The organism is Aestuariibius violaceus (assembly GCF_040779325.2).
Taxonomy (GTDB): domain Bacteria; phylum Pseudomonadota; class Alphaproteobacteria; order Rhodobacterales; family Rhodobacteraceae; genus Aestuariibius; species Aestuariibius violaceus.
Window position 1 is genome coordinate 1 of sequence record NZ_JBFONT020000010.1, and the last position, 109,395, is coordinate 109,395.

A 109,395-nucleotide genomic window follows, 5' to 3' on the forward strand; every position below is an offset into this window, starting at 1 on the left:
GATAGCAAGACCAACGATGTGATGGTGTACCCGTCAGCCGCAAGGATCAGGACACTCCGCCGAATGCCCCGGCCGCTGTTGCCCGCAAAGCAGTTAGGAACCTGATCTGCGGATCCCATCAGGGCCAACGGTCAAGACCGCGCGAACAAGCCGGACACAAGACCGCGTCTGAAAAGATACACGCAATCCCATTTCACTCTTGCTACGCCGGCGACATCAACAAAAGACATCCGCTTGTGGATATCAAAAAGAAGTAAATCTCGTCACCTGGTCATTGCTTAGATCAAAGTGCTGCATGAGGTAAAGGCAGGTTAAACCGCCTGGGGTGAAACGCATGGATGCCGATTTCGTACAAAGCATGCTGCCGGTAGCAGATCTGAAAACAAAGCTATCTTGACCTGGTTGGCGAAGCCGAGGCCAGACGACGGTTCATCCGGACCGACGTGTCGCCGATTCCCTTGTTGACTGAACCTCTTATCAGAGTTGATGCAGCGTCACTGCCAAGGATTGTTTTGGTCAGACAGGGATGCAGCGGTCGTGATCTGTGGATGTTGGCCTTGGGCTGAGCGAGAGCTTGCTGAATTTCTGAGCGCTTTGCGAACCGCCGCGAATCCGCTACATTCTTCCATATAACGGAAGTTAATTCCGCATAGTGAAAATGGGAGGAAAAGAGATGGGATGGTTCAAGCCAGTTTGTACGGCTGCAGTGTTGGCAGGGTTCGGGGTCGCCGTCTCTGCGGAGACAGTGCTTATCCATGGTGAAGCCGGGCCCAACCGGGGCGCCAGGGCGGCCGCGTTGCAATGGTTCGCCGATCAGGTGGGCGAACGCTCGGGCGGGGATATGAGCATCGAAATCCAATGGGGGGGCGCGCTGTTCAAAGCCAATGCGGCGATGCAATCAGTGCGCGATGGAGTGGCCGATCTGGGCACGGTGATTGCCGTCTACTACCCGCAGGAACTGGTCAGCTACGGCATCTCGGACCTGCCGCTTGAAAATCCGGATGCTTGGATCGGCATGCGCGCGACCGACGAGCTGATGCGCACTTCCGACGTGGTTCAGAGCGATCTGGCCGATAAGGGGCTGGTCTATATCGGCACCTTCACCACCTCGGCCGTCAATATCGGCTGCAAGGGGGCCGCGATCCGCACCGCCGACGATGTCGATGGCCTGAAGGTGCGCGGCGTGGGGGCCTATGGCAAGGTCTTTGGCGAGCTTGGCGCGACCATGGTCAACATGTCGATTTATGACGCCTATCAGGGCCTCGACACCGGGTTGATCGATTGCTCGCAAGGCTACAGCTACGCCGTCTCGGCGTTGAAACAGGCCGAGGTGATGGACAGCTACACCCTACTTGACTGGGGCCAGGTCGGCGGTGTTGGCATCTTCATGAATGCCATCAGTTATGACAGCCTAAGCGCGGATCAGCAGATGCTGATCCAAGAGGTCGGGTCGGATATGGCCGATGAGTTCGGGCGGCTGATCATCGCGGCCAACGAACAGGCGATCGAGGACATGAAGGCGCAAGGCGTCGAGGTGATCGAACTGGACGCGGCAGAGCGCGCGAAGCTGGTTGAACGGGGTCAGCCCTTTGTCGGTGCCTGGGTCGAGACCGCCGACAGCGTCGGCCTGCCGGGTGAGGCGCTTCTGGGTGAGTACCGTGCGTTGATCGCGAAATACACCGAGATGCGTGATACCGAGGGCTATCCTTGGGCTGAGTGAGCCGGATGCTGGGCAAGCTTGAAAACATACTGCTCAGCCTTGGCGCCGTCGCGGTGATGGCGCTGGGGCTGATGATCGCGGTCAATGTCGCTGCACGGGCGGTCTTGGATGTATCGCTGCCCGACACGGTGATCCTGGTGCGCGAGCTGATGGTGGCAGCGATCCTCTTTCCGCTGGCGGCGGCTACAGCAGCCCGGGCGCATGTGGCGGTGGAGTTCATTACCAACCGTTTCAATGCCCGCCTCAGGTCGTGGCTGATCGTCCTCGGCTCCTTGATGGGCCTCTTCGCGCTTTCTCCACTGCTTTATGCGGGCACTCGGGAACTGATCAGCAACTGGTCGTCCGGCGGATTCTTCTACGGCGATCTGAACCTGCCAAGATGGCCGGGCCGTCTGTTCTTTGTGATAGGCATCTTCGCCTGTTGCCTGCGCTTGGCCGAATTGGCCGTTCGCGATACCCGAACCATCCTGCGTGGCGGCATCGTCGACGACACCCACCAGATGACCGAGGCCGAGTGATGGACCCCGCAATCGTCGGCATGGTCGCGTTCTCGGCGGTTCTGGTGCTGCTGGCCCTGCGCGTCCCGATCGCCTTCGCGCTGGCGGGCGTGGCGGTGGTGTCGGCCTTCATCATATTCGCCTTTCGCACCGGCACCTTCATGCCCGAGCGTGCATTTCGCGCGACGACTTCGATGGTCTTCTCGAACTCGTTCGATCTGATCCATTCCTACGATCTCAGCATGATCCCGCTTTTTGTGGCTCTGGGCCATATCGCCTATCGGGCACAGATCACCACGAAAATCTACGACGCCGCCAAGGTCTGGCTGACGCGGCTGCCGGGCGGGGTCGCCATGGCCTCGGTCATGGGATGCGGCGGGTTTTCGGCGATCACCGGATCGTCCATCGCCTGCGCCTCAACCATGGGGCGGATCTGCGTGCCCGAGATGCTGCGCATGGGCTACGACCCGCGCCTGGCCACATCAAGCGTGGCGGCAGGTGGCACGCTGGGCTCGCTCATCCCGCCCTCGGTTTTGTTCATCATCTACGGCATCTTCACCGAAACCTCGATCAGTCGTCTCTTTCTGGCCGGCGTTCTGCCGGGGCTTCTGACGCTGGCGGGGTTCCTGCTGGTCATCGCGGTCTGGGTCTGGCGCAGCCCGGGCATTGCGCCCTTGGGCGATGAGGCGCCGACAGGGCGCGAGCGGATGAAAGCCGCCATCGCGGCCTGGCCCGCGCTGATGCTGTTCGTCGTGATCGTCGGAGGCATCTATGGCGGCATCTTCACCGCGACCGAGGCGGCGGCGGTCTGCGTGGTCGTCACCGCGATGATCGGCTTCGCGCAACGCACGCTTGATTGGGCGGGCCTCTGGGCCAGCCTGCGCGAGACCTGCGTGCAGACGGCGGCGATCTTCTTCATCGCCGCTGGCGCCAAGATCTTTGTGGCCTTCATCGCGCTGACCGGCGTGGCGCCCGCCATCGTCAACACGGTCACGGCCTACGAGCCGTCGGTCTTCCAACTGATGCTGGCGATTGCGGTGATCTACCTGCTTTTGGGCATGTTCCTCGACCCCATCGGCATCATGGTGCTGACACTGCCGCTGATGATCCCGCTGGTCGAAAGCTACGGGCTGAACCTGATCTGGTTTGGTGTCGTGGTGATCAAGCTGCTTGAGATCGGGCTGATCACGCCGCCTGTGGGCCTGAACGTCTTCGTCATCTCGAACGTGGTGGGCAACAAGGCCCCGATCGACAAGATCTTCGCAGGCATCGCGCGGTTCCTCAGCGTCGACGTGATCGTGCTGATCCTGATCATCGCCTTCCCCGCGATCTCGCTTTTGCTGCCGATGGGGATGCGATGAACGCGGCCCCGCAAGACAGACGGTTCGCCAATACGCTGGCCCGCGGCCTCAGCATTTTGCGGGCCTTCCGCGCCAGTGACGATGGGCTGACCCACAGCGAACTGGCCGCGCGGACCGGTTTGCCCAACAGCACCGTCTCGCGCCTGACCTACACGCTCAGCACGCTGGGGTTTCTCAGCCATGCCGGCCGCAAGGACCGGTATCGGCTGGGGCCTGCGGCCTTTGGTCTGGGCAATGTCGCGGCCGCCTCGGTGTCATTCGTTGAGGTGGGGCGCGGCATCTTGCAACAGCTGGCCGATGACACGGGCACGCTGGTTTCGCTGGCCGTGCGCGATGGCGATCGGGTGATGCTGGCCAAGACCTGGCGGCCGGTCGGCACGGCCTCGATCTGGCTGGAACCCGGGCATCGCATCCCCGTCTTCGGGTCGTCATCGGGCCGCGCGATCATCGCGGCGCTGGACGAGGCGGTTTTCCGCGCCAGCAACCCCGAGGATAGACTGGTCGCCTTTCGCGCCGGTGGCTACGATGATCTGATCGCGCAAGGCTTCACCATCGCGCCGGCCGAGACGCGGTTTTCGACCAGCGTCAACGCGGTGGCCGTGCCGTTTCACGCCGATGAATTCGGCGAACCGGTAGCGTTTTCCTGCGGGGCTTTGCCCCAGATGCTGAGCGAGGAGCGGATGCGCGAAACGGTGGGGCCGGCCTTGCAGAAGACGGTGCGCGCATTGGAACAGATGACAGGGCGCAGCCCGGCGCTGGCGCGGCGCGGATAGGAGGGACGCATGGATGCGGTGAAGTACGACCTGGATGGCGACGTGGCCGTGGTGACAATTCAGAACCCGCCGGTGAACGCCGCCTCGCATGCGGTGCGGGCGGGTCTGGTCGAGGCCGTTCAGCGCGCCGAGGTCGAGGCGAAGGCCGCCCTGATCATCGGCGACGGGCGCACCTTCATCGCAGGCGCCGATATCCGCGAGTTTGGCAAGCCGCCGAAAGATCCCTGGCTGCCCGAGGTCTGTAACCGGATCGAGGCCTGCAAGATCCCCGTGGTCGCTGCGCTGCACGGCACGGCGCTGGGCGGCGGGCTTGAAGTGGCACTGGCCGCGCATTACCGCGTGGCTGTTCCCGATGCCAAGCTGGGCCTGCCAGAGGTGACGCTGGGCATTCTGCCGGGCGCGGGCGGGACCCAGCGCCTGCCGCGTCTGACAGGCGCCGAGGCCGCATTAGAGATGATCACGACCGGCCGCCCCGTCAGCGCCGCCGAGGCGTTGGAGATTGGCATTCTGGACGCCGTGCAAGACGGGACACCGCGCCAGATCGGGCTGGATATGGCGCGCGAGGCCATCGCGAAGGGCCCACGCCCCACGGGCGATCTGCCCGCGCCTGAGGCCGTCGATTTCGATGCCTGGCACGCCAAGGCCCTGGCCCGCGGCAAGGGTCAGATCGCGCCCGCAACAGCTGTGCGCGCCGTGCAGGCCGCCAGCGAGCTGCCGTTCACCGACGGGCTGGCGCGCGAGCGGGAATTGTTTGGCGACCTGATGGCCTCGCCCCAGCGCGAGGGCCTGATCCATGCCTTCTTCGCCGAGCGGGCGGTGGCGAAGCTGCCCGAGCTTGAGGGCGTCGCGCCACGCGATCTGGCCGAGATCGGGGTGGTCGGCGGCGGCACGATGGGCGCGGGCATCGCGGCCGCCTGCCTTCTGGCGGGCCTGAAGGTGGTGCTGGTCGACCGCGATGCCGATGCGGCGGACAAGGCCAAAGCCCGCGTCGCGAGCATGCTGGACAGCGCCGCCAAGCGCGGCAAGCTTTTGCCCGAGCGCCGGTCCGAGATCGACAGCGGCGGGTTCCGCGCGGCGGACACCTATGATGCGCTTGATGCGTCCGATCTGGTGATCGAGGCGGTGTTCGAAGACATGGACGTCAAGCGCGAGGTCTTTGCGACGCTCGACAAGGTCTGCAAAGAGGGCGCGGTGCTGGCCACCAACACCTCCTACCTCGACATCAACGCCATCGCCGGGGCCACCGGCCGCCCCTCGGATGTGATCGGCCTGCATTTCTTCTCGCCCGCCCATATCATGAAGCTGCTCGAGGTGGTCGTGGCCGATGCCACCGCGCCCGATGTGGTGGTGACGGGCTTTGCGCTGGCCAAGAGGTTGCGCAAGATCGCGGTGCGCGCGGGCGTTTGCGATGGGTTTATCGGCAACCGCATTCTGGCGCATTACCGCATGGCGATCGACAACATGGTGCTGGACGGCGCCGACCCCTATCAGGTGGATGCTGCCCTTGAGGCCTTCGGCATGGCGATGGGCCCCTATGCGGTGTCGGACCTGGCGGGCCTCGACATCGGCTGGGCCACGCGCAAGCGCAAGGCCGCGACCCGCGATCCCCGCGAGCGTGTGCCCGGTTTCGCCGATACGCTCTGCGAGATGGGCCGGTTCGGGCAGAAGACGGGCCGGGGCTATTACCTCTACCCCGACGGCGCGCGAAGGGGGGAACCTGACCCGGAGGTGCAGCAGATCCTCGCGGACGAGCGTGCCCAACAGGGCCTCACCCCCCGCAGCTTCACCGACGATGAAATCCAGCGCCGCTTCATGGCCGCCATGGTGAACGAGGCCGCCCGCGTGGTGGGCGACGGCATCGCGCGGCGGCCCTTGGATGTGGATGTCACGATGCTGTCGGGTTACGGCTTTCCCCGCTGGCGGGGCGGGCCGATGAAATGGGCCGACATGACCGGGCTGGACCTTGTCCTGGCCGATCTGAAACGTTTTGCCAAGGACGACCCCTGGTTCTGGCAACCCGCGCCACTGCTGCAAAAACTGGTCGATGAAGGCCGCACATTCGAAGATCTGAACAAGGAGGCACAGCCATGAGGCAAGCCGTCATCGTCTCGGCCGCCCGCACGGGCCTGGCCAAATCGCATCGCGGGTCGCTGAACCGCACCCATGGCGCCACGATGGGCGGCCATGTCATTGCTGCGGCGGTGGAGCGCGCGGGCATCGACCCCGGCCTGATCGATGATTGCTATTTCGGCTGCGGCTATCCCGAAGGCGCCACGGGCCGCAATATCGCCCGCCAAAGCGCGGTGCGCGCCGGGCTGCCGGTGACAATCGGGGGCGCGACCGTCAACCGCTTCTGCGCCTCGGGGCTGCAGGCCGTTGCCATGGCAGGCCATGCGATTGTCATGGACGGGGCCGACGCGATGATCGCGGGCGGTGTGGAAAGCATCTCGCTGACCCAGCCGCCGCCGCGCGAGGTGCCCGAGCCCTGGATCATGGAGCATAAGCCCGACCTCTACCTGCCGATGATCGACACCGCCGATATCGTGGCCGAGCGCTATGGCATCACCCGCGAGGCGCAGGACGCCTACGGGCTGCGCAGCCAGGAGCGGATCGCCGCGGCGCAGGAGGCAGGCCTTTTCGCCGATGAGATCGTGGCGATGGACGTGACCATGGCCCGGAAGGACCGCGAGACGGGCGAGGTCAGCGAAGTTGCCGCCACGCTGGACCGCGACGAATGCAACCGCCCCGGCACGACGCTGGACGGCCTGGCCAAGCTTGAGCCCGTCAAAGGGCCGGACAAGTTCATCACCGCCGGCAATGCCAGCCAATTGGCCGACGGCGCCGCCGCCCTGGTGATGATGGAAGCGTCAGCCGCCGAAAAGGCGGGCCTGACACCCATGGGCGCCTTCCGGGGCTTTGCGGTGGCGGGGTGCGAGCCTGACGAGATGGGCATCGGCCCGGTCTTCGCGGTGCCGCGCCTGCTGGAACGCCAGGGCCTGACGGTCAGCGATATCGACCTTTGGGAGCTGAACGAGGCCTTTGCCAGCCAGGCGCTCTATTGCCGCGACCGTCTCGGCATCCCTGATGAGATCTGCAACGTCAATGGCGGCTCGATCGCCATCGGCCACCCGTTCGGCATGACCGGCGCGCGGATGGTCGGCCACCTTCTGCGCGAGGGCAAACGGCGCGGCGCCAAGCTGGGTGTCGTCACGATGTGTGTCGGCGGTGGCATGGGGGCGGCTGGCCTTTTCGAGATTTTCTGAAGGGAGCGCGACGATGGACCTCAGCTATACGCCGGAAGAAGAGGCGTTTCGCGCCGATGTGCGGGATTTCCTGTCAGAAAAGCTGCCCAAGGCGCTGTCCGACAAGGTGCGCGATGGCCGGGCGCTGACCAAGGACGAACACGAAGAGTGGCACGCGATCCTGAACGCGCGGGGCTGGCTGGCCGGGAACTGGCCCGAGGAATACGGCGGCACCGGTTGGGACGCGGTTCAGCGCCATATCTTTGAGGAGGAATGCGCTCTGGCCCATGCCTCGCGCATCGTGCCGTTCGGGCTGACCATGCTGGGCCCCGTCTTGCAGAAATTCGGCAATGACGCGCAAAAGGCCCATTGGCTGCCGCGCATCCTGAATGGCGACGATTGGTGGTGCCAGGGCTATTCGGAACCCGGCGCGGGGTCGGATCTGGCCTCGGTCAAGACCCGCGCTGTGCGTGATGGCGACCATTACATCGTCAACGGCCAGAAAACCTGGACCACCCTTGGCCAGCACGCCAACATGATCTTCTGCCTGGTGCGCACCGATCCGGATGCCAAGGCGCAGGAGGGGATCAGCTTTCTTCTGGTCGATATGGAAAGCCCCGGGGTTGAGGTGCGCCCCATTGTGCTGCTGGACGGCTCGGCCGAGGTGAACGAGGTCTGGTTCACGGATGTTCGCGTACCGGCTGAAAACCTGGTCGGCGAAGAGAACAAGGGCTGGACCTACGCCAAGTACCTTCTGACGCATGAGCGCACGAACATCGCGGGCGTGGGCTTTTCCACCGCCGCCCTGGCCGCCGTCAAACGCATCGCGCGGGCCGAGATGGCGGGCGGCCGACCCCTGATCGAAAATGCGTTTTTCGCCGCCCGGTTGGCGCGGGTCGAGATTGATCTGATGGCCATGGCCACGACCAACCTGCGCGTGATCTCGCAAGCGGCCAAGGGGCAGGCGCCGGGCGTGGAAAGCTCGATGCTGAAGGTCAAGGGCACGATCATCCGGCAGGAGATCAACGATCTTGCCCGCCGCGCGGCTGGCCCCTACGCGCTGCCCTTCGCCAGCGAAGCGTTGGACGGCGGTAATGACCCGATCGGCCCGGACTACGCCCGCCCGGTCGCGGCGCAATACTTCAACAACCGCAAGCTCTCGATCTATGGCGGCTCGAACGAGGTTCAGCGCCAGATCATCGCCAAGACCGCTCTGGGGGCGCTGAAATGAATTTTGAGCTGACCGAAGAACGCCAGATGCTGCAGGACATGCTGCGCCGCTATCTGCGCGAGAATTACGGGGCGGAGGCGCGCAACAAGATCATCGAGAGCGAGGCGGGCTTCAGCGCCGAGGTCTGGGCCGGTCTGGCCGAGCTTGGGGTGCTGGGTGCGCTTTTCACCGAGGATCAGGGCGGGTTCGGCGGCGCGGGCTTCGACATCGCGATTGTCTTCGAGGAGCTTGGCCGCGCGGGCGTGATGGAACCCGTGGCCGAGACCTGCGTGCTTGGCGGGCGGATCTTGGCCGCCGCAGGCCGGGCCGATCTGGTCGAACAGGTGATCGCGGGCGGGCTGCATCTGGCGCTGGCCCATGGGGAGCCCGCCAGCCGCTATGACCTGACGCAGGTCGCCACGACTGCCACGGCCAAGGGCGATGGCGTTATCCTGAATGGCCGCAAGGCGGTTGTGAGCAACGCTGAAGCGGCCGATCATCTGATCGTTTCGGCGCGTGAGGCAGATGGCCTCTCGCTGTTTCTGGTGCCGAAGGATGCGGGCGGGGTGAGCTTGCAAGGCTATCCCCAGATCGGCGGCGGGCGGGCGGCTGAGGTTACGCTGAACGATGTGAATGTGCCGGATGACGCGCGCCTGGGCGCGCCCGGCGAGGCGCTGGCATTGCTGGAACCCGCCGTTGCGGCAGGCACGGTTGCCATCTGTGCCGAGGCCTTAGGCGGCATGGAAACCGCCCTGCGGCTGACCACCGACTATCTCGGCATGCGCAAGCAATTCGGCAGGCCGATCGGCACGTTCCAGGCCTTGCAGCACCGTCTGGCCGATATGTTGATCGAGCTGGAGCAGGCGCGCTCAATCGTTATTCTGGCGGCAGGCCATCTTGAGGCGGCACCCGATAGGCGCGACCGCCATGTCAGCGCCGCCAAGCATCTGATCGGGCGGGTGGGGCGCATGATTGCCGAAGAAAGCATCCAGATGCATGGCGGCATCGCCATGACCCAGGAATATGAGCTGGCCCATATCGCAAAGCGGATCGTCATGGCCGATCACCGGCTGGGCGATACCGATCACCATCTGGAGCGGTTCATTGCCCTCGGCGCCTGAAAGCGGACTGATCCGGGACGAGACCGGCACCCAGCGCCTGCTGGGCTACGTGCTGGATGTGGGGCAGGGCGATGGCGCGGCGCGCTGCTGGCTCGACATCGCGCCCGCGCATCTGAACCGCCATGGCGTGTTGCATGGCGGGGTCGCGGCAGCGCTGCTGGATAATGCCAGCGGCGCGACGGCCAGCCTGAGCGTGGATGAGACGGGCCGCGCGCCGTTTCTGACCGTCTCGCTGTCGATCGCGTTCGTGGCCCCGGCCGAGGGCGGCCGGGTCATGGCCACCGGCCGGAAGACCGGCGGCGGGCGCGGGTTGGTCTTCGTCGAGGCGCGGCTTGAGCACGAGGATGGTCGCCTCATCGCCACCGCCAGCGGCGTTTTCAAGCGGGTCCGGCAATGACGTTCGACACAGCCCTGACCCGTCGGTTCGGCCTGCGCCTGCCGGTTGTCGCGGGCGGGCTGATGTGGCTGGGCGACGCCGATTATGCCGCCGCCGCGGCGCGGTCGGGCATCCTGGGTTTCATTACGGCGGCCAGCTTTCCCGATCCGGCGGATCTGAAAGCCGAGATCGCGAAAGCCCGGCGGCTCTGCGGGCAGGCACCCTTCGGCGTCAATGTCTCGATGCTGCCCAAGCTGGTACCGGGCGAAAAGACCGAGGAGGTGTTTCGCATCATCGCCGGCGAGGGGGTCGAGGTGATCGAAACCTCTGGCCGCAACCCCGAGGCCTATATGCCGCTTCTGCGTGACCTTGGCCTGACGGTGATCCACAAGGTGCCCTCGGTCCGCTTCGCGGTCACGGCCGAGCGCATCGGAGTGGATATGGTGGCCATCGTGGGCGCCGAATGCGGTGGCCATCCCGGCATGGACATGGTGGGCAGCTTGGTGAATGGGGCTCTGGCCGAGACGCGGCTGACGATCCCCTATCTGATCGGCGGCGGTGTCGGCCACGGCGCGCAACTGGTGGCTGCCTTGGCCATGGGCGCGGCGGGCGTGGTGATGGGCACGCGCCTTCTGGTGGCTGAGGAGTTGAACGCGCATCGCGGTTACAAAGACGCGCTGGTCGCGGCGACTGAGCGGGACACCACGCTGAGCATGCAGAGCGTGCGCAACACCATCCGCACGCTGGCCAATGAGACGACGCGGGTGGTGCAGCAGATGGAAGCTGAAGACCCGAATATCGGGATCGAAGCGCTGATGCCCCATGTCTCGGGCAAGATCGGGCGTCAGGCTTACCGAACCGGTGATGTCTCAAAAGGCCTTCTGTCGGCGGGGCAATCGCTGGGGCTGACCGACCGGGTTCAGCCGATGGTCGAGATCATCGCCCGGATCGAGGCTGAAGCCATGACAGCGCGGGACCGTATCGCGGCGGTGATGCCGCTGGAGGAGGTCTGAGAATGGAAACGATCTGCGGCTATCTGGACGATAGCATCGCCCGCTGGCCGGATGCGCCCGCCATCCGCGGTGCCGATGGTCGCAGATGGACCTATCGCGATCTTGGAGATGCTGCCCGGGCGGCAGAGGACATGTTGAAGGCGGAAGGTACCCAGCCGGGCGACCGCGTGATGATCGTTGCCGAAAACTGCGCAGAAGCGGTCGCCTTCCTGTTCGGGGCGACGCGTCTGGGAGCCTGGGCGGTGCCCGTCAATGCTCGCCAGACTCAAGGCGAGATCGACCGCATCATCGCCCATGCCGAACCCCGTGCCGTCATTCTGACCACTGGGGCGTCAAACGACGCCGCGACCCATGCCGATCGCCTGAACGCAAGGCGTGTCGAAGATACCTTTGGCCAAGTCGCCATCGCTGCAACTTTTGCCAGCGCACCCGAACCCGACCGCGCGGTTGCGGTCCTGCTTTATACCACCGGCACGACAGGCGATCCGAAGGGCGTCATGCTGACCCATGCCAACTTGCGGTTTGCCGGCCATGCCTCGGCCACGCTGCGGGGCATGTCTCATGACGACACGGTCTATGGCGTTCTGCCGATGACCCATGTATTTGGCCTGGCCTCGATGATCATCGCGGCGACCTATGCCGGCGCCACGATCCGGCTCGAGCCGCGCTTTTCGGCTGAGAAGCTTTATCGGGCCCTGATGGACGACGTCACGATTCTACCCGCTGTGCCGCAGATGCACGCGCTTTTGATGCAATACACCAGCGATCAGGAGCTTGAGCGGCTGACAGGCTCGGGCCTGCGTTACGTATCGTCCGGAGCCGCGCCGCTGGATCCGATCTGGAAGAAAAAGGCGGAAAGCTTTTACGGTATCGCCCTGCAAAACGGCTACGGGATGACCGAAAGCACTGCTGGCATCTGTGCGACACGCCATCAGAAAGGCGATCCGGATATCTCCGTCGGCCGCCCACTCGACGGGGTCGAGGTGTGCATCGACGAGGCAGCGCAAGGCGGCGGCGATGGCATAGGCGAGGTCCAGACCCGCGGACCCCATGTGATGTGCGGTTACTACAAGGCCCCGGGCGAGACGGAAAAGATCCTCGGCGAGGGCGGCTGGTTGCACACCGGCGATCTTGGCCGGATCGACGGTGAGGGGCGGTTGCATATCCTCGGCCGCTCGAAAGAGCTGATTATTCATGGCGGTTTCAATGTCTATCCGCCTGAGGTCGAGGCCGCGTTGAACGATCATCCCGCCGTCGTGCAATCAGCCGTGATCGGACAGGTCGCAGACGGGGACGAGCAGGTTCTGGCATTCGTTCAGGTCGGTGAAAGGGCCGGCGTTCATGAGGCCGAATTGAAAGCCTATGTCGCCGAAAGGCTGGCAGGCTACAAGAGACCGTCCAGAATAATCATTGCAAGATCGCTGCCCGCCGCACCAACCGGCAAGATCCTGAAGCATCGCTTGCTTGAATGCTTCAAGGCTGAGCTGGGAGTCTAAAACCCCCGCCAGGAACCGGATCGCAAAGTTCGTCGATCTTGTCGCGCCCTTCCCGTAGCACATGTCTCCGGATCCCGAGGCACGTAAGGAAGAGGTCGATCTGCTGCCCCATGCGTCCCGCACTTGGACATTCCGTCGGTGCCGGGGCTGATCGGTACTCTCCGGAGGGGTGCTCCAATGCATAGGATCCGTGTGGCGCCTCACACACACCAGGCAATTTGCGCAGGCGCCTCAAGGCCGAGATCGTTGGTTTTCTTCCGAGGCTGACTATCTAGACTATGATTTAGAGACAGAGATACTCTTGTGGATTATGAGCGCAGCGGACAGTAACTCCAGTGGATCAGGCAAGGTTTTCCCGCGACGGACATTCGTTGCGGGTGGTCTTTCGGCGCTTGTCGCTGGCGGTGCAGTGACGCTGGGCACCCTTGGATACGCGACCCGGCCGCAGACGGAGAGTTTTCGCTTTGCACGCTCAACCACCCTTGCTGCCGGAGAAGACGCGCGGCTTCGGGGGTTCTTGGCGCAGGCCCTGCCTGATGACCGTATGCAGGTTGTGATCATCGGCCATACGGGGGATGCAGGCAATGCGGACGCCAACCTGGCCCTGAGTGCGGAGCGGGCCGACGTCGCCGCGGCGATGGCCCGAGCGCTGGGTATCTTACCGAACAGGATCACTGTTACTGGTGTCGGCGGCGCCTCGCCCCTGCCCAAACTGGAGGGAGAGCGCGCCCGCGCGCACCAATCGCGGCTGGCGCGGGTCGAGGTTTCTCTCCAGATGCGGCGATGAGCCCACGGGCAACCCCGTGGATCGCCGCCGGCATTGCCGCACTGGCAAGTGCGGGCTTTGCGTGGTTCGTACGTTTGCCCCTGCCGTTTCCGGGGTTCTCAGCTCTTGCCGCCGCCTTTCTGGCGCTCGTAGGGACCCTTGCCTTGATGGCGTGCATGCCGCGCCAGTGGGTCTGGACGGAGGCAGAGCGTTTGCGGATGGCGTTCCAAGCGCGTCATGGGGTGTCGGATTCCGCGGCAGGTATGGCGCTGGGCGCAATCACGACAACCCATGCCCGGGCCGAAAGCCTCCGCCGTTCTGCAGCCGTCATGCAGGACGATATCGCCGAAGAGGTCGAACGCCTCGCCGATCGGCTCGACACCGCGGCGCGGGAGATTTTCTATGCCCCCGACCGCCAGCGGGGGCTACGCAACGTCCTTGTCCGTTCCGAACTGATCGAGGAAGCCGCCGCAGCTCATGCTGCACTGCGCCGCCGCAAGCATGCGCCGACGGAGGATCTGTCGCGCGACAAGCTCTCAGCTGCGCTGGTAGCCCTCGATGCCGCCTTCGATCAAACCGATCTCCTAGCGGCCCGCGGGCTACTGCAAGAGGTCGAGGTCGCCTCCGACGTGGCCGAGCGCCTGCTCACGCCACGGCGCCAACGCGACGCCACCCTGATTTCCAAACCCTCAACGTAGATGGGAGTTTTCCGTTCATGAGGTCCTTTACGTACGCATTGACACTTGCCCTGGCCGTGACTGGCCCCGCTGCCTTTGCCGATCCCGGCGACAGGCTGGCAGAGGTCGTCACCGATCCGGTGCGCGACTGCCAGGCCGGATGGAACGAAAACATGCCGCTGATCGCGTGGGGTGCCGACGGGGTGGTGGCCTATGCCAACGGCGCGTCTCTTGAAAACGATGGCGGGCGGCTTGGTGATGCGGGCCTGCCCCTGTCGCTGACTGTCGAGGACAGTTTCGAGGCGCAGCTTCAGTCGTACCTCGCCTGCGAGACGCCCTATCTGCGCGGCACGCTGGGAATGCTCGCCGCCGCTGCACCTGTGACGGAGTTCGATCCGCGGACCGAGCAGATCGTGTTCTTCAAGCACTCCTTCTCCGCCGGGGACGGAATCGTCGCGGGAGAAGGGATTTCCCGCATCAGTGACCTTGCCGGGCAGCGGATCGCTATTCAGGCCAATGGTCCGCACGTGGACTTCGTCGGCCGCATTCTTGCCGATGGGGGCTTGTCGTTTGAAGATGTAGAGATCGTCTGGGTCGCCGACCTGACGGGAGACGGCGACACTCCATCCGCGGCTCTGGCGGACGGCCGCGCCGATGCGGCCGCCGTCATCCTGCCCGACGCACGCTTCCTCACCTCGGGCGGCAATGTGGGCACCGGCGCCGAAGGCTCTGTCCGTGGGGCAACGATTCTGATCTCCACGCAGGAGGCCGCCTCGGTCATCGGCGACTACATCGCCGTCAGGGCCGACTACTTCGACGCCCATCGCGATGACATCGCGCGCATGGTCAACATCTTCTTCCAGGCCGAAGAGGAGATGCGCAGCTTCATGGCACAGGAAGGCGACTCCCGCCGCGCCGCGATGGCGACGCTGATGGCCGACGAATTCCTCGGCGGTCTGCCCCAGGAAGAGGGGGTGTTTCTTTGGCAGGATGCCATCACCGACGGCTGGGCGGGCAACGCACGCCATTTTGGTGACCCGAGTGAGCCGCGCCGCTTCGACGCGCTGCTGGAAGAGGTCAATGTGGCCCTGCGCGGCGCCGACCGGCTGGATGCGCCCGCCAATCTCAACACTGCGGAGTGGGATTATTCGGCGCTGACCGACGGACTCAGCAACCTCGACGAACGTCAGATCGCTGCGTTCGACCCCGAGGTCGCAGCGGCCGCCGTGCAGAGGCTGCGCCGCACCGGCCAGCTCGACGCCAACACCAAGATCGATTTCGAGGTTTACTTCGAGCCAGACAGCACGTCCTTCCCGCTGGCGCTCTATGCCGAGGATTTCGAAGAGATTCTGCGACTTGCCTCGACCTATTCCGGTGCGATCATTACAGTTGAGGGGCATTCCGATCCGCTTCACTTCCTGCGCCGCGAACAGGCGGGCGCCGAAAATGCGGAGCTGCGCGCGATCCGCACCTCGACCCAGAACCTATCGCTCGACCGGGCGATAGCCGTGGTCGACGCGCTGACGGACTATGCGGGGGATCTGGACGTTCGGATGAACCGCGACCAGTTCACGGTCGATGGCGTGGGCATATCCAGCCCGCTCCACAACCCGCCCCAGACCGAGGCTGAGTGGCGCGAGAACATGCGCGTCGTCTTCCGTGTGCTGACGGTCCAGGCCGAAGCCACCACCTTCTCGCCGCTGCAATAGAGGGGAGAGGGCACATGAAGGCTAAGGATTTTCTCATCCCCATCGTCCTCGCCGGCGCTGCCGGCTGGTTCATTCTGCAGCAGACGGACACCAGCATTGTCGCGCCCCAGCACGAACCGGTCGCGCCCAACTGGGTCGCCATCGCGGCCTGGCCCGAGGCCGAGATCGCCGCGGTCGAGGCGCAGCCCGATCCCAACCGGCGGGTGACGGCCATCGTCCTCGACGACAGCGGCTCCATGGGTGGTGATATGGAGGCGGCCAAACAGGCGGTCGTCGACGCGCTTGCCGCGATGCAGGACAGCGACCGCGTGTCGGTTGTCGCTCTGAATTCCGGCATCGTGATGCCCTTCACGTCGGTTGCCGATGCGCGCGGCACGCTGCCGAACTCCTTGCGCCCGATCATCAGCGACGGTGGCACACCTCTGACCCAGGCGCTCGGCAGCGCTCAGACCCTGCTGGAGGAAGAGGCCGGCAGCGTGCGCGGCTTTGGCACCTTCCGCATGATCGTCACGACCGACGGTGTGGCCGATGACAGCGAGGCGCTCAATCGGGCAGTCGAACAGTTGGCCGCAACGACACCGATCCAGCTGACGACCATCGGCATCGGAATCTCGGGTAACCACGTCCTGCGCCGGTCCGACCTTGGCAGTTTCGTGGATGTCGACAACGTCGATGCACTCGAGGCGGCGCTTCAGGCTGCTGTGGCCGAGAACACCGATTTCACCGCCATCACCGACTTTTCCGAAAGCGAGGGCTGAGCCATGGGACGCCGCATCGATCTGAACTGGGACGAATGGAGTCCCGGGCTCGACACCGACGACATGACCATCGCCGAGGTTCTGGCGACGATGCCCGCCGCGGCGGCCGAGGACGTGCCCGAAATCATTCGCCGCTACGAGAACCCGGAAAGCCCCGACGCGCTTCCCGGGGCGATCACATTGGCGCGCCATGATTGCATCCACGTCCTGCTTGGCCGGGGTCTGCATGTCCAGGATGAAGCCTTCGTGATCGGCGCCACGATGGGCGCGGCCTCAGACATCACGAGTGACGTGGTCGATTTCTTCGTCAAGGTGTCCACGACGGAGTACCCCGAACACTGGCGCTTCAAGGAGGAGCATATTGCCTCCTACCTCCTCGGCGTCGGCTTTGCTGTCGACAATCTGCCCAACAAGGATCTGCACCTCATCCCTCTGGAAGAAGAGCCTTGGCAGTCCAAGTCCGTACGCGAGGCGCGGCGCGCCCTCGGCATCACGAAAGAAGAGCTGCGCGCCTATTTCAGGAAAGCCGAACTGCTGGTGCCCGGCACGCCCGCATCGCGCCGCTTGGACACATCGGCGCAGCGGCCTGATACTCATCTGCGGCAGCCGGAGTAGCGGCGGCACGGCAAGCAAATACCGTAACTGACGGGGGCCTTTTCTCAATGCCGTTCAAGGCGTGCTCAGTTCCGCACTTTGATCTCAAGCCAGTTGGCCGCTTTCAGAGCGACCCGTCAGTACCATTGACCGGATCCCTTTTACTTGCCTGCCCCGGTGCCGTGTTACGCTGAAGGCAAGGCGCACTTGTCGCTTTAGCTTTACCCTCGAATACAGCTCTGAGAGTGAACGGGCTTGCGACTGCATCGCTCGGGTCGACCGGGACGAACCACTCGCGGGCGGGAGTGAAGCCGCTGATGGAGCGAGGCCACCTGAGGCCCGCCGCTGCAACATGACAGGAATCGCATAGCGCTTGCCAGGAATCGCGCCTGTTTGGGGGCCTGTCGCCCCGTATCTCTCTGTCATCGAAACCGCGGCCCCGCCGCCAGAGACACGGAGATGAGAGATGAAGACCTTCGCCCTGATCGCCACCCTGACGCTGCCGGTTGCCGCGCTCACCCTCGCCGCGCCCCAGGAGAACACGAAGTTCCCGCCAGAGCGGCACGCCGAAATCACCGCGCTGCTCGCGGCCGATTGATCCCCGACAAACAGGAGACCGACCATGACAACCCTGACTCTCGCCACCGCCACTGCCGCCCTGATGGGCACCACCGCTCTGGCCGACGTGACCACCCAGACGCTCAGTTTCGAAAGCACCGGGGAGACCCTGACCGGCACGCTCTACCTGCCCTCGGGCTTCGACGGCACGCCGACCGACGCGGTGATTGTCACCGGCGCCTGGACCTCGGTCGAGGAACAGATGCCCGCTACCTACGCCCGCGAGATGGCCGAACGCGGCCTGATCGCCGTGACCTTCGACTTCCGCGGTTGGGGCAAGTCCGGCGACCTGCCGAACGGGCAGCGCTTCATCGAGGATCCCGCCGCCAAGACCGCCGATATCCGCGCCGCGATCGACTACGTGGCGGCGCTGCCGCAGGTCGCGGGCCTCCACGGCCTCGGCATCTGCGCCTCCGCCGGCTATATGGTCGACGCCACGCGCGGGGACGACCGCATCGCGTCTGTCGGGCTCGTCGCGCCCTGGCTGCAAGACCGCGAGATCGTCGAGGCCGTCTATGGCGGCCCGGACGGTGTCGCCGGCTTGATGCAGGTCGCCGCCGATGCGGAAGCCGCCGGTGGCCAGATCATCCCCGCTGCAGGCCCCGAAGGCGCAGAGGGCGTGCTGATGCCCATGGGCGGCTACTATTATGAACCATCTCGCGGGGCGATCCCCGAATATGACGACGCCTGGAACAACGCTGGCTGGGACGATTGGCTCAGCTACCATCCGGTGAACGAGGCCGAGAGCTTCGACCGCCCGCTGGCCATCGTTCATTCCGACGCCGCGGCTATCCCGCAAGGCGTGCGCAGCTTCGTCGACCGCATGACGGGCGAGGCAACGCAGGCCTGGCTGCAAGACGTGACGCAGTTCGACTTCTACGACGACCCGGCCGCTGTCCAAGAGGCGTCCGACACCGTCGCCGCCCACTTCCGCGCCTACGGCGCCTGATCCCGCAGCCCGGGGCAGACCGCCCCGGGCCCCTCATCGAAAGGAGACGACCCATGACCCGCATTCTTTCCGCCACCACCTTCGCCCTTCTGCTGGCCGGTTCGGCCTCTGCCCAGATCGGCGGCGATCCCGTCACCCAAGAGACGCTGGTCGACCGGGCCGAGATGATGCGCATCGCCGATGCCATCGACGCCGCCGTCGACGCCAAGGATTGGGACGCCGCGCGCAGCTTCTTCACCGACACGATCGACGTCGACTTCACCTCGCTCGTCGGTGGGGAACCCGCCACGATCCCGGCAGACGCGCTGATCGACGGCTGGTCGGCCAACCTCGCCGGTGAGAAGGACAGCTTCCACCTGCGCGGAAATCACCGGATCACCTTCGACGGGCCGGATGCTGCCACCATGACGTCCCACGGGTATGCCTGGAACCGTATGCCCTCGGGCGACCTGCCGGAAAACGGGGGCGAAGATCTTTGGGAGGTCTGGGGCACCTACGAACACGGCTTCACCCGGACCGAAGACGGCTGGCGCGTCGATGCCATGACCTTCACCGCGACGGCCCAGCGGGGCAGTGAGTATGTGCGCGACACGCCCGGATCGTGACATCACCGGCGTTCAGGCCTGGGGTCGCCCCTTTGACCGGACGCCCTATATTTCCGGCGATGCCTGGATTGATCGCCCAGACGACCGCACTCCCCGCCGGTGGCGGGGGGTTTGCGCTTCCGGCTCTGACGATCGGCGTCTTCGGTGCCGACCAGCCCGGCCATCGCCTAGCCGTCGGTGGCGATCGCGCTCAGGACGCGCCGCTGACCCGCCATCAGGGCTGGATCCTGCCCGCGGGGGCTGAGGGGACCTGCCTGTACGACGCACCGATGGACGTCACGATGGTTTCACTTGAAACGTCGGTGCTGGAAGAGGCGGGGCTGCAGCCGGGGGCGGCGCTTGCTCCCGTGGTCGGCGACCTCGACCCGGTGCTGTTGCACCTCGCCCTCCGGGCCGAGACGTTCGGGGCGGGCGGTACGCTCTACCGCGAAACCATGCACCGCGCCGTGGCCGCGCAGATCGTGCAGGTGATGCAGCCGGTCGAAGCCCCCTTCGCGGCGATCGACGACATCCGCCTGCGCCGCGTCGCCGAATGGATCGAGGATAACCTGGCCGAAGACATATCCATTAAGGGCATGGCCGACCTCGCCGCGATGTCCTCCACCCATTTCGCCAAGGCGTTCAAGACAGCGACCGGTGCGTCGCCCTTGCAATATGTCATCGCCCGCCGGTGCGAGCGGGCCCTCGTCCTCCTACGCAGCACATCCCTGCCCGTGGCCGAGATCGCCTATCGCGTCGGCTATAACGACGTCCCGCGCTTCGGGCAGCATTTCAAGCGGCGCTTCGGGCACACCCCCGGACAGGCCCGGGCGGGTTAGGTCACTGCGCCAGCGTTGTCTCCAGCGCGCGGCCCAGCTTGGCGACCAGTTCGTCGATCTGCGCGTCCTCGATGATAAAGGGCGGGGCGATCAGGATGTGGTCGCCGTCGCGCCCGTTCACCGTGCCGCCCGCGGGGTAGACGATCAGGCCTTCCTTCATCGCCGCCGACTTGACCTTCGCGTGCAGCTTGCGGGCGGGATCGAAGGGGCGCTTGGTCTCGCGGTCCTCGACCAGCTCGACCCCGCGGAACAGGCCACGGCCCCGGATATCACCCACATTGGCATGCTGCCCGAACGCATCGCACAGGGTGCCATTCAGCGTCTCGCCCTGCCGCTGGACCCTGTCCACAAGGCTGCGTCCGAGGATCGCCTGCACGACCGCATGACCCGCCGCCGCCGATAGGGGATGCGCGTGGTAGGTGTGCCCGTGCTGGAAACTGCCAGAGCCCTGTGCGATGGCGTCATGGATCGCTCCGGAACACAGCATCGCCCCGATCGGCATGTAGCCGGCCCCCAGCCCCTTTGCGACGGTCACGATGTCGGGCGCGATCCCGTCCTGTTCGCAGGCAAAGAACGACCCCGTCCGCCCGATGCCGCACATCACCTCGTCGAGGATCAGCAGGACGCCGTACCGATCACAGATCTCCCGGATCCGCTTGAAATAACCGGGCACCGCCGGAACGGCCCCTGCGGTGGCACCCACGACCGGCTCGGCGATGAAGGCCATGACCGTCTCCGGCCCCAGCCGCTCGATCTCGGCCTCCAGCTCGTTCGCGGCGCGCTGGCCGTAGGCCTCGGGGCTCTCGTTGTCCCGCCGCTCGCGATATTCGAAGCACGGCGCGATATGGGAGGTCTCGACCAGCAGCGGCGCGTATTTCTCGCGCCGCCAGGCATTCCCGCCAGCCGCCAGCGCCCCCAACGTGTTGCCGTGATAGCTTTGCCGCCGGGCGATCAGCCGATGTCGCCCTGGCTCCCCGATCTCGAGGAAATACTGCCGCGCCAGCTTGATCGCAGCCTCCACCGCCTCGGACCCGCCGGACAGCAGGTAGACCTTGTCGATCCCCTCCGGCGCCTGGTTCACCAGCAGATCCGCCAGCGCCTCCGCCGGTTCGGAGGTGAAGAAGCCGGTATGGGCAAACGCCACCTTGTCCAGCTGCGCGTGGATCGCCGCGCGGACCTCTGGATCGGAATGGCCCAAGCACGACACCGCCGCGCCGCCCGACCCGTCCAGATAGGCGCGCCCGTCCGCATCGTAGAGGTAACAGCCGTCCCCCCGTACCGCGGTGGGCAGCGCCCCCGTCCCGCGCCCGAAGACATGGCTCACCCCGCTACTCCGCCCGGACCACAAAGACCGACTGCTTGGCATGCCGCACCACCCGCGCCGCATTGGGGCCGAGCAAATAATCGGTCAGCTCCGGCCGGTGCGAGCCCATGACGATCGCATCGACCGACAGTTTGTCGGCGGCGGTGATGATCTGGTCGTAAACTCGGCCGTGCATCACATGGGGATGCACCTCCGTTCCGTCGGGCACATTCTCGTCGACCCACCGGGTCAGGGCCTCGCCGACCTTGTGCATCGCCTTTTCCTCGAAGCCCGCCTCGAAATAGGTGCCGACAACCGACATGCCGAAATCGGGAACGACCACGAGAACGTGGAGAATGCCGCCGTCCTCGGCCTGACACAGCCCCAGCGCCGCGGGCAGCGCCCTTTCCCAGCTGCTGGGCGCCGACAGGTCGATGGGCAGAAGAACCGTTTTGAACATCTCTCTTCCCTCCTCAGAAGGCCGGTTTGGTCTGGCGCCGGCGCTGCAACAAGATGATCAGCCCCAGAAGCAGAAGCGCCGGGATGAAGAAAACCTGTTCGGGCAGCCGGTCCCGCGCGACCTGCACGGCGGCCAGTTGCACCGGCTCGTCGGCGTAGAAGTCGAAATCGATCAGCGCCTCCGCCGTCTCGGTGCCGAACATCGGCTCATCAAGGCGCATCGCCTCGCCTTCGGGCATCAAGAGAAGGCCGGTATTGGCCAGCCGCTCCTCGGCCGTGGCGCCGCTGGCGTTGACGACCAGCGTCGTCTCGGCCGTCTCGCCGGTGTTGAAGTCAGGCCCCCGGATCAGCAACCGCAACTGCTCGTCCTCCGCGGCTTCGCCCAAAGCCGTCTCGAACTGCGCCGGTTCAACCTGGCGGAATGGGTTCTGCACCATGTCGAGCCAGACATTTGGCACGAAAAGCGTGAAGGCCACCAGAAGTAGCGCCGCGCTTTCGTAGATCCGCGACCGCGCCAGGAAATAGCCCTGCGTGGCCGCCGCGAAGAGCAGCATCGCGAAGGTCGCCACCACGAAGACGAAGACCGCCTGCAGCACCCCCTGCCACGTCCCCAGATCCACGCCATAGAGGATCAGCGTCGGGTTGAAGATGAAGAGGAACGGCAGCGCGACCGTCCTCAGCGAATAGAAGAAGGCGGTGAACCCCGTCTTGATCGGATCGCCACCCGACACAGCGGCGGCCGCGAAACTCGCGAGCCCCACGGGCGGCGTCACATCCGCCATGATCCCGAAGTAGAACACGAAGAGGTGCGCCGCGATCAGCGGCACGATCAGCCCCTCCTGCGCGCCCAGCGTCACGACGACCGACGCCATCAGCGACGACACGACGATATAGTTGGCTGTCGTCGGCAGCCCCATCCCCAGGATCAACGAGAAAAGCCCGATCAGAACCAGCATCACGAACAGGATCCCGCCCGACAGCTGTTCGACCAGCCCGGCCAGCTCCGTCCCGATGGGGGTGCGGGTGACGGTCGCCACGATGATGCCCGCCGCCGCCGTCGCGACACCGATGCCGATCATGTTGCGCGCCCCTGCGATCAGCCCGTCACGCAGGTCGAGCAATCCGGCGCTGAACTCCGCCGCCATTTGCCCGCCTTCGCCGCGGAACACCGCCTTCAAGGGTCGCTGGGTCGCGATGATCCCGATCATCAGGGCGGTGGCGAAAAAGGCCGACCGCGCCGGGCTCTGCCGTTCGACCATCAGGAACCAGACAAGGACGATGATGGGCAGGATGTAATGCAGGCCGGTGGCGTAGATGTCCTTGACCTGCGGCAGCTTGATCTCTTCCGCGTTCGGATCGTCGACCTCGAGGTCGGGCTTGCGGGCCGCGATGGACACCAGCCAGATATAGATCGCCGCCAACGCCAGCATCATGATCGGGCCGGTCAGGTCGGGCAGCACCGATCGCAGGGCACCGACCCCGTAGATCAACGCGGTAAAGCCCGCGCCCGCCACCGCGAACCCCACGAAGAATTTCACGATCATCCCGAGGAAGCTCTTGCTTTCCCCCAGCGCCGGCATGTCCTTCTTCAGCGCCTCCAGGTGCACGATGTAGACCAGCGCGATGTAGCTGATCACGGCCGGGATGAAGGCGTGCTTGATGACCTCGACGTAGGAGATCCCGATGAATTCGACCATCAGGAAGGCCGCTGCCCCCATGACGGGCGGCATGATCTGCCCGTTGACCGACGAGGCGACCTCGACCGAGCCGGCCTGTTCGTTGGTAAAGCCCACCCGCTTCATCAGCGGGATCGTGAAGGTGCCGGTGGTCACCACATTGGCGATGGACGACCCCGAGATCAGGCCCGTCATGGCCGACCCCACGACGGCGGCCTTTGCCGGCCCGCCGCGTAGGTGACCCAGCCCGGCAAAGGCCAGCTTTATGAAGTAATTCCCCGCTCCCGCCTTATCCAGCAGCGACCCGAACAGCACGAACAGGAACACAAACGCCGTCGACACGCCCAGCGGGATGCCAAAGACGCCGCCGGTATCCAGCCATTGCGCGTTGATCAGCGCCGTGAAGCTCAAGCCCTCGTGTTCGATCAGATCGGGGATCAGCCAGCCGGTGCCCATATAGGCGTAAAGAAGGAAGATCGATCCGACGACGGTCAGGGCCGGGCCCAGTGCCCGACGGCTCGCCTCCAGCAGAATGACGATGCCGACAGCGCCGATGATGACCTGCGTCTCGGTCGGCAGGCCCGACCGGGCGGTCAGCGCCAGCTCGTCGGCGAACCAGAAGATGTAGAAGGTACAGAAGCCGCCGATGGCCATCAGCACCCAATCGATGATCGGCACGCGGTCGCGCGGCGAGCCCTTGAAGGCCGGATAGGCCAGAAACGCCAGAACGATGGCAAAGAACAGGTGCAGCGGCCGGGTCTGGGACGAGTTCATGACCGGCAGGTATTCCCCGAACCAAAGCATAGGCTGGGCGATCCAAAGCTGGAACAGCGACCAGACGAAGGCCAGCCCCGCGATCAGCAGCACGACCGTCCGGTTCGTGGGTGCACGTCCGCCGCTATCGGTGCTCGCGACGAGGTCCTGAAGCTCCTCGTCCGAGAATTGCCGCCCTTCGCGCCCCTCGCGCCCGTCCTGATCGGTCATCGGCCCGTCCCCCTGAAACTCGTTCTTATTCCCGCGATGGGTGGCCCGGGCGACGTGGCAGGCGCCGCCCGGGATGGGTCTTTCACATCGTCAAGGACGGCCGATCACTCGATCAGGCCGGCCTCGCGGAAATAGCGCTCCGCCCCGGGATGCAGGGGGGCCGACAGGCCGTCATTGGCCATCTCCGCCGCGTCGAGATTGGCGAAGGCCGGGTGCAGGCTGCGGAACTGGTCGATATTCTCGAACACAGCCGAAACCACCACATAGACGACCTCTTCCGGCACATCCGCGCTTGTCACGAAGGTCGCGCCGACACCGAAGGTCTGCACATCCTCGTCGTTGCCGCGATACATCCCGGCTGGGATCGTCGCCGTCCGGTAGAAGCTGTTTTCCTCCACCAGCTGGGCCACGGCATCGTTGTCGACCGTTACCAGCACCGAGTCGCAGGCGGTCGTCGCCTCCTGGATCGATCCCGACGGGTGGCCCACCGTGTAGATCATCGCGTCGATATTGTTGTCGCACAGCGCCTGGGACTGCTCGGCCGCCTGAAGCTCGGACGCGACGGTGAAATCGTCCATCGTCCAGCCCATCGCCTCCATCAGCACTTCCATCGTACCGCGCTGGCCAGATCCCGGGTTGCCGACATTCACCCGCTTGCCCTGCAGATCCTCGAATGTCGAAATCCCCGCATCGGCGCGTGCCACGACGGTGAACGGCTCCGGATGGACCGAGAAGACGGCCCGCAGCTCTTCGAACGGACCCTGCTCCTCAAAGCGTGAGGTGCCGTTGAACGCGTGAAACTGCCAGTCCGACTGTGCCACGCCGAATTCCAACTCGCCGCCACGGATGGCGTTGATGTTGAAGACGGACCCACCCGTCGATTCTACGCCACAGCGAACGCCATGGTCAGACCGATCCCTGTTCACCAGACGGCAGATTGCGCCGCCCGTCGGATAATAGACGCCGGTCACTCCGCCGGTGCCGATAGCGATGAAAGTATCCTGCGCCGAAGCCGCGCCAGCGCCAACGACGGTCGTAGCCGCGACAACCGCGCCGACCAAATGCTTGTTCATGATGTTCTCCCTGTTAATCCGAGCGAACGGATTTTCCCACGATGAGACAAAGAGTTGAAACTCGTCAAGGAGTCGGGTCATGTCTTTCGCCGCACCGATACGACCCCTGTCGGTCTTCTTCCCCCGGGCTGAGCGGACCGGTCTGCGCGGCGCGGCCTGACTTGAAGACGCCGCCGAGGCCGCGTCGGGCTCAGCGGGGCAGGGGCCTCCACGGAAGATCACGCTCCACGCGGCTCTTAACTCTGCGGCGCTTTCGGACCCGTTCAGAGGGCGCCATGGCTGGCGCGACACTTTCTGGACAGTGGCCTCCACGAAGGAAGAGGCGCCAGCCGACGGCATCCGATCGAGGTGGGAAAGAGAATCATTTCCGCCCGAAAAGGCGGCTTTGTCGGGCGACCGGCGGCAAGCCGTCGGCTTCTCCCGAGCAATGGCTTGAAACCGGTGGCCGCTTTGTGCTCCAGTTTACGCGCTGCCCCACGCTCACCACAGGGTTAGAGCCGCAGACCGGGATCGGCAGCACCTCATTCCTCCATGATTGCCAAAGGCGCCCATCGTGGCCCGCCCTTTTCCGTTGCGACCCGAAAGGACCAATTCATGTCACCAACCGCACGAGCCGCCGACACCATTCACCCCGCCGCCAGGGCCTACGCACGGGAACACGGGGACGGCACGATGGACCGGCGCGAATTCCTCGTCCGCGCCACATCGCTTGGCGTGACCACGGCGGCGGCCTATGGTCTGATCGGGCTCAAGGCCCCGGTACGGGCAGAGGCGCACATGCAGCAGGGCGGGACGCTGCGCATCGAAAGCACCGTCAAAGCGCTGCGCGACCCGCGGACCTATGACTGGCCGCAGATGTCGAACTTCACCCGCGGCTGGTTGGAGTACCTCGTCGAATACCAGCGCGATGGCAGCATCACCGGCATGTTGCTGGAAAGCTGGGAGATCAATGAGGATGCCACCGAATACATTCTCAACATCCGCCCGGGCGTGACCTGGAACGACGGCACCCCCTTCACGGCGGCCGATGTCGCCTTTAACATCGGCCGCTGGTGTGAGCGCGAGGTCGAAGGCAACTCGATGGCCAGCCGCATGGCCTCCCTCATCGACGACGCCACCGGACGGGCGCGCGACAGCGCGATCACCGTGGTCAGCGATGCTCAACTGCGTCTGTCGCTGGAGACGCCTGATATCACCCTGATCGCGGGTTTTTCCGATTATCCCGCCGCGATCGTGCCTCAGGATTTCGGCGGCGATCCCCTGACGGCGCCCAAAGGAACCGGGCCCTACCTGCCTGAACAGTTCGAGGTCGGCATCAGGGCGGTCCTCGTCAAGAACCCGGATCACGCCTGGTGGGGCCAGGGCGTTGTCGGTGAAGCCGCGCTCGACCGGATCGAATACATCGATTTTGGAACCGACAAGGCCTCCATCACGGCCGCCGCCGATGCCGACGAGGTCGACATGCTCTACGAAAGCCTGGGCGAATTCGTCGAGATCCTGGACGCCATCGGCTGGGAAAAGTCCGAGGCGATCACCGCCAACACCCTCGTCACCCGCCCCAATCAACAGGCCGAAGTCGATGGCATGACCCCGTACGCCGACGTCCGCGTACGGCGGGCGCTCGCGATGGCCGTCGACAATTCGGTCTGCTTGTCGCTCGGCTACGCCGATCAGGGCACCGTCGCCGCAAACGACCATGTCTGCCCGATCCACCCCGAATACGCCGAGCTCGACCCGCCGGTCTTCGATCCCGAAGGCGCCCTGGCGCTGATGCAGGAAGCGGGGATGGCGGACTACGAGTTCGAAATCGTCTCGATCGAGGATGATTGGCGGCGCAACACCTCTGACATCATCGCGGCACAGCTACGCGATGCGGGGTTCACCGTCACCCGCACCATCCTGCCGGGCGGAACCTTCTGGAACGATTGGGCAAAATACCCGCTCTCGACGACGGATTGGGGCCACCGCCCGCTCGGCGTGCAGGTCCTCGCTCTGGCCTATCGGTCGGGCGAAGCCTGGAACGAATCCGGCTTCGCCAATGCGGAATTCGATGCCGCTCTGGCCGAGGCGCTGTCGATCGCCGACGCCGATCAGCGGCGCGAGGTCTCGCGGCGCCTGCAAACGATCATGCGGGACGAGGGCGTTGTGATCCAACCTTACTGGCGGTCGACCTACCGCCACTACAAGCCAGGCATCGTCGGGGCTGAGATGCACCCGACCTTCGAGATCCATGTCTACAAGCTAGGCTGGGCCGCGTAGACGGAACGTCTCTGTCTGGAAATGAACCTGAAGGCTCGTTCAGGGTCTTCAGGCCCTCATCTTAACGCCGATCCCGTTAAAGAGCATGTCGAGATGCGCGGTCAGGTAGCTTTCCACCTCGAGCTCTTCCAGATCGCCAAACACCATCTTGTGGATCAGGAAGAACAACGCAGGGGCGATCAGAAGCTGTGGCACCGTGGTCGCCGCGGATTTCCGTACCTCGCCCCGTTCGATCCCCCGCGCGACAATCTTTTCCAGGGCCACATGCCCTTTACGGATGACCAGGGCATGATAGCGCCGAACAAGCTCGGGGCGGCTTGGCCCCTCGGCGATCAGGATCCGCATCATGGCACTGTTCTTGGTCGTCAGTATCATGTCGTAAAAGCGCTCTAGCAGTTGCCGGACAAGCTCTTCAGTGGTGCCGGTGAAGCTGATGGTGCTTTCCGCGATCTCATCGACAAAGGTGCCCATGGCCTTCTCTGCGACGGCTTCGAACAGGGCATCCTTGTTGTCGAAATAAAGGTAGAGTGTGCTGCGCGATACCCCTGCGCGCTTGGCGATGCGATCAGGTTTCGCGCCCGCATATCCATGGGCATGAAACTCTTCCAAAGCGGCCTGAAGGATCTCGACAGGGCGGTCCGCCTTTCGCCGCTGGTAGGCCGGTATGTGCTCTTTCGTCTCGGTCATTTGCTTCGCGCTGTGCCCATCGTCGCACCCTAACGCCCAGAATCTGAACGGGAAAGGTGCCGTCAGGCCACGATCTGGCGCAAGAAAACGTGATCGGCCCGCAAATCAGGACCTCAAAGCTTGATTTTGTCAGCGGATCCCTAATTGCTGACACACTTGTCAGTAAAAGGCGTTGCCTGGATATGAAGAAAGTTACCCTCTTCGTCGGCCGACTGCTCCGCGAAACCTTTTGGATCGCTGTCGCAGTCGGCCTTGTTGCTGGCGGTGTGATCGGGTTCCGATATCTGGGCGAGAACCGCCAGATCGTCGAAGCTCAGCCAGCCGCGCGGCCCGTCGCGCTTGTCGAGACTGTGCAGCTTGAACCGCTGGACGGTCCACTGCCGATCCGCGGCGAAGGCTTTGTCGCCCCTCTCCGGCAGCTCTCGGTCTCCTCCCAGGTGAGCGGGCGGGTGATCGAGATCCATCCCGCAATTGCCGAGCGCGGTCGCTTCACGAAGGGCGACGTGCTGATCCGGCTCGACGACCGGGCGCAGGTTGCAGCGCTCACCCAGGCCGAGGCGAATATCGCCGCAACCGAAACCAGACTTGCCCAGAACGTCCAGGACCTCGATCGGACGCGCGCCCTTCTGGAGCGGGGGGTGGCGACGCAGACCCAGCTGGACGATCTCGTCAGCGCCCGCGATGAACTGGAAGCCAATCTCGACGGGTTCGAGGCGGCAAAGCTTTCCGCCGAGATCAGCCTGTCGGATCAGGTGATCGAAGCGCCTTTCGACGGCGCCGTTCTGTCCAAATCGGTCGAGGTCGGCGATGTCGTCAGCCCCGGTCAGGCGCTTGCCGAGGTCTTCACCGAAGGCGAGCTCGAAATCGATGTACCCGTTCGGCAGGTCGACGCCGCTCTGATCCCCGGGCTGTTCTCATCGAGCCAGGCGGCGGCGACGGTCGACATCCCCTTTGCCGACTATGTCTTCCGCTGGAATGCCAGCGTATCGCGCGTAGAGCCGCAGGTCGATCAGATCACCCGGACGCTGACGGTCACACTTCGCCTGAACGAGCTGGAAAATGTCGAAGGCCGCACGGTCGGCGGTCATACCCTCGCCTCCGGCGCGCCGCCCGCCCTGATCAACGCCTATGCCACAGTCGTAATCGACGGGATCGAACCGGAAGACACCTATCGCGTTCCATCGACGGCCCTGCGCGGCGGGGCGAACTTGTGGATCTACGACAATGGCGTGCTTGCCGTCGCAGAGGTCGACCCGATCCACGTCGATGGTGAAGATACTTATGTTCAGGTCACCGACCTGCCTGAAGACACACAGGTCATCTTCACCGCGCTCGCCGCGCCGGTTCCCGGAATGCAGTTGCGTGACGTAAATGAAAAAGTTCAGGCCGCGCTGACGGGATCGGCCCAGTGAACGGCGCGATCAAATGGATGGCCGAACACCCGGTCGCCGCCATGCTGACTATGGTGCTCGTCGTGGCTCTCGGCGCCCTGTCGATCATGGCAATCCCGCAAAAGACCTTTCCCGAGATCACGCTCGACAGCATTAGCATTTCGGTCAACTACACCGGCGCCGCACCGGAAGAGATCGAGGACAGCATCGTCCGGCCGATCGAGGATGCGCTATCAGGCGTCGACGGGATTGACGAGATCACCGCCTCGATCTCCGAAGGCCGGGGCAGCGTGACCGTGACCTTCCTGCTGGGCGAGGAGGTCCAGGAAAAGCTCAACGAGATCCAGACCGAGGTCGACGGCATCGACGTCTTCCCCGAAGACGCCGACGATCCGGTCATCGTTGAAGGCTCGAGCAACACCCGCGTCCTCGAGATCGCCATCCACGGCGCGGCCAGTGAACGTGTCCTGACCGAAGAGGCAGAGCGACTGCGCGACGAACTGATCCTCTTGCCGTCGATCTCCTTCGTCGAGGTTTCGAATAGGCGGGCCTACGAGGTGACGGTCGAGGTCGACCGCGACACCCTGCGCGCCTACGACATGACGATCGGCGAGATCGCACAGGCGATCCGCCAGAACTCCCTCGAACTGCCCGGCGGTGCGATCGATACCGAAACGGTCAGCATCCCGATCCGCACGACAGGGCGGAATTACACGCAATCGGATTTCGAGAACATCATCGTGCGGACCGGGGCCGATGGGGGCCGCGTCTACTTGCGCGACATCGCAACGGTGATCGACGGATTCGAGGATACGGATCTGTCCGCCACCTTCAACGGCGAACGCTCGGTCGCCGTCAATGTCTTCCGGGTGGGTGACGAACAGGTGCTCGGCATCGTCGACGAGGCGCAGGCCTATCTGACCGACACCTTCCGGCCGAGCCTCCAGGAGGGCATCTCAGCCACCGTCTGGCAAAACGACGCGCGAGAGCTGCAAAGCCGTCTCGACCTTCTGACGTCCAACGCGATCATCGGCTTGACGCTGGTGGTGATCTGCCTTGCCCTGTTCCTCGACTTCCGTCTCGCCGCCTGGTCCGCAATCGGGATCGGCGTCTCCTTCGCCGCAGCGCTCGCCGTCATGAGCTTCGTGGGCATGTCGATCAACATGATCTCGCTCTTTGGCTTCATCCTGGCCATCGGCATCATCGTCGACAACGCAATTGTCGTATCTGAAAACATCTATACCAACGGCGAACGTGGCCTGACCCCGATCGAGGCCGCGGTAAAAGGCACCCAGCGGATCGCCGTGCCCGTCGTTTTCTCGACCATCACGACGCTCGTCGCCTTCTGGCCGCTGCTGCAACTGCCCGGCACGCTGGGCAAGTTCCTCTCGGACATCCCGCTGGTCGTGATGATCGTCCTGTCCCTGTCACTCTTGCAGGCGCTCTTCATCCTGCCGCGGAACCTCTCCCGGCTCGACGTGTCGGAAAACTATCGGCCCAACATCGTGTTGCGGGCCCTTCGCGCGGTCCGGGGCGCGATCAACAGCGGTCTGCAATGGTTCATCGCAGGTCCTCTCGACGCCACGCTGCGCTTCACGACAAGGCGGGTCCTGATCCCCATTGGCGGCATGATCGGGCTGATGATCGTGACCATCGGGCTGCTCGCCCACGGCTACGTGAAATTCAACTTCTTCCCCTCGATCGACGGCACCTTCGTGACCGCGAATATCGAGATGAGCGATGGCACCACCTTCACCATGACCGAACGGGTCGCCGAAGACGTGCGCTTCGCCGCCATCGAGGCTGCCGAAGGTATCCAGGATCGTCTACCAAACTCCGCCCCGCCGGTGCTTGCCGGCATGAACGTCGTTGTGGGGCAGGGGGCTGCCGAAGGCGGCCCCGGCGGCGGGTCGGCCGCGTCCGGGGCGACGGTGGCCAACGTGATCGCCGAGATCACGGACCCCGAACTGCGCGACTGGCCAACTCGCGAATTCGAAGCCGCCTGGATCGAGGCCATCGGCGATATCCCTGGCGTGAATAGCCTGACGGTCTCGGCCCAACTGGTCGGCGCAGGCGATCCCATCGCGGTCGAGCTGTCCCTTCCCGACGGGCAGGACATCACCCCCGTCGTCGATGAATTGCGCGAGGGTCTGCGCGGCATCCCCGGCGTCTTCTCGATCCGCGACGACAATTCCGCGGGCCGTGCCGAATACCGCCTTGCCCTCAGGGACGAGGCCCGCGTCTACGGCGTAACACTAGAGGATCTGGCGACCCAAACCCGGTCCGGCTTCTTCGGGCTTGAAGCCACGACGGTGCAGCGCGGCGCCGACAACATTGCCGTCATGGTCCGTTTCCCGGCGGAGGAACGCGACAGCCTCTCGGACCTGCTCGATACGTGGATCGCGACGCCTGCGGGCGAAACCATTCCGCTTTCCACAGTCGCCCGGATCGAGGAAGGGCTGGCGCCGACAGAGATCCAGCGGCGGAACGGCCGCACGATCACGACGGTCACGGCGGATGTCGACAGCACGGTGATCACCTCGCAAGAGGCCAATACGATCATCGAAGACGTGCTGCTGCCGCCCCTGCGGGCCCAGTATGATGGCCTGATCGTCGATTTCGGCGGCGAACAGCGCACCCAGGGCGATGCCGCCGCCGCCCTTGGCCAGGCCGTCGGGATCGCGCTCTTCGCGATCTTTGCCCTGCTGGCGCTGGTCTTCCGCTCCTACGTGCAACCCATCGTCGTCATGCTCGCCATCCCGCTCGGCCTGATAGGGGCGGTCGCCGGGCATCTGATCATGGGTCTGCCGCTGACGCTGCTGTCGATCTTCGGGATCATCGGACTGGCGGGCGTCGTCATCAACAACTCCCTCGTCATGGTGGATCTCTACAACGAGTATCTGGGCGAGGGCATGGAATTGCGCGAGGCGGTGATCCGCGGCACCAAGGAACGCTTCCGCCCGATCCTGCTGACCTCCCTGACCACATTTCTCGGGGTCTATCCGCTGATCCTGGAAACCTCCCTCCAGGCCCAGTTCCTGATCCCGCTCGCGGTCTCGATCGGCTACGGCGTTCTCTTCGGCACGGTCATCGTGATCCTCTGCGTTCCGGCGATCTTCGTCCTGCAGGCGCGCGTGACGACGCTGGTTACCAGGATCCTATCCTTGGGATCCGACGCGGAATCCGCCAAGCCGGACCTGCGCACCGTCGCCGAGGTGCCGCAATCAGATACCCCGGCCCGACCCCTCGCGGCAGAGTAGCGGGCGGCTGATAGCAGAAGCTTCACGGCCTTTCGTTCGCGGCAACCCGGGCGATGGTCTGAAAGCGTTCATAGATGTCGAACCGATGCGCGTGAAGCTCGGCGATGCCGCCGCCGGTTGGCCGATGCGCGTCCGACACGCGGGACATCGCCGTCATGCAGTCTGAAAGGGTCCCATACGTTCCCGAGGCGCAGGCGCCGAGCATGGCGGCACCAAGCAGGACAGGCTCTTCCGTCTCAGGACCGATGACAGGCCGTCCGGCGGCATCGGCCAGCACCTGCCGCACGGCCGCATTGCGCCCGGCACCGCCGGAGATCACGATGTTGCTGATCGGCGCCCCATGGTGCGCCTGAGCCTCGATGATCTGGCGCAGGCCGTAGCCCAACCCGCAAAGCCCGGCGACGTACAAGGCGACAAGGCTGTCGAGTGACGTATCCATCCCGAGGCCAGCGATCACCGCACCGGTGCGTGGGTCGGCGTGTGGGGCGCGGTTGCCGAGGAACTCGGGAACGACATGAAGATCGCCAGCCACGCGGGCCAGATCGCCCGCAGATCCGGCGCTGGACAAGGCCTTCTCCAGCAGCCAGTCGGGGAGCGATTTGCCGTCCTGTTTCGCCAGCCCGGACGCCTCGGCCGTCGCCGGGTGCAGGCCGATCAGCCGGTCAATGGCCGCCCCGGCGGCCGACTGCCCCCCTTCGTTCAGCCACATGCCCGGCAGCATCGCGGAGTAGTAGGGGCCCCAGACGCCAGGCACGAAAACCGGGCCGGCGGTTGTCGTCATCGTGCAGGAGGAGGTGCCGAAGACATACGCCATGTTCTCAGCCGCGGGGCCAAGGCCCTCGGCGCCGACGGTTCCGACCCCGCCCGCATGGGCGTCGATCAGCCCGGCCGCGACAGCCGTTCCGGGGGCGAGGCCCAGCGCCTCTGCCGCCTGCGGGGTCAGCCCGCCCCCGAGCGGCTTTCCGGGGTCGGCGATCTCGGTCCCGATGCGGCGAAACCCTTCATCGGCCAGTTCCTCAAGGCCGATCTGCCGGAAGTAACTCTCGTCCCACCCGCCGTCGCCGGCAACGTAGGTCCACTTGCAGGTGACCGTGCAACTCGACCGCGCCAGGGAGCCGGTGGCCTTCCATGTCAGGAAGTCGGTGAGATCGAAGAAATGGCCGGCCCGCGCGAACACATCGGGCCGGTGGCGTTTCAGCCAGAGCAGCTTTGGCGTTTGCATCTCGGGCGAGATGACACCGCCGACATAGGCCAGCACCGGATGACCGGTCGCGTTGATCTCGCCGGCCTCTTCCATCGCACGGTGATCCATCCAGACGATGATGTCCCGCGCCGGATCCCCGCTCGGCCCGACAGGCAACGGGGCCCCATCCGCGCCCAGGACGACCAGCGAACAGGTTGCGTCGAACCCCACGCCAGCGACGTCCGAGGGACCTACGCCCGCGGCCGCGATCGCTCCGCGCGACGCGTCCCCCACGGCGGACCAGATCTGCGCCGACGATTGTTCGACGATGTCGCTGCCGTCTCTAAAGGTCGTGACGTCCGACGACCCCCGACCAAGCAGCTTGCCGTCGACGTCAAAGATACCCGCCCGCGCGCTTCCCGTTCCGACATCGATCCCCAGGAAACACGGCATGGTCTCAGTCCTCCATCGGGGGCGTCATATCAAACGATACTGGGCCGCCTTGTTGCGCAGGAAGGGCAGGCCCTTGTCCATCACCTCTTCGAAGGACTCCGCAACCGGCCGCCATACGGCAAGGCCGTAAGCGACCTGCGGCGGCATGTTGATGAAGCTCTCCATCGCCAGCCCGCCCTTGAAACCGATCGCCGCAAGCGTGGCATAGATCTCGTCCCAGTCGCAGGTGCCTTCGCCCGGCGTCCCCCGGTCGCTTTCCGACAGGTGGATGTAGCGCAGGTGCTTGCGCGCATCGAGGATGCCGTTGCCAGCGCCCTTCTCTTCGATGTTCATGTGGTAGGTGTCGAGATGGATGAAGATGTTGTCCGCACCGACCTTCTCGATCATCTGCTTCGCCTGCCAGCCGGTATTGATCAGATGGTTCTCGTAGCGGTTTACCGGCTCGATCCCGAAGGCGATGCCGAGCCTCTTGGCGTGTTTCGCCGCTGCCTCCAGCGCCCGGGCGATGTTGTCGTACTCCTCCTCGGTCGGGGGCACGCCCGTGCGCTCGCCGATACCGCCATAGGTCACGCCTGACAGCGCCTCTGCCCCCATCTCCTTGGCCGTGTTCATAGCGTCGACAAGATGCTCGATCGCGCCGTCGGGATTGACCGACGCCCAGCTTTCCTTCGGCAGACCAAGGGAGCAGACGGCCCGCATCTCGTGCCTCTCCAGCAGGTCGCGGGTATGCGCCGCGTCGACGATGGCGGTGTCGAGCAGAGCGATCTCGATGAAATCCATCTTGTAGGAAGCGGCGGCCGGAACCGTCCGCTCCGCGCCCGCGCGGTCCCAGTGCATGGTCCACATGCTTGTATGGACGCCAAAACCTTCCATCGTCACGCTCCTTTTCGTCGTCGGTCCCGCCGCCAGCCCCCCGCCCGCCTCAGCGCCATGACGGCGATCAGGAACAGGCCCCAGACGGCGACGGACAGGTGCTGGTTCGCGCCGATCAGATTCAGCCCCGATGACAGCGCCTGCAGGATGATGAGGGCGAGGACCACCGGCAGAACGCGCCCGAAACCGCCGAACGGATCGATCCCGCCAAGGAAACAGGCCAGCACCGTGACCAGCAGTAGCGCTTCCCCATGGCCCACGCGGACCGAGTTGAAGCGCGCGGCCATGACGATCCCGGCAATCGCGCAGATGATGCCCGAAATGGCGTAGATCATGACCAGCGTTCTGCGGGTGTTGAGGCCCGAATATTCCGACGCCCGGATGTTCGAGCCGACCATGTAGACCGAAAACCCGTGCCGGGTTCGTTTGAGCATCACGTGCCACACGATCGCGGCAAGCAGGAAGACGATCATCGGAACGGGAATGCCGACGAGGCTCCCGTGGCCGAGGACGTTCATGAAATCCGGAAAGCCGGAGATATCACCGCCGCGGGTCAGAAACTCGCCCAGACCCTGCAGGAAGATCATCATGGCGAGCGAAACAAGGATCGGGTGCGCGCCCACATACGCGACGACCGCGCCCATGACCGCGCCCGACGCGGCTCCGGCCAGCATGGCGAGCGCAGCGCCGAGAACGAAGGCGCCAATGCCCGCGTCCGGCCCGCCGAACTGGATCAGCACCCAGGCAAGCGCCAGCCCCGAGATGTTGGCCTGATAGATGATGGCCAGGTTCAGCCCGCCCGACAGGATCGGCACCAGCATGGCCAGCGTCAGAAGCCCCAGCACCGGCAGCTGGAACGCCATCGACCGCAGGTTTGCTCCGGTCAGAAACAGCGGCGTCGCCAGCGAAAACGCCAGAAAGACGAGGGCCAGGAAGGCAAGAAGCGGCAGCGTCTCGGCACCGAATACGGCGTTGATCCGGTCCCGCAGGGTCATGCCGCACCTTCCTTTAGCTGCGCCTCGGTGGGGGCCTTGGCGCGGCGGGTGAAGGTCAGGTTCGAGGATGAGATCGCGATCAGGATCGCGGCCCCGATAATCATCTGGAAGGCAAAGGGCGAGATGCCCAGCAGGTTCAGCCCGTTCTGGGTGATCGCCACGAACATCACGCCCAGGATGCAGCCCACCACCGTGCCGCGCCCGCCGCCCAGCCGCGCCCCGCCCAGGACCACGGCCGCCAGCACCTCCAGCTCGCGGCCGTAAAGCGCGTTGGGCACGACCTCCTGCGCGATGTTGACCTGCATCAGCCCGCCGATGCCCGCCATCATCCCGCACCAGCCGAAGGCGACGATCTGCATCTGCCAGATATTGACCCCCGCCCGCCGCGCGCCCTCGGGATTGTCGCCGAACGCGTAAAGCTGGCGGCCCAGCGTCGTCAGGCGGATCAGCACCCAGGTGGCCAGGACGCAGACGATCATCACCGCGACGGACAGGTTCAGCTCGGACCACGTGCCGTTCGCCGCCTGACGCTCGAAGATGAAAATGCGGTCGGTCCACCAGTCCGGCAGATTGTAGATGTTCCGCCCCCGGGTGAAGAACATCAGAAGCCCGAAGAACGCATTGAACGTGGCGATCGTGATGACGATCGAGATCACGCGAAAGCCGTGGATCAGGGCCGCGTTGATCATCCCCAGCCCGATCCCGACCGAGGCGGCAACCACGAACCCGATCACCCAGTTCCCGCCGCCGAGACCAAAGAATACCTGCGCCGCGACGTATTGCACGACCGACGCCGCGACAGCGAAAGAGATGTCGATGCCCCCCGCGATCAGCACCACCAGAAGGCCCACCGCCCAGATCAGGTTGACCGCGTTATTGTTGAGAAGCGAGGTGACGTTGCCCAGCGTCAGGAACGTGTCCGTCGTCAGCGACAGCCCCACGATCATCATCAGCAGCACGACCGACAGGCGCGCCTCCACCGGGTGGGTGTGGAAGACGTCACGCATAGATGCGCGCCTCAAGATCGGTCACCTCAGTCGCGTGGGGATCGTATTCGCCGACGATCCGTCCGTCCGCCATATGCAGCACCCGGTCCGCGTTGAACAGAACCTCGGTCACCTCGTCCGAGATCAGCAGGATCGCGAGCCCTTCTTCCGCCAGCTGCCGCACGATGCGGAAGATGCCCGCTCGCGCACCCACGTCGACGCCAACGGTCGGGCTGTCGAGGATCAGAAGCCGCGGTTCGGTCGCCAGCCACTTGGCCAGGACGACCCGCTGCTGATTGCCGCCCGAGAGCGTCGAAACCGCATCCGCGGGCGTGCCGATCTTGACCGCCAGTTCGCTGATCCAGTGGCGTACAAGCTCCGACTGGCGGGACGGCGAGATCATCCCCAAGCCGCCAAGGATCCGGTCGAGCACGGAGATTACCGTGTTGTCCGCAATGGATTGCGGCTGGATCAGGCCAAGCGACAGCCGGTCCTCCGACACATAGGCCACCCCGCGCGCGATGGCGTCCCGGATCGAGCCGAACCGCACGGGCACGCCTTCCAGCCGGATCTTGCCCGCATCCGGCGCGCTCATCCCGATCAGCGCATGGGCAAGCTCCGTCCGTCCGGCACCGATCAGCCCGGTCAGGCCCAGAACCTCGCCGCGGCGGATTGTCAGGCTCACATCTTCGAACTCGCCATGGCGCGAAAATCCCTCGACCTCCAGCACTGGCTCCGCCCCAGACCGGTCCTGGGCTGCCACAACACTCTCCAGCTTGTCGCCCGTCATCAGTTCGCCCAGCCGGGATTGCGTCATCCCCTCGGTCGGGTAGACGCCGACCAGCTTGCCGTCCCTTAGAACGGTCACGCGTTCCGAGATATCGATCACCTCCGCCAGCCGGTGGCTGACGAAGACCACCGCGATCCCCTGTTCGGACAGCGTCCGCACGACGCCCAGTAGCGCGTCCGTCTCGCTCTGCGTCAGCGATGCGGTGGGTTCGTCCATGAACACAAGCCGCGCGTCGCCCATCAGCGCCCGCGCGATGGCCACGATCTGGCGTTGCGCAATGGGCAGATCTCCCAGCCGCGTCTCCAGATCCAGCGGCACGTTCAGCCGGTCCAGCATCGCCTGCACCCGCCCCTTGTACCGGCCCCCGAAGGCCAGGCGCGGGATCACGCCCACCATCTCGTCGAAGGCGATGTTCTCGGCCACGCTCATATGCGGAAACAGCGCAAGATCCTGCCAGATCACGGCAATCCCCAGTGCGCGCGCCTTGTTCGGCGAAATCGCGGCGATCTTCTCCCCGAAGATCTCGATCTCGGCCCCGGGATCGGGGGTGTAGACGCCGGTCACGATCTTGATCAGCGTCGATTTTCCACAGCCGTTTTCCCCGGCAAGGCAATGCACCTCGCCCGCGCGGACTTCGAAGTCGACGGCCTGCAGCGCCTTCACGCCGCCGAAGGTTTTCGAGACGCTTGTCAGTCGCAGCGCCGGGATGGGATCGGATGTCATGGATGCCTGTGTCCGGGTTGGGGACCCGCGGACGGGTCCCCAAAGGTGATATCAGAGCCCTTTCGCGGCCAGATCGTCCACGGTCTCTTTGTTGATCTCCAGCAGGTTGTCCGTGATGATGTTGCGCGTCGCCGCATCGGGCTGGACGACGCCCAGACCCTCGATCTCGGTCCCGTCGGTGATCTCTTCGCCGTTGACCAGCATCTCGCCCAGCGTCACGAAGACCCGCCCCGCCTCTGCCGGGTTCCACATGAACCCGCCCGAGATGACGTCCTCTTTCAGCAGCTTCTGGCCCTGACCGGGCGAAAACGGCCCCATCACATGGACCTGCCCGCCAAGGCGACGCTCCTCGATCGCGCGGCCCGCACCGATGGGCCCTTGACTGCCGAAGGCGAGGAAACCGCGCAGATCCGGGTTCGCCGCGATCAGGTCAAGCGCGGTCGACCGGCTGTCATCGACGCTTTCCGCCACGCCGTAGCGGTCGCCCACCGGCTGAAGCTTGTCCGCGCAGTTCTCTTCGATCCACGCGATGCCGGCATCGGCCCAGGCATTGTGCAGCGGCACGGTAAGTGAGCCTACATAGACGGCATAGGTCCCCGGCTCTTCCGTCTTCTCGCACAGCAGCTGCGCATGGGCCTCTCCGAACCCGTCGGCCGAGGCCAGTTCGAAGTTCCAGTCGACATTCTCGAGGCCGGGCCCCTCATGGGCGATCACCTTGATGCCCGCCTCCATCGCCTTCTGCAGAACCGGCTCCAGCGCGGCCTCGTCGTTCGGCACAACGCCGATCACGTCGACACCCTTGGCAATGAGGTCCTCGATAGCGCGCACCTGCAGCGCCGGGTCGGCCGAGGTCGGCCCGATCATCTCGGCGCTGACGCCAAGCTCCGCGGCGCGCTCGGCAATCCCCTCCTCCATGGCGTTGAACCAGGGAATGCCGCCGATCTTGACGACGATACCCATCGTGGTTTCGGCATTGGCGGTGCCCGCACAGGCCACGAGTGCGACCGCAGCGGTCGCGTTCAGAAGCTTCTTCATCTTTTCCTCCCTTGCGCGGCGCTTTAGCACCGCTTCGCCTTCCGGCCCGTTTGGGGCCGGGGATCGATTCGCCCTCGAAAGGCTTGCTCAATCGATGTAGCAAGGCTAGGCAGAACCCAAAAACCAGTCAAGCGGCGCTTGGGGCAATGACCTTGAGCGATATTGTCTCATGAAGTCAGGGCAGAAGAGCACGATCTACGACATCGCGCAGAAGGCGGGGTCGTCGCCGTCCGCCGTCTCTGCCGCCTTGAACGGCAAGTGGAAGCAACGGCGCCTGAAGCCCGAAACGGTGGAGCGGATCAAGCGCGTCGCGCGGGAGGAAGGCTATACCGCCAACCTGCAGGCCCGCGGCCTACGGAAAGCTGAATCCGGGCTGGCGGGCATGGTCCTGCCCGATCACGAAAACCGGTTCTTCGCCGAACTCAGCCAGCAATTCGCGCGAGAGGCCCATGCCCGCGGCCTTTGCCCCGCGATCGTCCATGCGGGCCGCGATGCAGAAGCGCAGCTGACCTCGGTCGACAGCCTGATCGCTTATTCGGTCGACCTCCTGGTGATCGCCGGGGCGACCAGATCGCCGGAATTGGCCCAGGCCTGCCGCAGCGCGAACGTGCCGCATGTCTTCGTCGACCACCCCTGCGCCGAGGCGCCCTCGGTCGTAACCGACAATACCGGCGGCGCCTCCGTGCTGGCGAAAACCCTCCTCGAAGACATGCCGCAGCCGGAGGAGAGCGATCCGGCAACATGGCTCTACTTTCTGGGCGGCGAGCGGCACTTGCCCGCCTCGGCAGAGCGCATTCAGGGCTTCCGCCAGCAATGCGACGCGGCGGATGCTTTCTTCAGCGACGACCAGATCCTCGCCTGCGGCTACGGAAGCGCCCAGGCCGAACAGGCGCTCTCCGCCCTGCATCAGCGGCTCGGGCGGCTGCCTGCAGGTCTGTTCGTCAACTCCATCGACTGTTTCGAAGGAGTGCTGAGCGTCCTCTCGCACCTGCCCGAAACCGAACTCGCCCGATCCACCTTCGGCTGCTACGACTACGACCCCTTCGCCGCCTTCTCGCGCTTTCCGCTGCGCATGATCCGCCAGCGCGCCGACCTCATGGTCGAAGAGGCGTTCCGCCAGCTCGACGCCGGAACCGCCGGGCCCAGGCTGATCCAGGTCAGCCCGGAACTGGTCTGACGACGACAACCCAATCTTTGCGAGGCCGCTGTTGCGGTCAGGCTGCCGTTCTGCGCTATCCTGTCAGCCAAGCCGGGCCTTGCGCCCTCATGAGGCTCTCGCTTCCGCTATGAACGACGCCAAAGACCAAAAGCCGAAACCGGCGCGGGAACTCACCGTGATCGGCTGGATGGAAATGATCGACCTGCCCGATCTCGGGTTGGAAGATCTGAAGACCAAGATCGACACCGGCGCGCGCACCTCCGCGCTGCACGCGACCGATATCCGCACCTTCACCCGCGACGGTGCACCCTGGATCGCCTTCATGGCGGATTCGGGCCACGGCCTGTGCGACAGGCCGATCGAGGCACCGATCCACGAACAGCGCGAGATCAAGAACACCTCCGGCATCCCGGAAGAACGCTACATCATCCGCACCAAGATGGGGCTCGGAAAGCGGCGCTGGACGATCGACCTGTCGCTCAGCGACCGCACCAACATGACGTTTCCGATGATCGTCGGCCGCGCCGCGCTCAAGAACCACGCTATCGCCGTGCACACCCGGCGGGCCTACCTCGTGACCGACCGGCCCGAGAAAACCTAGGGAAAGGACTTTTCCATGAAGATCGCCATGCTCGCCCGCAATGCCAGCCTCTATTCCCACCGGCGTCTCAAGGAAGCGGCCGAGGAACGGGGTCACGAACTCGACATCATCGACACCCTGCGCTGCTACATGAACATCGCCTCGCGCCGGCCCGAGATCTATTACAACGGCGAAAAGCTGAAAGGCTACGATGCGGTCATCCCCCGCATCGGCGCCTCGGTCACGTTCTACGGCACTGCGGTGCTGCGCCAGTTCGAGATGATGGGCGTCTACCCCCTCAATGAAAGCGTCGCCATCGGCCGCTCGCGCGACAAGCTGCGCTCGATGCAGCTTCTGGCCCGCGACGGGATCGGCCTGCCGGTTACCACCTTCGCCCACGACGCCAAGCAGACCGAAGAAGTGCTCAAGATGGCGGGCGGCGCGCCGCTCGTCATCAAGCTCTTGGAAGGGACCCAGGGCCTCGGCGTCGTCCTCGCCGATACCGACCGCTCCGCCAAATCGGTGATCGAGGCGTTTCGCGCCACGAACACCAACATCCTGATCCAGGAATTCATCAAAGAGGCCGGCGGCACCGACATCCGGGCCATCGTGATCGGCGGTAAGGTCGTGGCCGCCATGAAGCGCACGGGCGCCGAAGGCGAATTCCGCTCGAACCTGCACCGCGGCGGCTCCGCCCAGGTCGTCAAGCTCAGCACCGAAGAACGCGCGACCGCCGTCCGCGCGGCCAAATCCATGGGGCTCAACGCCTGCGGCGTCGACATGCTGCGCGCCAACCACGGACCGGTCATCATGGAGGTGAACTCCTCCCCCGGCCTCGAAGGGGTGGAAAAGGCATCCGGCCTCGATATCGCGGGCAAGATGATCGAATACCTCGAAAAGAACGCCAAGCCCGGCGCGACGAAGACCAAGGGCAAGGGTTGATGCCGAACCGCACGGCCTTCGCCATCGGGGCGGAGGAGATCGAACCGGGTACGCGGCGCACCATCGACCTGCCGGTCAGCGTCCTGTCCGACCACACGCCGGTCAACATGTCGGTCCACGTCGTCCACGGGCGGCGCGCCGGGCCGGTGATCTTCGTCAGCGCGGGCATCCACGGGGACGAGGTGATCGGGGTCGAAATCATCCGGCGGCTCCTGCGCACCCCCTCGCTCAAGTCGTTGCGCGGCACGCTGATCGCGATCCCCATCGTCAACGCTTTCGGCTTCATCAGCCGCTCCCGCTACCTGCCCGACCGGCGGGACCTCAACCGGGTCTTCCCGGGCGGCAAGACCGGTCCGCTGGCCTCCCGCCTCGCCCACCTCTTCGTGGAAGAGATCGTGGCCAAATCCGACCTCGGCATCGACCTGCATTCCGCCGCGATCCACCGCACGAATTACCCCCAGATCCGCATCTCCCCCGACAGCCCCGAGATGGAGGCGCTGGCGACCGTCTTCGGCGCCCCGATCGTCATCGAATCCCCGCTGCGTGAAGGGTCCCTGCGCCAGGCGGCCAAGGATGCGGGCAGGGACGTTCTGCTCTACGAGGCGGGCGAGGGGCTGCGCTTCGACGAAGTGTCGGTCCGCGCCGGCCTCGCGGGCATCCTGCGGGTGATGAACCACCTCGACATGATCCCGGCCAAGGGCGTCTCGCGTGCCAAGGCCGAGCCGCAATTCTGCAAATCCAGCAAATGGCTCCGCGCCCCCATCGGCGGCCTCCTGCGCGTCTTCCGCGCGGACGGGGACCTCGTGCGCAAGGGCGACATCCTCGCCGCCGTCTCCGACCCGTTCGGCGAGCAGGAGGAAACCGTCACAGCCCCCTTCAGCGGCATCGTCATCGGCCGCGCTGTCATGCCCGTCGTCAACGAAGGCGACGCCGTCTTCCACCTCGGCCGCGTCCGGTCCTTCGCCAAGGCAGGCGACGCGGTGGACGATCTCAACAGCCAATTGGAAGACGATCCAATGTTCTACGAGGACGAGATCATTTGACGGCAGCGCCCCGTCCAGACGGCCGGACAGGATGACTGCAGCGCCTTCAAAAAAACTCAATCGTAACCTTGTCTCGCCTGTTCGAAGGGGTAGGGCTGCACTCACGAAAAAGGCTCGACACCAGGGCCAAAGGCACGATAATGCGACGAGTTTTTGAACCAAATCTATTCAGGACGTTGATTTGAGCGCGGCAGATACCAACCCAGCAGGCGAAGCGCTGCCCAGCGGCATCTGCATGCCCTGCAGCATCGTTAACATCCATGTCGACGCCGATCGTGACGGAACCGTTGACGACCAACCCGGCGGCGCCGCATGGACCCCGGGCCAGACGGGGCGTGGCGCGATCATCTGCGTCAACTGCGATAACGATGACGGCAAGGGAAATGCAAACGCGATCGACAATGTCGACACGGCCGATGCAACGATAAACGGCGGCACGGATCTGCGGGAAATCGCACCGCTCGACCTCCGCAAACGGTCCGAGCTGCCTCTCGAAAACGCCCGGGTGGTGCTATCGGTCGAGACCGCGCCACTGGAGTTTCGCAACTTCATCCGCATCTTCGACGGCCGCGCGGCTGGCTCATCCGAGATCATCGGCCCCGGAACCGCCGCCGAAAAGGTCTTCACCCAAGCCGATTTCGGTGAAGCCGGCCGGATCGAACTGGGGATGGAGGCCCTCCGCTTCCCCAGCCGCCCCGTCGGCGGCGCCGGCGTGAACTTCGACGGCTATATCCGGCTCAACCTGCGCGTGGAGGCGACTGACGGCACCGCCATCCACCGCGAAACTGTCCCGGTTCGTGTGGCCCCGTGGATCGTGTTCAACCATACAGATGTGACCGAGAAGGTCTATGTGGCTGAGATTACAACGGGACATCCAGATTACGACAACGACAAAGTCTTCATTCCTGCGTTGGAGGCTATCGTCGGTGGCAAGCTGCAAAAGATCCCTTACTCAGAAACCCAAGCTGACAGGTGGGTTCAGGACATTATGGAGCCCGGCTACAGCAGCCTGCCCGGCGACCACGATCTGGTCAGCGTTGTCCGAACACCTAACCTGCGCGACCAAGCGCGCGCAAACGCGGACTGGGACTACTTCGGCAAGTACCCGGGCAGAGGATTGCTTGGACCCGACTACGGATACTATGAAACAAATGTTCCGGAAGAAAACTCAAGCCTCGACTCTTTTGGAAATCTTGAGTGCTCTCCCCCGATCCCCGGCCACCCCTTTGGACGCATCGTATACGGTGAGCCAGCCACGAAGGCGGGCTTGGACCCGAGCTCTGCTCATCAACCAATGAAGCAAGAGATGCGCAGTCTTCTTGAAGGGCAAAATCTGCAATCTCCCATTCGTCTCGATACAGGATGGCTTGTTGTTGGCCACGTCGATGAATTCATGAGTTTCATTCCGGATCCATCAGGAACGCATGGATTCAAGGTTGCGTTTGCGAGCCCAGCTCTCGCGGAGCAACTCGTACGTGCTGCTCATGCCGCGAACAGGCGATCTAAGCTCTTTCAAGGAATAAAGAACAACGACGGTAGGGTCATGCCCGTTTCTGGTCTAAGAGGGCTATACTCCAACTATGACAAGGCAAGAAAGATACTTGCTGACCAGGATTTCTTGGATACGCAGACCCGCGTTCAACAGATTTTAGACTCGCAGAAAGCTATCCTAAAACGAGACTTGGGATTGGCTGATTCAGACTTCGTAGATCTCCCGATACTGTTTCAAGAACCGGATCCGGCAGGGGCGCCTGGTTTCCACATTGCACTTACCGCCGGTTCGGTGAACATGCTTGTCGTTACAAATTCACCCTCAAACGTAGATCTTGTTATTCCAAAACCGTTTGGGCCGGAAGTCGGTGGCGTCTGTCAATTCGAACAGGCAATTCGCACCGCCTTTGGTAGTAACTCGATTGTTACGCCACATTTTGTTGATTGCTTCATGACGTACCATCTTCTTGCGGGCGAGATTCACTGCGGGACGAATACCAAGCGCATACCACCTGCGCGAAAGTGGTGGGTGTAGCCAATGGTGAACAAACATTGGAAGGACAGCAGATGGACTTTCGAAAAGTATGGCAACTTCTTTGCTTGTTCGGCTTTTTCATCCTTGGGACAGCAGCTTGCACACAAACGGAACAGGGGGTTGCCCCAATGATCGAAGACGAGATCAGAGAACTTTCCGCCCTCAAGGGTTCCGACTACACGACGCGCAGGGATGCCTTTCTCGCCTCCGCTCCGCAGCTGCCGGAATACCCATATGAGCTTGCCGACCAGGATCCACGCTATCGGGCGCAATACCTGATCCTCCGGGGGTGGCAGCAAAGCCCAGACGTCTATCGAGAAGTGCAGGAGCGGATCGAAAGCACAGATGCCGAATTCATGGGAAGAAGCGCTGCGGGCTTTTTTCCCCTCTGGAACGGCTCCCGCGGCTTGTCGGCCAGCAAGTGGCGCTACGATGGCCTCGCATTCGCCTGGGAGGACATCCTGAAGTTCAGCGAGACCAAACCAAGATGGCAGATCAGCAATAGCCTGTTCATCATCGAGGGCTTCCCACATGAGGACTCCATCGACCCGTTGTTAATCGCAATGCATCTGGAGAACGACCGCTCAGCCTATGCACGGCGTCTTACCGTCTTGAGCAAAATGCCCAAACCAGCCCTTGAGGACCGCCTTGAGATCGACCGGAACTTCTACACCCACGTCCGGCCCATCCTGAACGAGGCTCTGGGCCGGAACTAGATGACGGATGCCGAACCTGTCCTGAGCGTCGAGGCGCTCGAGATCCCGCCGCTTCCCCCGCAGGCGGACCTCCCGTTCTGGGCAAAGGACTGGATCGTCCCGGAACTGCACGACCTTCTCTTCGGCGATCCCGCCCCGCGCACCTATCTCGTTGTCGATGCCACCCTGCGCAGCAACGTCACCGGGCTTTTCGATCTCGATACCGTCGATGTTCCGATCCGCTGCCTGTTCCAGGGCGCGGCAGAGGTCCAGTTCGCCGAAAGCGCCCCCTACCTGATCGACCTCACACGCCCCGACGACGCGGTGCCGGATTTCCACCGGGATTTCTTCCCCAATCACTGGGACAAGGGCACCGGCATCCTGCTGACGACCGACGCCACGATGGACGAGCTTTGGCGGCATCTGCGCAAGTTCACCAAATCCCATAGCGAAGAGGGCCCGCACCGCTTCTTCCGCTTCTGGGAGCCGAATGTCACCCGCGACTATTTCGAAGCGGTGGCCCGGATGCCCTCCCGCGCCAAGGACCTGTTCCAGCTGAAGACCGGAAAATGGATCGGCCGGATCGTCAGCTATGCGCGGGCCGTGGACCAGGCCTGCCAGGTCGTCCCCGACCGGAACCTGATCGGGCAGGCTGTCTATTCCGGCGGGCCGTTCCGGCTCACGGCGGAGGAGGAGGCCGCACTGCTCAAAGGTGTGCTGCGCGGTCACGCCAAGGCGCTCGAGCTCAAGATCACGGACGACGCGGCACAGGTCCCGCCCATGGAACGCGAGAGAGTGGTCTTGGACACCGTGCTTGACCATCACCGGGCGGGCATCCGCGATCTGGGCCGGATCCGTGCCGAGGCACTGGCGCGGCTACAGGCGGGCTAGGGCCGCTACCGCCCGGTCTCGTCCTGCGCCGTCACCTGGGCCTGATGGGCGCGTTCGCGTTCGGGCCACTGGGTCTTGATCCATTCCAGCACGTCGCGCAGCTCGGCCTCGGAATAGGTCTCGCCGAAGCCCGGCATGTTGCTCTGATACCCGCGGCCCACCACCGCCGCCGTCCCCCGCATCGTGATGTCGAGCAGGACGCGGTCGGCATGGTGCCACGTATGGCCGGTCTCGTCATGGGGCGGGGCGGGCAGGCGGCCGTCGGGCCCCCGCATCCGCCAGTCGGGCTCTCCCTCCAGATCGGCACCGTGGCACGACGCGCAGGCCTCGGCATAGATCGCCGCGCCCCGCGCCAGATCGGGAACATAGCCTCCGCGCCCGTCGCCCGCCGCCAGCCAGACCCCCGCCCCGGCCAGCACCATGACAGCCGCGCCAAGCACCGCACCCCTCACAGCTTCACCTTCCGCAGCCGCAGGGAGTTCCCGATGACCGACACCGACGACAGGCTCATCGCCGCCGCCGCGATCATCGGCGACAGAAGCACCCCGAAGATGGGATAGAGGATGCCCGCCGCCACTGGCACGCCCGCGCTGTTATAGACGAAGGCGAAGAACAGGTTCTGCTTGATGTTCCGCATCGTCGCCTGCGCCAGATGACGCGCCCGCACGATCCCCCGCAGATCGCCCTTTACCAGCGTCACGCCCGCGCTTTCCACGGCGACATCGGCGCCGGTGCCCATCGCGATCCCCACGTCCGCCGCCGCGAGTGCTGGGGCGTCGTTCACCCCGTCGCCCGCCATGGCGACGGCATGACCCTCGGCTTTCAATTCACCGACCAGCGCCGCCTTGTCTTCGGGAGAGACCTCTGCCCGCACCTCATCGATTTCCAGCACCCGCGCGACCGCCTGCGCCGTGCCGCGGCTGTCGCCGGTCGCCATCACGATCCGCAAGCCGGCCTCCTGCAAGTCGCGGATCGCGCCCGCCGTCGTCTCCTTGATCCGGTCCTGCACCGCGACGATCCCGGCCAGCTGCCCGCCCACGGCCAGCAGCATCGCCGTCTTCCCGGCCTCCTGCAGTTCCGCGACCTGCCCCTCGACCGCAGACAGATCCACGCCGAGATCGGCCATCAGCGCCGCGTTGCCAAGCGCCACGCTCTGCCCGTCGACCGCGCCGCGCACGCCCTCGCCAGTCACCGCCTCGAACTCGCCTGCCTCCAGCCGGGCCGCCCCGCGTTCCTCGGCGCCCGACAGGATCGCCTCGGCCAGCGGATGCTCCGACCCGCGCTCCAGCGCCGCGGCCAGGGCCAGCACCCGCTCCTCCGAAGCCTCCCCAACGGCCACGAAATCCGTCAAACTCGGCCGCCCCTCCGTCAGCGTCCCGGTCTTGTCCAGCACCAGCACGTCGACCTTCGCGAACCGCTCCAAAGCCTCCGCATCGCGGATCAGCACACCGGCCTGCGCCCCGCGCCCCGTGGCCACCATGATCGACATCGGCGTCGCCAGACCCAACGCGCAGGGGCAGGCGATGATCAGCACGCTCACCGCCGCCACGACCGCATAGCCCAAGGCAGGCACCGGCCCGACGACCAGCCACACGAGAAATGCCAAAGCCGCGATCCCGATCACCGTCGGCACGAAATAGCCAGCCACCCGGTCCGCCAGCGCCTGGATCGGCGCGCGCGACCGCTGGGCCGCCGCCACCATGGCGACGATCCGCGACAGCACCGTGTCGCTGCCCACCGCCTGCGCCTCCATTACGAAAGAGCCCGTCTTGTTCAGCGTCCCGCCCGTCACCGCGTCGCCTTCCGCCTTCTCGACCGGCACCGGCTCCCCGGTAATCATGCTCTCATCGACCGACGACCGCCCCTCGACGACCGCCCCGTCGACCGGCACCGCCTCTCCCGGCCGCACGCGCAGCCGGTCGCCCGTCTGCACCGCCTCCAGCGGCACGTCCTCCTCGCCCGCCTCTGTCACCCGCCGCGCCGTCTTGGGCGACAGGTCCATCAGCGCGCGGATCGCGTCGCCCGTCCGGTCGCGCGCCGTCAGCTCCATGACCTGACCGACCAGCACGAGGATCAGGATCACCGCCGCCGCCTCGAAATAAAGCGGCGGCCCATGCATTCCCTGCAGGCTGTCCGGAAAGATCCCCGGCACCAGCAGCGACACCAGGCTGAACCCGTAAGCCGCTCCGGTGCCGATCGCGATCAACGTCCACATGTTCAGGTTGCCCGTGACGATCGACGACCAGCCGCGTTTGAAGAAGGGCTGCGCGATCCACACGACCACCGGCGTCGCGAAAAGGAACTGCAGCCACCGCACCGTCTCGGCCCCGAACCAGTCCCCCCAGGGCACGCCCAGCATGCCCCCCATCTCCAGCGCCAGAACGGCCAGCGCCAGAGGCGCCCCGATCCACAGGCGGCGCCGGAAATCCACCAGTTCCGGGTTCGGCCCGGCATCGGCGCTGGGCATCATCGGCTCCAGCGCCATCCCGCAGATCGGGCAATCGCTTGGCCCCTCCCGCACGATCTCCGGGTCCATCGGGCAGGTATAAAGCGTCCCCTCCGGCATCGGCTCCGGCGCGGGCCGGTCGCCCAGATAGTCTTCCGGGGCCGCCTCGAACTTCTCCTGACAGCGGCCAGAGCAGAAATAGAACCGCTGGCCCTGATGCTTGGCCATGTGCCGCGCCGTGGCCCGGGTCACGCGCATCCCGCAAACGGGATCCTCCGCCTCAAGATAGGCGTCCGGATCCGCCTCGAACTTCGCCCGGCAGCCGTCGTGGCAGAAGTGGTAGACATGCCCCTCATGCTCCAGCCGAGGCTTCCCGGCATCCGGGTCGACACTCATCCCGCAAACCGGGTCTCGGGTGACGGTTTCGGGGGCTAGGGCGGTCTCGGCCATGGTCTGATCCTCCATCGACCGCAGATCTAGTCCTTCCAGTCACTGGAAGGTCAAGCCCGCATCCCCTACCTCTTCGGTGAAGGAGGCCCCACCATGAACATCTCCGACGCCGCCCGCACCAGCGGCCTGCCCGCCAAGACCATCCGCTATTACGAAGAGATCGGCCTGATCCGCCCCGCCCGCGGCCCCAACGGCTACCGCGACTTCAGCGATCAGGACGCGCACAAGCTCGCCTTCCTGGGCCGCGCGCGGTCCCTTGGCTTCTCGATCGAGGAATGCCGGACGCTCCTCTCCCTCTACGAGGATCGCGAGAGGGCCAGCGCCGATGTCCGCCAGATCGCCCGCGACCATCTGGGACGGATCACCCGCAAGATCGAGGAACTCCAGGCGCTCCACGGCATGCTGGAGGTGCTCGTCGCCCGCTGCCACGGCGACGACCGGCCCGATTGTCCGATCCTCGACGACCTCGCCGGGGCCGAGCCGGGCTGAAACGATTGTCCGCGGACCAAGGACAATTCCGGAAATCTCCGGAATCGTTTCCGCCCGTTGCGCAGGCCCCCTGCGTGCGGGCCGTTAACCGGCCAAATCCGGGCAAAAGTGTCCGACAGAATGCCGACGGAATGCCGACCGAACGCCGACACACCGCGGAGTTCTGAAAACACTGCCGTTAACGGCCGATTCGCGCTCAAGGGCCGTTTCCGCCGAAATCGTCGCCGCCCGCACCCCTTACGATCCGTTCAGACCTATGGCGGCCTAGCCCGCCGCGGCGGAAAAACAGGCCGTCGTCTGGGCGATCTGCTCGGCCGTCGCCTCCCGCCGGAAGAACTCCACGAAGCCGTGTTCGGGCAGCACCAGGTACGTCTGTGTCGAGTGATCCACCAGGTAATAGGGATCGTCCGCAGGCTCGGCCCGGTAATAGGTCCGATAGGCCCGGCTCGCCGCCGCCACCTGCTCTTCGCTGCCTGTCAGGCCGATCATGTCGTCGTGGAAGACGTCGGTGAAATCGCGCACCACCTCCGGCGTATCCCGTTGAGGATCCACGGAAATGAACACGGCCTGCGCATCGACGCCCTGTTCCTCCAGCAGATAGATCGCCTCCGCATTCCGCGCGGAATCCAGCGGGCAGACATCCGGGCAGAACGTGTAGCCGAAGTAAACCAGCGACGGCTTGGTGATGACATCCGCATCCGTCACCGTCTCGCCGGTCTCGCTCACCAGTTCGAACGGCCCGCCGATATCGCCGCCTGCCACGGCCGACCCGGTGCATTGCGCGAATTGCTCGTCCACGGTGGGACGCATCAACCATGCGGCCCCCGTGATCGCGGCAAGCGTCCCGACGCCTACCGCCACAAGAAGAAGGGATTTCATCGCGTCCTCCTCAATTTCCGTGTCCGGAATGGTCCATGTCGCCATGGCCGGAATGGTCCATCCCCTCGCCCATTCGGGCCTCGACGTTGAAGATCACCTCGACCTCGCCGGCCTCTTCGAAGGTCAGAGTGACAGGGATTTCCTCACCGATTTCAAAGGGATCGCCGTTCAGCCCCATGAACATCACATGCAGCCCGCCGGGCTCCAGCGTCACGGTCTCGCCCGCCGGGATCTCGATCCCATCTTCCTGTTCAGCCATCCGCATCACGCCGTCCTCCTCAAAGCTTCGGTGAAGCTCCACGCGGGGGAAATCGGCACGCGCCGCGACCAGGCGATCGGCAGTGTCGCCGGTATTGGTGATCGCCATATAGCCACCGCCCGCCATCGCCGTCGGCGCGCTTTCGAAGATGAAGGGATGGTCGATCGTCAGATCGCCTGCGGTAAATTCATGCGCCATTGCCAGCGACGGAAGACCGGCCAGAACGGCCACGCTAAGGATATGTTTCATTGGTGTTTCTCCGGGTCGGCGGCACTCCGAAGCCGCCTGTCAGTTCATGTCGGTGAGTGTCAGACGTGAACGGCTCCCGGCGGCGCGCGTGCCGCGAAGGCCCGATCAGGACGGCGCTCGACCGCGGCTGCCGCGTTCCAAAGACGCTCCACCACGCGGCCCGGCGCCACCAGGCCCGGCACCACCTCCGGCACCAGCGCCTCGCCCACCAGCCGGCAGGCCTCACAGCCCCGATCCTGATGCGCGGGCCCGTCGCCGCAGATGTCAGAAAAATCTCCGCCGCCAAGGACATAGGCCGCAATCCGCGCCTCGTCCTCAGCCGCGGCCAACCGATGCCCGCCGCCCAAAGCGGCCAAGGCCACGGCGACGAGGCAGACGATCAGGCGGGACGCAATCAGGCGCATGACCCCCACATATCCCCGGCCCGATCCCGGCGCCAGTCCGCGCAACGCGTCAAAACGCCCGAAACGTGCCGATATCAACGGGTTGCATTCTGCCGCCAAAGGCTCTTCCCTTTGCTATAATATAACATTGAGGGAGAGCCCGAATGCGCCGCCAAAATCCGATTGCGGACGTTAAAGTTTTCTTCGGACTTGCCCGCTATTGTTCGGCCGAATCGCCAGCATTCACCGCGCGCGCCTGACCCATGGGCCTGGCGCTGACGATCGAGGGCCTGACGGTCCGGGGCGATGACGGGCGCACGCTGCTCGATATCCCGTCCTTTTCCATGGCGGGGGGAGAGGCGCTTGCCATCCGCGGCCCCTCCGGCGCGGGCAAGACAACGTTCCTGATGGCGCTCGCCGGGCTTGTCCCCTGCAGCGGTCGGCTCCTCTGGGGCGACACCGACATTGCCGCGCTTTCGGATGCCGCTCGCGCCCGCCTGCGGCGCGACACGCTCGGCCTCGTGTTCCAGGACCCCAACCTGTTCGAGGAACTCGGCCCCCTCGACAACGCCGCCCTCGCCGCCAGCTTCGGCCCGCGCAACACCCGCGCAACACTCAGAACCCGCGCAGAAAGCCTGCTCGACCGCTTCGGCATCAAGGCCGACAATCGTGCCGCAGGCAGCCATTCCGGCGGTGAACGCCAGCGCATCGCCGTCGCCCGCGCTCTGGCCACGAACCCCCTTGTTTTACTGGCCGATGAACCCACGGCGAGCCTCGACCGCGCCACCGGTGAGGCCCTGATCGAGGATCTCTTTACCGAGGCCTCCACCGCAGGCCGCACCCTCGTCGCCGTCAGCCATGACGAGGCGCTGCTGGCCCGCGCGCCCCGCGTCATCACCCTCATCGGCGGCCGCATCGCCGAGGCCGCCCGTGCGTGACCTCTGGCGCGACCTGCCGGTACTGACGCAGGATTTGTTAATCCTCGCAGGCCTCCTTATCCCCTTGATCCTCATCGGATTTATCCTCACCCGCGGCACCCGCCCCTGGACCATCGCTCGCGGCATCCTGCGCGCCTATCCCGGCGTCTCCGCCGTCTTCGTGGCCCTCATCGCCGTCTCCATCGCCGTCGGCACCGCGATCCTCGCGCAGGAACGCGGCCTGCGCATCGGCAGCGCCCAGGCCGCCGATCCCTTCACTTTGATCGTGGCGGCCCCCGGCAGCGACATCACCGCCATGCTCGCCGCCGTTTACCTGCAGCCCTCCGCCATCGAGCTGCTCGACGGCGCCGCCTACGACCGCATCGCCTCGCACGAGCGCGTGACCATCGCCGCCCCCATCGCCTTCGGCGACAGCTGGGAGGGGCACCCGGTCGTCGGCACCATCGCCCCCTTCGTTAATCATTTGACAGGAGATCTCGCCGAAGGTCGCATCTTCCAGACCTCGGAAGAGGCCATCGCGGGCGCCTTTGTCCCCATCGGGATCGGCGAGGCTTTCGAACCCGCCCACGGCCACGGCGCCGAGGCCGAAGACGGCGCCCATGCCGGGTTCGAATACACCGTCACCGGCCGCATGGCGCCCACTGGCAGCCCGTGGGACAAGGCGATCCTTGTCCCTGTCGAGGGCGTCTGGCAGGTCCACGGCCTCGCCGACGGCCATGCAGAGCCGGGGCGCATCGGCCCCCCCTTCGTGCCGGAGCTCTTCCCCGGCACGCCGGCGGTTCTGGTCGTTCCCGACACGCCCTTCGCCGCCTATCCGCTCAGGTCGGAATTCACCGACAGCACGATGATGGGCATCCTCCCCGGCGCCGTCCTCTCCCGCCTGCACGGCCTGCTCGGAGATGTCCGGCAAGCGCTTTCCATCATGGCAACGGCCAGTCAGGCCCTCGTCGCGACAGGCGTCATGGCGGGCCTCTTCATCCTCACCCGCCTGCTGGGCCGCCGCCTCGCCCTCCTGCGCGCCCTCGGCGCCCCGCGCCGCTTTGCCGTCGCTGTGCTCTGGACCCATGCGATGGGCCTGATCGTCGCGGGCGCGCTGATCGGCCTCGCCCTGGGCTGGATCGCGGCCCGCATCCTCGGCCAGGTCCTCACCGGCATGACCGACATCGCCATCGATGCGCCGCTCGGCTGGGGCGAGGTTCACCTGACCGCCGTCTTCCTCAGCCTCGCGGGGTTCATCGCGCTTCTTCCCGCCTGGCTCGGAACGCGGCGGATCCGCATCACCGATCTGCGCGCCTGATCCGTACCGCATGGACGAATCACCCCGACGCCACACATAATTCCGCACGAAGGCAACAGGCGGGACAGACCGGCAAACGGCACCCGCGCAAGACGGTACAGGCAAACCCTTTCGAAAGGATGCGAGCGGTGCGTTCCTCCCTTATCGCGTTGACGATTCTCCTCACACTTGCGGCTTGCGGCGGCAGCCGCGTCTCCGGAAATATCGGCCAGGCCTGCGCGACCTCCGACCGGCGCGCGGCCAACCCCGAGCTTTGTCGCTGCGTGCAAAGCGCCGCCGACCGCTCGCTCAGCCGGTCCGAGCAGCGTCGCGCGGCGGAATTCTTCACCAACCCACAGCTCGCCCAGGACACCCGCCAGTCCGACAACCCAAGAGACGAGGAATTCTGGCAGCGTTACCGCCAGTTCCTCGACACGGCCGAGGCGAGCTGCCGCTCCTACGCGTGACCGACCGGATCGTCATCCTGACGGGCGCGGGTCTCTCCGCGGAAAGCGGCCTCGACACGTTTCGGTCAGCCGGCGGCGTCTGGAGCCAGGTGCGGCTGGAAGACGTCGCCACGCCAGAGGCGTTCGCCCGCGACCCGGCCCGCGTTCACGCCTTCTACAACGCCCGCAGGCAGGGCGCCGCGGCGGTGGACCCCAACGCCGCCCACAAGGCCTTGGCCCGCCTGCAAAAGAACCACCCCGGCGCGGTGACCATCGTCACCCAGAACGTCGACAGCCTGCACGAAGCGGCCGGCGCCCAGGTCATCCATATGCACGGCCAGCTCGACCAGGCGCTCTGCGCCGCCTGCAACCACCGCTGGCCCGCGCCGATCGAGATGCAGCCGCACCAAACCTGCCCCAATTGCGGCCAACAGACGACCCGCCCCGACATCGTCTGGTTCGGCGAAATCCCCTACCATATGGAGCGGATCGACGCGGTGTTGTCCGACGCCACCCTCTTCGCAGCCATCGGCACCTCTGGTCAGGTCTACCCCGCCGCCGGCTTCGTCGAGATCGCCGCCGCCGCAGGCGCCCGCACCATCGAGCTGACGCTGGAGCCCTCCGCCGTCAGCCAACTCTTCGACGAAACCGATCACCGCAAGGCCACCGAAGCCGTGCCTGCTTGGGTCGACCGGTTGCTCGCTGGATAGCAGGGGCCTCTCAGGGCCCGGTCAGATCGTCAAACCCCTGCTCCAACCGCCAGAGATCCAGAACTCTCTGTGCGGTTCGTGCCCGCAGGCACGTCTGTCGCCACCGCTCTGCCGGGGCGCCTGTCGCCCCCGAAGCTGCCCCAAGACCGCAATCGGCATCCCGCATGGCGATCCATCCCCGTTGCGCAACGCGCAAGCCGTCCCGAAATGCCGCAGGCCGTGTCGGCGCCCGCAGCCTTGCGTAGACCTCGTTCAGCCTCTCATCCCAAACCGCATGATCCGCCTCGGCACAAAGGGCAATGCCAGAGGTCGTCGGTGCCTCCGCAGCGCAGTCGGCAAACCCGGTGAAGGACGCCATGCAGGTCGCAGCCTCCCGTCCGTTCCGGTCACAATAGGTCAGCCCGTTCCAGAAAGCGGCGGAGTCCTGATAAGCCTCGCGCGCGCGCAGATCATCGAATTTCGCCTCTTCGTAATGCCCGCAATAGGCATCGAGCATCGCCTCGCTTGCCAAGGTGTCCACCGGTGCCCGCGCATAACGTGGATGCGGCCGCAGCATCCCCGGCGCCGCGCTCATTTTGCAGAAGTCTCCGTCCGGATCCGTCGGCTCCACAGACATCTCGAACTGCGGAACCAGCGTGTTCCCGTCTAACGCAAAGAACTCGTATCCCCAGGCACAGCAACTCGACCGACCGCCAGAAACGATCAGACCGTCTACATCCCGGTAGGCCCAGTTGGACAACTCGCCGAGAGAGACAAACCTCTGCGTGTCGACGTCAAAGCGATGCATGTCGAAGGTGGAATTCACCATACCGGCGATCATCAGCATCCCCACATCCCGCCATCCGTCACCGTCGATATCCACGATCCAGGCCGGATACTCGAAACCGGTGAATGTCTGGGCGATACCGCTTCCGACCCTCGAAAGACGCCAGGAGGCCCCCTGATCCCCGTCCTCGAAAGGAATGTAGTCCAGGTAGAACGTCTCTCCGAAATCCGTCCACTCGTATCTGCAAGCTGGTTCCGGACCGGGCTCCTCGGCTGAAAACGCCTTCCCGCCTTTATCGCAGGGCGGCAATGCGGATTCTGTATCGGCCAGGGCGTGAAATGGCAGCGCGGTAAAGCAGAGGGCCAGAATCAATCTCGACAGCATGCGGTATCTCCAATGCGGGAAAGATGGACCGTTCGGGTCCCCAACTCAATCGCGGCAGGCCCCAATGCTCCGAGAATCGGCGCCAGGCCGGTCCGTTGGGGCGATCAGGTCAGCTGCTGCCGCTCGGTGATCTCCTCTGCAATCGAAGAGCTGGGCATGGGCGACAGCAACGAAAAGGGGCGCTCCCCGCATGGAAAGCGCCCGAACCGATGAGGGTGCTGTTTCTTCGCAAAGTCCCCTTCGGACCCTTTCCTGAGTCGATTACTCTTCCGCGCCGCTCTCCTCTGCCGACTCTTCGTAGATCCCGAGCAACTTCTGGACGGCGATCTCGACCTCGTCCGTCACCTCCTTGTTGGCAGCCGCCTCCAAAGCGGCGCGCTGGGTCTCGGGCTGGGTCTCCAGCCGCTCCTCCAGATCGGCGACCGTTGCTTCGGCCTCGGCATAGTCTTCGGCGGCGTCGCGTTCTTCGGTCAGTCCGGCGATCTCTTCATCCACGGCGTCGATCTGCGCTTCGGTTTCGGCGATCCGGCTTTCAATCTCCGCATCGCTGCCGTCTGCATCCTCGAGCCGCTGTTCCAGATCGGCAAGCTGGTCATCCAGCGCCGTCCGCTCATCCGCCGCCGAGGTCAGTGCGTCGTCGATCTCACCGATCGGGCGGTCCGGCGGGTCAAGGCTGTCGAGCGCATCGCGGGCCGCGGCCAGGTCGGCCTCCAGCTCACGCCCCCCCAGAACGGCCTCGGCATAGGCATTGATCCGGCCGACCCGCGAATTGGGGGAGGCATTGGCCCGCGCCGTTGCCGACGCGTTCGCCGCGTTCAGTGCCCCCAGTTCGGACGGATGGACGCCCAGCTCCTGGGCCATCCGGTTGCCCCGTCCGACACCCCGGTGCACCGGGCGCGGGACCTCGCCGCTGGGGGCCGCCTCGGTCGGCGCCGTGCTTCGGCGGGCGGGCTGGTTACTGGCACGGGCGGGCCGCGCCTGCTGCCGATTCGGCTGGGCGGTTGCGGTTTCCCTCCGGTCCACGCCAAGAATCCGGTCGAGGAAGTTGTTGCCGTTCCCGCGACCGGCCGAACGGTTGGCGCCGCCGCGCCGATCCGATGCGTGGGCGCCGCCGCGCCGGTCAGAGGAGGCACCGCGGCCATTTCCGCCGCCATTGCCGCGATTGTCGGCCCCGTGGCCGCCGCCGTTGCCACCCCCGTTGCCGTTTCCACCCCCGTTTCCATTACCACCACCATTGCCTTTGCCCTCTTTCGCCCACGCGATATCGGGAGCAAAGGCGAGCGTGGCGACGGCAGTGCCGCCCAGCAGCGCGAGGGAAAGGGTTGTCGCCTTGAGCAGGGAAGACGCCAGTTTCATTTCGAAATACTCCAGTCCAAGCCCGCGGCGATATCGCCGGGACGGGTTGCGTATTCCGTCCAGTCTGGCAGGTCTGCGTGAACGAGGGCGGAACCGGCCATTCATCTTCGGTTCAAGTGCGACGAGGTAACTATGATCCTGATGAATGCGCGGAACACCATGATCGGGATCCTGTGCGCCGGGCTTTTTGCGTCTTCGGCCGAGGCCCAGATGCGCGAGATCGGCCAGGCAGAGTTGCGCTCCGGCGTCCAAACCGGGCAGGTGCTCAGCCTGTCGCGCGTATTGTCCATCGTCGATGCCCGCGTCGATGGTGAACTGATCGACGTGCGCGCCTTCGAGGGCGGCGGCGTCTATTATCGCGTGCTTCTGAAACGCTCGAACGGACAGCTCGTCGCCGCGATTCTTGATGCCAGGTCTGGACAGTTCATGAGCTCGAATTCGACGGCCGGCCGGCAGGTGATGGAGGCCGCCAAGACAGGCGGCAATCGCGGCAGCCTCGTCAGCAGCACTGTGAGGGCTGGAAATTCCGGCAACCAGGGAAATGGGGGCGGAGGCGGAAACAACGGCAACAACGGTGGCGGCAACGGCGGCGGAAACAACGGCAATAACGGCGGTGGGAACGGTGGCGGAAGTGGCGGCGGCGGCGGGAACGGTGGCGGAAATGGCGGCGGCGGTGGCAACGGTGGCGGAAATGGCGGCGGCGGTGGCAACGGTGGCGGAAATGGCGGCGGCGGTGGCAACGGTGGCGGAAATGGCGGCGGCAACGGTGGTGGCGGCGGAAATGGTGGCGGGAACGGCGGCGGAAAGGGCCGCAAGTAGCGCCAAAATCGCCATGATATGGTCCTGAACGACACCTATCCCCGCAGCATGAGGATTCTTGTTGCGGAAGACGACGCGGCGTTGAGATCGCAGATCAAGTCCGCCCTCTCGGAAGAGGGGCGGGCCGTCGACACTGCCGCCGACGGGGAAGAGGCGATGTTTCTCGGCTCGACCGAACCCTACGACCTCGTCATCCTCGATATCGGCCTGCCGGAACGCGATGGGATCTCGGTCCTCAAGCATTGGCGCAAGAACGACGTGAAGACCCCCGTCATCATCCTCACCGCCCGCGACGGCTGGTCCGACCGCGTGGACGGCCTCGATGCCGGCGCCGACGATTACCTGACCAAGCCCTTCCACATGCCAGAGCTTTCTGCCCGGATCCGCGCGATGCTGCGCCGGCAGGCGGGCCGCTCCGACCCGGTCTTCGAGAAGGGGACGGTGATCTTCGACACCCGCACCAACCGCGTCCTGAAGGATGGGATGCCGGTCAGCCTCACGGCGGGCGAACTCGCCGTCCTGTCCTATCTCCTGCACAATGTCGGCCGGTCGGTATCGCGGACCGAGCTGTCCGAACATATCTACGAATATGACGGTGATCGCGACTCCAACACCATCGCCGTCTTCATCAACCGGCTGCGGAAAAAGCTCGGGCCTGACCTGATCGAAACGTCGCGCGGCCAGGGCTACATGATCGCCGCGGACTGATGCGCTCTCTCCAGAGACGGGCGATCATGGGCGGTCTGGTCTGGACCGTGATCGCCGTGGCGATCGGCAGCCTCGCGCTCTTCTCGATCTTCGAAGCGATCGCCCAGCGCCGGTTCGACGCCGCCTTGCAGGACCGCCATCTTCAGGTGGTCGCGGCCCTTGGCAATGCGGGATCGGGCGAAGCGGCAGAGCGGTTCCTGACCGATCCGGCCTACAACCGCCCCTATTCCGGCCGCTACTGGCAGATCGACGGGGCAGGGGGCGTGCTTGCCTCCCGGTCGCTCTTCGATTTCCAGTTCGCGCTTCCCGACGAGGTACCCGGCGATTACCACCAATGGTCGGGTAGGGGGCCGAACGGGCCGGTGCGCGGCGCGCGGCAGGTGATCACGCTGGATGACGGGTCGGTCTGGACGGTGTCGGTCGCCGAAAGCCTGTCGGCCCTGATCGGTGAGCGGCGCGAGGTTCGGCGCAATGTGGCGATCGCCTTCGGGTTGGTGGGCGCATTGATGATCCTAGGGGCGGCGCTCCAGACCTCGATCATCCTTCGGCCCATCCGCAAGCTGCGCGAGGATGTCGTCCATCGCTGGGATGCGGGCAAGGCGCTCGAGGCCGACGACTACCCCTCCGAAGTCGCCCCGCTGGTCGAGGACATCAACGCGCTGCTCAGGCGCAATCGGGAGATCGTGGATCGCGGACGCCGCCAGGCCGCCGATCTGGCCCATGCGCTGAAGACGCCGTCGGCGGTGCTGCGGAACGGGCTCGAAGGGCTCGGGCAGGCGACCGACGTGGCCGAACCGATGGCGGCGCTCGACCGGATCGACGCGCAGATCGGGCGGTCGCTGGCGCGGATCCGGGCCGAAAGCGCCTCCAAAGGCGTGAACCTGCGGACTGATCTTGAAACGGCCATCGCCCGGCTCGAGCGTCTCTTCAGAACCATGCCAGACACGCGGGAGACGGCGCTTGCCGTTGATGTCACGGGCGAAATCGTGGTCCCCGTCGACCAGCAGGACCTCGAGGAAATGCTGGGCAACGTCTTGGAAAACGCATTCAAATGGGCCGCTGGCCGGGTCTCTCTCGCAGCCTATGTGCAGGACCGGTCGGCGGTGATCGAGATCGAGGATGACGGCCCGGGGATCGCGCGCCGCAAGCGGGATCTGGCGCTCGCGCCTGGCGCGCGGCTCGACACCACTGTGCCGGGCACGGGCCTTGGCCTTGCCATCACCCACGATCTGGCACAGGCCTATGGCGGCACGCTGCAACTCGAAAGATCCGAGCGGCTGGGCGGTCTGAAAGTCGTTATCGGGTTGCCGCTGACGATCGCCGGTCTGGCCATTCTTGCCGAGGGGTAGGTCCCGGCGCGCCTGGATCAGGCCTTCGCGACCCGTTCGGCGGTGACGAACAGGCGTTCGATCGTATCGTCGATGGCCTGGAAAGGGATCACCTGACACTCGTTCTTTGCGGCGACATCCCCGCTGCAGTCGCGAGGGGGAAGGACATGGCCGGTCGTAGAGGGCTGCGGAGTGGCACCGGCAGAAGCAGACCGCCGCGCCTTGCGCGCCAGTAGTGCGATGGCGTTTCGCGGGCGATGTTCTTCCATACTGTCCTTCCCCTTCAATCCGCCCCGTCAATGCTCCAGCAAGCGTCTTCGGGGCGGGGCTTCGTGACTGCGAGAATCGTTCTCGCATAAGGGAGGTGAATTACCCGCGAACACTGCGTTAATCTTCCGTTCATGCTTTGCGGGGCAGCCGGTCCCGACCGGATGCGGCAAAGAAAAAGGGCCCCGAATCCGGAGCCCCTCGAAATCCGCCAAAGCTTGGCTCAGGCGGTCGCTTTGGCGATCTCTTTCTTCACCTTCAGCGCGGCAGACGACAGTTCGTCGTCCTTCGCACGCGCCATGAAGGCGTCCAGGCCGCCGCGGTGGTCCACCGTCCGCAGGGCGGCGGAGGAGACGCGGAACTTGAAGCTCCGGCCCAGCACGTCGGATTGCAGCGTGACGTCCTGCAGATTCGGCAGGAAACGGCGCTTGGTCTTGTTGTTGGCGTGGCTGACATTGTTGCCGGCCATCGGCCCTTTTCCGGTCAGTTCGCAGCGGCGCGACATCTCTTCATCCTCGAACGATTGAGGGGCCGCGCACACGATCGGGGCAGCCCGCATGAAAATCAGTTCGGCGCGCATAAGCCCATTCGGCCCGCCCGTCAACAGTCCTCACCCGGATTCCGTGCCACTCGCCCCCAGGATCGGCGCCAAAACCGCCTCCGCTGCCGCGGCGGGCGCGATCTCGCCCGCGCCGACGGCTTCTTCCAGCTCTTCCAGACGGGCGCGCAATGCGGCGTCCCCCGTCAACCGCTGCATCAGGCCGTGGCGCACCTCCTCGCGGAACCAGAACCGCGCCTGCCGGGCGCGCGCGGCGGCCCAATGGCCTTTGTCCCGGCGCCAGCGCGCCAGCGCCTCCATCTCGGCCCAGGCGCCCTCAAGCCCCGTCCCCTCGGCGGCAGAGACCGTCAAAGCCTTCGGAAACCCGTCCGGATCCTGCGGCCGCTTCCGCAAGAGCCGCAACGCCCCGGCATAATCCGCGCAGGTCCGCATTGCCTGCGCCTTCAGCGCTCCGTCCGCCTTGTTCACTAGGATCAAGTCCGCCATCTCCATGATGCCCCGCTTGACCCCCTGCAACTCGTCGCCCCCGGCAGGGGCCAGCAGCAACACGAAGAGATCGGCCATCTCGGCCACCATCGTCTCGGACTGCCCGACGCCCACCGTCTCGATCAGCACAACGTCGAACCCCGCCGCCTCGCAAAGCGCCACCGCCTCCCGCGTGCGCCGCGCGACGCCGCCAAGTTCCGTCTGCGACGGCGAGGGCCGGATGAAGGCCGCCGGATCGCGGCTCAGCCGCTCCATCCGCGTCTTGTCTCCTAAAATCGACCCGCCCGATCGCGCCGACGACGGATCGACGGCCAGCACCGCCACGCGCTTGCCAAGCCCCGTCAGCATCAGCCCGAACGCCTCGATGAAAGACGACTTGCCGACCCCCGGCGTGCCCGACAGCCCGATCCTGAGCGCCTCCCGGTCGCGCCCTAGAGCATCGAGCAGCATCACCGCCTGCGCCCGGTGATCGGCGCGCCCGCTTTCGATCAGCGTGATCGCCCGGGCCAGCGCCCGGCGGTCTCCGGCGCGGATGCGGTCAGGAAGGTCGTTGTCCATCCCGGGACTTTTGGAACCCCGCGCACGCCATGTCCAGTGGACAGACTGGTTGCACCGGCAGGACGCCTCCGGCGGAGGTATTTATGGCAAGATGAGAACAGGCGCTCCGCGTTGCGCCGACCCGTCCCGCACACGATAAGGCACCCATGCGCCTGCCCATCGACGATATCCTGCCAGAGGTCGTGACCGCGATCCGCACCCACGGACGCGCCGTTCTCCAGGCGCCACCGGGGGCGGGCAAGACGACGCGCGTGCCGCTGGCGCTGCTTGAGGCGGTCGCTGGCAGGATCATCATGCTCGAACCCCGCCGCCTTGCCGCCCGCGCCGCGGCGGAGCGGCTGGCCGAACAAATGGGCGAGGCGCCCGGTCAGACCGTCGGCTACCGGATGCGCGGCGCGACCAAGCCGGGCCGCCGGATCGAGGTCGTGACCGAAGGCATCCTGACCCGCATGATCCAGTCCGACCCCGAGCTGACCGGCATCGGCGCCGTCATCTTCGACGAGTTTCACGAACGCTCCCTCCAGGCCGATCTGGGCCTTGCGTTGTGCCTGGAGATCCGCGCGGCGCTTCGCCCCGACCTCGCGCTTGTCGCCATGTCCGCCACGCTCGACGCAGCACCCGTCGCCGCCCTGATGGACGACGCCCCGATCCTAACAAGCGAGGGCCGCAGCTTCCCGGTGGAGGAGATCTGGCTCGATCGACCGAACAAGCTGAGGTTGGCTGAGGCGACCGCCGATTTGATCGTCCGCGCCTCGGAGGAGCGCGACGGCTCCATCCTCGCCTTCCTCCCCGGTGCACCCGAGATCCGCCGCACCGAGGCCGCGCTGGCCGGGCGCCTTTCCGGCACCGACATCCGCCCTCTCTACGGTGGCCTCCCCTTCGCGGCCCAGCGTGCAGCGATCGCTCCCGGACGGCGCCGCAAGGTGGTGCTCGCGACTTCCATCGCCGAGACGTCCCTGACCATCGAGGATATCCGCATCGTCGTCGACGCAGGCCGCGCCCGCCGCGCGCGCTTCGATCCCGGCTCCGGCATGTCGCGCCTCGTGACAGAACGCGTGACCCGCGCCGAAGCGATCCAGCGTGCAGGCCGGGCGGGCCGGGTCGCGCCGGGCGCCGCCTACAAGCTCTGGACGAAGGGCGAAGACGGCGCGCTCGCCGCCGCACCCCCGCCCGAGATCGCCGCGGCCGACCTCGCGCCGCTGGCGCTCGACCTCGCGCTTTGGGGCAGCGCCGACCTTCCGTTCCTGACGGCCCCGCCCGAAGTCGCGCTGGGCGAGGCCCGCGCGCTTCTTCGCGACCTCGGCGCACTCGACCACGCGGACCGGATCACCGATCACGGGCGCACACTTGCCGCCATGCCGCTCCACCCGCGGCTGGCCCACATGCTGGCCATGGGCGGGCCCTCCGCCGCCCCGCTCGCCGCGCTCCTCTCCGACCGCGACCCGATGCAGGGCGCAGGCAGCGACCTCGCCCTGCGTCTCAAGGCGCTGCCCAAGGACCCTGCCTTCGCCGCCATCCGCACCGAGGCCAAGCGCCTCGCCAAGACGGCCCCCAAGGCCGAGCCGCTCACCCCCGCCGAACAGGCCGCGCTCGCCTATCCCGACCGTATCGCGCTGCGCCGTCCGGGCGACGCCCCGCGCTATCTCCTCTCTGGCGGCAAGGGCGCCTACCTCGCCGAGGACGACCCCCTCGCGGGCCAGCGCCTGCTCGTCGCCTGCGACCTCGACGGTGACGCGCGAGAGGCGCGGATCCGCCTTGCCGCACCGCTTTCCGAAGGCGCCCTGCGTGCCCTCTACGGTGACCGCATCGTCTGGTACGACGTCTGCGAATGGTCCCGCCGCGAGGGCCGCGTCATCGCCCGCAGGCAGGAGCGTTTCGGCGCCATCACCCTCGACGACCGCGTCTGGAAAGACGCGCCGACCGAGGCCATCGCCCGCGCCATGCTAGACGGCGTTCGCGAGCTCGGTCTGCGCCTGGACGGCCCCGCCGTGCTCTTCCGCGCGCGGGTCGAGGCTGTCCGCGCCGCAGGCAAGCCCCTGCCGCCCATGGACGACGCGCACCTCACGGAGACGCTCGACGACTGGCTCCTCCCCCACCTCACCGGCGTGAAGACGGCCGGCGATTGGCGCCGGTTCGACACCGCTCCGGCCCTGCGCGCGATGCTCAGCTGGGACCAGACCCAGACCCTCGACCGCTTCGCCCCGGCGCAGTTTCGAACACCCACGGGCCGCACCGTCCCCGTCGACTATTCCGGGGAGACACCCGCCATCGCCGTCAAACTGCAGGAGATGTTCGGCCAATCCGCCCATCCCCGCATCGCGGGCCAACCGCTGCAGATCACCTTGCTCTCACCCGCGGGCCGCCCACTCCAGGTCACGTCCGACCTGCCGGGCTTCTGGACGGGGGCCTATGTCGATGTCAGGAAGGATATGCGCGGGCGGTATCCGAAGCACCCTTGGCCCGAGGATCCACTCGCTGCGGAACCAACATTGAGGGTAAAGCGACGCGGATGAATTGGAGGTGAGACGTTTGCCTTGCCGGATAAAACGATCGTTCGAAATGAAGTTAAGCTAGGTCAGTTTTTCATAAGCCTGGTCACGATAATCGTTCGGATCGATACCGATCTTGAACGCCCTAGGTTTCATGAAGGCAGTATTCACCTCTTCCCAGCTAAGCGGGCGAACAAAGACGCCGAGGCGAGCAAATGCATCAACCAACCAGGAAAATTCCTCCTCATCTTCCGAGTTGTAGAGGTGCCAATAGCAAAGCGCCTCAGCGAGGTTGTCGGCATACGTGGCCTCGTATTGGCCTTCCGTATCATGGACGATGATGTCCGCCTCATCCGAGTTTACCTCATCCGGACCATGCCAAAACCCAAGCAATTCACCTCCAGCGTACTCGAAAACAAACGTGCAGAGTGCATTTGTTCGCTCCAATGCTTGAACATGAGCCATAAGATCTTCGTCTCTGCGCTGCTCTTCGGTCAGATGGCTATGTGAAAGAATCTCGACGGCACTATGATCTTTGAGAATGGAACAACCGAGTAGATCAAGAATACCGTTTTGATCTCTCTCTAGATCCGATTTGAATTTCTCCAGGTCCACCTCTACCTCCAGATCCTATATTCTTGAAAACCAATCAATTGTTCGAATTTGAAAACGTCAATGTGTCTTGGGCGCGGACATTTTCAGCGCCTCAGCGGGTTCCAGCGCTCTGGTCCAGTCACCCCCACCACGGCCCGTGCTGCCCCTCGTTCCCATCGAGGTCAACGAACCCGTGCCGCCCGAAGAAATCCCGCTGCGCCTGGATCAGGTCCGCCGTTCCGCGCGCCTGACGGAACCCGTCATACCAGGACAGCGCCGCCGAAAATGCGGGCACCGGATGCCCCGCGCCGGTCGCGGCGCAGACCAGCGTCCGCATCGCCGCCGTCCCTTCGTGCAGCGTGTCCGTGAAGGACGGGGCGAACAGCAACCGCCCGTGCGGCAGATCCCCCCGGAACGCCTCGGAGATATCGTCGAGCAAGGCCGAGCGGATGATGCAGCCCGCCCGCCAGATCTCGGCGATCCGGGCGTGACCGAGGTCCCAGTCGTTCTCCTCCGACGCAGCTGCCAGAATGTCGAACCCCTGCGCATAGGCGATGATGCGCGCCGCAAGAAAGGCACGTTCGTAGATGCCGTAATCCAGATCGACCGCGTCGCGCTGGCGGCCCAGTACCTCGGCCCCCGTCTGCCGCTCGTCCTTTAGCGCCGACAGAACCCGGCCACCCACAGCCGCCTCGATGGCCGAGGCATGGCTGCCCAGCTTGACCGCCTCGATCACCGTCCAGCGGCCCGTGCCCTTCTGCCCGGCGCTGTCGAGGATCCGGTCCACCGCCGGTTTCCCGTCCCACTCGTATCCGAGGATCTTCCCGGTGATCTCCACCAGGAACGACGCCAGCCGCCCCTCGTTCCAGGCGGTGAACTTCTCTCCGATCTCGGCGGGCGCCATCCCGTTGCCGTATCGCATGAGCCCGTAAAGCTCTGCGATCAGCTCCATATCCGCGTACTCGATACCGTTATGGACGGTCTTGACGAAATGCCCCGCGCCGTCCGGACCCAGATGTGCAGCGCAGGGAGAGCCTTCGAAATCCGCCGCGATCGCCTCGATCACTCCGCGCATCCCTTCCCACGCTTCCGGCGTGCCGCCGACCATGATCGACGGGCCATTGCGCGCGCCGTCCTCCCCGCCCGAGACGCCCATGCCGATGAAGTTGAGCCCCCGCTCCTCCATCTCCTTCGTGCGCCGGATCGTCTCGGTATAGTCGGTGTTGCCCGCATCGATCACCGTATCGCCTTTGTCGAGATGGGGCGTCATCGCTTCGATGACGCTGTCGATGACCGCGGCAGGCACCATCACGATCACCGCCCGCGGCGACGCCATGCCCTTCAGCATCTCCTCAATCGTGTCATAAGCCGTCAGCTTCTCTGCCAGATCGCCCGCCTCGGTCACGAAGTCCCGCGTCACATCCTCCGACCGGTTCGACACTGACAGCGCAAACCCGTTGTCGAGGATGTTCAGCGCCAGGGCCGAGCCCATCGTGCCGAGCCCGTAAAGGCCAAGGTTCGCCGTCTCTGCCATCTCTCTCTCCCTTCGACCTATGATTTGCGCGCCTGCGCCCCTCCAACGGAAACGAGCGCGATCCCCGCGGCGATCAAGGCGGCGCCAAGGAACAATCCGCCGGGTGGAGCCTCGTCCAGCAGCAGGATCGCGACAGGCACGGCGACCAGGGCGCCGACACCGCCAAGCAGGCTCAGCAAAACCGGCCCGCCCGACCGCTGCAGGATGAAAAGAAGCAGGAACTGCGCCGCAAAAACGACGGTCTGCGCCCCGATCAGGACAAACGGCATCACCCGGTCGGCCGGCACGACAACAGAAAATCCCGGCAAGAGGGCGAGGGCAAAGAACATCGCCGCACTCGCGCCCAGAAGACCCGGCGCCAGCGCTTCGGCACTCTCGCCCGGCGGCCAGCGCAGGCTGCGGTAAAGGTTGCCGATCGCCAGAAAGACCGGCCCGACTAGGGTCAGGATCACCCAGAGGGCCGGCGCGTCCGGCGTGCGGAACTGTTCGACCGCCAGGACCCCCGCCCCGATCAGCGCGGCCAGCACGCCCGCGGCGCGCAGGGTGTTGAACCGCTCCATCCGGAAGCAGAGCGCGCCGAGATAGGTCAGAAGCGGCGGCAGGGTGATCGCCAGGGCCACGAAGCTCGCACCGACATGGGGCACGGCGGAAAAGAAGGTCAGGTTCGAACCCGCCAGTGTGAAGAAGGCGGCGATAACGAAGTATTCCGCTGTGCGCCCGTTGACCGCCGGACGCTGACCGCGTGCCGCGGCGACCCCGCCGAGGATCACCGTCGCGCCAAGGACCGACCAGGCCAGAAGCGGCAGGGGGGCGAGCCCGGTGTCAGAGGCGATCTTCGCGATATTGGTCGACAGGCCCAGACACGCGCCCGCGCCGATCAAACTCGCAAGCGCGACGAGCCGCTGTTTGCCCGCGCCCTAGTCTGTCGTCGTTGTCGTCACCCGCCCGCCTTTCGCCCGTCACGGGCATAAGTCCCGGCCCTCGGGATCGTTCCCGGCTCACCCGCCCGACGGATCCATCGGCGCGCCGGTCCAGATATGGGCGAGCACCTCGATGAAGCGATCGGCCCCGAGATCTTGGCGCCGGTAGATCTGCCCGTGCAGCGGCAAGACCGCCGCAACGGGTCGCCGCTTCAGCAGATCGGGCCAGGCCGCGCAAAAGATCTTGTCGTCGTCCTCGTCCATCTTCGGCCGCTCCAGCCGTGGCGGGTCCGCGGGTTGCTCCGGTCCCGGCCCGACGGCGCTGTCGCCGGCCAGAAGGATCCCATCCGCCTCCGCCAGATAGAGCAGGATCGATCCCGGCGTATGCCCAGGCATCTCGATCACCTCGATCCCGTCCTTCTTGAGAAGCGGATGGTCCACCGGATCCTCGAAAGCGAGCCTCGTCTCGACCGCCTCTGGCGCGTCCTGATCGGCCGGATGAAGAAGGACCGACAGGTCGTAGCGACGGGTCAACTCCTCGAACGCATCGCCAGAGGCGCAGAGATCCTTGTGGCTGAGAACAAGTGCGCCGGGCCCGTATCCCCCCGCTGCCAGATCGGCAATCCCATCAAGGCACCAGGAAAACGGCGCATCGACCAGGATCGAATGCCCGTCCCGCAAGATCGCATAAGAGTTCACCGGCCGCCCCGTTCCGCCGGAAACCGAGCCCTTCTGCGGCAAGATCCGGACCGGGCCGGCGATGGTCTGGATATCCGGGCTGTAGAACTCCATCTCAAGTCTCCTTCCCTGGGCGCGGCTGGTACATGGCATAATTTTCCAGAAAATTATGCACCCCAAAATCTTCTAGAAGATTTTGGGCAGGAAAATCCTTCGAGAAGGATTTTACCCCGGCGACATCCCGCGAAGCCGTTCCGACCGTCGCCTCAGCATCTCCAGGATCGTCAGAAGCACGATCGAGACCGAGACGAGGATCGTCGCCGCCGCCAGGATCGTGGGTGAGATCTGTTCGCGCAGACCGGTGAACATCTGCCAGGGCAGGGTGGTCTGTCCGGCCGATCCGACGAAGAGCACCACGACCACCTCGTCAAACGACGTGATGAAGGCGAAAAGCCCGCCAGAGACGACCCCCGGCAGGATCAGCGGCATCTGCACCTTGAAGAAGGTGCGCACCGGCCCGGCCCCAAGATTGGCCGCCGCCCGCGTCAGCGACCGGTCGAAACCCACCAGCGTCGCCGTCACCGTGATGATCACGAACGGGATCCCCAAGGCCGCATGGGCCAGCACGACGCCGGTATACGTCCCCTGCAGGCCGATCCGGCTGTAGAAAAAATACATCCCCGCGGCCGAGATGATCAGCGGCACGATCATCGGCGAGATCAGCATCGCCATGATCGCCCCCCGGAAGGGCACATGGCTCTGGCTTAGCCCGATCGCCGCCAGCGTGCCCAGCGCCACCGCGATCAGGGTCGCCATCGGCGCAATCTTCAGCGAATTCCACAGCGCGCTCTGCCATTCGTTATTCGTGAAGAAATCCTCGTAATGCTTCAGCGAATAGCCGTCCGGATCCAGCGCCAGCATCTCCGGCGTGAAGGTGAAGAAGTCCTGCGCATTGAAGCTCAGCGGGATGATGACGAGGATCGGCGCGATCAGGAAAAAGAAGATCAGCCCGCAGATCACCCGGAAGCCGTAGAACCAGATCTTCTGGGGCGTCGTCGCATATGGCGGCAAGGCGCTCATCTCAGCCTCCCAGCTTCACGTTGTCGATACCGACCAGCCGGTCATAAAGCCAGTAGAGCAGCAGCACGACCGCCAAGAGGATCGTTCCCAAAGCGGCCGCCAGGCCCCAGTTCAGCGAGCTGGAGATATGGAAGGCGATCCGGTTCGAGATGAAGACGCCCTTCGTCCCGCCGACCAGTTCCGGCGTGATGTAGTACCCGATGGCCAGGATGAAGACGAGGATCGACCCCGCCCCGATCCCCGGTACGCTCAAGGGGAAATAGACCCGCCAGAAAGCGGTGGTGTTCGTGGCGCCCAGTGATTTCGCCGCACGCAGATAGGACGGATCGATCGTCTTCATCACCGAATAGAGCGGCAGGATCATGAAGGGCAGCAGGATATGCGTCATCGCGATTATCGTCCCCGTCGCGTTGTTGATCATCACCAGCCGGTTGCCGTCGCTCAGAAGCCCCGACCAGACGAGGATGTCGTTGATCACCCCCTGCTGCTGCAACAGCACCTTCCAAGCGCTGGTCCGCACCAGAAGCGAGGTCCAGAACGGCAGCAGAACCAGGATCATCAGCACGTTCGCGGTCCGCATCGGCAGGTTCGCCAGCAGCCACGCCACCGGATATCCCAGAAGGATGCACGAGCCGGTGATCAGAAGGCTCATCCAGAGCGTCCGCAGGAACAGCGTGCCATAGATCCGCTGATCCTCCGGCTGGCGTTCGATCCCCTGCGGGGTCAGCTGCAGGTCGGCAGCGGCCAGGAAATAGCCCGCCGTCAGCGGGTCTGAGAACGCCTCGATCGTCCCCCAGACCTCCAGGTCGCCCCAATCTTCGTTGAGATCGAGGAAGGCGGCCCGCACGTCCTCGGGCGTGAACCCGGCGATGGCATCGCGTGCCTGCGACAACAGGCGCGCGGTATCCGCCGGCAGATCCTCGGGCAGCGCCTCCAATGCAGCCAGATCGCTCGCCAGCGCCTGATAGACAACCGGCCAGGGCTCTTCTTCCGTAGGGCTGTCCTCATCCTCGACCTGTGCCGTCCGGGCGAAGGCGCCGTAGATATCCGCCGTTTGCGGCAAGGCCGCCTCGACCGCCCCGTTCAGCCGGAACCGCGGCTCTGCCCCGCGATCCTCCGCTGCGGCCCATTCCGCCTGCCGTTCGATCCAGTCGGGATCGGCCATCAGCGCGACCCAGGTTGCGGGCTCTTCCCAGGCCGCGTCCAATGCGATGAACTGCTCCATCGTGGGTTCACCGATCTCGTCCATCCCGCGCCCTGACCGGCGAAAGAGCGACGACATCCCCGTCGTCTCGTAATTCAAACGCGTGCCCAGCCGCGTGTGGTTCTTGCGCTCGACCGCGACGTTCATGTCACGTGCCAGGGCGACGAAGACCTCCTCGCCAGGAAGGTCCTCCCCCTCCCACCCGTCCAGCGCCACGACCGTGCGCGGCAGCGTCTCGGACACGATATCGTTCTCGACCGACCGCCAGAGCATATCGACGATCGGCGCGATGAACGTCACCAGAACGAAGACCAGAAGCGGCAGAACCAGCAGGAACGCCCGGATCTTCTGCCTTCTGAGCGACCGCGCCAAGGACGCCTTCAGCGGCGTGCCGTCCGCGGCCAGCATCGGCCCGTCGGCCCGCTCGGCATTGCGAAGCGCGTTGTCGGGCGTCGCGCCCGTGAACTGGTCCGGCCCTGCGGCGGTCTCGGCCATTCAGACCCCTTCCACGAGGATGATCGTGCTGTCCGCGCTCGCCCTGCGGATATCGGCGACGGCCTGATAGTCCGGATCCTCATAGGCCGCCTTGGCCGCCTCGAAGCTGTCGAACTCGATCACCACATGGCGCTCGCCCGCCGTGCCCTCGCGCAGCTCGGACTTGCCACCGCGCACGATGAATCTGGCACCGTGGGCCTCAAGGATCGGCGTGTCTTTGGCGACGTAGTCCGGATAGCGTTCCGGATCGGTCACGGTGATATGTCCGATGATGTAGCCCTTCGGCATCGCAGCCTCCGTTATGAGGAGGGCGGCCCGAAGGCCGCCCCGCTTTGCCTTATTGGGCGAGCCAGGCCTGGAACCGCGAATCCAGATCATCGCGGTAATCGGCCCACCATTCGTAGTTGAACAGGAAGGTGTTCTGCGCATTCGCCGGATCGGTCGGCATATGCGGCGCCATGTCGATGCCAAGCTCCGCATGCTGCCCCACAAGCGGGGCCGACGACTGGCGCGCCGGGCCGTACGAGATGTATTTCGCTTGATCGGCCAGACGCTGCGTGTCGGTGGCGAACCGCACGAAGTCCAGCGCGCGCGCCTCCCGCTCCGGCGGAAGACCGGCGGGGATGATCCAGCCGTCCAGGTCGAACATCTGCCAGTCCCACAGCATCGCGATCGGCTGGTCCTGCTCCTCGATGGCCGAAAAGAGGCGGCCGTTATAGGTCGACCCGATCACCACTTCGCCATCGGCCAGAAGCTGCGGCGTCTCGGCGCCCGCTGTCCACCAGATCACGCTGTCCTTGATGGTGTCGAGCTTGGCGAAGGCGCGGTCCTGCCCTTCTTCCGTTTCCAGCACCTCGTAGACCTCCTCGATCGGTACACCGTCGCAGATCAGGGCCCATTCCAGGTTCGCGATCGGACGCTGCTCGAGCGACCTCTGGCCGGGGAAGGTCTCCAGATCGAAGACGGCGCAGACATCCTCAGGCACAGCCCCGCCCCATTCCTCGACATCCGTGCGGTAGCCGAAGGTTGTCGAATAGACGATCTGCGGGATGAAGCAGTCGCTGACGATCAGCTCGCCGAAATCCTCGCTGGCGCTCGATCCGTCGTCGCCCGGTGCCAGCATCTCGTCATGGTCGATCTCCATGGCGAGGCCCTCGTCGCAAAGCCGGATCGCGTCCGACGCGACGACATCGACGACGTCCCAGGTGATGTTGCCCGCTTCGGCCATGGCGCGCATCTTGGCGGTGGCCTCGGCCGAGCTTTCGTCCCAGGTGATGCTCACACCGGTATCGGCGGCATAAGGTTCGGAATAGGCCTTCTGCTGGCTCGCCTGATAGGCGCCGCCCCAGCTGACGATCGTCATCTCGTCGGCCATGTGGCCTTCCGCGAAGGCGGTCCCGGCCAGGCCGAGCGCCGTGGTGGTCATCGCGATGGTCTTGAGTTTCATACTTGTCTCCCAGTTGTTTCCCCGGTCATTCCTCCCGGCCCGCGTCGGGGGTCGCGGCACCGGCATCTCTCAGCCGCTCATCGGTCCTTGCAGACCTCTTCGCTCCCAACGAGGAGCGCCCGTGAGGGAGCGACGAGTGCGCGCTCAAGCATCAAGCGCCCGCGCATCCTCGGCCAGCCAGCCGATCTCCACCGTCTCGCCCGGCTTCAAGCGGTCCTGCCCTTGGGCATTTCGGCTCTTCATGATGAAGTCATCCTGCCCGGCGACGCGCAGGCGCGTCCGGAACTGATCGCCCATATAGATGAACTCCAGGACCTCGGCCCTCAGGGTATGCGCCTCCGGGCTCAGCCGCTCGCGCTTGAACTCCACCCGCTCGGGCCGGATCGACACCTTGGTCCGCTCGCCCACGCCGCCCACATTCACCGGCACCGCGTCGATCAGCCCGCCATCGTCCAGCCGTACCAGCGCCAGCCCGTCCTTCATCTCCTCGATCACGCCTTCCAGCGTGTTGTTCTCACCGATGAACTGGGCGACAAAACTGTTCTGCGGGCTCTCGTACAGCTCATCGGGCGGGGCCAGTTGCTGGATCCGCCCGTCATCGAAGACCGCGACCCGGTCCGACATCGTCAGCGCCTCGGTCTGGTCATGCGTCACGTAGACCGTCGTAATCCCCAGCTCATGGGCGAGGTTCGTGATCTCGAACTGCAGGCTTTCCCGCAGCTGCTTGTCCAAAGCCCCCAGCGGCTCGTCCATCAGCACCAGCTCCGGCTCGAAGACCAAAGCCCGCGCCAACGCCACCCGCTGCTGCTGCCCGCCCGACAATTGCGCCGGGCGGCGGCCCTTGAAGGCCTGCATCTGCACCATGCCCAGCGCCCGGTCGATCTTCTCTTCCCGTTCGGCCTTGCCCAGATCGCGGACCTCCAGCGGGAAGGCGAGGTTCTCGGCCACGCTCATATGCGGAAACAGCGCGTAGTTCTGGAACACCATCCCGATCCCGCGCTTGTGCGGCGGGATGTTGTTGATCGGCCGTCCGTCCAGCCGGATCTCTCCATATGTGGCGGTCTCGAACCCCGCCAGCATCATCAGGCAGGTCGTCTTGCCCGACCCCGAGGGGCCTAGCATCGTCAGAAACTCGCCCTTCGGCATGGAAAGGTTGAGGTCTTTGACGACGAGCGTTTCGCCGTCATAGCTTTTCTGGACCCGCTCGAACTCTACAAAGGCGTCCGGTCCGCTTCCATCCAAGATGGCATTCCCCTCATATCACTCCGACGGCAAACACGTCTCTCCGTCGGTTGCCGAACAAAGCAAAGGCCCCGGCGCATTGCAAGCGGCAACCCTCGTCCTGCGCAAACCGGTCACAGGAACGCCTGCCGCGCAGGCAGAAGATTGACAGAACCGGGCCGGGCCGGGCTTCCTGCGCCCCGTGACAGATCTTCCAAAGCTCCAGGGCCGCGTCACCTCGCTCGCCATCCTCGATTACGGGCTCTTCGAGGTGCGCGAGGACGAGCGCCGGATCGGCCTCCCCGGCTACCTGATCCGCACCGATGCGGGCGAGGCGATCCTGGTCGATCTGGGCCTGCCGCCGAAATACATCGCCGATCCCGAAGGGGCAGGGCAGGGCGATGGCCTCGACGCCTTCGGCCGGGTCGTCTCCGTTACCGAGGCCAACAGCCCCGCCGCGCAGCTCGCGCTTCTCGGCCTGACCGCGGCGGATATCGACCTTCTCGTCCTGACCCACAGCCATATCGACCATATCGGCGACCTCGCTTTCGCTCCGCAGGCTCCGCTCCTCCTTTCGGCGGCGGAGCGGGCGCTCGACCGCCCGGTCTACTGGCAGACGGCGCAGCCTCTCGCCTGGCCCGACCGCAAGACGGTGACGATCACCGGCGACACCGAGCTCTGCCCCGGCCTCACCCTCCTCGACGCGCCGGGCCACACACCCGGCCAGCTCGCGCTCTGGCTCGACCTGCCCGAAACCGGCCCGGTTCTGCTGACATCGGATGCGATCTCAAGACCCGGCGAGGCCTTCGCCACCGAGGCTGCAAGCAAAACCGCCGCAAACCTGTTGGCGCGTGCCAAGGCCGCAGGGGCCTTCGTCATCTACGGCCACTGGCAGGATCAGTGGCCCAGGCTCCGGAAGGCGCCCGACCTCTACTGCTGAAAGCTCACTCCGCCGCGTGCCGCAGCACGAGCGGCGCCTGCACCACCTCGGGCGCCGCTTCGGTCTTGGCCCTCACCTTCCGGCGATGCAGCAGGGCGAACATCGGCGGCGTGAAGTAGAACGACACGACCGATGACAGCAGCACGCCACCCGCAATCGCCACCGCGAAGGGGGGCCAGAACCCGCCACCCGCCAGGATCAGGGGCAGGAACCCCCCGAAGGTCGTGATGGTGGTCGACACGATATGCCGGCTCGACCCCGACACGACCCGCGCCATCGCCGCCCGGTCGCCTGCCGCCGCCTCCGGATCGCCCTGCAGCCCTGTCAGGATGATGATTGCGGCATTGATCGACACCCCGATCGACCCGATCACCCCGATGATCGCGTTGATCCCGAACGGGTACTGCATGATGGCGAGCGACAGCATCGACAGCCCCGCCGACAGCACGCAGACCACCAGCGCCACGCCGGTCAGCCGGAACGAGTTGAAGGTCAACGCGATCGTCGCGATCGTCAGCGTCACGATCAGCCCGACCGAGGCCAACAGGTTCCCCACTGTATTCGACCGCGCGTCCGAATCGCCGCCCAGCTCCATCCGGTAGCCCTGCGGCAGCGCAAAGTCGCGCGCGTCCAGCGCCGCCAGCACCGATTGCAACGCCTCCTCCGGCAGAACGCCCGGCACGATGAAGGCCTGCACCGTGTTCGACCGCTCGCCGTTCCGGCGGGTGATCACGCTTTCGGCCGGTTCCAGTACCGGCCGGGCCAGCTCCGACAGCGGCACCGCCGGGAACGCGCCGGTGGCCGAAACGGTGGCCGCCCCCGGCAGCAGGATCGGCAGATCCGAAATCGCCGCCAGATCGCCGCGCAGCCCGTCGCCCAGCCGCACGCGCACGGGCAACTGCTCCGTCCCCTCGACCAGCGATCCGCCGGTGACGCCGACCAAGCCGGATTCCAGCTGGCGCGCCACATCGGTGACGTCCATCCCCAGAAGCCGCGCCGACACCTCGTCGATCTCGAACCGGATCTGCGGCGCGCCGCCGGTGACGCCTGCGCGGACCTGCGTCACCAGATCCAGATCGGCCATGATCGCGCGGGCCTCTTCGCCAAGCCGCCGCAACTCGTCCAGATCCGGGCCTACCAGCCGCACTTCGACCGGGGCGGCGACGGGCGGCCCCTGAACAAGCCCCCGCACGATGATCCGCGCCTCGGGGAAGTCGACGTCCAGCCGCTCCTGCAACTCGGGCACCAGCCGCGCCGAGGCTTCGGGCGAGGCCGAGTTGATCATCGCCTGTGCATAACCCGGCTCGCGCGACCGCCCGCCGGTAATGTTGTAATAGAAGGCCGGCCCGGACGTCCCGATCGACCAATAGGCGGACACGATGCCCTCTTCCGCGCCGAGCAAGGCATCGATCTCCCGCACCACGGCTTCGGTCTCCGCGATCGCGGTTCCGGGCGGCATGTCGATTTCCAGATAGAACTGATCGCGATCCACCCCGGGAAAGAACTGCGCCGTCAATGTCGGGAAGGCCGCGAAGCCGAGAACGGGCAAAACCAGCGACAGGGCGATGGACTTGATCGGGTTCTCCACCGCCCAGCGGATCGACCGCTCGAACAGTCGCGCGACCCCCGGCAGGCTGATCCCGCGGCCCAGGAACGTGCCGTCGCGACCCTGCGGCAGGAACCATCCCGCAAGCGCGGGTGTCACGGTCAGCGCGACGAACAGCGACCAGATCAGCATCAGCACCACCGCGATCGCGATCGCCCCCACGAAATCCCCCGCCGGTCCCGGCAGCAGGATCATTGGCGTGAACGACAGCGCCGTCGTCACGGTCGACGCCAGAAGCGGCGCCGCCAGCCGCTTGACCGCATCGCCCACCGCATCGATCCGCGCCACACCACGTTGCAGTCTCTGACGGATCTCGTCCGACATCACGATCGCCGCGTCGACCAGCAGGCCCAGGGCCACGATCAGGCCCGTCACCGACATTTGGTGGATCGGCAGGCCGATGAAGTTCATCGTGGCCAGCGTCGACAGCGACACGACCGGCAGCACCAGCGCCACGATCGCCGCCGCGCGCACGCCCAGCGTGATGAACAGAACCGCGACGACCAGCCCCACGCCGATCGCCATGTTCGTGCCGACCTCGGCCAGCCGCGCCGCCGTATAGGTGCTCTGATCGAACAGCAATTGCTCCGACAACCCCGCCGGGATCGCCGCGGACCCGCTCTCCAGTTCCTCGCGCACGAACCCCATCCAGCGGTCAATCTGCACGCCATCCTGCGCCAGAACGCCGACCAGCACCGCGGGTCGCCCGTTCGCCAGCGCCAGCTCCTCCGCCGGATCCCGCGCGCCGCGGGTGATCTCGGCAATGTCGCCCAGCATCACGCTCGCGCCGTCCTCATTCTCGCGCAGCACCACCTCGCGCAGGCGGTCGAGCGTCTCGATCTCGCCCGAGATGTTGATCGTCAGATCGCTCGCAGCCCCCTGCAGCCGCCCCGCCTGCACCTTGCCGTCCGCCGCCGCGATCCGGGCCGAGATCTCCTGCGCCGTCAGCCCCAACGCCGCCGCCTCCACCGGATCGACCCTGACCAGAACCTCCTCCTCGGGCTCGCCGAACAGATCGACCGCCCGGGTCGACGGAATGGACCGCAGCCGGTCGGCCAGCGTCTCCGCATGGCGCTGCGCCAGCGTGATCGGCACGCCGTCATGGTCCGCCGTCACCGCAACGACCGCCGAATAGGCCGAAATCCCCTCGGCATTGAATTCCGGCGGCTGCACGCCAGCAGGGAAGTCCCGCCGCGCATCCTCGACCGCATCCCGCGCCTCGGACCAGACCTGTTCGATCGTCGTCTCGTCCAGCGTCTCCAGTAGCTCGACCGAAACCACCGAAACCCCGCTGCGCGACACCGACTCGATCGTGTCGACCTCCGCGATCTCGCGCAGTTCCTCCTCGATCTCCGCCGTCACCAGTGCCTCGACCCGCGCCGGATCGGCGCCGGGAAAGCTCGTGGTGATCGTCGCGAAAAGGTTGGTGATCGTCGGATCCTCCTGCCGCCCCAGCGACAGGAACGACGAGGCCCCGGCCGAGATCAGGACCAGCAGGATCAGCGCCACCAGCCGCGGCTGCCGGAAGGGGAGGGTCTCCATCTCAGCTCTCCCCGGTCAGGCGGACCGACTGGCCCGGCGTCACCCGATGCGCCCCCGACCGGATCAGCCGGGCGCCATCCTCGAAACTGCCGCGCACGAAGGCCCGCTCGCTTTCCGCATGAAGGATCTCGACCGCCGCATTCCGCACCACCCCGTGGTCGTCGACGATCAGAACCGTCCAGACGCTCCCCGTCCCCTCCTGCAGCGCATCCATCGCCACCCACGCCCCGGGCTGCGCCACCCGCTCCCGCATCAGAAGCGTCGCCGTCTGGCCAAAGGCGGGCGGCGTCTCGGTCTCCAGAACGAACAGCGCCGTACGGGTCCGCGTCACCGGATCGATATCCGGCCGCAGGTTGATCAGCGTCGCCTCATGCCGGGCGCCACCCACAAGGGCCTCGACAGCCTCCAGATCCTCAATGGACACACTCAACGGCAACCCCACCCGGATCTGAGGTTCCGCCACATCGATCAGCGTCAGGATGGTCTGCCCTGCCGCCAGCGTCTCCCCGCCATCGACATTGCGCGCCCCGATCCGCCCCGCAAACGGTGCCCTCAGAACCGACTTCTCGATCCGGATCTCGACAGCGTCCAGCGCCGCCTCCGTCTCGATGATCCGCGCCGTCAGCTCGTCGCGCGTCGCCACCGCCTGATCCAGCCGCTCCTGGCTCGTGAACCCCTGACCGACCAGCGTCTCGTTCCGACCGACCTGGCTTTCCGCAAAGATCAGCTGCGCCGACAACGCATCGCGCGAGGCGACAAGGCGGTCCCGATCCGCCTCCAGCAGATCCGTGTCGAGCCGGGCCAGCACCGCCCCCGCCTCCACAGGATCGCCTTCATCCACCTCGATCGCGTCCAGCCGCCCGCCCAGTTCGAACGACAGCGCCGCCCGATACCGCGCCTCGACCTGACCGACAAAGCGCCGCTCCAGATCAAATGCGCTCTCGATCACCAACCGCTCCGTCGCGACCGGGGTCAGCGCCGCCGTCACGGGCGGCTCCGTCGCTTCGGCCCGGCTGGTCAGGACAGTGCTGCCGGTCGCGACCGCGCCGACAGCCAGGCCGACGACCAGGAGCGTCGCCGTGATCGACAGGAGTTTCAGGGCAAATCGGCGAAGGCGGGTCTGCGGGCGGTGTGCGGTCATCGGTCCAATCCTCGCAAAGTTAGCGTCTCTTACATATGTTAGAGTCTCTCACTTTGACAAGTCTTACGTGGTCTGAGAAAGGTTGGATCATGAGCCGTGACCAAGAAATCAAGAAAAGAGGCAGCTACCACCACGGCGACCTTCGCGCCCAACTGGTCGAGGCGACGCGCCAGCTGGTCGAGGAAAAAGGCCCCGACCATTTCACCGTGTCCGAGGCGTGCCGCGTCGCCGGTGTCTCCACCGCCGCGCCCTACAAGCACTTCAAGGACAAGGAGGAGTTGCTGAACGCCGTCACGCTCGAAGGGATGCTGCGCTCCCAAAAGATGATGACGGACGAACTGGCCAAGTATCCCGAAGGCAGCCTCGACCGCATCGTTGCCCTCGGCCGCGTCTACATCCGTTTCGCCTTGCAGGAGCCCGGCGTCTTTCGGCTCATCTTTGGCCTGGCCGAAGATCACGCCGACCAGACCGACCTCGTCGCCCAAGGCCACCAGAAATTCGGCATCGTCCAGCACGAGGTCGCCAGCTGCCTCGGCCAATCAGAGGTTGGCCCCGAAGAGGCCCGCCGCGCCTTCCTCCTCTGGAGCTTCGTCCACGGCCTGTCGTTCCTGCTGATCGACGGCAAGGTCGACAAGATCGGCTATCCGCTGGATCAGGAGGCGATCCTGAAAGAGATCGCCGTCCGCGTCATGGGCGACATGCCCGACGCGCAGGGCTAGAAGACGTCAGGCCCGAACCGGATCCAGATCGACCGACCAAAGCTCTGCGTCGGCCACATCCATCAATCGCACGGTCATCACGCCGGTATCGGCCGCGATATCCACCTTGCCGAAGAATTGCAGCCCCTCCGACGGCGGCAGGTTCCGCTGCCCCTCGTCGGGATGCTTGCTGAACCGCACTTCAGGCCCGAACGTGTTGTCATAGTCGCTCGGCCCGAACGTACCTGCATGCAGCGGCCCCGAGACGAACTCCCAGAACGGCTCGAAATCCTGAAACTCGGCGCGGTCGGGGCTGTAGTGATGCGCGGCGGTGTAATGCACATCGGCCGTCAGCCAGACCGTGTTGCGAACGCCGCCATGCTTGATGAAGGCCAGGATCTCTGCGATGTCCTGCTCGCGACCCAGCGGCGGGCCGTCGCCGTTGGCCATGTTCTCGAACGCCTCGTCCCCGTCGCGCACCATCATCCCCAGCGGCATGTCCGACGCGATCACCTTCCACAAGGCATCGCTGTTGGCCAGTTCCCGCTTCAACCAGTCGATCTGATCGCGCCCAAGAAATGCGGCGCCCTCTTCCTGACGATTGGCAGAGTTCGGGCCGCGATAGGTCCGCATATCCAGAAAGAACATATCCAGCAGCGGCCCGTAGGCGATCTTGCGGTAGACCCGGTAGGGCTCCTCCAGGCTGGTCCGCGTCGGCATCATCTCGTGAAATGCCCGCGCGCCACGGGCGGCCAGGACAGAGGCCGACTTCTCCGTATACCGGTCGTCCGAGATCAGCATCTCGGTCGGATACCAATTGTTCGTCACCTCGTGGTCGTCCCACTGCGCCAGGATCGGCACTTGTGCCGAAAACGCCCGGTGGTTCGCATCCATCAGATTGTAGAGGTATTGGTGCCGGAACTCGTCCAGCGTCTCGGCCACCGTGGCCTTCTCCTCGATCATCACGTTGCGCCAGACCGATCCGTCCTCCAGCGCCACCTCCGACTCCATCGGATTGTCCGCATAGATCGTGTCGCCCGAATGGATGAAGAAATCCGGCTGGTGCTGCTCCATCGTGGTATAGATCGTCATCCCGCCCCGATCCTCATCGATCCCCCAGCCTTGCCCGGCGGTATCCCCCGACCAGACAAAGCTGATATCCCGCAGCGCCGTCGGTGCCGTGCGGAAGCGGCCCACAACAGGCTCCGACGCGCTGTTGGTGTCCGTCAGATCCTCCATCGTTACGCGATAAAAGATATCCTGATCTGCAGGCAGCCCGGTCAGCGCCATCTTGCCCGAATTGCTGGTCGGCCCGCCCAAAGGCAGCGCGGGCATCCGCCGCGCATTAGAGAAGCTCTCGGTCGTGGACCATTCCACGACCATCTGCGCCTCGCGATCGGCCCGCGCCCAGATGATCGCGCCATCATGGGCGATATCGCCCGACTGCACCCCGTGGGTGATGGTAGCGCGGGACTGCGCGCGGCTGATGCTCGGCATGAAGAGCGCGCCGCCCAAGGCAGCGGACCCGGCAAGTGTCTGGCGGCGGGAGGGGCGAAGGATCGGCATCGTCTGACCTCGTGGCTGGATGAGTATTTACCCAGCATCCAGGACGCCCGAATCCGGCACACGTCACCTCTGTGACAGCCCCGTCAAATTTCGATGACGGGCGGTCTGTCGCCGATACGGCAGATCAACAATGGCCGCGTGATCGACTAATTGTTTCCTCAAGATGTTGCGGCGCGAATCTGCGTTCGCCGCATTAACCCGGCTCATCGCCGGAAGAATGTCCGACAGAATGCCGACGTTATGCCGACGGAACGCCGACCGGCCAAATCGCCCTTAAAACCAAGGTTAACAGCCGATTCGCAGCAGACCCCGCGTTGCCCGCCCGATCCGCCCCGTTCGCGCTGCTTACATCCGGGTAAGACCTGAGGTAGCCTCAGCCCTCCATCGCCTCCAGCTCGTCGATGAACCCGCCGATCATTCCCAGCCCCTTGTCCCAGAAGGCCGGGTCCGACGCGTCGAGCCCGAACGGCGCCAGAAGCTCCTTGTGGTGCTTCGACCCGCCCGCCTTGAGCATGTCGAAATACTTCTCCTGGAAGTCCGGATCCCCTTCCTCATAGGCCGCATAAAGCGCGTTCACGAGGCCGTCCCCAAAGGCGTAAGCGTAGACGTAGAAAGGAGAATGCACGAAATGCGGAATGTAGGACCAGAAGGTCTCGTAGCCCTCCATGAACTCGAAGGCCGGCCCCAGGCTCTCGCCCTGCACCGACATCCAGATCGCGTTGATCTGGTCCGGCGTCAGCTCGCCGCCCTTGCGCGCATCGTGCAGCTTCACCTCGAAATCGTAGAACGCGATCTGGCGGATCACCGTGTTGATCATGTCCTCGACCTTGCCCGCCAGCAGCACCTTCCGCTCCGCCTGATCCTTGGCCTGCGCCAGCAGCTTGCGGAAGGTCAGCATCTCCCCAAAAACGCTCGCGGTCTCGGCGAGCGTCAGAGGCGTCGAGGACAGGAACTCCCCCTGTCCCGCCGCCAGCCGCTGGTGCACGCCATGCCCCAGCTCGTGGGCTAAGGTCATGACATCACGCGGTTTTCCAAGATAGTTCAGCATCACATACGGATGCACATCTGTCACCGTCGGGTGCGCGAACGCCCCCGGCGCCTTGCCCGGCGTCACGCCCGCATCGATCCACCCATCGGTGAAGAACGGCTGCGCCAGATCGGCCATCCGCGGATCGAATCCCGCATAGGCGTCCAGCACCGTCTCCCGCGCCTCATCCCAGTGGATCTTGCGGTCCGCTTCCATCGGCAGCGGCGCGTTGCGGTCCCAGACCTGCAAGATATCCAGATCCAGCCACTTCGCCTTCAGCTGATAATACCGGTGCGACAGCCGCGGATAGGCGGCGACCACCGCGTTCCGCAACGCCTCGACCACCTCGGGCTCCACCTGGTTCGACAGGTGCCGGTAGGTCTGCGGTGTCGGAAAGCCACGCCAGCGGTCTTGGATTTCTCCCATCTTCGTCAGGGTGTTATGGATCCGCGCCGTCAGCTGGACGTTCTCTCCCAGCACCCGCGCGATCTCCCGCGCCGCTGCCTCGCGCACCGCCCGGTCCTTCTCGGTCAGCAGCGTCGTCGCCGCCTCGATCCCCAGCTCGTCCCCGTTCACGGTAAAGACCAGAGCCGCCATCGTCTCATCAAACAGCTTGTTCCAGGCAGAGCCCGTGACCGGCGAATTGTCATGCTCATACCGTTCCAGCTCATCCGACAACTGGTAGGGCTTCATCGCACGCAGCTTGTCGAACACCGGCTTGTACCGCGCCAGCCCCTCGCTCGCCGCGAACAGCCCCGCGATATGATCATCCTCCAGCCGGTTCAGCTCCAGCGACCAGAAGACCAGCGGCGCCGTGTAATCGGTGATCTTCTCCTGGCAATCCGAGAAAAATTTCGCCCGCTCAGGATCGGTCGTCTTCTGGTAATAGCGCAGCCCCGCAAACGACATGATCCGCCCTGCGATCATGTCGATCTTCTCGTTCCGCTCCACGGCTTCGAGCATCCCGGCCCCGTCGAGCGTCTCCAGCTTGCCTTCGTAGTCAGCAGCAAAGTCCTTGCAGGCGCCCTCCAGCCAATCCAGATCGCGCTTCACCTCCGGCGCGTCGGGGGCGGGGTAAAGATGCGTCAGATCCCACACGGGCAGGTCCCCGAACGGGCTGTTACCGGTGGTCGCGTTGGCGTCGAAAACACGGGTCATGGGCAGATCTCCTTCACGCCCCTGACTACGGCAGCGCACGGAGAAGGAAAACCGGACAACGAGGCGCTCCGGGCAAAAAAAGTGCGCGCAACGCCTTCTTTAAACGCACCATTCATCCCCGGTTAAGCAGGGCACAGCTAAAGATACTTTCGTGCGCTGCAATTCCGATAGCAGTCCGGTGTAGCGGAGTACGAGTGACAGAGAGACGGACCGCCCAACCACGGTTCGTCTCTCTTTTTTACCTTCTGTTAAGATCTCCCTTTACCTTTTGTTAAGGCCGTAGAGCGCCTCCGGGGCCGTCACAAGGATCGTCCGCCGCGCGGCCTCGGATGGGACGGCGTCGTAGAACGCATCGAAGAGGCGGGCCGCCTCCGGCTTTCCAGCGTTGCCCAGCATCAGATGCGGCCAGTCCGAGCCCCAGAGGCAGCGCTCCGGCGCGGCCTCCGCGAGGGCTGACACGAGCGGGATGACATCATCGTAAGGCGCTGACGAAAAACGATAGACGGCGCTCAGCTTTACATAGGCGTGGCCGTCGCTAATCAGCCGCAGCAACGTCTGAAACCCCGGCTCCTCCACCCCGCGCGCCACATCTGGCCAACCCAAGTGATCGATCACCACGGGCACCGGCATCGCCTGGATGTCCTCTGCGATCTCCGCCAGATGCTCATGGGTATGGAGCAGCATCTCCACATGCAATCCCCGCTCTGCCAAAGCGGGCGCCAGCCGCCGCGCTGCCGGCCACGACAGCAGCGACCCGTGCACGAGGTTCAGCCGCACGCCTCTCAGCCGCCATTCCACGAACCGGTCGAGCACCTCCTCGTCCACGTCATCCGACACCAGCCCGATCCCGGCAAAGCTCGGCCCCAACTGCCGCAACGCCTCCACCGTCACCGAATTGTCCGTCCCGTAGAGGATCGAGTGCACCAGCACCCCGCGCGAAAATCCAAGCCTTTCCAGATGCTTGCGATAGGCCGTCAGTGCCTCTCCCAGATCCCAGTCCGGCGGCCGCTCCACCGCGGAAGGCGCCAGCGCAAAGTCCGTCGCCACCATATGCGCATGGGCATCGACAGCTCGCAAAGGCACCACCCCGCTCAAGCGAGCAGAGCCGGAAGGCTCGCCCGAGCGCCCCGCCTACCCATAGACCGCCAGCATCTCTTGCAGATCCCCAAGCGTATTCGCCTCCTCGATCTTCTTATCATGCCGCCACCGCGCCATCCGGGGAAAACGCAGCGCCAGCCCCGACTTGTGCCGCGTGCTCGCCTGGATCCCCTCGAAGGCGATCTCGAACACATGCTCCGGCGTCACCTGCCGCACCGGCCCGAACCGCTGCAATGTATTGCGCCGCACCCATTGCGTGATCTTCCGGAATTCCTCATCGGTCAGCCCGGAATAAGCCTTTGTAAACGGGACCAGATCCGTCTCATCCCAGACCGCGAAGGTAAAATCCGTGAACAGGTTCGCCCGCCGTCCAGAACCCTGCTGCGCATAGATCATCACCGCATCCACGGTCAGCGGATCGACCTTCCACTTCCACCAATCCCCCTTCTTCCGCCCCGAGAGATAGGGCGACGCCCCCCGCTTCAGCATCAGCCCCTCGGCCCCGATATCGCGCGAGCCTTCCCGGATCCCCGCCAACTCCTCCCAGCTGCCGAAAGCCACCCCCTCCGACAACCGCATCGGCGCATCCTCCGGCAATCCACGCACCAGATCCTTCAGCAAATCCCGCCGCTTATCGAACGCCTCCGCCCGAATATCCCGGCCCTCCCATTCCAGCAGATCGTAGGCCTTCAGGATGACCGGCGCCTCCGCCAGCAGCTTCTTCGGCACCGTCTTGCGCCCGATCCGCTTTTGCAATGCGTTGAACGACATCGGCGCATTGCCCGCCCAGGCCAGCACCTCGCCATCGATCACCGTCCCCTCGGGCACGAAATCCCTGAGCCGCGCCAGCTCCGGAAACCGGTCGGTCATCAGCTCCTCGCCCCGCGACCACAGGTGATGCTCTCCGCCGCGCAGGATCAGCTGCCCGCGGATCCCGTCCCACTTGTGCTCCGCCCGCCACTCCTCTGCCGGTCCCAAATCCTCAACGTCGTCAAGCTGATAGGCCAGATAGAACGGATAGGGTTTCGACAGATCCGCCGTCGGGTCGTCGGCCAGAACAAGGCTCTCGAACGTCACCGCGTCCGGGCTCCAGTCCCCCATCAGCTTGTGCGTCACCTCCGCCTCGTCCTGCTCCGTCGCCCGCGCCAGCGCCCGCGTCACCAGTTTGGCCGACACGCCGATCCGAAAGCCCCCGGTGATGAGCTTGTTGAACAGAAACCGCTCCACCGTCGCCAGCCGGTCCCAGGCCTCGAGTACCCCCTCCTTCTTCCCCACCTCGTCCCGCGTCCCGAGCGCCCGCACATAGTCAATCCAGTAGGATAAAGGCCGGTCCTCCTCCCGCGACGCCTCCGGCAGGACCAATGCGATCGTCTCAGCCAGATCCCCCACGATCGGATAGGCTTCCTCGAACAGCCACAACGGAATCCCCGCCCGCTCCGCCGCCCATTGCCTCAACAGCGTCGTATTGACCGACCGCCGCGGCCGCCGATGGGTGAAGAGCGCCACGGTCCACAGCTTGTCCGCATCTGGCGCCTCCCGGAAATACGCGGTCAGCGCCTCTACCTTCCGCGTCGTCTTCGTCGTCTGGTCGACGGCGGTGAAAAGCTGCGCGAAGCGTCTCACTCCACCACCTCGCCGCTATCGGCATCCGCCTCGCCCTCATACTCCGTCTCGACGATCTGCGCGTCGTATCCCTGATCCTCCAGCCAGCGCCGAAAGATCGAGGTATACCCGTGCGTTACAAAGATCCGCTCCGCCCCCGTCGCCCCGATCGCCTCGTTCAGCCCGGTCCAGTCCGCATGGTCCGAGATCACGAAGCCCCGATCCGCCGCCCGCCGCCGCCGTACCCCGCGCAACGCCATCCAGCCCGAGGCAAACGCCGTCGAGGCCTGCCCGAACCGCCGCGCCCAGGGCGTCGCCAGCCCTGATGGTGTCGACAGAACCAGCGCCCCCGGATAAGCCTTCACATCCAGATCCGGCGTGACCCGCACGGTCTCGGGCAACGCGATCCCCTGCGCCCTGAGCACCTCGTTCGTGTTCTCGACCGCCCCGTGGGTCAGGATCGGCCCGATCGAGGCATCGACCAGCGACAAGAGCCGCTGCGCTTTGCCTAGCGCATAGGCCCCGAGAAGCGAAAACCGCCCCTCCGCCGCATTCGCCGCCCACCAGCCATTCACCTGCTCCCGCAGAACCTTTTGATCGGTCCACTTGAAGACCGGCAGCCCGAAGGTGCATTCCGTGATGAAAGCGTGGCACCGCACGGGTTCGAACGGCTCTGACAGCCCGTCGGCGACGGTCTTGTAGTCACCCGACACGACCCAGACCTCTCCATCCCGCTCGACCCGGATCTGCGCCGATCCGGGCACATGGCCAGCCGGATGAAAGGACACGTCGACCTCCCCGATCCGCTGCACCTCGCCATAGCGTACCGTGTCCAGCAGGATCTCCCCCAACCGGTGCCGCATCACCGGCGCCGCGGCTTCCGTCGCGAGGTAGGACTGCATCCCATCCCGCGCATGATCCGCATGCCCATGGGTGATCAGCGCCCGCTCCACCGGCCGCCAGGGATCGACATAAAAGTCACCACCCGGGCAATAAATCCCCTTGTCTGTAAAGGTCAGAACCGGATCACGCGCCATGCGCCAGAGGATAGCCCACTGATCTTGAAGGAAAACCCGTTCCTTCATCTGGCCAAAAATACTCATCTGCCCTCGGGGTCTGCGACGGACAGGCCGGAAAGTCCCGTCCGCCCGCCGCCTGCGTCGAAGAAAGATCTGCCGCGGAACGCGGCGCGATTTGGTTGCGTCCCGCGGCACCAGCCTCGAGACTGCGCAGAAAAGGGAGGGCGCCATGGGCGACAGAATATCCGGCTTCCGGCAAAAGCTCCGCCAGGGCGACCGCCTGACCGGCACTTTCGTTAAAACCCCGGCTCATGAAATCGTCGAGGTCCTGGCCCGCACCGGGCTCGACTTCCTCTGCCTCGACGCAGAACACGCCCCGTTCGACCGCGCCCGCCTCGACGCTTGTCTCGCTGTGTCCTGCGCCCTCGACATGCCGACCCTCGTCCGTATTCCGGAAAGCAGCCCATCCCGCATCCTCACGACGCTCGATGCAGGCGCGACCGGCATCGTCGTTCCGCATGTGGATAGTGCCGCAAAGGCGCAGGCTATAGCGAAGGCCGCCCGTTTCGGGGCAGGGGGGCGTGGCTTTGCCGGCTCGACGCGTTGGGCAGGTTTCGCAACCCGATCGATGAGCGAAGTCCTCAAACAGACAGAAGAAACGGCTGTCATCGCCCAGATCGAAGAACCAGCCGGGGTCGACGCGGCCAGCGCCATCGCTGCGACGGATGGGGTCGACGCTCTCTTCATCGGGCCTGCCGATCTGTCCGTCGCCTATGGGCACGAGACTCTCGACAACCCCGATCTCGACGCTGCGTTTGGAACGGTCAGAACGGTTTGCCGAGAGCAAAACAAGGGGTTTATGACCTGGGTCCCGTCGGCCGGCGCCGCGGCTGCGTGGCGCAAGCACGGCCTCACCGCTTTCGTTGTCGGGTCAGAACATGCGTGGATCGCCGCCGGAGCCCGGGGCGCGGCGCAGGACGTATGGGCGGATTAGAAGAGACTCCAACGTTTGACGGCCTCCTATCTGTATAATCCCCGTCTCAAACCCGCCTAAGGCGAGCGAGCCATCGCCGATGCGAGTTTTGCTTGTTTCTCGGCTTCCTATATCAATCTCATTCGTACGGAGATAACGACATGATCACTGTCCGTTTTAGCCCCGGCACCTCTCCTGGCAGGCGAGAGGTCTTTCAAAGAGCCGCCGAGCGTTGGGATGGCGTCTTGGAGACCGGATTCTCCCCGATTGAGGTCGATGGCGAGACACTGGAGGGTCTTCTGATTGACGCCGCGATTGAGCCTATTGATGGTCCCGAAGGTACACTTGGCCAGGCGGGCCCGACTCACCTGATGCCAGGCTCCGAGCTTCCGGTAAAAGGGATCATGCAGTTCGACGATGCCGATATCGCCCGGCTTGAGGCCGAAGGAAGCTTCGAGGATGTGATCCTGCACGAGATGGCCCATGTGCTTGGGTTCGGCACGCTCTGGGCTCGGCAGGGATTGATCGAAGGATCCGGCACCATGGACCCTCGTTTCACCGGACCGCTTGCGACGGCGGAGTACACTGCCCTGATCCCGACAGGAGCGGAGCCGGTGCCGATCGCCAATACCGGTGGTGCAGGAACACGCGAGGGTCACTGGCGGGAGCTGATATTCGGTGATGAGTTGCTGACGGGGTTCCTGTCAGGGCAGGCACGTCCATTAAGCCGACTCTCCGTCGCCTCCTTCGCGGATCTCGGCTACGAGGTCGATCTGGTGGCCGCCGATTCCTACGAACTGCCCAGCTTCCAGGACCTCGCGCTCATGGGGATCACCGAAGCCGTCCGGATCTGCGCCCTCTGCAAGGTCAGCCGGCCGATACCGATCGTTGTGGGGCAGCGTTGAAGACCTGATCAAAAGTTTTCTGGAGCGCGACGTCGAGATCCGCCATCGTCACCGGTAGCCCAAGATCGACGAGGCTCGTGACGCCGTGCCCGTCGATCCCGCAGGGCACGATACCGTCATAGTGTGCGAGATCCGGATCCACATTGATCGAGAGGCCATGGAAGCTGACCCATTTCCTCAGACGGATACCAAGCGCGGCAATCTTGTCGTCCCTTATCATGCCATCCGGTAAGCGGGGCTTGTCAGGCCGCTCGATCCACACGCCGACCCGACCGGGCCGGGTCAGGCCAGTGACGTTGAATTCGGCGAGCGCCGCGATCACCCATCCTTCAAGGGTCTGAACGAACTGCCGCACATCGCGTCCACGCGCGGCAACATCGAGCATGACGTAAACGACGCGCTGTCCTGGGCCGTGATAGGTGTACTGCCCCCCCCGATGCGTCTGATGCACGGGAAAGAGGGGTGCCTTCAAATCACGCGGGTCGGCCGACGTGCCTGCTGTGTAGAGCGGTGGATGTTCGACAAGCCAAACCGCTTCCGACATTCGACCATCGCGAATGCCTGCCGCGCGCTTTTCCATCACATCGACCGCATCCGCATAATCCGCCAGTCCGTCAGAGATGATCCACTCCACCATGGCGTCGATTTGGTCACAGTGGATGAAGATGTCAAAGGGGTGACTGTCATGTTCAATTGTCCCCAAAGACCCTCTTCACAACCACGAAGGCTTCGTCTAAAGAGCCGCGACTACCTGATCACGTGCGGTCGTGGCGGAATTGGTAGACGCGCAGCGTTGAGGTCGCTGTGGGGTAACTCCCGTGGAAGTTCGAGTCTTCTCGACCGCACCATTCCTTTGGCAAGTCTTAGTCTAGCGGTGTTGGCTTTGTGCCAAAGCACTCATCTTGTCTCGCGCGTTTAGGTTCCAATCGCGGCCAGAGCCTTCTCCACAAGATAGCATTGAAAGCGTCGTCCGTTGGAGTGGGCAGCGAGCGAGATAGCTTCGGGGCCGACAGCTATCCGTGAATTAGTATGTCAATACTATGCAGTTATTGGATGTGTACCAGTTGAAGGGGCGGTTACTTCAACTGATCGGAGCTATGTACTGAATTCAAGTAAACTCGTTTGATTCCTTGAGAAGATCTAACAACGATCTCAATAATACTGCCATTCTTAGCCGAAGCCCTACTTCCAGGTTCGTTGAGAATACCCAGCCGGATTATAATCTACGTTTGAGAAGGCGCATTTTCCGCCATCGCTGCGATGCATGCGCTCGATTAGGCGACGTCTGAGCGATTAACTCCGAGGAGGCGATTTCTTAGCTTCTACTCACCAGGGAAAGGAACTGGTCACGCAAACTTAACCAAGGGTTGTTTCAAATGAAAAAGTTCATCGTTTCCGCCATCGCTATCATGTCTGCTTCGGCTGCCTTTGCCGGCAATCTGTCTGTGGTCGATCAGATCGGCGCGGGCAACGCGCAGGGCACGTTCCAGGCTGGCGACTTCAACAGCGCTTTCACTGGGCAGCTCGGTGTCGCCAACGGCAGCATCACGATCCAGGACGGTCTGGGCAACGGCGCTTCGACTGTTCAGATCGGCGCTGGCAACACGTCGCTCACCGACCAGCTTGGCGCTCTCAACAGCGCGTCGACCACGCAGGCGGGCGTAAATGGGCATGTCTCCGACACCCAGCAGGCCGGCGTTGGTAATGTCTCCGTCACGGTGCAGACCGACTAATCTTCGGTTTCTTGCGCTGGGGCGGCAGTTCTTAGTATCTGCTCGCCCCGCGCTTCCGAAAAGATCAGCTCTTTCGACGTCCTCAAACTATCGGCTCGGACGAAGGGAAGTTCACCTGCGGATCTTTTCATTGAATTAGAAAGATTTCACGGGACCGGTTCTTACGCTGTAGGCCGTAGTCCCGGTGAGGAGAGGATCATGCGCTTTGTATTTGTTGCGGTAGTCTGTGCCTTCTGCCCCATGACGGGCTATGCACAGAATGTTTCAGTCACCCATCAATATGGTCATGCAAACTCAGCCTTTACGAGCCAAGGCGGACGCAGCTTCTCAATGACCAACCAGATCGGCGCAAACAATACGGCTCGGCAAGAGCAATCCGGGCGCATGAACATCTCGGTCATCAATCAGTTCGGGACGGGTCACGACGAGGTGACGCAGCAACTGGGTGACTTCTCCGTCTCGTCAACGACCCAGGTTACGTCGGATGTCACGGGGTCTGTTCAGATTTCACGCAGCGCTGGGAACGGGATGGTGTCTGCGACGGTGGACATCGAATTTGACTAAGCGCCGCTCGGTGAGCGCGAGTTGCAAGGTAAAGGGCAACGAAATGCTTAAGAGCATCTTCGACAAGACAGACAGGCGGCGACCCCTGCAATTTGGGTGGCTGGCTCTCGTGGCAATTCTTTTTGGTGGGCAGGCTACTGCCATGACGGACATAAAATGTGAGATCGAACGAAAGGCCGTTAGGAACGGCATTGAGCTGCGCGGCTTTGTCTGGGCAGACCACCAAGTCGACGCAAGCTATAGTCTTTTCGTAATCAAGGAAGGCCCTAGCGGGCGTTCGAGCGTCTCGCAGCGGGGTCTTTTCAGGGTAACTTCAGGTGATCCGACGCCTGTCGGCTTTGTGGCGTTGAATGCCGGCCGGGCCGACCGCTATACCGCACAGCTGATCGTCGAGAGCGGCGGTATCGAGATCTGCCGTTCCGAGATTTAGACAGTTTAGGTGATGGTCTGTCGCCTCTCACAACATCACGTTCTCTGCCCATCTCAGACGGCCGCGCGCCGGGTTCTCCGCTCCGTGTGTTTCATTCAAGAGACGGTATGGTTTCCATAACTGGCGAATCATCGCGCTTTGGGGCATATTGTTACTCAGGTGGGGTCAATGGGGACATTTTTGGGCAGCGTCTGCTGTCCAAGTGATCTATCCTGATATTGTACCTGCCTAGGGTGGGGTGCCATTTTTCCTGGTACTAATTTTTTGTTGTTTTTTATGGGTGTGGGTAATGAAATTGGCTTTCTCGAGTGGTGTTTCCGTCTCTGAGCCGGGTGAATTGGGTCTGATTTACGAGGCCTCTATTCGTGGCAATCTTTTCGAGGCCATCGTCGATGTCATCTCTTTGAAGATGCCATCATGCGTTGTGCTTCTGCATGGGCATGATAGCGTTCATCCGGCGGGAAACTTCCTTTTTCATAGGGGTTTGGGCGCCGATGCGTTGAGATCATATGCCGTCGATCTGGCTCAGCATGATGCATGGTCCGAGCAACATTGGTCAAGGAAGGTCGGGCACATCTACTATCCGGATGAGTTCTCACCGGAAGATGGAGAAGAAGATAAATACGAGGCTTGGTTAAAGAATCAGGGTGGTTGCGACTGTGGCGTCGGCCTTGTCTTGAGCCGCCAGGCGACACGCCAACTTATACTTGAGGTTCGGTTTTCCAAAGCTTCCGAGGACAAGTTTCGTGGCCAAGCGCGCCGGATGCTGGAGGAGCTTGTACCGCATATGGAGCGAGCGCTGCGGATTGCCGAACTTCAGCGGCATGCTTCCGCACTTGGCGACGAGATTTCCAGTCTGCTCGATATGTTCTTCTTCCCAGCATTCGTGATCGATGAGCATTGCCAGGTTCATCGTATGAACCCGCGTGCTGAGACCTTACTGCGTGATATGAACCCAGCGTTTCTTGGAAGTGACAACACGCTTCATATCGTCGAACCGGAGGCGGAGGCGCTGCTTAGGGGTACGCTGGAACGGATGGGCCGCGGGTCCAACCGTCGGACGTCACTTGTCCCTCTGAGAGAAACACAGCGTCAAAGGCGTCTGTTCCTTTCAGTGACGGAGATCAGCCCGACACATATGACCACAGGCTGCTTCTCGCGGATCAAGAGCGATACGCTCTTCTTGGTAATTGCTCAGGACGGGTCGGAGCATCCGGAACTGTCGCAAGACGTGCTCTGGGAAGCGTTTGGCCTAACCGCAAAGGAAGCAGAGCTTGCCGGATCGCTGCTGTCCGGCGCGACGTTGGGCGAGTTCGCGCAACGACGCGAGGTGTCCAAGCAGACGCTCCGCAATCAGCTTGTTTCGATCATGCGCAAGACCGGAACGAAGCGGCAAACTCAGCTGGTGACGCTCCTGTCTCATCTCGCGCTTTCAATGCCAGCGTGAACGACGATGAATAAACTGTTCTTGAACTTGAGTCTTATCGTTCGCGCTTGCACCGCCTATGGTCATCTTATGTGGAAAGGAACGGGTCAGAGTCTCGCATTTCTTGCGGCTATGGCGGTACATCCTGCGTATGCCCAAGACAATGTACTCGGGGCGTTCGACTGGTTGGCCGATCTTGAGAGCGGTGGTGTCACGGCTGGGGCTGGATTTGAAGCCTACTGGTACGAGGCCCCATTCGCCTTTCCCATTGATCCAGGTGGAAGTGAAGACGAGGAGATCACCCTAAGTGGTCCATCTCTCTCGTTTGAACACACGCGTGTCCCTTTGCCTGATACCGGCGGTCTTTTTGTCGAGTTCGGTGGATCTTTTGCATCCTTGGAGGGAGACGACACAACGCGCGTCAGACTGAACGATGGCGGATTTTCACTGGCGAGTGGGACCGTACCTGCAGGAAGCCTTGATATTAGCACGTCAGGTGCATCGGCTACATGGTCTTATGATATCGAAGATGGCCCCTCGGCATTTGGCTCAGGCACGTCAGGCCCCGATGGGTCAATCACCGATTTAGCCTTTAGTCCATCGGAGAATGGCAGCGCGCTCGTTACGATAACAACAGATGGAGCGGCGGAGTCCGCCGGAGCGTTGGCATTGCTAGTTGGGGCAGAGGGATACGCTCTGATCGGTGCAGGTGATGATCTATCTGATTCCGAGGCTCTAGCTTACCGTGAGGTATCCGTCGATACTGGCGAACTGCGAATGCTGTTCGGTCGAACTCTGGAACGAGAAAACGGCTGGACGGTCACACCACGTTTCGGACCGGTTTTCGGGCGTACGCAGAGCGACAGTCATCAATCGCTCCGTTTCGATATCGCTGAGGCGCCTGGTGCGGTTCGCCCTTTGCCTACGATCAGTATTACGGATCAGGATGAACTTGACACAAAGAGCATTGGCATTGTTGCGGCCGCCGCTTTCGAACGGCAAATTGCTGATCGCTGGTCGATGCAGATCGGCTTGGAAGCTGCTGTGAAACACAACCACAGCGATCTTGTCAGTCGTACACGCGTATCAATCCCGGACCTGTCAGATACGCGTATGCCAGCAACGAAGGACGATGCCAGCGGGGTGTCTGTGGAGGCGCTTACATCGCTTGATTTCTCCTACCAACTCGACCGAGGAGGCGTTCTCACAGTTGGAGTGTTCGGGAGCTATACATCGGGATATCCGACTGTCGAGCGGCATGGATCAAGTGGCAGCGGAAGCAGCGGCGGCGGATCGGCCAGCTATGTGTCTGATGGAAGTGGCTCGATCGAAAGCAGAGTTGGCGAAACCGATCTCTGGAATTATGGGGTTCACACAGGCTTTACCTTTTTCTTTTAGCACCCGTGATCTGGTGGGGCAGAGAGGAAGGCCCTAGGTTCTCGCCATCTGTGAGGTCTCCAGAAACCCCTCCAGCACATTGACAGTGTTGATACCGATCGCCTCGATCGCGTAGCCGCCTTCGAGGCAAAACACTGTCGGTAGCTTGCATTTGCCGATCCTTCGTCCGGCATCTTTGAAGTCGTCCGACTTGAGTTTGAAGAAGCTGATCGGATCCTCTTCGAAGGCGTCGACCCCGAGAGATACGATCAATGCGTCGGCACTGAACCGGTGTATTCCCCCGAGCAAAGTTTCGAGGGCCTCTGACCAGACCGGGTAGCCTGTTCTTGGGGGCAGCGGGATATTGAGCGTGGCGCCCTCGCCGGCACCCTGGCCAATTTCATCGGCGAAGCCGGAGTAATACGGAAAGGCATCTTCGGGTGCGCCGTGGATCGATCCGAAGAAGACATCGCCGCGGCCGTAGAAGATGTCCTGTGTCCCGTTACCGTGGTGGAAGTCGATGTCGAGGATGGCAATTCTGGCTGCCCCGCCTTCGCGTAACCGCTCCGCCGCGAGCGCTGCGTTGTTCAAGAAGCAATAGCCGCCAAACATGTCTGCAGTTGCATGGTGTCCGGGCGGGCGGCAAAGGGCGAAGGCAGATCCGGCACCGTCAGCCACATGATTTGCAGCAGATTGAGCACAAGCCGCAGATGAAAGCGCAGCCTCCCAGGTGCCCTGAGTGATCGCCGTTTCAGAGGCAAGTGCGTAGTAGCCTGCCAAGCCTTCTATGTCGCGCGGGGGGCGATTGGTTTGCATCCGCCGCGCCGGGTAAGAACTGGCTATGACTTCCCCGCGATGCCCTGCTGCGATCCAGGCATCCCATGCCGTTTCGAGAAATCTGAGGTATCCAGCGTCGCAGAGGGCGTGGAGCGCAACTGGGTCGATTGGAAGAGGCTCCTCGACATCGCTGAAGCCCCTCTCTGTGAGGCGCCGCAGGATGTATTCGACACGGCTTGGACGTTCATAGGGCGTAATCAGTTCGCCGCCCGACAATTCACCTTGAGGAAAGTGTAAGCGGTGCTGTTCGCTGAAGAACACGCGCATCCGAACCGCGCCTCTATCCGGTTTTCGACCAGTCGATCTGCGACTGGCTTCCGTCTTTCAACATAGCACATCCCCAGAGCGGTACGCCTGTTCGGATTGCTGCACGACCGATCATGTGGCTGCCGATCGGTGCCGTCAGAAGCAAGAAGACAATGATTGCGATGACCCGTACGGTGATCGAGGTCTCGTAGAAATAGAGCGCAACACCAAGCATGATCAGGCCGGTGCTTAGCGTACCAACCTTGGTTGAGGCGTGCATGCGGATAAGGATGTCAGGAAGGCGGAGAACGCCGATGGCTGCAATGACCGCAAGAAGGCCGCCAAGAAGCAGAAGAACTCCGATCACATACTCCATCACGAGTTTTCCCGTTGGTTTGCGCGATTCTGGCGCCGCTCGGCAAAACGGGCGAGGGCGACTGTGGCGAGAAATCCTACCAACGCGAGCGCGAGTGCAACATCGAGGAAGGCGCGTGCTTCTGATTGAAGCGCGAAGAGGCCACAAAATGCCAGGATCGACACTGTCATCATATCAAGTGCGACGACCCGGTCTGGTAGGGACGGACCGCGTGCCAGGCGGATGAAGGCAATGCCAATAGCAAGGATGATCATCGCGAAGCTGGCGTTGATGCAGAAGGCGAGAAATTCCGGGCCAGACATCATGTTTCCACAGCCTCCTTGACCCAGCGCTCCATACCATTCTTCAGGTCGTTTCGGATCTTGTCAGGATCCTCCGCGAACATGGCATGGACGAGCAGAGTTTTGCGATCGGGCGCGACATCGAGGCTCAGCGTTCCAGGTGTGAGCGAGATCAGATTGGTCACAAGCAAGATGCCTGCATCCGTAGTGACGTCGAGGGGAACCTCGATGACATCCGGTTTCGCGCGGTGACGTGGAGTGACGATGTCCCAGACCACCGACAGGCTCGAGACGATCAGTTCGTAGTGGAACATCACGATCAAGCGGATCCAATGGTAGGTCCGAAGAAAGTATCCGGGCGCTCCTCCGATCAGAGGCTGTAGGAGCCAAAGGATCAAGAAGCCCAGAACGAATCCGACGAGTAGAGAAAAGACCGAGAAGCTGCCGCTGAGCGCGGCCCAGCATCCAGCGAGAAGCAGGTTGGTGACAAACTTGTTCATTCAGGCACTCCCAACACGGCGGTGACGTAGGCAGTGGGATCGAGAAGCTGTTCGGACGCGGCTTCAGCCAAGGCTACGAAAGGCTGCGGAAAGAAGCCAATGATCATCGTCAGGGTTGCAAGCGCACCGATGGGCAGAAGCAAAGAGATTTGAGCCGATCTTTGCAGACGGCCGAGCGTCGGCTCGATCCCATCCGGGTGAGCTTTCCAGAAGACCTCTGCCCATATCTTCGTCATGGAGTAGATCGTTAGAAGACCGACAAGCAGCGCGACACCCGCTATGATCCAGCCTTGGACGTCAAGCGCCGCTTTAACGAGGATGTACTTCGCCCAGAAGCCGGAGAGCGGTGGAAACCCCGCAAGTGAGAAGGCTGGAATAAAGAAAAGAACGGCCAAAAGTGGCGCTGATTTGTATATCCCGCCGATCCGGTAGACTTCGGTCGATCCGGTCAGGCGTTCAGCGACGCCCGAAACCAGAAAGAGGTTCGCTTTCACGATGATGTGGTGGACCAAGTAGAAGACAGCGCCAACGATAGCCAATGGCGTAAGCAATGCCAGACCTAGGATCATGTATCCGATCTGGCTGACGATATGGAATGACAGGATCTTTCGGAAATCGCTTTGCGCGGCTGCTCCGAGGACGCCGGTGAGCATTGTGAATCCTGCAATCCAGAGCAAAATCGTATGAGTAAAATCAACGTCGTGATCGAAGACGAGCGTGAACATCCGGATCAGCGCATAGACGCCCACCTTGGTGAGCAAGCCTGCGAAGACTGCTGATACTGCGAACGCAGGCGTATGATAGGATGCGGGCAGCCAGAAGAAGAGAGGAAATACTGCCGCCTTGATCCCGAACGCGATCATGAACATAACGGCGACGGTCGTCAGAAGTCCTTGGTTCTCCACAGTGTCGACCGCTTGGGAAAGGTCGGCCAAGTTGAGCGTGCCGGTCATCCCATATAGCAGACCGACCCCACTCAGAAAAAAGATAGTCGAGACGAGATTGAGGGTGACGTATTTGATGCCGCCATCAATCTGCTCTGCTCGTCCGCCCAAGACGAGAAGTCCAAACGAAGATATTAGCATAACCTCGAACCAGACGTAGAGGTTAAAGAGATCTCCCGTCAGAAAGGCGCCCGTAACGCCTGCGATCAGCACGTTAAAGAGTGCATGATAGCCAAGTCGTTCTTTTGCTTCGTTGATATCTGCGAGCGCGTAAACAGAAACAGCTAACGCGGTAATCGCCGTGATCACCACCATCATGGCGCTGAGCAGATCTGCGACAAGCGTGATCCCGAAGGGCGCCGGCCAACCGCCCATCTGCCCGGCGACAACACCATGACGAATGGTTGCCGCCATCAGGAAAGCCGAAGCGACAAGAAGGGCTACTGATCCGGCAACACTTATCCAGCCGCCCCACCGGCTCCGGCGCGCAATGAAAGCAAAAACTGCCGACAGGAACGGGATTGCGAGAGGGATCGTCAGAAGCCAACTCACGCCAGGTGATCCTCGCGCGGTTCAGCAACGCGCATCTCATCGCTGTTGAGCGTTCCAAGCGAACTATAGGCGCGGAAAACAAGGACCAGGGCGAAGGCAAAAAGCCCAAAGCCGATGACGATCGCTGTCAGAACCAAAGCTTGTGGTAGAGCGTTGGCGGCCCCTTCGGCCGGAAGATCAGAACCATAAGCGATAAGGGGAGGGGTGCCTTCAGTCAGTCGCCCGGCAGTGAAGATCGTCAAGTTGGCCGCGTTTGAGATCAGGACGAGCCCGAAGATGAAGCGCAGCACGTTCCGCGCGAGCATCAGGTAGACTGAGCACGCGACAACAATGCCGATCGTGAAGGCAAGAATGGTTTCCATATTCAGATTTCCTCTTCCATCGCGAAGACGAGAGAGAGGATCGAGCCGAAGACGACCAGATAGACGCCGATATCGAAAACGAGAATCGTCGAAATCGGGATGTAATCGCCGCTTTCCCTGTCGCCGAGGAAAAGCCACTGACCGGTGAAGAGCGCATCTCCGAAGAGGCCTGCGGTAAGACCCGCGAGCAGCGCGATGCCGAGACCGCACATAGCAATAGTCTGAGGCAGGACACGGAGGGCTGCGCGCGCTTCGGACGTGCCGCATCCGAGTGTATATAGAACGAAGCCAGTAGCGCCAATCAAGCCGCCAATAAACCCGCCGCCGGGTTCGTTGTGCCCCCGCAGAAGCATGTAGATCGAGAAAAGCAGAAGCAGCGCGACGAGGTAACGTGTCCCTGCCCGCAGGATGATGGAGTTCATCGTGAAATACTCCGGTCAGTCGTGCGCAGAAGCGCGTATGCAGAGAGAGCTGCGATCACAACAACGGCGATTTCGCCGAACGTGTCGAGCGCTCGGAAGTCCACGAGGATGACGTTCACGATGTTCCGGCCGAAGGCTTCGGTCCAACTCGCGCTTTCGAAATACTCAGTCAGTCGAAGGTCAAGCGGTCCTTGCAACACGCCAAGAAGGATGACTGTGACGACTGCGCCCACCCCGATCGACAGAAGGGCATCAAGTGGACGATGATCGCTTTCTCCGCGACGGTCGAGGAACGGAAGTCGCAGCATCGCGACAGCAACAAGAACGACAACAAGAACCTCGACCATGAGCTGAGTGATCGCAACATCTGGCGCGCTGTAGACAATAAAGATCAAGGCGATACCGATGCCCACAACACCGAGCGCAGCGACTGCGGCAATTCGCGATCGAGTAACTGCGGCAAGCAGCGAGCCAGCGATCAGAAGTGCTGCGAGAGACCAGTGCCACCAAAGGACACCGGAGAAGTCCAAACTCATCTGCCAGACATCCCTGACCCAGATCGTGCCTCCAAGCGCGATGAAGATCGTTGCGAAGGTTGTCAGCATATAGGTCCGCAATCGGCCCGATTGTATGATGCGGGTTTGCCAGCCTGCGAATGCACGAAACCCGTCCAGGAAACCGTCCCATTTCTCATCGAGGGTCAGCGTCGCAGCGTCGATCCGGGCAAGGCGGGTTCGCAGCGGTCGGTGCCAAGCATAGAGCACAAGGCCGATAACAAAGGTCGCTATGCTGAGGAACAGTGGCATGTTCACTCCAGCCCAAAGCTTGAGTTCTTCAGCCTGATCCGGTGAGCCCAAGAACGTTGCGACTGTTGGATTGACGAGACTATCTTGAATGAGCTCCGGATAGATCCCGAGCACTGCTCCGAGAGCTGCGAGGACTATCGGTCCAGCCAGCATTGGCCAGGGTGCTTCGTGGGGTTTCTTGGGCAAATCTCCTCCAGCAGGTCGCCAGAACGGTTTGAACGCGACAATCCCTGCCACGGCAAACATTAGGGCATTGGCCAGGAGAACAGCGCCTGCAACCAAAACAGGTTCAGAGGCGACCGCCAGGGCCCCCGCATACTTCAGCTCCTTCCCGATGAAACCAAGAAAGGGCGGAAATCCCGCCATCGAGAGTGCGGCGATCGCAGCAGCAATTGCCGTGAACGGCATTGCGCGACCGAGCCCGCCGAGGACATCGGCCTCGCGTGTGCCTGTTTCATGGTCGATGCATCCGACAACAAGAAACAGTGCAGCCTTATAGAAAGAGTGAACGATGAGAAACGTCACGAATGCAGTGATCGCATAGCCAGATTGCTGTCCCAGAAAGAGCGTGAGCGTGCCGAGTGCCATAAGCGTCGTGTAGGCGAGCGCTTGTTTCAGATCGGTCTGGCGCAGTGCGAGGATGCTGGCGAAGACTGCTGTAACCGCTCCAAAGATTGTAAGCGTCCAAAGCCAGACATCCGTTCCAGAAAACGCGGGGTGAAAGCGGGCCAGGAGATAAATGCCGGCCTTCACCATCGTTGCGGAATGGAGGAAGGCACTCACCGGTGTTGGTGCGGCCATAGCGTTGGGCAGCCAGAAGTGAAATGGCACTTGCGCCGATTTTGTGAAGGCCCCGGCGAGAAGGAGGATCAGGATTGGCAAATAGAGTTCATGGGCGCGGATCGTCTCAGCCTGCGCGAGGATTTCAGAGATCTCGAAGGTGCCGGCGGTGATACCCAGTAGGATCAGGCCTGCCAGGAGGGCAAGCGCCCCCGCACCTGTAACGAACAGCGCCTGGAGTGCGGAGCGGCGGCCCTTCTCTGTCTCATGCCCGTAGCCGATCAGCAGGTAGGATGTGATTGTGGTTAGCTCCCAAAAAACGAAGAGAGCAATCAGGTTATCGGCCAGGACAAGCCCAAGCATGGCGAGCATGAACGCGGTCAGGAAAAAGGCAAAGCGGCCGTATTGAGGGTCTCCGGCGAGATAACTGTTCGAATAAAGCAGAACCAGCGTGCCGATCCCGGAGATCAGCAGCGCAAAGGTCAAGCTGAGCCCATCTATCAAGAAAGAAAGGCTTATCCCGAGCGATGGAACCCATTCATAGGTGATTCGAAGGGTTTGGCCGCCAGCGATTTCTGGCAGCAGCGAGAAGAACCAGACGAAGAGCGCACCAGCGATCAGGATGGGAATGATGCCGGCCACACCGTTCCCGCGTGCATCCGAGTTAGAAGATGCCATATCGCTCTGCCTCGGCTGACACGACCTGGCCTGGCCGCACTAGTGGTTGAGCCACAGTAGGTTGCGGCGGTCTGGTCGTAGTCGCGATGTTCATTAAGAGAGTGTCTTAGCTCTAATCGGCTCGGCCGCAACTGGTGAGATGAAATTCGGCGGCTTGACGGTCAAAACCGAGCATCGGACACGATTCAGGATCGTTTCAGCCGTGTTGCCTATAAATACGCCGGGTATGCCGGTTCGTCCAACCGTTCCCATGGTGATGGTGTCGATACCTTCCGCGGACACGAGTTGAGGGACCACGTCTTCGGCTATGCCTTTGACATGAAGGACGTCTACGTTTCCTATCTTGTCGGCGAAGTCTGCCATTAAAAGATCAAGACGCTGCCCGCTTTGACGTCGCTCCGTCTCGATGATAAGTTGAGCATCCTCTCGCGAGATATTCAGCCGACTGTGTGAAAGAACAGTTTCTTCTTGAACTCTCCAGACGTTAAGGACTGTCAGTTTTGCGCCATCGCGTTCGGCCAGCGATGTCGCGAGTTCCATGATCGTGTGGTTCAGTTTATCACGAGTGGCGTCGTCCGGATCGGGATCAACCGCTGCCAAGATGTGCTTTGTCTCAACGCTTTGCCCCGATTTGATGACCCAAACGGGACAAGGGCATTTGCGCATAAGGTGCATGTCTAGGCTGAGAAAAGGACCAGTCGTTCCGTTCTCAGCGATACCCTTTAGGACTAGGTCATGGCCGTTCGAGAGAACCCGCTTGATAACTTCGACAAAGCCTGTTCCCTGCTCGACAGCTGTCTGAATGGGAATGCCTTCATCTTTGAAGGCCTGTGCAAGGCCCTCAAGCCGCTCGCGGTGAACGTCGAGGATTTGATCCTCGATCTTGTCGCCAGCCACCCCCGGGAGCGCTGTAAACAGACGACGAAGAGTTCCGGGTTCCGCCTCGAGGACGTCTATCAAGGTCACTGAGGCTTCGTTACGCTTTGCGACGTTGATTGCCCGGTGCAGTGCTGAGTCTACTGCGATGCCTTCATCACAGACTACAAGGATGTTCTTGAAACGCTTCATAGGTCGTTGGACTCGGTACTTCTGGCCATTCGCCGATAGTTGCGGAGCCGGCGATGCCTCGCTGGCTCTGTTTGAGAACAGATCAGTTTGCGCGAAGCGTGCTGCGCGAAAGTGTCTTAAGGATGCCTTGGTGCGATGTGATTTCGTCCTTCAATCTCAGTTTCGCGCGCTTGAAGCTTCGGAGTTTATAAAGATCGGGAAGTGGCCGCCGACTCTCCTCGGCAATAGCTTGGTCGAGACGGTCGTGGCGATCGCTAAGCGCTGCGATTCGAGCTGCGAGCGATCCGCGACGCGAGATGCGTTGGACGGTGGGCATTCTGGGTTCCTCCCGTGTTCGGACCGGTTCGGATAGCCCCGTGAACCTGATTGCGTCAGGAAGGCCTTCCGTCATCTTGAGTTGGCGCCGGGAAGAGATCATTGAAAGTCTATCACTTGCGATACTTCAATAGGAATTTCCTATCGAGAGGTGCTATGAACGAGCTGCCCAGCATGAAGCATCTGCTTTACTTCTCAGTCCTTGCGGATACCGGCCACTATCGTAAGGCGGCCGAACGTATCGGAATCAGCCAACCATCGTTGAGCCAGCAAATTAGCAACATGGAAGCCTTGCTCGGCGTACGCCTCGTCGAGCGTGGGCGAACCAAGGTTACGCTGACCCCGGCAGGCCGCGACGTGCTGGACCGTACCCGGCGGGTTCTCGATGGGGTCACGGGGATCGTGGATGCATGCAAGGGCCTCAAAGGCGGACAACTGGGGACGATCCGACTCGGGTCCTCCCCGACGCTTGGTCCTTACATCCTTCCCCATCTGGTGCGTCGTCTACATGCTCAGCATCCCGACCTGAGGCTTTTCATTAGGGATGCGGCACCGCGGGATCTCCAGATCGACCTACTGAATGGGACGTACGATCTGATTCTCACCCAGCTTCCCGTACGATCTGCAGATGTCGTGACGCGCCGTCTCTTCCGGGAGCCTTTTCAATTAGCGGTCGCTCGCGATCACGCGTTAGCAAGTCGTAAGAAAGCAACGGATGAAGACCTCGCCGGCCAGGAGGTGCTTACCCTTGGTTCGGCCTTTGCTCTCCACACGCAGATCGCACGTCTATGCGACGATGTCGGTGCCGTCCTTCGGCTCGATTATGAGGGGACAAGCCTCGACGCACTACGCCAAATGACGGCAATGAATATGGGGGTCACACTTCTGCCAGCGTTGTACATCGCCTCTGAAATCAGGGATCCTGACCCCGAAGTCCACACACTCACCTTCCGACGCAACACATTTTGCCGATCCGTTGGTTTTGTCTGGAGAAAATCGTCGGGACGTCAGGAGGCGTTCGATCTTTTTGCTGACTTGATCCGAGATGTTGCCTCCTCGGAGTTCCGTTCTCTAGTTTACCTCGACGGTTGAGATCTTCATTCCCAACGTAGCTCTGTCGGTACTTGATTTGTTGCGCGAAGAGGCAGAGGCTCTGCGGTCGTTGGATGACTTGATGTCGCTGATCTTGGAAGTCCTGGCTGTATAGGTGCTCCGAAATGTTTGGTGTGTTCCTTAGCCGTGTTATGAAGTTAGGCAGTATTGATCTTTCCGCATGATGGGCTTGGTTGGGTATGGCGACGCGTATAGATGAGGAGAGTTTGAAGGCCCGGCTTGCCGCGTTGCGCTCCGGTGCAAGATCCCTTGTCGCGATTGCCGGTCCACCGGGTTCAGGAAAATCCACTCTCGCCGAGACACTTGAAAGCTGGTTGAATGAACGTGAGCCTGGTCGCGCCGCAGTTTTGGGTATGGACGGCTACCACTACGATGACCGGGTACTGGAACTATTGGACCGCAAGTCGCGGAAAGGCTCTCCCGACACCTTCGATGTTTCAGGTCTCGCGCATATGCTGTCCCGCCTGAAGACCAACGACGAATGGGGGGTCGCAGTGCCCGTCTTTGATCGTGACATTGAGATCGCCCGCGCTGCCGCGCGGATCATCCCGCGCGAAGTTGAGATTCTATTGATTGAAGGCAACTATTTGCTTTCTGGGGAGCCACCTTGGAGCGACCTGGCCTCGCTATTTGATCTTCGCATCCTTATTGAGGTCGCACCTCCGACGCTTGCGACACGGCTTCGCCGCCGCTGGGAAGGTTACGGTCTGAGTGAGCCTGCAATCCGCACCAAGTTGGACCAAAATGATCTCCCCAATGGGCAATACGTCATCGCCCATAGCCGCAACCCAGACTTCATCCTTCGCCAGTAAGGTGTGGCTTAAGACCTGAGCTGCTCTGGCTTATCGGGTCATCAACTTGCGGATCGTTCTGGCGAAGTGCCACGCGGTGCATCTTATGAGGCACAAACGCGCGCCGTTTGCTCAAAAAACTGGCGTTTCAACTGGTGCAAGATAGGATTGCCTCTCGTGGCCGTGACGCGGACGGCAAGACGTGAGCAGTTCGCGCGAAAGGTGCCCGATAAAGGAGGACTAACTGTGTTTTCGCGCTCTGTATTCTCTGCCGGTTTCATCGCGCTCGCTACGATGGCGACCGCTCAAACTGAAGTTCCCTTCGCTCTTGACTGGAAATTCGAGGGGCCAGCTGCGCCCTATTTCGTTGCGATCGACAACGGGCATTTTGCCGAAGCAGGGCTTGAGGTCGAGATTGCGGCGGGCGCGGGCTCCCTCGATGCAATTCCCAAAGTCGCGACGGGTGCGTTTCCGGTTGGGTTTGCCGACATCAACAGTCTGATCAAGTTTCTGGATCAGAATCCCGGCGCACCGGTAACCGCAGTCATGATGATCTACGACAAACCACCTTTCGCGGTCATCGGCCGCAAGTCCCTTGGCGTCGAAGAGCCCGCAGACCTTGTGGGGAAGGTTCTTGGGGCGCCGCCACCGGATGGCGCCTGGGCGCAGTTTCCAATCTTCGCTGCGGAGAATGGGCTCAACATAGATGAGATCACGGTGGAACCGGTCGGCTTCCCGACGCGTGAGCCGATGCTCGCCGAAGGTGAAGTTGCGGCCATTACCGGTTTTTCCTTCTCGTCTTTTCTAAATCTCGTGCGCCTCGGTATCCCCGAGGATGACATCGCGACCATCCTTATGGCCGACCACGGGGTCGAACTTTATGGCAACGCGATAATCGTAAACACCGACTATGCTTCCGAAAATCCGGAGATTATCGAAGGTTTCCTGGCTGCAGTCGCAAATGGCTGGGTCGATGCGATTGCCGACCCGGCGACCGCCATCGAAAGCCTTGTCGAGCGCAATCCTGCTGCGGATGCAGAGCTGGAACAGCGCCGCCTGCAACTCGCTATCGATGCTAATGTCGTGACAGAGTACGCACTTGAGAACGGTATGGGAGATATCGACGAGGCGCGCCTTGCCAACGCAATCGAACAGATAGCAACCACCTATGACTTTCAGGCGGAACCTGATGCCGACCTTTACTTCACGGATGCGTATCTGCCTGACAGTGGCTTTCCGCTGAACCAGTGAGTATCCAGCCTTTGATCCAGCTGCCCGGCAGTTTCACCGGGCAGCAATCGGCGCCGTCGGGCAGTATAGCTTTTCGGGTATGCCGCCCCTGATGACCCCACTCATCGATATAAAGGGCGTCCGCTACGCTTACGATACTGCGACCGGCAAACTACCGGTTTTGGAGCGTCTCGATATCTCTGTTTCTCAAGGCGGCTTTGTTGCTGTCGTGGGTCCATCAGGTTGCGGGAAGTCTACCCTTACTCGTCTCATCTCTGGTCTTATCCGTCCGGATGAGGGTGAGGTCTGGCTTCACGGTGAGCAGGTCACCTCTCCCAAGCCGACCGTTGGGATGGCGTTCCAGAATCCGGTGTTGCTCGAGTGGCGGTCGATTCTGAAGAACGTTCTCCTCCCTCTCGAGATCGTTCCGACAAAGCTATCGAGGACAGATCAAGAGGCGCGCGCTCGTGATCTGCTTGCTCTCGTTGGTCTCGACGGGTTCGAAGACAAGCGTCCATCGGAACTCTCGGGCGGTATGCGCCAACGTGCTTCGCTCTGTCGCGCTTTGATCCACCAGCCCGAAGTGCTGATCCTTGATGAGCCATTTGGGGCACTCGACGCGTTCACCCGGGAAGACCTTTGGCAAATCATGCATCGGATCAAGGCTAAGGAACCATTTACCGGCGTCCTCATAACGCACGACTTGCGTGAGGCAATCTATCTCGCCGATCAGGTTGTCGTTCTATCAGGCCGTCCCGCCCGTACTCAGTATGTCATGGACCTTGATCCGAACCGACCCCGTGACCTTGATCACCTATATACATCTGAGGCGGCGGAGCAGTTGGGAGTGCTTCGTCACCAGATTGAGATCGCTCAGGGACGCGCTTTGGCGAACCATGCATCTCCCTCAGGTGGTTCCACTGTCGTCCAGCCCGCTGTCTCAGAAACCGTTCCATGACGCTTCGCAAGGTGACCGTCCCGCTGATCGCGATCTTGGTTTTCCTCCTCTTATGGGAGGCGCTGGTTTGGCTAAACGACTGGCCAAACTACAAGATGGCATCACCTTCGGATCTGTTGCCCGCCTACACCCGCTATTGGGAGCTTTTCCTGACTATGGGCTGGCAGACGCTTTGGCGCACGATCCTGGGCCTGATCCTTGCCGTCATTGTCGGGACCGCCATTGGGATGGTCATGGGGTTTTCGCGAACCATGCGCGACGCGCTTTATCCGCTTCTGGTGGGCTTCAATGCGATCCCAAAGGCGACTGTCGTACCCATTGTGGCGCTGATCTTCGTCGGTGCACATGACTTCAATACTGTGCTCATCGCCTTCATGATCTCCTTCTTCCCGATCGCGGTGTCGATTTCTATCGGTCTGTCCACCCTGGAGCCCGAGTACCGCGACATCTTACGGGCGCTTGGAGCCTCCAAGGCGACGATTTTCTGGAAGATTGCCTTGCCGAAGACGCTTCCCGAGTTCTTTGGGGCGCTCAAGGTTGCCGTGACACTTGCTTTTATCGGGACAAATCTGATGGAGATCGTTTCTCCCCACGGCCGGGGTCTTGGTGCCTTGTTCGACAGTGGGAAAACAAACTCTGACTATCCATTGATGTTCGCGGTTCTTATCGCACTCGCAGTGCTCGGCATCCTGCTCTACTACGTCGTCGTCGCGCTCGAGCGCATCTTTGCTGGATGGGCGGAGAGGTCGGCAACCTGAGCAGTTCGCTACCTTATACTACGATCGGAAGTCCACGCGACCGCGGCACACGGTCCGATGCCAATTACCCGCCATGTGTAGCATCTTCTCGCGTCCGGCATGGTGGCCGAGTTCTAGGGGGATGGACGGCTTGCGCCGCGATGTTTTTGGTGGTCCCGACGCATTTCAAGTTATGAAGCCCTCGAAGTCACCGCTCTTGACCAAAGCGTCGCCGACGATTTTCAGCTGATCTGTCATGCGAAGCTGGGAGGAAAATGGCAGCCCGTAGGGGACAGCTTTCGCCATTGATTTCAAAGGACTTCTTTTGCAAATCTCCCGATTGTCGGCCTTTGTAAAACAATGACTTACAAGTCGGTTGCAAAATTCATCAGCGGCTCAATTGGAGC

Annotated in this window: 99 protein-coding genes, 1 tRNA gene and 1 pseudogene; 53 read left to right on the forward strand and 48 right to left on the reverse strand. The window is 63.7% G+C overall.

The features are described from left to right. Nucleotides 1-673 precede the first annotated feature (673 nt). The 20 genes from AADZ90_RS19385 to AADZ90_RS19480 all read left to right on the forward strand — a co-directional run bounded on the left by AADZ90_RS19385 (nt 674) and on the right by AADZ90_RS19480 (nt 20,303). Entirely contained in the window at nt 674-1,720 is a 1,047-nt protein-coding gene (locus AADZ90_RS19385) for a C4-dicarboxylate TRAP transporter substrate-binding protein (protein ID WP_367310955.1), read from the forward strand. A gap of 5 nt (nt 1,721-1,725) precedes the next feature. Further along, nucleotides 1,726-2,238, forward strand: a complete 513-nt coding sequence (locus AADZ90_RS19390) for a TRAP transporter small permease (RefSeq protein ID WP_411997106.1) — start codon at nt 1,726-1,728, stop codon at nt 2,236-2,238. After that, a complete protein-coding gene (locus AADZ90_RS19395; protein WP_367310957.1) occupies nt 2,238-3,578 on the forward strand; it encodes a TRAP transporter large permease in 1,341 nt (446 codons plus the stop codon). The genes AADZ90_RS19390 and AADZ90_RS19395 overlap by 1 nt, the downstream gene beginning before the upstream one ends. Then, entirely contained in the window at nt 3,575-4,351 is a 777-nt protein-coding gene (locus AADZ90_RS19400) for an IclR family transcriptional regulator (protein WP_367310958.1), read from the forward strand. Before AADZ90_RS19395 ends, AADZ90_RS19400 begins: the two co-directional genes overlap by 4 nt. A 9-nt stretch (nt 4,352-4,360) precedes the next feature. Next, on the forward strand, nt 4,361-6,442 hold the full coding sequence (locus tag AADZ90_RS19405; protein WP_367310959.1) for a 3-hydroxyacyl-CoA dehydrogenase NAD-binding domain-containing protein: 2,082 nt from the start codon (nt 4,361-4,363) through the stop codon (nt 6,440-6,442). Further along, nucleotides 6,439-7,614 carry an acetyl-CoA C-acyltransferase gene (locus AADZ90_RS19410; protein ID WP_367310960.1) on the forward strand — a complete coding sequence of 392 codons (1,176 nt, stop codon included), beginning with the start codon at nt 6,439-6,441 and terminating at the stop codon, nt 7,612-7,614. The genes AADZ90_RS19405 and AADZ90_RS19410 overlap by 4 nt, the downstream gene beginning before the upstream one ends. A gap of 13 nt (nt 7,615-7,627) precedes the next feature. Continuing rightward, on the forward strand, nt 7,628-8,824 hold the full coding sequence (locus AADZ90_RS19415) for an acyl-CoA dehydrogenase family protein (RefSeq protein WP_367310961.1): 1,197 nt from the start codon (nt 7,628-7,630) through the stop codon (nt 8,822-8,824). Beyond that, complete coding sequence (locus AADZ90_RS19420; RefSeq protein ID WP_367310962.1) at nt 8,821-9,924, forward strand: acyl-CoA dehydrogenase family protein; 1,104 nt, start codon at nt 8,821-8,823, stop codon at nt 9,922-9,924. The genes AADZ90_RS19415 and AADZ90_RS19420 overlap by 4 nt, the downstream gene beginning before the upstream one ends. Beyond that, nucleotides 9,908-10,321 carry a PaaI family thioesterase gene (locus AADZ90_RS19425; protein ID WP_367310963.1) on the forward strand — a complete coding sequence of 138 codons (414 nt, stop codon included), beginning with the start codon at nt 9,908-9,910 and terminating at the stop codon, nt 10,319-10,321. The genes AADZ90_RS19420 and AADZ90_RS19425 overlap by 17 nt, the downstream gene beginning before the upstream one ends. Beyond that, a complete protein-coding gene (locus AADZ90_RS19430) occupies nt 10,318-11,313 on the forward strand; it encodes an NAD(P)H-dependent flavin oxidoreductase (protein WP_367310964.1) in 996 nt (331 codons plus the stop codon). Before AADZ90_RS19425 ends, AADZ90_RS19430 begins: the two co-directional genes overlap by 4 nt. A 2-nt stretch (nt 11,314-11,315) precedes the next feature. Beyond that, the gene (locus AADZ90_RS19435; RefSeq protein WP_367310965.1) at nt 11,316-12,809 is read left to right on the forward strand and encodes a class I adenylate-forming enzyme family protein; all 1,494 of its coding nucleotides are present in this window, start codon (nt 11,316-11,318) and stop codon (nt 12,807-12,809) included. A gap of 310 nt (nt 12,810-13,119) precedes the next feature. Continuing rightward, nucleotides 13,120-13,596: an OmpA family protein gene (locus tag AADZ90_RS19440; RefSeq protein ID WP_367310966.1), complete on the forward strand. Its 477-nt coding sequence runs from the start codon at nt 13,120-13,122 to the stop codon at nt 13,594-13,596. Further along, nucleotides 13,593-14,273 (forward strand): hypothetical protein, encoded by a 681-nt coding sequence (locus tag AADZ90_RS19445; protein ID WP_367310967.1) that lies wholly within the window; start codon nt 13,593-13,595, stop codon nt 14,271-14,273. The genes AADZ90_RS19440 and AADZ90_RS19445 overlap by 4 nt, the downstream gene beginning before the upstream one ends. Nucleotides 14,274-14,290: 17 nt before the next feature. After that, entirely contained in the window at nt 14,291-15,961 is a 1,671-nt protein-coding gene (locus AADZ90_RS19450) for an ABC transporter substrate-binding protein (protein WP_367310968.1), read from the forward strand. Nucleotides 15,962-15,975: 14 nt separating this feature from the next. Continuing rightward, a complete protein-coding gene (locus AADZ90_RS19455) occupies nt 15,976-16,719 on the forward strand; it encodes a vWA domain-containing protein (protein ID WP_367310969.1) in 744 nt (247 codons plus the stop codon). 3 nt (nt 16,720-16,722) lie between these two features. Beyond that, nucleotides 16,723-17,334 carry a hypothetical protein gene (locus AADZ90_RS19460; RefSeq protein ID WP_367310970.1) on the forward strand — a complete coding sequence of 204 codons (612 nt, stop codon included), beginning with the start codon at nt 16,723-16,725 and terminating at the stop codon, nt 17,332-17,334. Nucleotides 17,335-17,779: 445 nt separating this feature from the next. After that, entirely contained in the window at nt 17,780-17,911 is a 132-nt protein-coding gene (locus AADZ90_RS19465) for a hypothetical protein (protein WP_367310971.1), read from the forward strand. Between the two features lie 24 nt (nt 17,912-17,935). Then, nucleotides 17,936-18,880 (forward strand): alpha/beta hydrolase, encoded by a 945-nt coding sequence (locus AADZ90_RS19470; RefSeq protein WP_367310972.1) that lies wholly within the window; start codon nt 17,936-17,938, stop codon nt 18,878-18,880. Nucleotides 18,881-18,933: 53 nt separating this feature from the next. Then, nucleotides 18,934-19,485, forward strand: coding sequence for a nuclear transport factor 2 family protein (locus tag AADZ90_RS19475; protein WP_367310973.1), 552 nt, complete (start codon nt 18,934-18,936; stop codon nt 19,483-19,485). 59 nt (nt 19,486-19,544) lie between these two features. After that, complete coding sequence (locus tag AADZ90_RS19480; protein WP_367310974.1) at nt 19,545-20,303, forward strand: AraC family transcriptional regulator; 759 nt, start codon at nt 19,545-19,547, stop codon at nt 20,301-20,303. Nucleotide 20,304: 1 nt separating this feature from the next. On the opposite strand, the gene AADZ90_RS19485 is transcribed toward AADZ90_RS19480, so the two are convergent. The 4 genes from AADZ90_RS19485 to AADZ90_RS19500 all read right to left on the reverse strand — a co-directional run bounded on the left by AADZ90_RS19485 (nt 20,305) and on the right by AADZ90_RS19500 (nt 25,798). Next, entirely contained in the window at nt 20,305-21,627 is a 1,323-nt protein-coding gene (locus AADZ90_RS19485) for an aspartate aminotransferase family protein (RefSeq protein ID WP_411997107.1), read from the reverse strand. Nucleotides 21,628-21,631: 4 nt separating this feature from the next. Continuing rightward, nucleotides 21,632-22,066, reverse strand: coding sequence for a universal stress protein (locus AADZ90_RS19490; protein ID WP_367310977.1), 435 nt, complete (start codon nt 22,064-22,066; stop codon nt 21,632-21,634). Between the two features lie 13 nt (nt 22,067-22,079). After that, nucleotides 22,080-24,725 (reverse strand): TRAP transporter permease, encoded by a 2,646-nt coding sequence (locus AADZ90_RS19495; RefSeq protein WP_367310978.1) that lies wholly within the window; start codon nt 24,723-24,725, stop codon nt 22,080-22,082. Between the two features lie 104 nt (nt 24,726-24,829). Next, the gene (locus tag AADZ90_RS19500; RefSeq protein ID WP_367310979.1) at nt 24,830-25,798 is read right to left on the reverse strand and encodes a TAXI family TRAP transporter solute-binding subunit; all 969 of its coding nucleotides are present in this window, start codon (nt 25,796-25,798) and stop codon (nt 24,830-24,832) included. A 594-nt stretch (nt 25,799-26,392) separates the two neighbouring features. Here AADZ90_RS19500 and AADZ90_RS19505 point away from each other — a divergent pair. After that, nucleotides 26,393-28,057: an ABC transporter substrate-binding protein gene (locus tag AADZ90_RS19505; protein WP_367310980.1), complete on the forward strand. Its 1,665-nt coding sequence runs from the start codon at nt 26,393-26,395 to the stop codon at nt 28,055-28,057. Nucleotides 28,058-28,105: 48 nt separating this feature from the next. On the opposite strand, the gene AADZ90_RS19510 is transcribed toward AADZ90_RS19505, so the two are convergent. Then, nucleotides 28,106-28,744, reverse strand: a complete 639-nt coding sequence (locus AADZ90_RS19510; protein ID WP_367310981.1) for a TetR/AcrR family transcriptional regulator — start codon at nt 28,742-28,744, stop codon at nt 28,106-28,108. 182 nt (nt 28,745-28,926) lie between these two features. On the opposite strand from AADZ90_RS19510, the gene AADZ90_RS19515 reads away from it, so the two are divergent. Continuing rightward, nucleotides 28,927-30,156, forward strand: coding sequence for an efflux RND transporter periplasmic adaptor subunit (locus tag AADZ90_RS19515; RefSeq protein ID WP_367310982.1), 1,230 nt, complete (start codon nt 28,927-28,929; stop codon nt 30,154-30,156). Beyond that, nucleotides 30,153-33,395, forward strand: a complete 3,243-nt coding sequence (locus AADZ90_RS19520; RefSeq protein ID WP_367310983.1) for an efflux RND transporter permease subunit — start codon at nt 30,153-30,155, stop codon at nt 33,393-33,395. Before AADZ90_RS19515 ends, AADZ90_RS19520 begins: the two co-directional genes overlap by 4 nt. A 22-nt stretch (nt 33,396-33,417) precedes the next feature. On the opposite strand, the gene AADZ90_RS19525 is transcribed toward AADZ90_RS19520, so the two are convergent. Genes AADZ90_RS19525 through AADZ90_RS19550 form a run of 6 tightly spaced genes read right to left on the reverse strand, consistent with a single transcriptional unit; the run spans nt 33,418 to nt 40,433 of the window. Next, on the reverse strand, nt 33,418-35,031 hold the full coding sequence (locus AADZ90_RS19525; protein ID WP_367310984.1) for an FGGY-family carbohydrate kinase: 1,614 nt from the start codon (nt 35,029-35,031) through the stop codon (nt 33,418-33,420). Between the two features lie 24 nt (nt 35,032-35,055). After that, nucleotides 35,056-35,904 carry a sugar phosphate isomerase/epimerase family protein gene (locus AADZ90_RS19530; RefSeq protein WP_367310985.1) on the reverse strand — a complete coding sequence of 283 codons (849 nt, stop codon included), beginning with the start codon at nt 35,902-35,904 and terminating at the stop codon, nt 35,056-35,058. A 2-nt stretch (nt 35,905-35,906) separates the two neighbouring features. Continuing rightward, nucleotides 35,907-36,899: an ABC transporter permease gene (locus AADZ90_RS19535; RefSeq protein WP_367310986.1), complete on the reverse strand. Its 993-nt coding sequence runs from the start codon at nt 36,897-36,899 to the stop codon at nt 35,907-35,909. After that, on the reverse strand, nt 36,896-37,906 hold the full coding sequence (locus AADZ90_RS19540; protein WP_367310987.1) for an ABC transporter permease: 1,011 nt from the start codon (nt 37,904-37,906) through the stop codon (nt 36,896-36,898). Before AADZ90_RS19540 ends, AADZ90_RS19535 begins: the two co-directional genes overlap by 4 nt. Next, entirely contained in the window at nt 37,899-39,398 is a 1,500-nt protein-coding gene (locus AADZ90_RS19545; protein ID WP_367310988.1) for a sugar ABC transporter ATP-binding protein, read from the reverse strand. The genes AADZ90_RS19540 and AADZ90_RS19545 overlap by 8 nt, the downstream gene beginning before the upstream one ends. Before the next feature lie 51 nt (nt 39,399-39,449). Next, nucleotides 39,450-40,433, reverse strand: coding sequence for a substrate-binding domain-containing protein (locus tag AADZ90_RS19550; RefSeq protein WP_367310989.1), 984 nt, complete (start codon nt 40,431-40,433; stop codon nt 39,450-39,452). Between the two features lie 169 nt (nt 40,434-40,602). Here AADZ90_RS19550 and AADZ90_RS19555 point away from each other — a divergent pair, with 169 nt between their 5' ends. From AADZ90_RS19555 to AADZ90_RS19585, 7 genes are all read left to right on the forward strand, one after another. Beyond that, nucleotides 40,603-41,610 (forward strand): substrate-binding domain-containing protein, encoded by a 1,008-nt coding sequence (locus AADZ90_RS19555; RefSeq protein WP_367310990.1) that lies wholly within the window; start codon nt 40,603-40,605, stop codon nt 41,608-41,610. Nucleotides 41,611-41,719: 109 nt separating this feature from the next. Next, nucleotides 41,720-42,193 carry an ATP-dependent zinc protease family protein gene (locus AADZ90_RS19560; RefSeq protein WP_367310991.1) on the forward strand — a complete coding sequence of 158 codons (474 nt, stop codon included), beginning with the start codon at nt 41,720-41,722 and terminating at the stop codon, nt 42,191-42,193. Between the two features lie 15 nt (nt 42,194-42,208). Then, nucleotides 42,209-43,114, forward strand: coding sequence for a 30S ribosomal protein S6--L-glutamate ligase (gene rimK, locus AADZ90_RS19565; RefSeq protein WP_367310992.1), 906 nt, complete (start codon nt 42,209-42,211; stop codon nt 43,112-43,114). Next, nucleotides 43,114-44,157 carry a succinylglutamate desuccinylase/aspartoacylase family protein gene (locus AADZ90_RS19570; protein ID WP_367310993.1) on the forward strand — a complete coding sequence of 348 codons (1,044 nt, stop codon included), beginning with the start codon at nt 43,114-43,116 and terminating at the stop codon, nt 44,155-44,157. The genes rimK and AADZ90_RS19570 overlap by 1 nt, the downstream gene beginning before the upstream one ends. A gap of 181 nt (nt 44,158-44,338) precedes the next feature. Then, nucleotides 44,339-46,183, forward strand: a complete 1,845-nt coding sequence (locus AADZ90_RS19575; protein WP_367310994.1) for a protein-arginine deiminase family protein — start codon at nt 44,339-44,341, stop codon at nt 46,181-46,183. Beyond that, complete coding sequence (locus tag AADZ90_RS19580; protein WP_367310995.1) at nt 46,174-46,899, forward strand: hypothetical protein; 726 nt, start codon at nt 46,174-46,176, stop codon at nt 46,897-46,899. Before AADZ90_RS19575 ends, AADZ90_RS19580 begins: the two co-directional genes overlap by 10 nt. After that, nucleotides 46,900-47,769 (forward strand): DUF4123 domain-containing protein, encoded by an 870-nt coding sequence (locus AADZ90_RS19585; RefSeq protein ID WP_367310996.1) that lies wholly within the window; start codon nt 46,900-46,902, stop codon nt 47,767-47,769. Nucleotides 47,770-47,774: 5 nt separating this feature from the next. Here the strand turns inward: AADZ90_RS19585 and AADZ90_RS19590 are convergent, their stop codons facing one another. Together AADZ90_RS19590 and AADZ90_RS19595 are read right to left on the reverse strand one after the other, a co-directional pair. Next, nucleotides 47,775-48,221 carry a c-type cytochrome gene (locus tag AADZ90_RS19590; protein ID WP_367310997.1) on the reverse strand — a complete coding sequence of 149 codons (447 nt, stop codon included), beginning with the start codon at nt 48,219-48,221 and terminating at the stop codon, nt 47,775-47,777. Then, nucleotides 48,218-50,665: a heavy metal translocating P-type ATPase gene (locus AADZ90_RS19595; RefSeq protein ID WP_411997108.1), complete on the reverse strand. Its 2,448-nt coding sequence runs from the start codon at nt 50,663-50,665 to the stop codon at nt 48,218-48,220. The genes AADZ90_RS19590 and AADZ90_RS19595 overlap by 4 nt, the downstream gene beginning before the upstream one ends. Nucleotides 50,666-50,758: 93 nt before the next feature. On the opposite strand from AADZ90_RS19595, the gene cueR reads away from it, so the two are divergent. Further along, the gene (gene cueR / locus AADZ90_RS19600) at nt 50,759-51,154 is read left to right on the forward strand and encodes a Cu(I)-responsive transcriptional regulator (RefSeq protein WP_367310999.1); all 396 of its coding nucleotides are present in this window, start codon (nt 50,759-50,761) and stop codon (nt 51,152-51,154) included. Between the two features lie 264 nt (nt 51,155-51,418). Here the strand turns inward: cueR and AADZ90_RS19605 are convergent, their stop codons facing one another. From AADZ90_RS19605 to AADZ90_RS19615, 3 genes are read right to left on the reverse strand one after another with little or no spacing between them, the layout of a single operon-like run. After that, a complete protein-coding gene (locus tag AADZ90_RS19605; protein ID WP_411997109.1) occupies nt 51,419-52,033 on the reverse strand; it encodes an SCO family protein in 615 nt (204 codons plus the stop codon). 10 nt (nt 52,034-52,043) lie between these two features. Then, on the reverse strand, nt 52,044-52,541 hold the full coding sequence (locus tag AADZ90_RS19610) for a copper chaperone PCu(A)C (protein ID WP_367311000.1): 498 nt from the start codon (nt 52,539-52,541) through the stop codon (nt 52,044-52,046). Between the two features lie 59 nt (nt 52,542-52,600). After that, the gene (locus AADZ90_RS19615) at nt 52,601-52,945 is read right to left on the reverse strand and encodes a hypothetical protein (protein ID WP_367311001.1); all 345 of its coding nucleotides are present in this window, start codon (nt 52,943-52,945) and stop codon (nt 52,601-52,603) included. 242 nt (nt 52,946-53,187) lie between these two features. On the opposite strand from AADZ90_RS19615, the gene AADZ90_RS19620 reads away from it, so the two are divergent. The 4 genes from AADZ90_RS19620 to AADZ90_RS19635 all read left to right on the forward strand — a co-directional run bounded on the left by AADZ90_RS19620 (nt 53,188) and on the right by AADZ90_RS19635 (nt 56,294). Continuing rightward, nucleotides 53,188-53,862: an ABC transporter ATP-binding protein gene (locus tag AADZ90_RS19620; RefSeq protein WP_367311002.1), complete on the forward strand. Its 675-nt coding sequence runs from the start codon at nt 53,188-53,190 to the stop codon at nt 53,860-53,862. Beyond that, a complete protein-coding gene (locus AADZ90_RS19625) occupies nt 53,855-55,159 on the forward strand; it encodes an FtsX-like permease family protein (RefSeq protein ID WP_367311003.1) in 1,305 nt (434 codons plus the stop codon). The genes AADZ90_RS19620 and AADZ90_RS19625 overlap by 8 nt, the downstream gene beginning before the upstream one ends. Before the next feature lie 128 nt (nt 55,160-55,287). Then, a complete protein-coding gene (locus tag AADZ90_RS19630; RefSeq protein WP_367311004.1) occupies nt 55,288-55,605 on the forward strand; it encodes an arginine transporter in 318 nt (105 codons plus the stop codon). Beyond that, nucleotides 55,602-56,294 (forward strand): NAD-dependent deacylase, encoded by a 693-nt coding sequence (locus AADZ90_RS19635; RefSeq protein ID WP_367311005.1) that lies wholly within the window; start codon nt 55,602-55,604, stop codon nt 56,292-56,294. Before AADZ90_RS19630 ends, AADZ90_RS19635 begins: the two co-directional genes overlap by 4 nt. 10 nt (nt 56,295-56,304) lie before the next feature. Here AADZ90_RS19635 and AADZ90_RS19640 read toward each other — a convergent pair whose 3' ends face one another. Both AADZ90_RS19640 and AADZ90_RS19645 read right to left on the reverse strand, forming a co-directional pair. After that, on the reverse strand, nt 56,305-57,444 hold the full coding sequence (locus tag AADZ90_RS19640; protein WP_367311006.1) for a lysozyme inhibitor LprI family protein: 1,140 nt from the start codon (nt 57,442-57,444) through the stop codon (nt 56,305-56,307). A 261-nt stretch (nt 57,445-57,705) separates the two neighbouring features. Then, entirely contained in the window at nt 57,706-59,634 is a 1,929-nt protein-coding gene (locus tag AADZ90_RS19645; RefSeq protein WP_411997110.1) for a hypothetical protein, read from the reverse strand. 33 nt (nt 59,635-59,667) lie between these two features. Between AADZ90_RS19645 and AADZ90_RS19650 the strand changes: the two genes are divergently transcribed. Then, nucleotides 59,668-60,327: a response regulator transcription factor gene (locus AADZ90_RS19650; RefSeq protein ID WP_367311008.1), complete on the forward strand. Its 660-nt coding sequence runs from the start codon at nt 59,668-59,670 to the stop codon at nt 60,325-60,327. Next, entirely contained in the window at nt 60,327-61,676 is a 1,350-nt protein-coding gene (locus AADZ90_RS19655) for an ATP-binding protein (protein WP_367311009.1), read from the forward strand. The genes AADZ90_RS19650 and AADZ90_RS19655 overlap by 1 nt, the downstream gene beginning before the upstream one ends. Before the next feature lie 17 nt (nt 61,677-61,693). Here the strand turns inward: AADZ90_RS19655 and AADZ90_RS19660 are convergent, their stop codons facing one another. The 3 genes from AADZ90_RS19660 to meaB all read right to left on the reverse strand — a co-directional run bounded on the left by AADZ90_RS19660 (nt 61,694) and on the right by meaB (nt 63,525). After that, nucleotides 61,694-61,924, reverse strand: a complete 231-nt coding sequence (locus AADZ90_RS19660) for a hypothetical protein (protein WP_367311010.1) — start codon at nt 61,922-61,924, stop codon at nt 61,694-61,696. 221 nt (nt 61,925-62,145) lie between these two features. Next, on the reverse strand, nt 62,146-62,427 hold the full coding sequence (gene rpmB / locus AADZ90_RS19665) for a 50S ribosomal protein L28 (RefSeq protein WP_367311259.1): 282 nt from the start codon (nt 62,425-62,427) through the stop codon (nt 62,146-62,148). Nucleotides 62,428-62,532: 105 nt separating this feature from the next. Continuing rightward, nucleotides 62,533-63,525: a methylmalonyl Co-A mutase-associated GTPase MeaB gene (gene meaB / locus AADZ90_RS19670; RefSeq protein ID WP_367311011.1), complete on the reverse strand. Its 993-nt coding sequence runs from the start codon at nt 63,523-63,525 to the stop codon at nt 62,533-62,535. Between the two features lie 146 nt (nt 63,526-63,671). Between meaB and hrpB the strand changes: the two genes are divergently transcribed. Next, complete coding sequence (gene hrpB, locus AADZ90_RS19675) at nt 63,672-66,038, forward strand: ATP-dependent helicase HrpB (RefSeq protein WP_367311013.1); 2,367 nt, start codon at nt 63,672-63,674, stop codon at nt 66,036-66,038. Between the two features lie 57 nt (nt 66,039-66,095). On the opposite strand, the gene AADZ90_RS19680 is transcribed toward hrpB, so the two are convergent. From AADZ90_RS19680 to AADZ90_RS19720, 9 genes and pseudogenes are all read right to left on the reverse strand, one after another. Beyond that, nucleotides 66,096-66,629 (reverse strand): hypothetical protein, encoded by a 534-nt coding sequence (locus AADZ90_RS19680; RefSeq protein WP_367311014.1) that lies wholly within the window; start codon nt 66,627-66,629, stop codon nt 66,096-66,098. Between the two features lie 118 nt (nt 66,630-66,747). Beyond that, complete coding sequence (gene gnd / locus AADZ90_RS19685) at nt 66,748-68,142, reverse strand: NADP-dependent phosphogluconate dehydrogenase (RefSeq protein WP_367311015.1); 1,395 nt, start codon at nt 68,140-68,142, stop codon at nt 66,748-66,750. Between the two features lie 17 nt (nt 68,143-68,159). After that, nucleotides 68,160-69,023: a DMT family transporter gene (locus AADZ90_RS19690; protein ID WP_367311016.1), complete on the reverse strand. Its 864-nt coding sequence runs from the start codon at nt 69,021-69,023 to the stop codon at nt 68,160-68,162. A gap of 117 nt (nt 69,024-69,140) precedes the next feature. Continuing rightward, a complete protein-coding gene (locus AADZ90_RS19695) occupies nt 69,141-69,854 on the reverse strand; it encodes an MBL fold metallo-hydrolase (RefSeq protein ID WP_367311017.1) in 714 nt (237 codons plus the stop codon). A gap of 111 nt (nt 69,855-69,965) precedes the next feature. Next, nucleotides 69,966-70,811: pseudogene (locus AADZ90_RS19700) on the reverse strand (ABC transporter permease); the annotation flags it as partial. 10 nt (nt 70,812-70,821) lie between these two features. Next, nucleotides 70,822-72,519: an ABC transporter permease gene (locus AADZ90_RS19705; protein WP_367311019.1), complete on the reverse strand. Its 1,698-nt coding sequence runs from the start codon at nt 72,517-72,519 to the stop codon at nt 70,822-70,824. Then, a complete protein-coding gene (locus AADZ90_RS19710) occupies nt 72,520-72,807 on the reverse strand; it encodes a DUF1330 domain-containing protein (RefSeq protein ID WP_367311020.1) in 288 nt (95 codons plus the stop codon). Between the two features lie 49 nt (nt 72,808-72,856). Beyond that, entirely contained in the window at nt 72,857-73,966 is a 1,110-nt protein-coding gene (locus AADZ90_RS19715; protein WP_367311021.1) for an extracellular solute-binding protein, read from the reverse strand. Nucleotides 73,967-74,110: 144 nt separating this feature from the next. After that, a complete protein-coding gene (locus AADZ90_RS19720) occupies nt 74,111-75,208 on the reverse strand; it encodes an ABC transporter ATP-binding protein (protein WP_411997111.1) in 1,098 nt (365 codons plus the stop codon). Between the two features lie 181 nt (nt 75,209-75,389). On the opposite strand from AADZ90_RS19720, the gene AADZ90_RS19725 reads away from it, so the two are divergent. Next, a complete protein-coding gene (locus AADZ90_RS19725; protein WP_367311022.1) occupies nt 75,390-76,127 on the forward strand; it encodes an MBL fold metallo-hydrolase in 738 nt (245 codons plus the stop codon). A gap of 4 nt (nt 76,128-76,131) precedes the next feature. Here the strand turns inward: AADZ90_RS19725 and AADZ90_RS19730 are convergent, their stop codons facing one another. Together AADZ90_RS19730 and AADZ90_RS19735 are read right to left on the reverse strand one after the other, a co-directional pair. After that, nucleotides 76,132-79,275, reverse strand: a complete 3,144-nt coding sequence (locus AADZ90_RS19730) for an efflux RND transporter permease subunit (protein ID WP_367311023.1) — start codon at nt 79,273-79,275, stop codon at nt 76,132-76,134. 1 nt (nt 79,276) lies between these two features. Beyond that, nucleotides 79,277-80,416, reverse strand: coding sequence for an efflux RND transporter periplasmic adaptor subunit (locus AADZ90_RS19735; RefSeq protein WP_367311024.1), 1,140 nt, complete (start codon nt 80,414-80,416; stop codon nt 79,277-79,279). 89 nt (nt 80,417-80,505) lie between these two features. On the opposite strand from AADZ90_RS19735, the gene AADZ90_RS19740 reads away from it, so the two are divergent. Beyond that, complete coding sequence (locus tag AADZ90_RS19740) at nt 80,506-81,135, forward strand: TetR/AcrR family transcriptional regulator (protein ID WP_367311025.1); 630 nt, start codon at nt 80,506-80,508, stop codon at nt 81,133-81,135. 6 nt (nt 81,136-81,141) lie between these two features. Here AADZ90_RS19740 and AADZ90_RS19745 read toward each other — a convergent pair whose 3' ends face one another. The 5 genes from AADZ90_RS19745 to AADZ90_RS19765 form a co-directional block, all read right to left on the reverse strand. Continuing rightward, a complete protein-coding gene (locus AADZ90_RS19745) occupies nt 81,142-82,680 on the reverse strand; it encodes an alkaline phosphatase D family protein (RefSeq protein WP_367311026.1) in 1,539 nt (512 codons plus the stop codon). Between the two features lie 373 nt (nt 82,681-83,053). Beyond that, nucleotides 83,054-84,865, reverse strand: coding sequence for a M3 family oligoendopeptidase (locus AADZ90_RS19750; RefSeq protein ID WP_367311027.1), 1,812 nt, complete (start codon nt 84,863-84,865; stop codon nt 83,054-83,056). A gap of 261 nt (nt 84,866-85,126) precedes the next feature. Further along, nucleotides 85,127-85,948 (reverse strand): amidohydrolase family protein, encoded by an 822-nt coding sequence (locus AADZ90_RS19755; protein WP_367311028.1) that lies wholly within the window; start codon nt 85,946-85,948, stop codon nt 85,127-85,129. Between the two features lie 48 nt (nt 85,949-85,996). Beyond that, nucleotides 85,997-87,586 carry an ATP-dependent DNA ligase gene (locus AADZ90_RS19760; protein WP_367311029.1) on the reverse strand — a complete coding sequence of 530 codons (1,590 nt, stop codon included), beginning with the start codon at nt 87,584-87,586 and terminating at the stop codon, nt 85,997-85,999. Beyond that, nucleotides 87,583-88,602 (reverse strand): ligase-associated DNA damage response exonuclease, encoded by a 1,020-nt coding sequence (locus AADZ90_RS19765; RefSeq protein WP_367311261.1) that lies wholly within the window; start codon nt 88,600-88,602, stop codon nt 87,583-87,585. The genes AADZ90_RS19760 and AADZ90_RS19765 overlap by 4 nt, the downstream gene beginning before the upstream one ends. 211 nt (nt 88,603-88,813) lie before the next feature. On the opposite strand from AADZ90_RS19765, the gene AADZ90_RS19770 reads away from it, so the two are divergent. Beyond that, the gene (locus AADZ90_RS19770; RefSeq protein WP_367311030.1) at nt 88,814-89,578 is read left to right on the forward strand and encodes an HpcH/HpaI aldolase family protein; all 765 of its coding nucleotides are present in this window, start codon (nt 88,814-88,816) and stop codon (nt 89,576-89,578) included. 140 nt (nt 89,579-89,718) lie between these two features. Further along, nucleotides 89,719-90,462, forward strand: coding sequence for a leishmanolysin-related zinc metalloendopeptidase (locus AADZ90_RS19775; protein WP_367311031.1), 744 nt, complete (start codon nt 89,719-89,721; stop codon nt 90,460-90,462). Here AADZ90_RS19775 and lipB read toward each other — a convergent pair. Continuing rightward, nucleotides 90,425-91,099 (reverse strand): lipoyl(octanoyl) transferase LipB, encoded by a 675-nt coding sequence (lipB, locus tag AADZ90_RS19780; RefSeq protein WP_367311032.1) that lies wholly within the window; start codon nt 91,097-91,099, stop codon nt 90,425-90,427. The genes AADZ90_RS19775 and lipB overlap by 38 nt on opposite strands. Nucleotides 91,100-91,223: 124 nt before the next feature. Here lipB and AADZ90_RS19785 point away from each other — a divergent pair. From AADZ90_RS19785 to AADZ90_RS19810, 6 genes are all read left to right on the forward strand, one after another. Further along, nucleotides 91,224-91,310: transfer RNA gene (locus AADZ90_RS19785), tRNA-Leu, on the forward strand. Between the two features lie 528 nt (nt 91,311-91,838). Further along, a complete protein-coding gene (locus tag AADZ90_RS19790) occupies nt 91,839-92,195 on the forward strand; it encodes a hypothetical protein (RefSeq protein ID WP_367311033.1) in 357 nt (118 codons plus the stop codon). Nucleotides 92,196-92,393: 198 nt separating this feature from the next. Then, nucleotides 92,394-92,759, forward strand: coding sequence for a hypothetical protein (locus tag AADZ90_RS19795; RefSeq protein WP_367311034.1), 366 nt, complete (start codon nt 92,394-92,396; stop codon nt 92,757-92,759). A gap of 43 nt (nt 92,760-92,802) precedes the next feature. Further along, the gene (gene csgH / locus AADZ90_RS19800; RefSeq protein ID WP_367311035.1) at nt 92,803-93,189 is read left to right on the forward strand and encodes a curli-like amyloid fiber formation chaperone CsgH; all 387 of its coding nucleotides are present in this window, start codon (nt 92,803-92,805) and stop codon (nt 93,187-93,189) included. 289 nt (nt 93,190-93,478) lie between these two features. After that, nucleotides 93,479-94,636, forward strand: coding sequence for a helix-turn-helix transcriptional regulator (locus AADZ90_RS19805; RefSeq protein WP_367311036.1), 1,158 nt, complete (start codon nt 93,479-93,481; stop codon nt 94,634-94,636). Nucleotides 94,637-94,642: 6 nt separating this feature from the next. Beyond that, nucleotides 94,643-96,013, forward strand: coding sequence for a hypothetical protein (locus tag AADZ90_RS19810; RefSeq protein ID WP_367311037.1), 1,371 nt, complete (start codon nt 94,643-94,645; stop codon nt 96,011-96,013). Nucleotides 96,014-96,046: 33 nt separating this feature from the next. Here the strand turns inward: AADZ90_RS19810 and AADZ90_RS19815 are convergent, their stop codons facing one another. The 10 genes from AADZ90_RS19815 to AADZ90_RS19860 form a co-directional block, all read right to left on the reverse strand. Beyond that, the gene (locus AADZ90_RS19815; protein ID WP_367311038.1) at nt 96,047-97,096 is read right to left on the reverse strand and encodes a histone deacetylase family protein; all 1,050 of its coding nucleotides are present in this window, start codon (nt 97,094-97,096) and stop codon (nt 96,047-96,049) included. Between the two features lie 13 nt (nt 97,097-97,109). Next, on the reverse strand, nt 97,110-97,451 hold the full coding sequence (gene mnhG, locus AADZ90_RS19820; RefSeq protein WP_367311039.1) for a monovalent cation/H(+) antiporter subunit G: 342 nt from the start codon (nt 97,449-97,451) through the stop codon (nt 97,110-97,112). Next, a complete protein-coding gene (locus AADZ90_RS19825) occupies nt 97,451-97,756 on the reverse strand; it encodes an MrpF/PhaF family protein (RefSeq protein ID WP_367311040.1) in 306 nt (101 codons plus the stop codon). The genes mnhG and AADZ90_RS19825 overlap by 1 nt, the downstream gene beginning before the upstream one ends. Next, nucleotides 97,753-98,232, reverse strand: coding sequence for a Na+/H+ antiporter subunit E (locus AADZ90_RS19830; protein WP_367311041.1), 480 nt, complete (start codon nt 98,230-98,232; stop codon nt 97,753-97,755). Before AADZ90_RS19830 ends, AADZ90_RS19825 begins: the two co-directional genes overlap by 4 nt. Then, nucleotides 98,229-99,728 carry a Na+/H+ antiporter subunit D gene (locus AADZ90_RS19835; protein WP_367311042.1) on the reverse strand — a complete coding sequence of 500 codons (1,500 nt, stop codon included), beginning with the start codon at nt 99,726-99,728 and terminating at the stop codon, nt 98,229-98,231. The genes AADZ90_RS19830 and AADZ90_RS19835 overlap by 4 nt, the downstream gene beginning before the upstream one ends. Then, complete coding sequence (locus tag AADZ90_RS19840) at nt 99,725-100,090, reverse strand: Na+/H+ antiporter subunit C (protein WP_367311043.1); 366 nt, start codon at nt 100,088-100,090, stop codon at nt 99,725-99,727. Before AADZ90_RS19840 ends, AADZ90_RS19835 begins: the two co-directional genes overlap by 4 nt. A 2-nt stretch (nt 100,091-100,092) precedes the next feature. Further along, entirely contained in the window at nt 100,093-100,512 is a 420-nt protein-coding gene (locus AADZ90_RS19845; protein WP_367311044.1) for a Na+/H+ antiporter subunit B, read from the reverse strand. Continuing rightward, nucleotides 100,509-102,776: a putative monovalent cation/H+ antiporter subunit A gene (locus AADZ90_RS19850; RefSeq protein ID WP_411997112.1), complete on the reverse strand. Its 2,268-nt coding sequence runs from the start codon at nt 102,774-102,776 to the stop codon at nt 100,509-100,511. Before AADZ90_RS19850 ends, AADZ90_RS19845 begins: the two co-directional genes overlap by 4 nt. A 93-nt stretch (nt 102,777-102,869) precedes the next feature. Beyond that, the gene (locus AADZ90_RS19855) at nt 102,870-103,844 is read right to left on the reverse strand and encodes a universal stress protein (protein ID WP_367311046.1); all 975 of its coding nucleotides are present in this window, start codon (nt 103,842-103,844) and stop codon (nt 102,870-102,872) included. Nucleotides 103,845-103,926: 82 nt separating this feature from the next. Then, complete coding sequence (locus tag AADZ90_RS19860; RefSeq protein ID WP_367311047.1) at nt 103,927-104,262, reverse strand: YdcH family protein; 336 nt, start codon at nt 104,260-104,262, stop codon at nt 103,927-103,929. Nucleotides 104,263-104,315: 53 nt separating this feature from the next. Between AADZ90_RS19860 and AADZ90_RS19865 the strand changes: the two genes are divergently transcribed. The 5 genes from AADZ90_RS19865 to AADZ90_RS19885 all read left to right on the forward strand — a co-directional run bounded on the left by AADZ90_RS19865 (nt 104,316) and on the right by AADZ90_RS19885 (nt 109,009). Further along, on the forward strand, nt 104,316-105,251 hold the full coding sequence (locus AADZ90_RS19865; RefSeq protein ID WP_367311048.1) for a hydrogen peroxide-inducible genes activator: 936 nt from the start codon (nt 104,316-104,318) through the stop codon (nt 105,249-105,251). A 200-nt stretch (nt 105,252-105,451) separates the two neighbouring features. Further along, nucleotides 105,452-106,084, forward strand: coding sequence for a nucleoside/nucleotide kinase family protein (locus AADZ90_RS19870; RefSeq protein ID WP_367311049.1), 633 nt, complete (start codon nt 105,452-105,454; stop codon nt 106,082-106,084). A 225-nt stretch (nt 106,085-106,309) separates the two neighbouring features. Continuing rightward, nucleotides 106,310-107,314, forward strand: a complete 1,005-nt coding sequence (locus AADZ90_RS19875; RefSeq protein ID WP_411997113.1) for an ABC transporter substrate-binding protein — start codon at nt 106,310-106,312, stop codon at nt 107,312-107,314. A gap of 91 nt (nt 107,315-107,405) precedes the next feature. After that, the gene (locus AADZ90_RS19880; protein WP_367311050.1) at nt 107,406-108,251 is read left to right on the forward strand and encodes an ABC transporter ATP-binding protein; all 846 of its coding nucleotides are present in this window, start codon (nt 107,406-107,408) and stop codon (nt 108,249-108,251) included. Next, on the forward strand, nt 108,248-109,009 hold the full coding sequence (locus tag AADZ90_RS19885) for an ABC transporter permease (protein WP_367311051.1): 762 nt from the start codon (nt 108,248-108,250) through the stop codon (nt 109,007-109,009). The genes AADZ90_RS19880 and AADZ90_RS19885 overlap by 4 nt, the downstream gene beginning before the upstream one ends. The last annotated feature ends 386 nt before the right edge of the window (nt 109,010-109,395 follow it).

Bases quoted from the DNA above. Each gene is read 5' to 3' on its own strand.
- AADZ90_RS19385 (WP_367310955.1), top strand. From the start codon at position 674: ATGGGATGGTTCAAGCCAGTTTGTACGGCTGCAGTGTTGGCAGGGTTC.
- AADZ90_RS19390 (WP_411997106.1), top strand. From the start codon at position 1,726: ATGCTGGGCAAGCTTGAAAACATACTGCTCAGCCTTGGCGCCGTCGCG.
- AADZ90_RS19395 (WP_367310957.1), top strand. From the start codon at position 2,238: ATGGACCCCGCAATCGTCGGCATGGTCGCGTTCTCGGCGGTTCTGGTG.
- AADZ90_RS19400 (WP_367310958.1), top strand. From the start codon at position 3,575: ATGAACGCGGCCCCGCAAGACAGACGGTTCGCCAATACGCTGGCCCGC.
- AADZ90_RS19405 (WP_367310959.1), top strand. From the start codon at position 4,361: ATGGATGCGGTGAAGTACGACCTGGATGGCGACGTGGCCGTGGTGACA.
- AADZ90_RS19410 (WP_367310960.1), top strand. From the start codon at position 6,439: ATGAGGCAAGCCGTCATCGTCTCGGCCGCCCGCACGGGCCTGGCCAAA.
- AADZ90_RS19415 (WP_367310961.1), top strand. From the start codon at position 7,628: ATGGACCTCAGCTATACGCCGGAAGAAGAGGCGTTTCGCGCCGATGTG.
- AADZ90_RS19420 (WP_367310962.1), top strand. From the start codon at position 8,821: ATGAATTTTGAGCTGACCGAAGAACGCCAGATGCTGCAGGACATGCTG.
- AADZ90_RS19430 (WP_367310964.1), top strand. From the start codon at position 10,318: ATGACGTTCGACACAGCCCTGACCCGTCGGTTCGGCCTGCGCCTGCCG.
- AADZ90_RS19435 (WP_367310965.1), top strand. From the start codon at position 11,316: ATGGAAACGATCTGCGGCTATCTGGACGATAGCATCGCCCGCTGGCCG.
- AADZ90_RS19440 (WP_367310966.1), top strand. From the start codon at position 13,120: ATGAGCGCAGCGGACAGTAACTCCAGTGGATCAGGCAAGGTTTTCCCG.
- AADZ90_RS19445 (WP_367310967.1), top strand. From the start codon at position 13,593: ATGAGCCCACGGGCAACCCCGTGGATCGCCGCCGGCATTGCCGCACTG.
- AADZ90_RS19450 (WP_367310968.1), top strand. From the start codon at position 14,291: ATGAGGTCCTTTACGTACGCATTGACACTTGCCCTGGCCGTGACTGGC.
- AADZ90_RS19455 (WP_367310969.1), top strand. From the start codon at position 15,976: ATGAAGGCTAAGGATTTTCTCATCCCCATCGTCCTCGCCGGCGCTGCC.
- AADZ90_RS19460 (WP_367310970.1), top strand. From the start codon at position 16,723: ATGGGACGCCGCATCGATCTGAACTGGGACGAATGGAGTCCCGGGCTC.
- AADZ90_RS19465 (WP_367310971.1), top strand. From the start codon at position 17,780: ATGAAGACCTTCGCCCTGATCGCCACCCTGACGCTGCCGGTTGCCGCG.
- AADZ90_RS19470 (WP_367310972.1), top strand. From the start codon at position 17,936: ATGACAACCCTGACTCTCGCCACCGCCACTGCCGCCCTGATGGGCACC.
- AADZ90_RS19475 (WP_367310973.1), top strand. From the start codon at position 18,934: ATGACCCGCATTCTTTCCGCCACCACCTTCGCCCTTCTGCTGGCCGGT.
- AADZ90_RS19480 (WP_367310974.1), top strand. From the start codon at position 19,545: ATGCCTGGATTGATCGCCCAGACGACCGCACTCCCCGCCGGTGGCGGG.
- AADZ90_RS19490 (WP_367310977.1), bottom strand. From the start codon at position 22,066: ATGTTCAAAACGGTTCTTCTGCCCATCGACCTGTCGGCGCCCAGCAGC.
- AADZ90_RS19495 (WP_367310978.1), bottom strand. From the start codon at position 24,725: ATGACCGATCAGGACGGGCGCGAGGGGCGCGAAGGGCGGCAATTCTCG.
- AADZ90_RS19500 (WP_367310979.1), bottom strand. From the start codon at position 25,798: ATGAACAAGCATTTGGTCGGCGCGGTTGTCGCGGCTACGACCGTCGTT.
- AADZ90_RS19505 (WP_367310980.1), top strand. From the start codon at position 26,393: ATGTCACCAACCGCACGAGCCGCCGACACCATTCACCCCGCCGCCAGG.
- AADZ90_RS19510 (WP_367310981.1), bottom strand. From the start codon at position 28,744: ATGACCGAGACGAAAGAGCACATACCGGCCTACCAGCGGCGAAAGGCG.
- AADZ90_RS19515 (WP_367310982.1), top strand. From the start codon at position 28,927: ATGAAGAAAGTTACCCTCTTCGTCGGCCGACTGCTCCGCGAAACCTTT.
- AADZ90_RS19525 (WP_367310984.1), bottom strand. From the start codon at position 35,031: ATGCCGTGTTTCCTGGGGATCGATGTCGGAACGGGAAGCGCGCGGGCG.
- AADZ90_RS19530 (WP_367310985.1), bottom strand. From the start codon at position 35,904: ATGGAAGGTTTTGGCGTCCATACAAGCATGTGGACCATGCACTGGGAC.
- AADZ90_RS19535 (WP_367310986.1), bottom strand. From the start codon at position 36,899: ATGACCCTGCGGGACCGGATCAACGCCGTATTCGGTGCCGAGACGCTG.
- AADZ90_RS19540 (WP_367310987.1), bottom strand. From the start codon at position 37,906: ATGCGTGACGTCTTCCACACCCACCCGGTGGAGGCGCGCCTGTCGGTC.
- AADZ90_RS19545 (WP_367310988.1), bottom strand. From the start codon at position 39,398: ATGACATCCGATCCCATCCCGGCGCTGCGACTGACAAGCGTCTCGAAA.
- AADZ90_RS19550 (WP_367310989.1), bottom strand. From the start codon at position 40,433: ATGAAGAAGCTTCTGAACGCGACCGCTGCGGTCGCACTCGTGGCCTGT.
- AADZ90_RS19555 (WP_367310990.1), top strand. From the start codon at position 40,603: ATGAAGTCAGGGCAGAAGAGCACGATCTACGACATCGCGCAGAAGGCG.
- AADZ90_RS19560 (WP_367310991.1), top strand. From the start codon at position 41,720: ATGAACGACGCCAAAGACCAAAAGCCGAAACCGGCGCGGGAACTCACC.
- rimK (WP_367310992.1), top strand. From the start codon at position 42,209: ATGAAGATCGCCATGCTCGCCCGCAATGCCAGCCTCTATTCCCACCGG.
- AADZ90_RS19570 (WP_367310993.1), top strand. From the start codon at position 43,114: ATGCCGAACCGCACGGCCTTCGCCATCGGGGCGGAGGAGATCGAACCG.
- AADZ90_RS19585 (WP_367310996.1), top strand. From the start codon at position 46,900: ATGACGGATGCCGAACCTGTCCTGAGCGTCGAGGCGCTCGAGATCCCG.
- AADZ90_RS19595 (WP_411997108.1), bottom strand. From the start codon at position 50,665: ATGGCCGAGACCGCCCTAGCCCCCGAAACCGTCACCCGAGACCCGGTT.
- cueR (WP_367310999.1), top strand. From the start codon at position 50,759: ATGAACATCTCCGACGCCGCCCGCACCAGCGGCCTGCCCGCCAAGACC.
- AADZ90_RS19605 (WP_411997109.1), bottom strand. From the start codon at position 52,033: ATGAAATCCCTTCTTCTTGTGGCGGTAGGCGTCGGGACGCTTGCCGCG.
- AADZ90_RS19610 (WP_367311000.1), bottom strand. From the start codon at position 52,541: ATGAAACATATCCTTAGCGTGGCCGTTCTGGCCGGTCTTCCGTCGCTG.
- AADZ90_RS19615 (WP_367311001.1), bottom strand. From the start codon at position 52,945: ATGCGCCTGATTGCGTCCCGCCTGATCGTCTGCCTCGTCGCCGTGGCC.
- AADZ90_RS19620 (WP_367311002.1), top strand. From the start codon at position 53,188: ATGGGCCTGGCGCTGACGATCGAGGGCCTGACGGTCCGGGGCGATGAC.
- AADZ90_RS19640 (WP_367311006.1), bottom strand. From the start codon at position 57,444: ATGCTGTCGAGATTGATTCTGGCCCTCTGCTTTACCGCGCTGCCATTT.
- AADZ90_RS19645 (WP_411997110.1), bottom strand. From the start codon at position 59,634: ATGGCGATTTTGGCGCTACTTGCGGCCCTTTCCGCCGCCGTTCCCGCC.
- AADZ90_RS19650 (WP_367311008.1), top strand. From the start codon at position 59,668: ATGAGGATTCTTGTTGCGGAAGACGACGCGGCGTTGAGATCGCAGATC.
- AADZ90_RS19655 (WP_367311009.1), top strand. From the start codon at position 60,327: ATGCGCTCTCTCCAGAGACGGGCGATCATGGGCGGTCTGGTCTGGACC.
- AADZ90_RS19660 (WP_367311010.1), bottom strand. From the start codon at position 61,924: ATGGAAGAACATCGCCCGCGAAACGCCATCGCACTACTGGCGCGCAAG.
- rpmB (WP_367311259.1), bottom strand. From the start codon at position 62,427: ATGTCGCGCCGCTGCGAACTGACCGGAAAAGGGCCGATGGCCGGCAAC.
- meaB (WP_367311011.1), bottom strand. From the start codon at position 63,525: ATGGACAACGACCTTCCTGACCGCATCCGCGCCGGAGACCGCCGGGCG.
- hrpB (WP_367311013.1), top strand. From the start codon at position 63,672: ATGCGCCTGCCCATCGACGATATCCTGCCAGAGGTCGTGACCGCGATC.
- gnd (WP_367311015.1), bottom strand. From the start codon at position 68,142: ATGGCAGAGACGGCGAACCTTGGCCTTTACGGGCTCGGCACGATGGGC.
- AADZ90_RS19695 (WP_367311017.1), bottom strand. From the start codon at position 69,854: ATGGAGTTCTACAGCCCGGATATCCAGACCATCGCCGGCCCGGTCCGG.
- AADZ90_RS19705 (WP_367311019.1), bottom strand. From the start codon at position 72,519: ATGGCCGAGACCGCCGCAGGGCCGGACCAGTTCACGGGCGCGACGCCC.
- AADZ90_RS19710 (WP_367311020.1), bottom strand. From the start codon at position 72,807: ATGCCGAAGGGCTACATCATCGGACATATCACCGTGACCGATCCGGAA.
- AADZ90_RS19715 (WP_367311021.1), bottom strand. From the start codon at position 73,966: ATGAAACTCAAGACCATCGCGATGACCACCACGGCGCTCGGCCTGGCC.
- AADZ90_RS19730 (WP_367311023.1), bottom strand. From the start codon at position 79,275: ATGGAGACCCTCCCCTTCCGGCAGCCGCGGCTGGTGGCGCTGATCCTG.
- AADZ90_RS19735 (WP_367311024.1), bottom strand. From the start codon at position 80,416: ATGACCGCACACCGCCCGCAGACCCGCCTTCGCCGATTTGCCCTGAAA.
- AADZ90_RS19740 (WP_367311025.1), top strand. From the start codon at position 80,506: ATGAGCCGTGACCAAGAAATCAAGAAAAGAGGCAGCTACCACCACGGC.
- AADZ90_RS19745 (WP_367311026.1), bottom strand. From the start codon at position 82,680: ATGCCGATCCTTCGCCCCTCCCGCCGCCAGACACTTGCCGGGTCCGCT.
- AADZ90_RS19750 (WP_367311027.1), bottom strand. From the start codon at position 84,865: ATGACCCGTGTTTTCGACGCCAACGCGACCACCGGTAACAGCCCGTTC.
- AADZ90_RS19765 (WP_367311261.1), bottom strand. From the start codon at position 88,602: ATGGCGCGTGATCCGGTTCTGACCTTTACAGACAAGGGGATTTATTGC.
- AADZ90_RS19770 (WP_367311030.1), top strand. From the start codon at position 88,814: ATGGGCGACAGAATATCCGGCTTCCGGCAAAAGCTCCGCCAGGGCGAC.
- AADZ90_RS19775 (WP_367311031.1), top strand. From the start codon at position 89,719: ATGATCACTGTCCGTTTTAGCCCCGGCACCTCTCCTGGCAGGCGAGAG.
- lipB (WP_367311032.1), bottom strand. From the start codon at position 91,099: ATGGTGGAGTGGATCATCTCTGACGGACTGGCGGATTATGCGGATGCG.
- AADZ90_RS19790 (WP_367311033.1), top strand. From the start codon at position 91,839: ATGAAAAAGTTCATCGTTTCCGCCATCGCTATCATGTCTGCTTCGGCT.
- AADZ90_RS19795 (WP_367311034.1), top strand. From the start codon at position 92,394: ATGCGCTTTGTATTTGTTGCGGTAGTCTGTGCCTTCTGCCCCATGACG.
- csgH (WP_367311035.1), top strand. From the start codon at position 92,803: ATGCTTAAGAGCATCTTCGACAAGACAGACAGGCGGCGACCCCTGCAA.
- AADZ90_RS19805 (WP_367311036.1), top strand. From the start codon at position 93,479: ATGAAATTGGCTTTCTCGAGTGGTGTTTCCGTCTCTGAGCCGGGTGAA.
- AADZ90_RS19810 (WP_367311037.1), top strand. From the start codon at position 94,643: ATGAATAAACTGTTCTTGAACTTGAGTCTTATCGTTCGCGCTTGCACC.
- AADZ90_RS19815 (WP_367311038.1), bottom strand. From the start codon at position 97,096: ATGCGCGTGTTCTTCAGCGAACAGCACCGCTTACACTTTCCTCAAGGT.
- mnhG (WP_367311039.1), bottom strand. From the start codon at position 97,451: ATGGAGTATGTGATCGGAGTTCTTCTGCTTCTTGGCGGCCTTCTTGCG.
- AADZ90_RS19825 (WP_367311040.1), bottom strand. From the start codon at position 97,756: ATGATGTCTGGCCCGGAATTTCTCGCCTTCTGCATCAACGCCAGCTTC.
- AADZ90_RS19830 (WP_367311041.1), bottom strand. From the start codon at position 98,232: ATGAACAAGTTTGTCACCAACCTGCTTCTCGCTGGATGCTGGGCCGCG.
- AADZ90_RS19840 (WP_367311043.1), bottom strand. From the start codon at position 100,090: ATGGAAACCATTCTTGCCTTCACGATCGGCATTGTTGTCGCGTGCTCA.
- AADZ90_RS19845 (WP_367311044.1), bottom strand. From the start codon at position 100,512: ATGAACTCCATCATCCTGCGGGCAGGGACACGTTACCTCGTCGCGCTG.
- AADZ90_RS19850 (WP_411997112.1), bottom strand. From the start codon at position 102,776: ATGGCATCTTCTAACTCGGATGCACGCGGGAACGGTGTGGCCGGCATC.
- AADZ90_RS19855 (WP_367311046.1), bottom strand. From the start codon at position 103,844: ATGAAGCGTTTCAAGAACATCCTTGTAGTCTGTGATGAAGGCATCGCA.
- AADZ90_RS19860 (WP_367311047.1), bottom strand. From the start codon at position 104,262: ATGATCTCTTCCCGGCGCCAACTCAAGATGACGGAAGGCCTTCCTGAC.
- AADZ90_RS19865 (WP_367311048.1), top strand. From the start codon at position 104,316: ATGAACGAGCTGCCCAGCATGAAGCATCTGCTTTACTTCTCAGTCCTT.
- AADZ90_RS19870 (WP_367311049.1), top strand. From the start codon at position 105,452: ATGGCGACGCGTATAGATGAGGAGAGTTTGAAGGCCCGGCTTGCCGCG.
- AADZ90_RS19880 (WP_367311050.1), top strand. From the start codon at position 107,406: ATGACCCCACTCATCGATATAAAGGGCGTCCGCTACGCTTACGATACT.
- AADZ90_RS19885 (WP_367311051.1), top strand. From the start codon at position 108,248: ATGACGCTTCGCAAGGTGACCGTCCCGCTGATCGCGATCTTGGTTTTC.